Genomic DNA, 113,388 nt, shown 5'->3' on the forward strand with positions numbered 1-113,388 from the left:
CTACTACCTGGCCCTGCGCAACATCAGCAAGAAATGGACGCTGCCGATCCGCGACTGGAAGGCTGCATTGAACCGCTTTACGATTCAGTTCGAGGAACGACTTCCTCAGCGGTAACCCAAACCCCGGTTACACAAAATTCTGCACACGCCCACAGCGGCCGACTGGTCGTCTGAATACACTGCAGCCATGGCCATGGACGCTTCGACATCCGTAAGCTCTGACCCGGTCAACTCTTCTTTAATGTAGCGCCAGGTCTCCTGGACACTGTCATGTCCCATGAACCATGACAGTGCAGGAAGCGAGTTCTCACCGCTATAGGCATGAAAAAACGTCATGGCAAAGTACCTCCGCAGTTGATGTGGCCGTACGACGAAGCGATTGCCCTGTTCATCCATCAGGTCAAGGTACTCGCTCAACTCCCTCAAGTAGACATAGATGGATTCGTTAGCGATGGGACTAAGGCCTCGGTTAGAAATGCGGAAGAAAATTCGGCGGGCTAGCAACGGATCGTCGCTGGGCATGGCCGCATTCCATAGCAGCTTGAATCGGTTCAGGCTCGATAGGGCTTGTGCGAGAGCCTTCGGTATGGGTTTCCTCATCCTTGCCCGGGTCTTAGCGACGGTTACGTCGAGGTAGGGCCTGTCCCCGCTATCGATGACCGACGTCGGGTCAAGTTCCAAAACCTCGGTTCGCCTGCAGCATGCGAAGAGCGCGGTTACCGCGAAGCAGACGGCGGTGTGGATGCGCGTAGCAGCGTGTGAGTCAGGTAGGGTTTTCCAGAGCCGGGGTATTGCTACTTCGGTAATCCCGGGCGCACAGACTTCTTCAGCCTTCTGGATGCTCTTGATTGGGGCATGTCTGCCACCGCCCTGTGAGGTGACGACTCGGCTCACATGCTCAAGATGGGCCTCGGCATGGGGCGCAACATCGAGTAGCCACCGCATACAGCCCTCAACCAGTTGGCGGCCTACGCGCATGGGCATGGTGCGCGTTCGTCCTGTGGACACGTTTATGTATGCGCTTATGTTGGCTGAGATCGTGGCGGTGTCGGCAAGATCCCATGTCTTGAAGTTAGGTATGCGGGAGGCCGCTTTGCTGATCTGAATCAAAGCTCTAAGGGTCTGGCCTGTTACAGGTCCCTGAGAAGATTGATCGCTTTCGCCCATCCCCTGGGCGTCCATTCCATATCGACTCAAGTGACGACCGAAGACACGGCTGACATACGCTCTTCGCTGATCTGTGCCTATTGCCTGCGCAACGTAGCGTGTGTCGATTCTTCCACTGGCTCGAAAGGCATTGGCCGCGAGGAGATAGGCGGTTACTGTCGGCCCGGGAGACGATGTCCCACATCGCTTTTCAAGAAAAGTGCTCCACCGTTCAATGTAGGCAGCCGTTCCGCAGAATCCAGATTCCTCAAAAGCCGCGGCAAACTCTTCAACATCGTCCACGGTGACCGCGGCAAGACCGAGCTGCTGAAGATCTGCCGGCCGTCGTACCGCAAGATACTCGATGAGCAATATGAGAACTCGATGGGTGGTCTCAATGCTCCTTCGGTTCTTCCATGCGTGCTCGACAATAAGTAGATGTTTGGCATGCTGGTGGGCGAGTGTGAACTGTCTTTCGATTAGTAGACCGTCTGGCAGTCTAATATCCCAGCGCAGACGAACCCCACCCTTGACCTGCCCGGTGACTTCGCGAAGGTCGTCGTCCAAAGCGACGACCCATACGGCCTCTTCGAGCTCGCTGCGCAACCAATCGGGCTTCCATGCCGTGCTTATGTCGCGTGTTGTGTCATTGAAGAACGTAAGGATGTTCTTAGGAAGAGCGGTCATCACGAAATGTCCGGCAGGCGTAGATTCTGGAGCGTCGGTTTGACCGCCAAAGCCTTGATCACGAGCCGACCAACGGGCTGTAAGGAGAATGGAAGGGGCTTCAACATGCAGTCGACTACGTCCACCCAAAACTGCGGTTTCAGGCCGGTAGTTGCATCGGCGCGATTGAGAAACTGAGGTGAAGCGAAGCTCAGCTTGTCGCGATAGACCATGGCGACTGCGAGAGCTTGTGGATCGTCCATGAGGACAATACGATGCGTGTGGCTATTGGAGTTTCCGGTGTTCCCTTTGTGCCGGAGCGACTGATCCGCGAGCGGGCACTCGATCGAAGAGTATGAGCTTAGAAATGCGTGAAGTTCGTCTATGGTGGAGAAGTCGCACGCCCGCGCGGAGATAGAAGGATCGTCAGTCGACGAAGCGATGAGGTAATTTTGATGGCGCCGAATTTGGCGCTCGTAGATGGCCCTTCTCAATGGCTCTGGGATGTAGTGGCCGATAGTTGTTGCGACGGATTTATGGCCAAACGCGAGCGCCGTTTGAACAAGGTCGCCATCGCTGTTGAGGTATATCAATATGCCAGCGTTGACTCGGAGAATCTTGAAAGAGAAATTATCTGCCCACCTCACAAGTATGGGGTTACGGCCAAGAAAGCCTTCGACTGGACGTTTGATACCGCGGTTACGATCCGAAGGGCAGCTGAGTGGTCCGCGCAAGCCGCGCAAAAAGGCCTTCTCGTTTATTATTCGAATCGAATAGTCATGTTGGCACATGCCGAGCCAGAGGCGGTTTGCCTCTTTGTGTCTTCCCTGGCGACGCAGCGCAGCGCGAAGCGGTTCAGTCCACTCAAGCACGCGCGCGATAACTCGTTCAGCCACAGAGCTAAGTAATACACATTTACTTTCTCCCGCCCGAGGTTTGTCCGTGCTCAGGCGGATGACGTTGTCATCCTCACCTGCCGACGAGAGAAGAATGCGGCGGCCTTTGCTGTCATCAAGCGTCGCCCTGTAGAGCGAAGTCGGATTGAGTTTTGGATGCTCCAGGATAATGATTGTCAGACAGACCGCGGCGACACCAGCAGTCATGACGCCCAAATACGGGAGGAGCTCGTTTTTCCCAAAAGCGGATATGTATTGCCAGTGAGGGCCGCTGTTTGGAAGGGGACTCCAATTTGCTCCCCATTTGCGGTGTAACTCAGGAAGTCCTGCCATTTCATGGTGAACTACTGACAAAAGGTTCCCCAATAGGTTGGGGTGTCCGCCGTTGTGCTTGAGAAAGTGCTTGCGATTGACTTGATCCTTGTAGCGCATTCGGGAGCCTGGAACCAACAAATAGCTCTCTCTGATCTGATCGAAATCCGTGGATTCGATTAGTGCCCTACCCTTGTCACGTAACTGCTCGAACTCTGTGAACTCCGCGAGTGCGCATGCCTTGATGGTACTGATAGCCTCTTCGAGGCGAACACGATATTCGTCTATGTACCCAATCTCCGATTCAATGATGGAGATTGGTTCGAGAAGGTCGTCGTTATAGGAGTTCTTCTCGGGCCTAAAGGTCTTTGGCGTTGTTTGGGAGGTCTCAGGTTCGTCAACTCTTGCGGTGAGTACGTCCTTAGCAAGGGGAGCTGCTATTGCTGGAGAAGAAGTGTCTATTGCTGGCAACGCATTGATGGCAACGAGCTTCGGCAGAAACCGGAGGAACGATAACCAAGAGTTGGTGGTTGTAGTTAGCGCGCGCCCCTTGGTTGTCTCGGTGAGATAGAAGCCTTCGCGAAGTCCCGAAAGTGCAGCAAGTGCCGTTTCGCCGTCGACAATGGCGCCGGGGCTAGCTAATCCATCGGATTTGGCCTTCGCTGCCCAGCAGCGCAGCACCTTTCGAAGTGCGTAGGTTTCGGACGCGGCGCTATAACCGCGCGAGTGTTTAGCGAGCGCCGTGATTACCCGCTCGCTATGGGGGCCGAGCCAAGTCTTCAAGAACCCCAGGCCTACCGTCGTGGTGCCGCTGCTGCGCTCGGCATTGGCGACTGTGAGGGACAGTTCCTGGCTCTCGCGAGCGTCTATTTCCCCGGCGTTCCTTTTTTCTCGAGGCACATCCATCTCCCGGGCGTTTGGGGCGATTTTTCTGTACTTCTACGCGACTTTTCTATATGCCGGGTAGCTACTTTTCTCACAAAACCCGCCGATGAATCCCTGTCCCTGCGGTTATGCAGGCGATCCTCGCCAGCGTTGCCAGTGCACGCCCGACCAGGTGCAGCGCTATCGCGGCCGCATTTCCGGGCCGTTGATGGACCGCATCGACTTGGGCATCGAGGTGCCGCGCGTGCCTCTGGGTGAACTGGGGACGCCGCCAGGTCCGCAAGACGAAGACTCGGCGACGGTGAGGGCGCGCGTGATCAAGGCGCGCCACCACGGCTTGATGCGGGCAGGACGCGCCAACGCCGAGATCAGCTCGCGTGAACTGGAGCGCGACTGCGCCCTGGGACCGGCCGAACGTCGCTGGTACGACAGCGCGCTGGAGCGGCTGGGGCTGTCGGCCCGCGCCTATCACCGTACCCTGCGGGTGGCCCGCACGATTGCCGACCTGGACGGCGGCGCAGCCTTGCTCGACCGCAACCACCTCGCGGAAGCCTTGATGTATCGCCGTTTCTAAGGACGGCCAGCATGCCTTATGGCCCTTGCGGGTAATTTTTGAACTGACGGGTATTGACTTGGTCGGACGCAGGCGTATTATCTGTACTCGCTGGTTCTGCATTGAGCCATGCCTGCCACCCCGGTATCGGTACTCCCTCCCCCTCCCCCGTCCGATACCGGGGCTTGGCCCTCCCTCTCCCCCCTTGTAGATGCTTCCCCGTCGACCGACGGCTTGCCGTCGTGGACGTCGGCGCGCGGCGCGTGCTCCGATAGCCGCACTGCGACCGCACGAAGGACCGCGCATGACGCTCGATCTCGGACTCCTGCTGGTAGGCATTCTGGGCATCGGCTTTCTTGCCCAATGGCTTGCGTGGCGCGTCAGGCTGCCGGCGATCCTGTTCCTGCTGCTGGCGGGCATCGTGATGGGGCCCGTGGTCGGCGTGCTGGCGCCGGACCGCCTGCTGGGACCGCTTCTATTCCCGATCGTATCGCTGGCCGTGTCGGTGATCCTGTTCGAAGGCAGCCTGACGCTGCGCTTCAGTGAGTTGCGCGAGATCGGTCGCGCGGTGCGTGGCCTGGTGACCTACGGTGCGGTGATCGCCGTCCTCATGCTCGCCGTGGCGGCGCATTACTTTGCCGGCCTCAGTTGGGAAGTTGCCTTGCTGTTCGGCGCGTTGACCTGCGTCACCGGCCCCACCGTGATTGCGCCGATGCTGCGTACGGTGCGGCCCAATGCACGCATTGCCAACACGTTGCGCTGGGAAGGCATCGTGATCGATCCGCTCGGCGCGCTGTTTGCCGTGCTGGTCTACGAGGCCATCGTCTCGCGCCAGCAAGGCCACACGGTGGGCGTGTTTCTGGCGGTGATCGCCAGTGGCGTCGTGATCGGTCTGCTGGCGGCGTGGATACTCGCGTTCCTGCTGCGCAGGCAGATGATTCCGGAATATCTGCAGAACTACGGCACGCTGGTCGCCGTGCTGCTGGCCTTCTCGTTGTCGAACGCGATCACGCATGAGTCGGGCCTGCTGACGGTCACCATCATGGGCATCGCGCTGGGCAATATGCGCGGCGTGCATATCGACGACATCCTCGATTTCAAGGAAAACCTCACCACCCTGCTGGTCTCCACGCTCTTCATCCTGCTCGCGGCGCGCCTGAGTTGGCCGTTGCCCGACGGCATGCTGGGGGCCGGCATCGCCATCTTCATCGTCGCGCAGCTGATCGTGCGGCCGGTGACCGCGACGATCGCCAGCATCGGCAGCGGCTTGAACTGGCGCGAGCGCGCCTTGATCGCATGGATCGCACCGCGCGGCATCGTAGCAGCGGCGGTGTCCGCGCTGTTTGCGCTCAAGCTCGAAGCGCTGGGCATGGCTGGCGCGAAGGAGCTGGTGCCGCTGGTCTTCATCTTGATCATAGGCACCGTGGTGCTGCAGAGCGCGACGGCGCGTCCGCTGGCGCGCTGGTTGAAGGTGGCCGAGCCCGATCCCACCGGCGTGCTGATCTATGGCGCGGATCAGGCGGCGCGCGTGGTGGCGCGTGCCCTGGCCGATGCGGGCTTCCACGTGATCGTGGCGGACGAACAATGGGAAGGCATCAAGCTGGCGCGCATGGATGGCCTGCCGACCTTCTACGGTTATCCCGCGTCGTCACATGCGGAGCGCCATCTCGATCTCACCGGTGTCAGACGCTTGCTGGCCATGTCGACCAATCGCGAACGCAACGCGCTGGCGTGCGTGTACTACCGGCAGGAGTTCGGCCGCGGCAAGGTGTATCGCCTGAGCAACGACGATGGTGTTGATACCGCCAGTCGTGTGCAGCTGGGCGGCGATCTCGCGGCGCCGACGCTGTTCGATGCCGACATGACGCACGAACGTTTCCTGGAGCGTCTCGCCGAAGGCTGGCGCATCAAGTCTACGCGTCTCACGGCGACCTTCGACTGGCCGAATTTCATCGAGCAATACGGTTCGCCGACGGTGTTGTTGTTCGGCGTCGAGGAGCATGGCGCCCTGCGCGTCGCATCGGTGAAGCGAGAACTGGAGCCGCGCCCCGGATGGATGGTGATTGCGCTGGTGCCCCCGCAGAGCCCGAGCTGATCGAAGCGATGTGCGACACCTTCCCTGCGTGCATGCGTGGGGGCGCTGGACAGGGCCGCGCTCCCCACGCACGCGCCGACGTCCCTGTCGGCTTACGCGAGGCAGGCAGCGTCAGGCGGCGCTGGCCTGGCGCGAGGCGTGGAACTGGGCCTCTTCCGTGGACCCCTTGAGCGCCGTGGTGGACGACTGTCCCTGTTGGATCGCCTGGGTCACCGCATCGAAGTAACCCGTGCCGACTTCACGCTGGTGCTTGACCGCAGTGAAGCCACGGTCGGCGGCGGCAAATTCCCTCTCCTGCAATTCCACGAACGCGCTCATCTGACGACGGGCATAACCATAGGCCAGATCGAACATGCCGTAGTTAAGGCTATGGAAACCGGCGAGCGTGATGAACTGGAACTTGTAGCCCATCGCGCCCAGTTCCTTCTGGAAGGTGGCGATGGTGGCGTCGTCGAGATTCTTCTTCCAGTTGAAGCTGGGCGAGCAGTTGTAGGCGAGCAGTTTGCCCGGATACTTCGCGTGGATCGCCTCGGCGAACTTGCGCGCTTCCTCCAGATTGGGCTTGCTGGTTTCGCACCACACCAGATCCGCATACGGCGCATAGGCGAGGCCGCGACTGATGGCTTGATCGAGGCCCGGGCGCACACGGAAGAAGCCTTCCACCGTGCGTTCGCCGGTGATGAACGGCTTGTCGTTGTCGTCGATGTCCGAGGTGAGCAAGTCGGCGGCATCGGCATCGGTGCGCGCCACGATCAGCGTGGGCACGCCAAGGACGTCGGCAGCGAGGCGTGCGGCGTTGAGCTTGTCGACCGCTTCGCGCGTCGGCACCAGCACTTTGCCGCCCATATGGCCGCACTTCTTTACTGAGGCCAGTTGATCCTCGAAGTGCACGCCGGCGGCGCCCGCTTCGATCATCGCCTTCATCAGTTCGAATGCATTGAGCACGCCGCCGAAACCGGCTTCCGCATCGGCGACGATCGGCACCATCCAGTCGATGTCGCTCTGCCCTTCCGCGTGATGCAGCTGATCCGCGCGCAGCAGCGTGTTGTTGATGCGCTTGACCACCGAGGGCACCGAGTTGGCGGGATACAGCGACTGGTCGGGATACATTTCGCCGGCGAGGTTCGCATCCGCTGCCACCTGCCAGCCGCTCAGGTAGATCGCCTGCAGGCCGGCCTTCACCTGCTGCATGGCCTGGTTGCCGGTGAGTGCACCAAGTGCGTTGACGAAATCTTCCTTGTGCAGCGACTTCCACAAACGCTCCGCGCCGCGACGGGCGAGCGAGTGCTCAACCGCCACCGTGCCGCGCAGCCGTGCCACGGCATCGGCGTCGTAGTTGCGCTGGATGCCGTTCCAGCGGGCGTTGTTCTTCCATTCGAGGGCAAGCTGATCGGCGGTAGGCAGGGTGGTTTTCATGAGAGAGACTCCGTTGCATGTGCATGAATGCGGATGTGTGGGAGCGCACCCTGTGCGCGACTGCGGCCTTGCGGCATGACGCTCCGTTGGCTTGTCGCGCACAGGGTGCGCTCCCACCGTTGCTCTGCTGCCGATCAGCCGATCTGGGCGTACGCGGCCAGGGTGAGGAAGTCGCCGAGTTCTTCAGCGTGCGTAAGTTGCCTGAGCAACGCCGCCGCCTCTTCCGCGCGATGTGCGACGGGGCTGTTGCTCTCCACCAGCCGGTGCGTGTGCTTCACCAGCGCGTGATCGAAGAAGGCGAAATCGATCGGCGCGTGGTCGGTGAATTCCAGCGGACCGCGATGCAGCCATTGCCAGATCTGCGAGCGCGCAATCTCTGCGGTCGCCGCGTCTTCCATCAGGTGATGGATCGGCACGCAGCCCTGCCCGTCCAGCCACGAGGCGGTGTAGCGCAGCGCCACTTCCACGTTGTTGTCGAAGCCGGCGCGCGTGATGGTGCCGCTGCATGGTGCGATCAGCTGGTCGCGGCACACCTTCACGTCGTTGCGCGTCACATTGAGCTGGTTGGGCGAAGGCATGTACTTGTCGAACACCTCCTGCGCGACCGGCACCAGTGCGGGATGCGCCACCCAGGTACCGTCATGGCCTGCTTGCACTTCGCGTAGCTTGTCGGCGCGCACCTTGGCGAGTGCGGCTTCGTTGGCCTCGTCATCGCCCTTGATCGGAATTTGTGCAGCCATGCCGCCCATGGCAAACGCGCCACGGCGATGGCAAGTCTGGATCAGCAGTTCCGAATAGGACTTCAGGAACGGCACCGTCATCAGCACCTGGCTGCGGTCGGGCAGCAGGCGGTCGCGATGGCCGCGGAAGGTCTTCAGGTACGAAAAAATATAGTCCCAGCGACCGCAGTTGAGACCGACGACGCGCCCGCGCAGCGCATGCAGGATCTCGTGCATCTGGAACACGGCCGGCAGCGTTTCGATCAGCACCGTCGCCTTCATGCAATCGGGCGGCAGCTCGAGCGCGGCCTCGGCGGCGGCCATCACGTCGTCCCACAACGCCGCTTCTTCCATCGCCTGCAACTTGGGCAGATAGAAATACGGGCCCCGATCGCGCGCCTGCAGCGTGCGCGCGTTGTGGAAGGCGTACAGACCAAAATCCACCAGCGCGCCGGACATCGGTTCACCGTCGACGGTAATGTGACGCTCTGGCAGATGCCAGCCGCGCGGACGCACCACCAGCACCGCAGGGTTGCCGTTGACGCGGTAGTGCTTGCCCTCGGGCGACGTGAATTCGATCGCGCCATTCACCGCGTCACGCAGATTGATCTGGCCGTCGATCTGGTTGGCCAAGGTGGGCGCCGAGGAATCCTCGAAGTCCGCCATGAACACCTTCGCGCCGGAATTGAGCGCATTGATGATCATCTTGCGTTCGACCGGTCCGGTGATTTCTACCCGGCGGTCGCGCAGCGCCAGCGGAATCGGCGCCACCGTCCAGTTGCCCTCGCGGATGGCGACGGTGTCGGCACGGAAGTCAGGCAGCTCACCGGCGTCATAGCGGGCCTGACGGCCCTCGCGGGCGGCCAGCAGGCTCAGGCGGCGATCGTCGAACTGCCGGTGCAGTTCCGCCAGAAAGGCCAGGGCCTCGGGGGTGAGGATGGCGGCGTGTTCCGGGCGGATGCCGCCCAGCACCTGCGCCGCGGAAAGGGCGAGTCGTTCCTTGGGGACGGCCATGGGAATCTCCGTGATGACGTTGGGATGACACTAGGTCGCGGAGACTGGCTTTGACAAAGCAAATGTTTCAATCTTTGGTATTGTCTTTCTTAATGTCTATCGCAACACCATGAATTTAAAAGGCCGCTGATGGACAAGAAGCCGCTGAACAAGGCAAAAAAGCGCACTGTGGCGCCCCATCGGCGACGTACGGATACGTATGGAGAGGGCGGTGAAGGGAGCCGGTTCTACTACAAGGGCAACCGCCAGAAGCAGCTGAGGGCGTTCGTCTACACGGTGAAGCTGGGCACGCTGACTCGGGCGGCCGAAGCGCTGTTTCTGTCTCAGCCGACGGTGAGCCTCCAGCTTCAGGCCTTGGAGCGCGAGCTAGGTGTCCGCCTGCTGGAGCGCCGGCGCCGACGCATCAACCTCACCGATTCGGGCGAGGCGCTGTACGAGCTCGCGCGCCCGCTGGTGGAAGGCTGGGAAAACCTCGACCGCGACTTCCAGGCCAAGGTGAAGGGCTTGCAGGGCGGACGGCTCACCATCGCCGCCGGTAGTTCCACCATCCAGTACCTGCTGCCGGATCTGGTGCGCCGCTACCGCGAAAGCTACCCCGAAGTGCAGCTGCAACTGGCCAACGTGACCGGCAAGGACGGCTTGGCGCTACTGCGCGCCGACGAAGCGGACTTCGCCGTGGGCTCCATGCTCGACGTGCCCAACGACATCGCGTGGGCGCCGGTGCATCACTACGACCCGATGCTGATCATGCCGCCCGATCATCCGCTGGCGGCCAAGACCACGGTGACGGTGCAGGATCTCTCGCCGTACGGCCTGATCCTTCCGCCGCAGCGATTGTCGACGTACCGCCTGGTGGACCTGGTTTTCCAGCAGCGGCAGGTGCCTTACCGCGTGGCTATCGAAGTGGGCGGCTGGGACGTGATCAAGGAATACGTCGCCATGGGCCTGGGCATTTCCATCGTCACCGGCATCTGCATCACCGAAGCGGACCGCTCGCGTTTGGCCGTCCGTAACATGAAGCAGTATTTCCCGCAGCGCAGCTACGGCGTGGTGATGCGCAAAGGCAAGTTCCTCAGCGCGGAGGCGAGGGCGTTTATCGATCTGGTGAAGCCGGGCTTGTTGACGCATCGCGATTACGATGAGTCGGGCCATTCGGAGCGTTAGGGACGCATGGCTTTCTGTGGGAGCGCACCCTGTGCGCGACGGCCTCAGGTTCCATCACCGCCAGTCGCGCACAGGGTGCGCTCCCACAATGAGGCCTACGTGCGCTCAATCGTTCGCGTTGCGGTGCTTGCCCCGATACGGCGTAAACAACGCACGGATCTTCGCCATATCCGCATCCGGATCATCCGTAGCGTGCACCACCGGTCCAAACCGGAAAGTCTTGCTCGGATAATCCAGGAACAGCGTCTGGATCGGCACGTTCGCATCATGTGCAATGCGCAGAAAACCCGACTTCCACTGCTTGACCTTCTTGCGCGTGCCTTCGGGCGTGATGCCCAGCCACATGCGGTCCTTTTCCCGGAACCGCTGCACCATCTGATCCACCACGTTGAGCGCGGCGCTGCGGTTGATCGCGATCATGCCGATCGGGCGCAGGATGATACCCAGCGGACCGTCCAGCACCTCGCGCTTGATCATGATGTTGATGTCCACGCCCAGGCCGATCTTCATCAGCAGGCCGTAGTAGCCATCCCAATAGGACGAATGCGGCGCACCGATGATGATCAGCTTGGGCTCGTTGGGCAGCTCGCCGAGCAGCTTCCAGCCGGACAGGCGCAGCAGGCAGCGTGCGAGCCACGGCCAGAACTTGCTGTTGAGCTTGGGCGCCTCGGGCGGGGCAGGGGGCAGCATCGGGGTGCTCATTCACGACTCCAGTCACGCGACCGCGTTTGCTTGATCTTGCCGCGTTGCTGTTTGCCGGCGAGCCGGCGCTCTTTCGAGCCGCGGGTGGGTTTGGTGGCGATGCGCGCCTTGGGTACGACCAGGGCGGCACGGATGATCTCGACCAGGCGATCGCGCGCATCTTCGCGATTGCGGCCCTGGTCGCGGAAACGGCGTGCCTGGATCACCAGCACGCCTTCGTCGGTCAGGCGGCGATCGCGGCGCGCGAGCAGGCGTGCGCGCAGTGGTTCGGGCAGGGACGGCGAATGGGCCACGTCGAAGCGCAGTTCGACCGCGCTTTCCGTGCGATTGACGTGTTGGCCGCCGGGACCGTCTGCGCGTAGGAATCGCTCAGTCAGCTCGGTCTCGGGCAGGACGATGGATCGGCTGATGGTGAGCATGGCGCAAAGTTTAGCGGGCGAGCGTGACATGCCGCCACGACGCGGCGCATCACAAATCCGGCAAAGACCAGCCGAAGCGTTCGAGCAGGCCTTGATAGGCGGCATCCAGCGGCGCTTCCAGACGCATCGGCTCGCCGCTCAGCGGGTGCGCGAAACTCAGCCGCCACGCGTGCAGAAGCATGCGGTGGCAGCTGAAGTACTGCTTGTACAGGCGGTTGTGATCGCTGCGCCCGTGCTGGCAATCGCCAATGATGGGATGGTGCAGGTGCGCCATATGCTTGCGGATCTGGCGAAAACGGCCGGTCTGCGGTTCGGCCAGCACCATGGCGTAGCGCTGCTGGGGATAGCGTCCCAGTTCAATGGGTACTTCCACCGTGGCCAGCCGTCGATAGCTGGTGCGCGCCTCGCGCCTCGCGCCGCGGTCCGCTGTCGCGGGAGCCGGGCAGGGGATAATCGACCAGCGCCTCCTCAGGCTCCGGCCAGCCGCGCACCACGGCGAGGTATTGCTTGTGCACGTTGCGGCCCATGAACTGCTCGCCGAGCGAGGCGGCAATCTCGCTCGAGCGCGCCACCAGCAACACGCCGCTGGTCGCGCGGTCGAGGCGATGGGCGAGGTAGGTCGTGCCACCGACCTGTTCGCGCAGCAGGTCGATCAGAAACTCTTCTGCGTTGCCGACCATTTTCGAACGATGCACGGCGAGGCCCGCGGGCTTGTTCACCGCGATGATGGCGTCGTCCTGGTAGAGGATATCGAGCATGTCGGAACAATCAGCGACGAGGCCAGCCCGCTACGAAGGCAAGCAAGCCGGCAGCGGAGCAAGCGGATGCGAGCCACACGCCGTGCTCGCTCGCCTGAGTCCACAGCACCGCACTGCCAATCAGCAAGCTCGCGCCTAGCAACCCAAACGAGAGCGCGCGTCGCGTGCGTTGCCCCTCATCGCGCTGTTGCGCCAGTTCAGCCGGATCACTGACCGTCTGCCGCTCGCCGGTAGCCACCTGGCGCAACGCATCGCGCACCAGTTCCGGGAACTGAGGCGCGGCATGGAACCACTCGGGCAGGCGCTTGCGCACCTCGCGCAGGGTTTGGCGCGGACTGTAGCGCTCGCGCAGGATGCGCTTGAGCACCGGGTGCGCCACCGCCCAGATATCGATCTCCGGGTCGAGCATGCGGCCGACGCCTTCGATATTGAGCAAGGTCTTTTGCAACAGGATCAGCTGCGGCTGCAGCGTCAACTCGTAGCGGCGCGCCGTCTGGAACAGCTTGACCACCAGCTCGGCCAGTGAGATCTGCGACAGAGGACGGGTGAAGTAGGGCTCGCAGACGGTGCGCACTGCCGCGGTCAGTTCGTCGATGCGCACGGTGGACGGCATCCAGCCGGCATCCACGTGCAGCTGCGCGATGCGTGCGTAGTCGCGTTCGAACAAGGCGATGAAATTCTGCGCGAGCCAATACTGGTCGCGTTCCGGCAGCGATCCCATGATGCCGAAATCCAGTGCGATGAAGCGCGCATCGCCCGGGCGCGCCGTGTCGACCCAGATATTCCCGGGATGCGCATCGGCGTGGAAGAAGTTGTCGCGAAACACCTGTTCGTAGAACAGTCGCACACCCTTTACGGCGAGCGCCTTGCGGTCGATGCCGGCCGCATCAATCGCGGCGATGTCGTCGCAGCTCACGCCGTAGACGCGTTCGAGCGTCAGCACGCGGGCGCTGGTGAGGTCCCAGAACACCGCCGGCACGTAGAGGTCTTCGCCGCTCTTGAAGTTGCGGCGAAGCAGGCTGGCGCTGGCGCCTTCGCGCTGCAGATCCAGCTCGTTTTCCAGCATCTTCTCGACTTCGGCGACCACGTCGAGCGGGCGGATCTTGTCGGCATTGGGATGCCAGCGCTGCGCCAGCTCGCCGAGCGAACGCAGCAGCTTGATGTCGCGCGCGATCTGCTGGTCGATGCCCGGACGCAGCACCTTGACCACCACCGCGCTGCCATCGGCCAGTGTCGCCGCATGCACCTGCGCGATCGAGGCAGAGGCCAGCGGCGTTTCATCGAAGCTGGTGTACAGCGCGGTGATCGGCGCCTTCAGTTCCTGCTCGATGATGGCGCGCGCTTCGGCGCCGGGGAACGGCGGCACCTGATCCTGCAGTTGCGCGAGTTCGTCGGCAATGTCCGCCGGCACCAGGTCGCGGCGCGTGGAAAGGACCTGGCCGGCCTTGACGAAAATCGGGCCGAGCTCGGTGAGCGCCAGTCGCAGGCGGGCGCCGCGTGGGAGATTCGTGATGTCCGTGCGCGGCCGCGCCACGAACGGGCGCACCAGCTTGAGCGGACGGAACAAGTGCGCGGCATCGACCAGTTCATCCAGGCGATAAGCGAGCAAAACGGAAGCGACGCGCATCACGCGCGGTACCACCTTCAGCGGTGTCCTCACGCGGTGGGTCCCTTCTTCAGACGCTGCTCCAGGCGCGTCAGGCGCGCTTCCAGGCGTTCGCTGCGTTCGCGCAGTTCGTCGACGCCGTCGAGGAAACCTTCCACTTCACCGGGCGCGGCTGCCACGCGGGCTTCGTCGCGCAGCCAGTCGGCGGTATCCGTGGTGAGATGGCTTGCCGTCTCCTTCGCATGCGCCAGCCCGCTGCGCACGGCCTTGGCCAGCGGCACGCCGAGCACATCGCCGAAAGTGCGTGCGAACGCCTCTTCGAAATCCGGCGCGAACTTGCTCGCGAGTTTTTCCAGACGACGCGCAAGATCGGCATCGCCCGCGATCTCCACCTTGCCGGGCGCCACGCCTTCATCATCGCGCTTCACCAGCATCGCCAGCAGGCTGCCGGGCGTTGCCGCGACCCGCAGGTGGTTGTCGTCCTGCGCAGGACCGACCTTCAGCCGCTCGCCTTCCACCGTCACCGACAACGCCAGCTCCGGTCCGCGCAGATGCAACTGCACGCTGCGCCCATCGAGCGCCGATAGCCGCCCGGCGGTTTCCGGATCGAGCGACAAGGTGTGGTTCAACGCCGTTTCCAGCGCGCGGCCGGCGAGGGCGCGCATGGGGCGGGGCAGGAGGGACATGAGGGATGGGGCAGTCATGGCGGCGATTGTAGCGGGTCGGGTGGTGGGGCTGAGGTTGAAGAGCAGGGACTATGTTTGAAGCGTTCCCGCGAGCACCCGCCCCTCACCCCAGCCCTCTCCCCGGAGGGGAGAGGGAGAAGTGCGGTGCACCGCTCCGTAGGTTTGTCGCGCACAGGGTGCGCTCCCACAGACAAGCGCCAGGCGCGGTAGCGAGTTCGCAATCCGCAGCGTCAAAGCCGATGCGTAGCGAGGCCCCGCTTTAAGTCCTCAGCGATTCGGGCGCGTTGCGCAGCGCTTGGAAGTACCCGCTGTGTACCCTCGGAGGTTGTCCCCTGACGGTGTGCCTCGAGCGTTCGGGCTTATCCCAACACGATGCTGCGGGCGTTATCAGGCCATTCTCTTTGGGTTACTTTTCTCTTGGGCCAGCAAGAGAAAAGTGACTCGGTCGGCGGCAGCCGATCGAAACGCCCGCCGCGTAGGCGGCACGCTGGCGGAGAGGCGACAACTAGACACCGAGGCTCTGGATCCCGGCCTGCGCCGGGATGACGAGCAAAAAAAGAGACCAGCGAAAGGCGTCCAGCGCGCTACGGCGCCGCCCCCACAAACCCCATCTGCCGCCACGCCTCATACACCGCAATCGCCACAGTATTCGACAGATTCAGGCTTCGACTGTTCGCCCGCATCGGCAAGCGCAACCGCTGCTCTTCCGGAAGCGCATCAAGCACCTCCCCAGGCAACCCAGCCGTCTCACACCCAAACAACAACGCATCCCCTTCAACGAAACGCGCATCCACATGCGCGACCCGCCCGCGCGTGGAAAACGCAAACACACGTGGCTGCCCGATGCTCTCTAGGCAGCTGGCGAGATCGTCATGCACAGCCAGCTGCGCGTATTCGTGATAGTCCAGGCCTGCACGGCGCAGGCGGGCATCGTCCAGCTCGAAGCCCAGGGGGCGGATCAGGTGCAGCGAGGCGCCGGTGTTGGCGCACAGCCTGATCGCGTTGCCCGTATTGGGGGGTATTTCCGGTCGGTAGAGGATGACATGCAGCATCCGGCCATTATCAGGTCTGTCCGTGGACCCGTAAAACAGTGAGCGTCCTTGCTCAGCCGTTGGAGAGCCGCGGGCACACCACGCCGTCGGGCGGCAGCGCGCAAGCGGTCGGGGCAATCAGTTGGCCGGCGCTGCCGGCGGCGGCGAGGCGAATGGCTTCGGGGGAAGCGTTCACCATGGCACCCAGCACGAGTCCGCAAACCAGCAGGCAGGCAACGAAAAGGCCGCGCAGCATCAAGGCTTCGAATTTCATGATCATGTCTCCGATGAAAGGTGGGGTAGTCCTGCACGGTACATATGGCAAGCCCCGTGCCAAGCCTTTCTGTCGGGTCAAGTGGCTGTTACTATGAGGAATTTTGTTGGTCGGTGAGTAGGCGTGAGCTGTCCGCGGACAGCGACCGGGCGTGGCCGGACAACTGCGGACACCTGTCCGGAGGTCCTGCACGCCGCCCCGTCATGATCTTGCGTCGAACGAAGCTCGACGGCGGTTGTCCACCATGCCATTGGTCATTTGCCAAGGTTCCGGGCCGTGGCTAGCCTCGGAATGTTCATTCGTCAAAAAAAACAGGAGTGTCGTGATGGCAAGAAAGCCCCTCGCCCTACTCGTTGCAGGAGTGCTCAGCATGTCCGCCGGCCTGCCCGCGATCGCGCTGCCTCAGGCGGCCGCTGCCGAATCCACGCAAGCAGTTCCGGATATCGCCTTTACCCGCTTCACGCTGCCCAACGGGCTCACCGTGGTGGTGCATGAGGACCACAAGGCACCGGTGGTCGCGGTAAGCATCTGGTACCACGTGGGTTCGGGTGATGAGCCCAAGGGCAAGACCGGCTTCGCGCACCTGTTCGAGCACCTGATGTTCTCCGGCTCGGAGAATCACAAGGGCACGTATTTCCAGCCGTTCGAGCTGGCCGGCGCCACCGACATGAATGGCACCACCTGGTTTGACCGCACCAACTACTTCGAAACCGTGCCGACCACCGCGCTCGACATGGCGCTCTGGATGGAGTCGGACCGCATGGGCCACCTGCTCGGCGCGATCGGCCAGAAGGAACTCGACACCCAGCGCGGCGTGGTGCAGAACGAGAAGCGCCAGGGCGAAAACCGTCCCTACGGTCGCGTGGACCAGAACATCCTGTCCAACACCTATCCGGGCAACCATCCCTACCAGCACGACACCATCGGCTCGATGGCCGATCTCAACGCCGCCTCGCTGGGCGATGTGAAGCAGTGGTTCCACGATTACTACGGCGCTGCCAACACCACCCTGGTGCTGGCTGGCGACATCACCGTGGCGGAAGCCAAGGCCAAGGCCGAGAAGTATTTCGGCGACATCCCCGCCGGCCCGCCGGTGCCGCGCCAGCAGGCGTGGATCACGCCGCTCACCAAATCCACCCGCGGCATCCAGCATGACCACGTGGCGCAGCCGCGCATCTATCGCACCTGGGTGGTGCCGCAGCTGGGCACGGACGATGCGATCCAGCTCGACCTCGCCTCCACCGTGCTCGGCGGCGGCAAGACTTCGCGCCTGTATCAGCGGCTGGTCTACCAGGACAAGCTGGTCGATGACGTGTCCGCCAGCATTTCGCCGTTTGCGCTGGCCAGCCAGTTCCAGATCCAGGCCGACATCAAGGACGGCGTGGACCAGGCCAAGGTCGAGGCTGTCATCGCCGAAGAGGTGAAGAAGTTCCTCGCCGAAGGCCCCACGGCCGACGAACTGGAACGCGCCAAGATCGGCAACCGCGCCGGCTTCGTGCGCGGCCTGGAAAAGGTCGGCGGCTTCGGCGGCAAGGCTGTGATTCTGGCGGAAGGTCAGGTGTATCGCGGTGATCCGGGTGCCTACAAGAAGGACCTGGAACGCGCCAATGCCGCCACTCCGGGCAGCGTCAAGGCTGCTGCCGACAAGTGGCTCAGCAAGGGCGATTACCTGCTGACCGTGCTGCCCGCCGGCAACGACTTCAATCCCGACAGCGAAGACGCCAAGGTGGTCGCGCTGGGCCCGCAGCCTGATCGCCCAGCCGCCAAGATGCCGGCCAAGCACGAATACACCGTGGCCAAGAGCGACATCGACCGCAGCAAGGGCGTGCCGCAGGTGTCGCAGTTCCCGGACCTGAAATTCCCGGCGCTGGAACGCGGCAAGCTCAAGAACGGCATCGAAGTGATCCTGGCCGAGCGCCATACCATTCCGGTGACGCATGTGCAGCTGATGTTCGACGCGGGCTACGCGGCCGACCAGGGCCACAAGCTCGGCACCGCCAGCTTCACCACCACGCTGATGAACGAGAGCACCAAGGATCTCGACTCGGTGGAAGTGGCCAAGCGCAAGCAGCGCCTGGGTGCGATCACCCGCATCGGTTGCGGGCTGGACTCGTGCTCGGCCTCGCTCAATGCCTTGAACGACCAGCTGCAGCCGTCGCTGGCCTTGTTCGCCGACATCGTGCGCAACCCGGCGTTCAAATCCGAGGACATCGAACGCATCCGCGGCCAGTGGCTGGCCGGCATCGCGCAGGAAAAGACCCAGCCCACCGCGCTGGCCCTGCGTACCCTGCCGCCGCTGCTCTACGGCGCCAATCACGCCTATGGCATCCCGTTCACCGGCTCGGGTACGGAAGCTGCCATCAAGTCGATGCAGGCATCGGACCTGTCCACTTTCCAGAACGACTGGTTGCGTCCGGACAACGTCAAGATCCTGGTCGCCGGCGACACCACGCTGCAGCAGATCATCCCGCAGCTCGATGCCGCCTTTGGCGACTGGAAGGCGCCGTCCAGCGCCGTGCCGAAGAAGAACATCGCCACGGTGGCCGCCCAGCCCAAGCCGCGCGTGTTCCTGATCGACAAGCCCGATGCACCGCAGTCGCTGATCCTGGCCGGCCTGCTGGCGCCGTCCAGCAAGGCGCCGAACGAGCTGTCCATCGACGTGGCCAATGGCGCGTTCGGCGGCAGCTTCACCTCGCGTCTCAACATGAACCTGCGCGAGGACAAGCGCTGGGCCTATGGCGCCTTCAGCTTCATGCGCGATGCGATCGGTCAGCGTCCGTTCCTGATGTACGCCCCGGTGCAGACCGACAAGACCGCTGAATCCGCGCACGAAGTGGCCAAGGAAGCCAACGAGGTGATCGCTGCGCGTCCGCTCACCGAGCAGGAAGTGAACAAGATCAAGGACTCCAACGTGCGCGGCCTGCCGGGCAGTTTCGAGACCGGCTCGGAGGTGCTCAGCGCGTTGAGCGAGATCGTCCAGTACAACCGTCCGGACGATTACGTGCAGACGCTCAAGGCCCGCACCGAAGCGGTGACCCAGCCCGATGCCGAAAGCGCGATCAAGGAAATCGTCCAGCCCAAGGCGCTGACCTGGGTGATCGTGGGTGATCTGAAGAAGATCGAGCAGCCGGTGCGTGCGCTGAATCTTGGCGACGTGCAGGTGATCGACGGCGACGGCAAGCCAGTGGCGTCCAAGCCGTCGAAGTAAGCGTGAGATTGAGGGATGCGCTGACCTGATCGGCGTGGGCGGCATGACATTCAGAAGGCCGCCAAGTTGTGAGGCGCGGTGAAGCGCAGGCTGGTTGCCTGTGCAAGCCGTGCATCGCGGCTTGGGGGCCTTCTGGATGTCACCGGAGGCCGGCTCTGCCTGCCCGCAGCTGTGTGCCGCGCCGATTCGACAGGCACCCAGCCTGCCTTCATCGTCGCAACACACATCTGCGGGCAGGCAGAGCCGGTGACGCCCACGCCGATCAGGTCAGCGCATCCCCTATGGGGAGCTGTTCACGTCCCCGGGTTAGGATGGAGGCCGGGCGGGAAACCGCCTGGCCTTTTCATTTCCATCATGTTGCGGAGCTGCTCATGCGTAAGACCCTGCTGTTGCTCGTTCCCATCGCGCTGCTTGGCGCGTGCACCTATGGCATCACGCTCGACGACGCCGGGAAGAACGTCCGTACGGCGTGGAGCGGCGATGTGTCTTCCTGCCGTGACCTGGGCAAGGTCACCGTGTCCGTGATGGATCACGTCGGCCCCATCGATCGCAACGACATCAAAGTGCGCGACGAGCTGGAAGTGATGGCGCGCAACGAGGCGGCCAAGATGCACGCCGATACCATCAAACCGATGGGCGAACCCACCGACGGCTCGCAGCCGTGGGGCGCCTACCAGTGCGGCAATGCCCAGCTGGCGCCGTCGGCCCGTCCGGCCAACCCGACGAATCCGAATCCGAATCCGGCGCCGAACGGCACCGCGCCGGGTGGGTTCGAGACTTACCCTGCCAAGGGCAACTGAGCCGCGTCGAGCGCGCGCTCAGTTCGCAACAGCGCCTCGGCCATCGCCGAGGCGACGGGCGAACCACTCGCCAGCTTTACCTCGAAGGCGCCCTCGTGGCGCCTTTTTCACGCGCGCCGTCCGACGCTCTTGCATGCCATTCGGGGCGGGCATAAAATTCAGTTATATATATTACATATATGTACTAATTAATCGGGGCGCCATGAGCAGCTTTCTTCCGACCGAACAGCGTCTGACGGTGACCCGTCAGCGCTATCCCGCCTTTCCGCAGGACCCGGCCGTGCTCATCCGGTTGATCCGGCACATCTTCAAGCGCGTGAACGACGACGCCAACGCGATGCTGCGCCCGTACGGCATCAATCATCCGCAATACAACCTGTTGATGATGATCTACGGCACCGAGGGCAATGCGATGCATCCCACCGAGCTGGCCGACGCGGCGGGCGAGAAGCTGGCCAACATCACGCGACTGACCAACGAGCTGGCCGACAAAGGTCTGATTGCACGCAACGCCAGCGACGAGGATCGTCGCAAAATCACGCTCACTTTGACTGACGAAGGCTTCGCGCTGATCGAAAGCTTCCTGCCCGATGTCTGCGCGATGCTGGAATGGCAGGTGGAAGGCATGTCCCAGCGCGATGTGGGGCAGCTGGAGCGTCTGCTCAAGAAGTTTCTCGATCAACTGGAGCGTGCCTGACCATGTCGGCGATGCCTGGCGACCTCGCCTCCTGGCGCAACCCGCCGTGGTTGCGCGATTTCGCCGCCGAAGAGGGCCAGGCCTGGATCTTCGTGGTGAAGAGCCTGATCGCGTTCTATCTCGCGGCATGGCTGACGATGGTGTTCCAGCTGGAGCAGCCCGCGACCACGATGATCACCGTGGCCATCGTGATGCATCCGCAGAGCGGCACGGTGCTGGCCAAGAGCTTCTATCGCGCCCTGGGCACCTGCACCGGCAGCCTGTTCGGCGTGTTGCTGATGGCGGCGTTCCCGCAGCAGCGCGAACTGTTCCTGCTCAGCTTGTCGATCTGGGTGGCGCTATGCGCCGGCGGCGCGGTGCTCTACCGCAACTTCATGTCCTACGGCTTCGTGCTCGCCGGCTATACGGCTTTCATCGTGGTGCTGCCGGCGATCGATCATCCGACGGCAGTGTTCGATTCGGCGGTGGGTCGCGTGAGCGAGGTGATGCTCGGCATCATCGTCTCCGGCCTGGTCAGTGACGTGGTCCTGCCGGTGCGTTTGCGCGACGTGCTTCGACGCATCTCGCGCGAGCATTACCAGCACTTCATCGATTTCGCGCGCGGCAGCCTGGGCGGCGCCATTCCGCGAGAGGACATGGAGAACGCGCATCTGCGCTTCGTGCGTGCGGCGGTGCAGATCGAGGATTTGCGCTCCTCAGTGATCTTCGAGGACCCCGAGGTGCGCGCGCGCAGCAGCCGCATGCAGTTGCTCAATCTGCGCTATATGGCAGCGGCCACCAGCTTCCAGTCGCTGCACCATCTGATCAATCGCCTGCAGCGCAGCAACCACCCGCGCACGGCGGCGGCGCTGATCAAACTCTATGGTCCCATTGGCAAGGCGCTCAGCCCTGATCCTTCCGAAAAGCCGATGCCGCGTTTGCTGGCGACGCGCATCGAGGCCTGCGAAGCGGAGCTGCCGGTGCTCGCGGCCAAGTTGCGCGAAGATCTGCGGCAGGATCCGAATCTGCTGCTGGAATTCGACGGCGGCACCACCCTGGTGCGTCGCTTTGCTGCCGAGTTGCGCGACTTCACTTCACTGGAAGCAACCCTGCGTGAAACCCAGGGTGTGATCGGCGGCACCGTCGAGCGCGTGGACTTCAAGCGCGCCAACGATTACGCCTCGCCGCTGATTGCCATCGTGCGCACCTTCCTCACCATGGCCACGCTGAGCGTGTTCTGGATCGAAACCGGCTGGACCTTCGGCCTCAGTGCGCTGTTATTGGCCACCGTGTTCAGCGGTTTGCTGGCGACCTCGCCCATGCCGGTGCTGGCAACCGCCAACACCTGGGTGGCTTACGCGATCGGCTTGGTGGCCGCGTACTTCGTGGTATTCGAATTGATGCCGGGCAGCGATGGCTTCGTGATGCTGATCCTGGTGACCGCGCCACTGCTCGCGCTCGGGCCGTATCTCACCACGCGCAATGCCACTTTACCCGGTGTGGGCGCGGGTTACTCGCTGGGTTTCGTCTATATCCTGGCGCTCAAGAATCCGATGGTTTATGCGCCCGAGCGCTTCATCAACGACGGCATCGCCGCGCTGTTCGGCCTGATGGCGAGTGGCGCGGCCTTCATGATCATCCCGACCGTGATCGGTACGCAGTGGTTGCGCCGACGTCAGCTGGCGCAGTTGCGGCGGCAGGTGGTGTATGCCGCCACCGCACCGATGGATGGCATCCTGTATCGCTTCGAAAGCGTGAATCGCGATCTCTATCAGCAGATCGTGCAGTTCACCCGCCAGGGCAGCGAAGAGTCGCGCGCGCTGTTTTCCTGGGCGCTCGCCGTGCATGACAGTGGTCGCGCGGCGATCGAGTCGCGCCAGGACATGTTGCATACGGGCCTGCCGCCGCCGGTGAGGGAATCCATGCAATACGCCTTGGATGCCTTGGCGAAGCTTTACGACGCGCCCGACCAGGCGCGCTGGGCGGTGGCCGATGACGCCGTTGACCAGGCCATCACACTCACTACGCAGACACTGCCGCAGGCGCGGGCCAGCTGCCAGCCGGCGCTGGCGGACCTGCTGCAATTGCGCACGGCGTTGCGCGACGACGAGTCCGCGCTCGCACCCTACATCGTCAAGGCACCGGAGATCGCCCATGCCCCGTGAAGTCGCCCTTGCCGATGCCCTGGTACCGGGCTTGCTGTTGGTCTACCTGGGCTGCCTGCTGGTGCTGTGGGGTATCGACACCCTCATTGGCCGCTACGGCTTGTATCGCTACGTGTGGCATCCCTCCCTGTTTCGCGTTGCCGTGTTCTTCGTGCTGTTCGGCGCGGCTGGCCTGCTCCTATATCCCTGACCTATGAAACTCGAACCTCAAGCTGTGCTCCGTTTCGCCATCACGGCCGTCGTCGTGATCGTGGCCTTGCTGCTGTGCCATGCGCTGTGGCGGCACTACCTGTATGCGCCATGGACGCGCGATGGCCGCGTGCGCGCCGAAGTGGTGCGCATCGCGCCGGACGTCTCGGGCCTGGTCACGCGCGTGCCGGTGATCGACAACCAGGAAGTGAAGAAGGGCGAGGTGCTGTTCGAAATCGACCCGCAGCGCTTCCAGATCGCCGAACAGCAGGCCGAAGCCAACCTCAATGCTGCCAAGGCCGCTGCGCGCGCCGCCGGCGCGAACATCGACGCGGTGCTGGCCAGCGCTGCGGCACGCAAGGCCGAGTACGACATGCGCCAGGAGCAGGCACAGCGTCGCCAGGATCTGGCCGACGTGGTGCCGAAGGAAGAACGCACCGATGCCAAGTCCGCAGCCCTGACCGCGCGCGCCGTGTGGGAACAGGCGCAGGCCAGCGGCCATCAGGCCAATGCTTCGCGCGAACAAGCGGAAGCCGCGGTGGTGCAGGCGCAGGTGGCACTGGATCGCGCCAAGCTCGACCTGGAACGCACCGAAGTGCGTGCGCCGGTGGACGGCTACGTAACCAATCTTGATGTGCGTGTCGGTGACTATGCCGCGACCGGCAGCCCGCGCCTCGCGCTGATCGATCGCCATAGCTACTACATCTACGGTTACTTCGAGGAAACCAAGCTGCCGCATCTGCGCGTGGGTGATCCGGTGGACATTCGCATGTTGAGCGGCGGTATTCGCCTCAAGGGTCATATCACCGGCGTCGCGCGCGGCATTACCGATCGCGACAATCCGACCGGCCGCGATCTGCTGGCCGACGTCAATCCGACCTTCAACTGGGTGCGCCTGGCGCAGCGTGTTCCGGTGCGCGTCGACATCGATGAGTCCAGCGAGCCGAAGGGCCTGATCCTCTCGGCCGGCATGACGGTGAGCATCGACGTGCAGCCGCGCCGCGTGCTCGACAAGGAACGCTGAGGCCCGTGTAGGAGCGCACTTGTGCGCGACCGCTTGACGTGACCGTCACGGTAATCTGGCGGTCGCGCACAAGTGCGCTCCTACAAGATGGGGCTGGATTGCTAACATGGCCCCTATGAATCGACCGCTACCCTCGCCACGCAACCTTGCACGTCGACTGCTTTCACTGGGTCGGGGTCGCGGGCTCGACTTGTCCGGTCAGGTGAGTTTCACCGTGCCGGCAGAGGCCATCACCACGCTGGCGGGCCCGACCGAGTTTCGCGAAACGCTGCTTTCGCTGATTGCGCAGGCCAAGCGCCGCATCGTGCTGGTCGCGCTATATCTGCAGGACGACGATGCCGGTCGCGAAGTGATCGAAGCGCTGCATGCGGCGCGACGCGCACACCCTGATCTGTCGGTGGAGGTGTATGTCGACTGGCATCGCGCGCGTCGAGGCCTGATCGGCAAGGGCGACAGCGAGGGCAATGCTGCGATGTATCGCGAGTATGCGCAGCGCCTGGGCGAGGGCGTGGTCATTCGTGGCGTGCCGGTGCAGACGCGCGAGTTGTTCGGCGTCTTGCACCTGAAGGGCTTCATCGTTGACGACGCGGTGCTTTACAGCGGCGCCAGCCTCAACGATGTGTACCTGGCCAGGCACGGCCGCTATCGACTCGATCGTTATCACCTGATTCGTCACCGGGCGCTGGCCGACAGCATGGCCGGCTATGTCGATGCGCAGCTCCGCGGCAGCGACGCCGTGCCGCGACTGGATCGCCTGCCGCAACCGCGTACGCGTGACCTGCAGGAGCCGATCCGCCGCTTGCGCCAGTCGCTGCAGTTGGCGCAATACGGCGGCGCCAGTGAGGCGCCGCGCGATGGCGACGTCGCGGTGATTCCGTTGGCCGGTTTCGGGCGCAACGACAATGCGCTCAACGAAACACTACTGGCCCTGCTGCGTGGCGCGCAGCGGCGCGTGATCCTGCTGACGCCCTACTTCAACCTGCCGCGCCCCGTGCGCGTGGTGATCGGTCACTTGCTGCGCCGTGGTTGCCAGCTGGACATCATGGTCGGCGACAAGACGGCCAATGATTTCTACATCCCGCCGGAGCAGCCGTTCAGCCGCATCGGGATGCTGCCGTATCTGTATGAAGCGAATCTGCGTCGCTTCGCGCACGACCATCAGGGCGCCATCGACAGCGGCCAGTTGAACCTTTGGCTATGGCGTGACGGCGACAACACTTATCACCTGAAGGGTCTGTTGGTGGACGGGGAATTCGCCGTGCTGACCGGCAACAACCTCAACCCGCGTGCCTGGGCGCTGGATCTTGAGAATGGCCTGCTGTTGCGCGATCCCTCACGCAGGCTGTTGCCGCAGCACGAAGCCGAATGGCAGGCGTTGCGCAGGCATGCCACACGTCTGGCGCATTATCGCGACCTGCCAGGTGTGCGCAGCTATCCGCCGGAAGTGCGCAAGCTGCTGCGGCGCATGCGGCGCGTGCGGCTGGATCGGTTGGTGAATCGGCTGCTCTGAGTCGTCGCCTGTCCCTGTGGGAGCGCACCCTGTGCGCGACAACCTCACAGAGCGGGGACCACACGGCGCCGCGGTCGCGCACAAGGTGCGCTCGTACAAGTGAGAGGAGCGCCACCTATCGAAGTTCTTTTGTAGGAGCGCACTTGTGCGCGACCACCTACGAAGCGGGGACGATGCGACGCCGCGGTCGCGCACAAGTGCGCTCCTACAGAGAACATCGATGCTCAGCCCGCCAAACGCTCCAGCCGCAGCGCCAGCCAGCGCGATACATCCGGCCACTCGCTGTCGATCACGCTGAAGCACACCGTATTGCGCAAGCTGCCGTCGGGACGGCGCTTGTGATTGCGCAGGACGCCTTCGCGTTGCGCGCCCAGTCGCTCGATGGCGCGCTGGGAATCGAGGTTGCGATGGTCGGTGTGAAACTCCACCGCCACGCAGTTCCAGGTTTCGAAGGCATGCTGCAGCAACAGGCGCTTGCATGCGGTGTTGAGATGGCTCTTCTGCCAGCGCTTGGCGTACCAGGTGTAGCCGATGGCAACGCGGCGCGGGTCATCCACGTAGTCATAGAAACGCGTGCTGCCTACGATGTCGCCGCTGCTCTTCTCGCGCACCGCGAAGGGCAGCATCAGACCCGCCTGTTGGCCAGCCAGGGCCTTGGCGATGTAGCCGGTCGTCTCGCCGAGCCCGGGCGCGCTGGTGAACCACAGCTTCCACAGCTCGCCGTCCGCCGCCGCAGCCTCGAGGGCAGGGGCGTGGTCGGGGGCGAGGGGTTCGAGGGCGACGTAGGCGTCTTCCAGCAGGACAGGCGTCAGCGCGGGCATTGGTGCTCCGTGGGAGGTCTCAGGCGTCCAGATCGGGGATCAGCCTGCTTTCCAGCCGGGCGATGTGGTCCTTCAGCAGCAGCTTGCGCTTCTTCAGGCGCGTGATCTGAAGCTCGTCCCGGCTGAGCGACACGGCCAGGTGCTCGATGGCCACGTCGAGATCGCGGTGCTCTACGCGCAGCTCGGCCAGCAAGTGGGCAATTTCGGCTTGGTCCTGGACCTGCATGTCGGTGCGAATGGCTGGGGAAAACACACGCAGTGTAGCGCTGCGCGACCCAAAGAGACTGCCCCGGCCGGCCAGATCGTTACAATGGGAGGCCGTCCCGTTGCCCACCGATCATGTCCGCCCAGCCCGACGCCACCCGCAAGCAGCACTACGAGGCCACCAAGCTGGCCAAGCGCCTGCGCCATCAGGTGGGCCAGGCCATTGCCGACTTCAACATGATCGAGGAGGGCGACAAGGTCATGGTCTGCCTGTCCGGCGGCAAGGACTCCTACACGCTGCTGGACGTACTGCTGTCACTGCAGGCCAAGGCGCCGGTGCGGTTCGAGATCGTCGCGGTGAACCTGGACCAGAAGCAGCCCGGTTTCCCTGCCCACGTGCTGCCGCAATACCTTGCCGGGCGCGATGTGGCGTTCCATATCATCGAGCAGGATACGTACAGCACGGTCACCCGGGTCATTCCCGAGGGCAAGACCATGTGCAGCCTGTGTTCGCGCCTGCGCCGCGGCGCGCTGTATCACTGGGCGGCGGCCAACGGTGTCAGCAAGATCGCGCTGGGCCACCATCGCGACGACATCCTCGGCACCTTTTTCCTGAACCTGTTCTATCAGGCGCAGCTGAAGGCGATGCCGCCGAAGCTGCGTTCGGACGATGGCCGCCACGTAGTGATCCGCCCCTTGGCATACTGCAAGGAAAGCGATATCGCCGAGTACGCCCAGGCCAGGGAATTCCCCATCATCCCGTGCAATCTCTGCGGTTCGCAGGAAAACCTGCAACGCAAGGCGGTTAGGCGCATGATGGAGGACTGGGAGCAGACCCAACCCGGGCGCGCCGAGAACATTTTTCGCGCGCTGGGCAGTGTGCAGCCCTCCCAGCTCACCGATCGCAAGCTGTTTGACTTCGCCACGCTGGGCGCGCGCGAAGGTGTCGCCCGCGCCGATGCGCACGAGTGGCTTGCCGGTACGCCGGACGAGTCGTGACCTTCACCGAAAACCAGTCGAGTAACGCCGTGTCTCTCTTTGCATCCGTTGAAATGACCCCGGGCGATCCGATCCTGGGACTCACCGAGGCCTTCGTGGCCGACACCCGTCCGGGCAAGGTCAACCTGGGCGTGGGCATTTATTACGACGAGCAGGGCCGCATCCCACTGTTGCGCGCCGTGCAGCAGGTCGAGCAGCAGCTGGCGCTCGATGCCAAGCCGCGTGGCTACATCCCCATCGACGGCCTGCCGGCGTACGACCTCGCCACCCAGAAACTGGTGTTTGGCGAAGACTCGCCCCTGCTGGCCGCCGGCCGCGTGGCGACCTCGCAGACTGTCGGCGGCAGCGGCGCGCTGCGCGTCGGCGCCGACCTGCTCAAGCAGATCCTGCCGAGCGCGAAGATCGCCATCAGCAACCCGAGTTGGGAAAACCACCGCGTGGTGTTCGGCGCGGCCGGTTTCGACGTGCTGACCTATGCCTACTACGACGCCGCCACGCACGGCCTGGACTTCGCCGGCATGCTGGCGGACCTGGGCAAGCTGGAGCCGGGCACCGTCGTGCTGCTGCACGCCTGCTGCCACAACCCGACCGGCGTAGACCTCAATGCCGAGCAGTGGCAGCAAGTGGTGGACCTGGTGAAGGAGCGCGGCCTGCTGCCCTTCATCGACATGGCCTACCAGGGCTTTGACGAAGGCATCGACGCCGACGCCACCGCGGTGCGCCTGTTCGCCGCCTCCGGCATCGACGCCTTCGTGGTTGCCAACTCGTATTCCAAGTCGTTCTCGCTGTATGGCGAGCGCGTTGGCGCGTTGTCCATCGTGGGCAAGACGCGCGACGAAGCCTTGCGCGTGCAGTCCCTGGTCAAACGCACCATCCGCTCGAACTACTCCAGCCCGGCCACCCACGGCGGCCTGCTGGTCTCCACCGTGCTGGGCAGCGCCGAGCTCAAGGCCATGTGGGAGCAGGAGCTGGGCGAGATGCGCGAGCGCATCCACGCGATGCGTGCCGGCATGGTCGAGAGGCTCGCCGCGGCGGGTGCATCGCATTTCGGCTTTATCCAGGAGCAGGCTGGCATGTTCTCCTACTCGGGCCTCAGCAAGGCCCAGGTGGACCGCCTGCGCGAGGAGTACGCCATCTACGCCATCGGCACTGGCCGGATCTGCGTGGCGGCGTTGAACCGCGCGAATCTGGATACGGTGGTGAATGCGGTGGCTGCGGTCAGCCGCTGATCTAGCCCCAAGCCCTCCTATTCGTCATCCCGGCGCACGCCGGGATCCAGCGCCTCAGTGCGTGAGAAGGCGACGCGGCATCATCGATGCCCATCGCACCTGGATCCCGGCCCTCGTCGGGGTGACGGCAGAAAAAATACGGATACCGAATGTTCTTCCGCAATCTCACGCTGTTCCGCTTTTCCCCCGCCATTGCCGACGACCTGAACCGCCTCGACGAAGCGCTGGGCGACCATCGCCTGCGCCCCTGCGGCCCGCTGGAAATGGGCACCAAGGGTTTCGTGCCGCCGGTAGGTCGGGGCGATGAAGCCCCGCTCACCCACGCAGTGAATGCCTGCACCATGGTCACCGTGGGCGGTGAGGACAAGCTCCTCCCCGGTTCGGTGGTAAACGACGAACTTCACCGCCGTGTTCAGAAGATCGCCGAAGAAGAGGGCCGCAAGGTCGGTGGCCGCGAACGCAAGCGCATCAAGGAAGACGTGCTCAACGAACTGGTGCCGCGCGCCTTCATCCGCAGCTCCCGCCAGCGCGCCTACGTGGACAAGAAGAACGGCTGGCTGGTGCTCGATACCTCCAGCCGCAAGTCCGCCGAGAACACGCTGACGCAGATCCGCGAAGCGATGGGCAGCTTCCCGGCCGTCCCGCTGGCACCGGAAGAGGGCCCGCGCGTGCTCATGACCGACTGGCTGGCCAACGGCAACCTGCCGGCCGGGCTGGCGCTGGGCGACGAGGTGGAGCTGCGCGACCCGGCCTCCGCCACCGGCGCCATCGCCAAGTGCCGCCGCCAGGACCTCGATGGCGAGGAAGTGAAGGAGCATCTGCGCAACGGCAAGCAGGTGTTCCAGCTCGGTCTCACCTTCGATGAGCGCATGAGCTTCGTGCTTGGCGAGGACCTGATCGTGCGCAAGCTCAAGTTCCTGGACGTGATCACCGAGGAACTGGGCGACAGTCATCCCGACGCAGCCGCCGAGGCTGACGCGACCTTCACCCTGCTGACCCTCGAGGTCGAGCGCCTGCTGGGCAAGCTTGAGGAATGGTTCGGCCTGCCGCGTCCCGCTGAGGCCTGAGCCGCTCCGTTCAGGGTTTTCCGTCCCGACCGTACGGTCGGGACGGTCATCGCTTCGCCTTGCGAAGCCTGCATGCTCCCCCCACATTTCCTCTGGGACACTGGTCGTCCTTTGGAACTCGATCGGCCTGGACGCCAAGCAGTTAAGGCGGGGACATGACGCAGCATCTTGAAGGCGATTGGCTGGAACTGGCCACCGCGAGCGGCAGCACCATCCGTGTGCTCAAGGCCGCCCATCCGCGCGCGCGCCGGTTGCGGCTGACGGTCACGCCCAAGGGTGCGCGCGTGTCGTATCCGCATGGCACGCATCCGGCACAGGTGAGCGCGTTTCTGCGCCATCACGCTGACTGGCTGGAGCGCAAGCTCGACGAGTTGCATCTGATCGTGAAGCCCTTGCCGCCGCTGCGCGTGGGTACGCCCACGGAGTTTCCGTTGCGCGGCGAAACCGTGCAGCTCGATTGGGCGGAAGGTCCGTATCCGCGTGTCGAAGCCGGCGAGGGCACGCTCACCCTGGTGATCCCCCGACCGCATACGCGTGCGGTGCCGGTGGCGCGCGGCTTGCTCGCTTCGTATTTCGAAGCGCAGGTCCGTCGCGATGTGTCGCGCTGGCTGGCAGGTTATGTGCCGCAGCTGGGGCTGGCGCCTACGGCATTGCGCGTGCGGCCGATGAAGAGCCTGTGGGGCAGCCTGGACACGCGCGATCGCATCAACCTCGATCTCGCGCTGGCGCTGGCGCCGCCCAACGCCTTGAAGTACGTGCTCGCCCATGAGCTGTGTCACCTCAAGGTGCGCAGCCACGCGCCGCGTTTCTGGGCGCAGGTGGAATTGCTGTTCCCCGAATGGCGCGAGCAACGCGACTGGTTGCGCCTCAATGGCGCCTGGCTGAAGACCGAACTCGATCGTCTGATTGCCGACGTGGCGGACTGAGCTTTTCGTTTAACCCCTTTCCGGCATTCCCGGCGAATATGAAAGTATCGCCAACGGAAAGGACGCCATGTCGGCCGCCATCGCGCCATCAACGGACTGGACGCAAGCTTGCGAGCTGGCGCTTGCGCATCTGCAGCAGCAACTGTCGCAACCGCACGCCGGCCAAGTCACCGACAGCTCATCGCTGAGCGACGCCGAATGCATGCAGCGCTATCGCAACGGCGATGTGCACGCCTTCCGCATCCTCTATGCACGCTATCGCGAGAAGCTCCATCGCTATGCGTTGCGCCTGGCGGGTAAATCCAGCGAGGCCGAAGAAGTGTTCCAGGACGTCTGGATGGCCGTGGTGCACGGCAAGGAACACTTTCAGCCCGAAGCTTCGTTCGCCGCATGGTTGTTCGGCATCGCGCATCGTCGTGCGGCGGATCGCTGGCGCACGCTGGGTCGGCATGCGCCTGATGCGATCGATCCCCATGGACAGGAAGAGGACGCGCTCGAGCACCATGCCGCGCCGCTGCTGCATGCGCCCGACCGTCATCTGCACAACGACGCGCTGGGCAAAGCCTTGGTCGCCGCCGTCAAGGCGCTGCCGCTGCCGCAACGCGAAGCGTTCCTGATGAAGGCCGAAGGCGAACTCAGCCTCGAGGATATCGCCATAGCCACCGGCACTACGCGCGAAACGGTGAAGAGCCGCCTGCGTTATGCGCAGCAGAAATTGCGGGAGGCTTTGCAGCCATGGCGATGACCGATGAGATGGATGACCTGTTGCTGCTTTATCGCCAGGCCTCGCGTGAGGCGCCAACGCCGCTGATGGATGCGCGCATCCTGCGTGCCGCCAACCGGGCCTCCGTGTTTCGCCGCTGGAACCGGCACGCGGCGTGGCCTGCCGCTATTGCCGCGGCAGTGCTGCTGTGGGCCGCCTGGCAAGGCCATCCCCATCCGCCGACAAGCACGGCCATCCCCATGGCGGGCTACGACGCCGGTGCATCGCGCGCCGAGTTGCTGCAGATGGATGTCACGCCTCCCGGCGGTGAGCTCGATCGTTTTCTGTTGAACGTCAGCAGTACCCACTCTCCCTCCACGACAAGGAATGCCCCATGAAAAAGCTGCTCGCAACCGCCGTGCTGTTTGCTGCCGGCCTCGCCGGCGCCGCGCATGCCGCCGCGCCTCCCGGTTGGTTCGTCTACGTCAACGGGACGGCTGCCACCGACTTTGAAACCGGCACGGAATCGTCGACCCGCACGTCAGGCGCGACCAGCGCGTTTCTTCGCGCCACCACCGACAACCACGGTTTCGCAACGTTGATGCAGACCGTCGGCGCCACCGCGTATCAAGGCAAGCGCGTGCGGTTCTCCGGTTACCTGCGCACCAGGGACGCGGGCAAGGGACAGCTGTGGATGCGCGTCGACGGCGCGGACAAGAAGCCCGCGGCATTTGACAACATGGAAGATCGCGCACCGCAAGGCGACAAGCCGTGGCAGCGCTTCGAGGTGGTGCTCGACGTGCCCGGCAATGCCCGCGACATCGCCTTTGGCCTGCTGCTTCAGAACCGCGGCGAGGTATGGGCTGATGGCCTCGCCTTCGAGGTGGTCGACCCGAGCGTGCCGACCACCGGCAGCCAGCCGCATGCCTTGCCGGCAGCGCCGGTCAATCTGCAATTCGCCAGGTAAGTACGGGCCCGTCTGCGCAGGGACGCGCGGCGGGCCATCTTGCGCGTACGCGACCAAGGGTGGAACCTGAGTGCTCACCGGGGACTCAGGGGGAGTGACATGGAGCTGCCGATCGGTCCGTTCATCAAGACCATGTGGCTGATCTTTACGCTGTACTGGTTGTGGGGCTGGCGTCGGGTCAAGGGAGCGCAGCGCAAGGAGCCGATCCTGCCGCGCCTGCTCAAGTACTGGTTGCCGCTGATCATTGCCATTGCGCTGATTGGACCCGGCGACTGGTTTCGCGGCACGTGGCTGGGCACGCGCATGTATCCGGCTGGCGATGCAGTGGCGGTACTCGGTGCGCTGCTTACCATGCTCGGTGTCGCGTTCGCCTGCTGGGCGCGTTACGTGCTCGGACGCAACTGGAGTTCGGTGGTGCAGGTGAAGAAGGATCACGAGCTGATCCAGAGTGGCCCTTATCGCTGGGTGCGCCATCCGATCTACACCGGTCTGCTGCTGGCCTTCTTCGGCACGGCGATGGCCATCGGCGAATGGCGCGGCGCGATCTGCGTGGTCATCGTCGCCGTGTCGTTCTGGTTCAAGCTGAAACTTGAGGAGCGCTGGATGCGCGAGAACTTCGGCGCGGCTTACGAGAGCTATATGCAGCGCACCAAGGCGCTGATTCCGGGCGTGCTGTAGAACAGCGCTAGACGGCCGGATGACGCAAAGCCATCCGGCGATACTGAGCTTAGTGCGACAGCGTGAACTGCGTAAGGATGCGCGCCGTCTCGTCCGGCTTCTCCATGATCGGCATGTGATTGCAGCCGGTCATCGTGCTGGTGCTGATAGCGGCGGCGTTCTTCAGGCCGTTGCGCAGGCTGTCGAGCGCAGAGATGTCGACGATCTTGTCGTCATGGCACCACAGGCCGAGCACCGGCATGCCGAGCTTGTCGAGGCGGTTCTGCAGCGACAGATACTGCGACGGGTCGCGCAGCTCGTTGAAAGTCTGGTTGATGAAGGCGCGGTTTTCCTGGTTGCGCTTGATCAGCACATCCTGGAAACGACCGGGAATATCCAGCGGCTTGGCAAATGCCCAGGCAGTGGCCTTGGCGAATTGCTCGCGATTGTCGAAGGCGAACAGGTTTTTGCCAGCGAGAGCTTCGCGCGAGAATTCGTTTTCGTTGGTCTTCAGGCCGAACGAATCGAGCAGGGCGAGTTCGGCGACATGCTCGGGGTGCTCGGCGGCGAAGACGCCGGCGATGGCGCCGCCCATCGAATGACCGATCAGCACGACTTTCGGCAAGTTCAGCGCATCGACAAAGCCCTGCAGGCGCGCCACTTGCGCGTCAATGTTGTAGCTGGCGCCCTCGACGCGCGAGGACTCGCCCCAGCCCGGCAGATCGGGCGCGATCACGTGGAAATGCGGCGTCAGCAATTCCATCTGCTTGAGCCACACTTCCTTGCTCGCGGCAAAACCGTGCAGCATCAGCAGGGTCGGACCCTGGCCACCTTCGTAGTACACCCACTTGGTGTCGCCGACCTGCACCGAGTGCTTCTCGACATGCGCGGCCATCATCTGGCGCTTGATGTCGGCGCTCATCAGCCACTGTGGTGCGAACAGGTACGAGCCACCCAGCACCACGACCAGCAAACCGGCCACGTAGCCGAGGAATTTTAGCCGGCGCAGGGCCAGTCGCTGCCAGAGCGGGCGCGTGGGAGCGGGCGTGGTGGTCGTCGCTTTCTTGGAAGTCATGGGTGAACCAATGGTGGGGATCGCAGCTATCGATGGCGTCGCGCGCCTCCCTTTGCAAGGAGGCGCGCGCGGAACTTACTTGCTGGCGCCCTTGTTCGCCTTGGCGAACACGGATTCCACAGCTTCCTGCGTCAACGGGTGATAACCGCTCTTGGCTTTCGCATAAACCTGCTGCGCATAAGCCAGGCCTTCCGGCGACTTCACGAAGGCCTTGTACAGCGGCATGGTGAGGTAGAGACGGCCGATGCGCGTCATGTGCTCGGCAGCGGCCGGCCACACGTCCTTGTCGCCCGCAGCGATGGCATGGCTATACCAGCGCATGCCGATCTCGGCGTTGGGCGTACCGGTGAGATGCCAGGCAGCGTCGATCTGCTTGATCTTGTCCAGCGGCGTCACGTCCGGCAGGCCGTCGAGGAAGTACATCCATTCCTGCGTGTTCCAGCTCTTCGCGTCGAGCTTGTCGGCGGCGAGCGAGCCGGCAAGGAAGGAGGCGCGTTCCTTGTCGATCGCGTTGAAGCGCGGCGAATCGGGCAGCGGTGCATCCTTGGGAATGCCCGGTTCATACACCCACTGCTGCACGTCGGCCCAGCTCATCTTGCCCGGGTTCTTGTCGAACAGATTGGCCTTGAGGTAATCGAGCATCTGTTCGGTGTCGATGCTCTGGAACGCGAAGTGCGCGAAATAGCCCTTCAAATAGGCATCGAACGTGTCTCGGCCAAAGCGCTGCTCAAGCGTGCGAAGGAACCAGCTGCCCTTGTCGTACGGCACTTCGGAGATCGAATCGTCGGCGCCGATGCCGGGCTTGGGTGCGAGGCGCTGCGCGTTCGGTGCAATGGTCTTGTCCCGGATGGACTTCTCCAGGCCGCGCGCGGAAATCAGCGCTTCCTCGTCGGCCAGCGTCTTGCCGTACACCGCTTCGGTAATGCGGCCCTGCACGTAGGTGGTGAAACCTTCGTTGAGCCAGATGTCGCGCCACGCGGCGCTGGTGACCAGGTTGCCCGACCACGAGTGGGCGAGCTCATGCGAAATCACCGAGACCAGGCTCTTGTCGCCAACCAGCAGGGTCGGCGTGGCGAAGGTCATGTTCGGGTTTTCCATGCCGCCGAACGGGAACGACGGCGGCAGCACGAGCAAGTCATAGCGACCCCACGCATACGGGCCGTAGAGCGACTCGGCGGTCTTGATCAGCTTCTCGGTGTCTTCAAATTCCTTGGCGGCCTTGCCGACCACGCTGGGTTCCGCATAGACGGCCGAACGCGGACCGGTTTCCTTCGCTGCGATATCGCCCGCCGCGATCGCCAGCAGGTAGGAGGGAATCGGGTGCGGCTGGTTGAAGGTGAAGTCGCCGTTCAACGGATGGTTCGCGTCGTTGATCGCGCTCATCACCACGCGCACGTCCTTCGGTGCGGTGACGTGGGCGTCATAAGTGAAACGGATCGCCGGCGAATCCTGCAGCGGCACCCAGGAGCGCGCGTGGATGGATTCGGACTGCGAGAACATGAAGGGCAGTTTCTTGTCCGCCGTCTGTTCCGGCGGCAGCCACTGCAGGCCCGAGGCGGTCGGCACGGTCGAATAGACGATGCGCACCTGCGAGGGATGCTGCGGCGCGGCGATGGTGAGCTTGCTGCCCAGCTCCTTGTCGCGCGGCGCCAGCGCGTACTTCAGCGCGCTGGTCTTGCCCGCGGCGTCAACCGCTTCGATGCGGGCGATCTTCAGGTCGCGCGTATCGAGCACCAGCGACTGCGCCTTGGCGTCCTTCCAGTCCAGCTTCAGCGTGGCCTTGCCATCGAGCTGCTTGTGCGGAAAGTCGACCTTCAGATCCAGATCCAGATGCGTCACGCGGACCTGGTCGGGCTGGGCATAGGAATGCGGGTCGGCGGCGAAGGCGCTCAGCGGCAGCGCGAGGGCGCCGAAGGCGAGGAGGTGGAACGGGCGCATCGGGGAGGCTCCAAAAGCAGGAAGGGGGAGTATGCCATTGGAGGGTGAGGGGGCGCGGGTGTGGGAGGTCACCCTGGGGGCGGAGGTTTGGCTCCTTCTCCCCTTTGGGGAGAGGGTTGGGGTGAGGGGTCAACCTTGCCTCGTTGTCTGGAGGTGCCTCAGTCTTCTTTTGCCCGTCATCCCGGCGCAGGCCGGAAGTGCTTCACAACTGCCGAATGGCTGGTCATTCAGTAGCTTCGGTCTTCGATTGTCGCGATATCGCGACCTGGCTCGCCTGCCGCGGGCTTCCGTGCCGCTGCCGCGGCCCGGGTCACTTTTCTTTGCTTGCCCAAAGAAAAGTAACCAAAAGAAAGGGCCCCCCGGATGACGCGCCTTCCGGGCCTGCGGCCCTCCAGGTGCGCGGTCGGGTTACGGGGTTTTTCGACAGGACATCCCTGTCCTGTCGAAAAACTGGCCGCTTCCATGCGGCCACCCTTCGGGCTTTCCTCCACCCGCCCGCCGCGTCATACGGGGACCCCGGGGATCAAGAGCCGGATCAAAGGCCGAACAACGCGACGTTGCTGGGTCAAGCAGCTCCCTTGTAGGAGCGCACTTGTGCGCGACCAGCCAACGGAGCGATGCACCCCAGCGCTGCGGTCGCGCACAAGTGCGCTCCTACAAGGGTTGACGCGCGTCCGTGGATGGTGATCAACGTTGCCGAGCGCCACTTTTTTTGTGGGAGCGCACCCTGTGCGCGACAAACCTACGGAGCAATACACCCAGGCGTGGCTGTCGCGCACAGGGTGCGCTCCCACAGACGAGCCGTTGCGGTGGAAGCGAGGGTTTGCGTTAAGTCATCATCGCTGTGAGGCGCTGCGCGAACACCGGTCTTTTCCCGAAGGACGGACCGCTTCAACACCGAGCGACAATCAATGCGTCGACGTCGCCGGCGCCGGTGCGCGGTGGCCTTGCTGCATCGACTTCACGTAGTCGACCACATCCTGCTTGGACACCACGCCGCGGTGCTCCTTGTCGATCGCATCGAAGTGCGCGCGGATGAACGGGACGGGGCCTTTCTCGGCCTCTTCCTTGGTCAGCAGTCCATCCTTGTTCTTATCCGCGATGTCGAAGTTCTTCAGCCGATTCTGGGCGTCGTTGGCGATATTGCCCAGGCCCGATTGCGCTTGGGCGGCCGTGGCGGCGAAGGCGGCTAGGGTGGCGATGATCAGAACTGTCTGGCGCATGGCGTGACTCTCTCCCTGAATGACGGGCGGAGTATGTCACCGGGGATGTGAGTGGTTCGTTCGGGTGATCGCCCGATGTGGCGTCGTCGCAGCAGCTCTTGTGGGAGCGCACCCTGTGCGCGACACGCCCCGCCGCTGGCAGGGATTGGCGCGCACAGGGGAGATTTACGCGCTGAAGTCGAGGGCGTTGGTGAGGTCGCCGGGCGGCGGTCCGCCGGCGGCGATCATGGCTTGTTCGCGCATGCTCAGGCCGGGCAGCTTTTCGAGGCCGAAGCGGCGGGTGAGGAAGCGCGCGATCGAGCCGGTGTCGTAAATCGTATGGTCGACGTGGCCCTTCCTGGCATGCGGCGACACCACGATGGCGGGGACGCGTGAACCCGGTCCCCAACGATCGCCCTTGGGCGGTGCGACGTGGTCCCACCACCCGCCGTTTTCGTCGACGGTGATCACCACCATGGTGTGCTTCCACGCGGGCGACTTCTGCATCGCGTCGACGATCGCCATGACGTGGCGGTCGCCGGTATCCACATCCGAATAACCGGCGTGCATGTTCAAGTCGCCCTGTGGCTTGTAGAAGCTCACGGCGGGCAGGCGATTGGCTTCGATGTCGGCGAGGAAGCGATTGGTCTTGGAGGTTTCGCCCACGCCGCCATCGCGCAGATGCTTGGTGCGCGCTTCCGTGCCGGGTGCGAAGCTCTTGAAATAGTTCAGCGGCTGATGATGGATCTGGAAATTCGGGCGCTGCGGGAACTGGTGTTCGTCGCCGTCGCCCTTGCCGTCGAGCGCCAGCTGCCATGCACCCGCGTACCACGCCCACTCGACGCCGGCGGCGGAAAGCACGTCGCCGATGTTCTTGTGGACTTGTGGCGGCAGCGTGTTCGGGCTGTCTTCGGAGGCCAGCAGCGGATTCGTGCCTGACTGCGTGCTGGTCGGCTGGTACGGTGGCATCATGGTGTTCACGGCCCAGAAGTCGGGCGTGAGCTGGCTGCGCGAGGCGTACTTGGGCTTGCCATCCATCGCGCTGCGCGGTGAATCGTCGGCCAGCTTCAGGCGCGTATCGTTCGCCTTGCCGCTTTCGGTCACCGCGATGTTGAACTGTGCGGGGCTCTTGTCCGCGTTCGGATAGAACGGCGGTTGCGCGGCCACCAGGTACTGGTGATTGAGGAACGAGCCGCCGAACGTACCCATGAACCAGTTGTCGCACAGCGTGTACTGCCGCGCGAGCTGCCACAGGCGCAGGTTCGAGGCGCTGTCGTCGTAGTGGCCCATCACCATCGCGCCGGTATCGCCCCAGGCGACGAAGCCATCGTTCTTGCCGCCGTTGATCTGGCGCTGGTTGTCGTAGAACGCGTGCACGAGATCGCGCGTCACCACGCCATGCGGCAGCGGCTCGCCATCGCCCGTGCGCAGTGCCCACGGTGCGTTCGGCAAACCGGTGAGGTGATCCTGCATCACCTGGTAGTCGCGGTGATTCACCGTCTGTTTGTGGGGCGCCAACCCATGCCAGATCGGCGGCAGCTCTTTCAGCACGGCGCCGTCGCGGTCGCGCTGCAGGTATGACTCGGGCTTCAGCGTGCTGAGCGGCTGCTCCACGCCCGGGAAATTGGCGAACAGGTTGTTGAAGCTGCGGTTCTCCAGATAGATCACCACGACCTGCTGGATTTCCTTGCGCAGCATGGCGTCGATGGCAGCGGGTGCGGCTGGCGACGCCGACGGCTGTGCGGCCGCGGCCAATCCCTCCGTGCCACCGAGCGCGAGCGCGGCGCCGCCCAGCGCGATGCCGCCAAGCAGGCGGCGTCGCGAGGGGTCTTGCGGTGTTTCGTCAGTGGATTCGGGGGAAGGCGGGGGAGGCTGTTTGGTCACGGTGCGGCGTCGTCGTAGAAGCGGGACAGATCGGCCTTGGTTTGCTGCAAGGACGTCTGGTCAAGATAAATCATGTGACCCGAAGGATAAAAACCGAACGTGACGTTTTTGCGTTCGGCCGCTTCCAGCCCCAGATGCGTGAGGTCGAACTCGGTCGCGTAGAACGGCGTGGCCAGATCGTAATAGCCGTTCGCCGAGAACACCTTCAGGTGCGGGTTGCGACGCATCGCATCGCCCAGGTCGTCGCCCACGTAGGTCGCCTGCAGCCAGCCGCCGTTCTTCTTGCGCTTCCAGTCCCAGTTCTTGCCGATGGCGCCATAGTTGTTGGGCAGGTAGGCGCGATCGTCGGAGAACTTCAGTTCCGTGGTGGCGTACTGGTTGAACACGGCGACATAGGCGCCGGTGATCGCATCGCTGGCGGTATCGCCGTCGGGCGTCTCGCCGGCGGCATCCGGATCGATACCCTGGAAACGGCCATCCAGACGTCCGACGGTGAGGCGTTCGTTGCGCAGCAGCTCCTTGCGGAAGCGGCTGGGGCTGACGCGCAGGTTGGCTTCCTTGATGTACTGCGGCGACAGGCCGAGATAGCGGCTCATCTGGCCGGCAACGCGATCGGCCTCTGCCGGATCGATGGTGTCGCCCTTGGCCAGCGCCAGCGTGTAGTCGCCCGAAGCGAAACGGCGCACTTCCGCGAGGAATGTGCCGATATCGGCCGGCTTGTTCGGCACCTTGTTGTGGTACCACGCAATCGCCGCTTCGGTGGGCAGGTTCACGATGTAGCCGTGGTCGATGCCCGGCGCCGCCACGGAGAAATCGAGGATCGACGACATCAGCACGACGCCGTTGAATTCCATGCCCGCTTCCTGCAGCGATTTCACCAGCACCGCGGAACGCGTGGTGCCGTAGCTTTCGCCGAACAGGAATTTCGGCGAATTCCAGCGGTTGTTGACGCTCACATAGCGCGTGATGAACTTGGTGAACGCCTCGGCATCCTGGTCCACGCCCCACACGTCCTTGCCTTCGGTCTTGCCGGCGAGCTGCGAGTAACCCGTGCCCGGTGCGTCGATGAAGACGAGATCGCTCTTGTCGAGCAGGCTTTGATCGTTGGGCACCCAGCGATATGGCGCCGGCGGAATCGGCTTGTCGCCGTCGTTGGCCACGCGCACCGGTCCGAACGAACCCATGTGCAGCCACATGGACGAGGAGCCCGGGCCGCCGTTGTAGAAGAACGTCACCGGACGCTTGCTGTTTTTGCCGCCATCGGCGGTGTACGCGACATAGAAGAAGCTCACCGTCGGCTTGCCCTTGTCGTCGCGGATGGTGAGGCGACCGGCGGTGGCGGTGTAGCTGATGGTGCGATTGCCGACGCGCACACTGTGCTTAGTCACTACGCTGCGCTCGGGCGGCGTGGGCTGCGCGTTTTCGTCGGCGTTCTTGTCTTTGTCCTTGTCGCCGTGTTCGGACTTGGGCGCGTCCTTGGGTGTGTCGGCCGCGTGCAGCGGCAGGGTGCCCAGGGCGAGCATGGTGGCGAGGGCGAGCGTAGCGAGGTGAGGCTTGCGCATGTCAGTTCGTCTCGTTGGGCATCAGGAGTGGGTGGTGGCGTCGTAGTAGCGAGCCAGGTCGCCCTTGAGCTGCTGCAGCGCTTCGGTGTTGAGATAAATCATGTGGCCCGACGGGTAGTACAGGAAGTGCACATTGCCGCGCAGCGACGGTTCCAGGTCCATGTGCGAGATGTCGTATTCGGTGTTGAAGAACGGCGTGGCGAAGTCGTAGTAGCCGTTCACCGAAAGCAGCTGCAGATGCGGGTTGGTGCGCATCGCATGCGCCAGGTCGCCGGCAACATAGGCCATCAGCAGCGGGCGCTTGATGCCGGCCGCCTGATGCTTCCAGTCCCACGACTTGTTGATGTCGCCGAAGGTCGGGCGGTAGTCCAGGTCGCTGTGGTAGTTGAGCTGGTTGACGATGTAGTCGTTGAACGCGGTGACGAAGGCGCCGCTGATGCCGGTGTCGGATGCATCGTAGTCGGGCACCTCGCCGGCAGCGTCTTCGTCCACACCTTCGAAGCGTGCGTCGTAGCGGCCGATGGTGCGGCGCTCGTTGCGCAACAGCTCCTTCCGGAAGCGCGACGGATCCACGCGCAGGTTGGATTCCTTGATGTATTCCACAGAGAGGCCGGTATACCCCGCGAGCTGGCGCGCCACCGCATCGGCCTCGGCGGCAGGAACGTTTTGTCCCTTGGCAAGCGCACTTGCATAAGGGCCGCTGGCGAACGCGCGCACCTGGTCGATGTATGCCTTGAGATCAGAGGGTTTGTTGGCCAGCTTGTTGTGGTACCACGCGGCCGCCGCATAGCTCGGCACGTAGCCGATATACATCTCGTCGTAACCCGGCATGCGCATGCCGTAGTTGAGGATGGAGGACATGATGATCACGCCGTTGAACGACATGCCCTTGTCCTGCAGCGCATCCACCAGCGCACCGGAGCGCGTGGTGCCGTAGCTTTCGCCGTAGAGGAATTTCGGCGAATTCCAGCGGTTGTTGACCGTCACGTAGCGCTGGATGGCACGCGAGAATGCCGAGACGTCCTGGTCCACGCCCCAGAAGTCCTTGCCTTCGGCCTTGCCGAGCGGACGCGAGTAACCGGTGCCCACGGCGTCGATAAAGACCAGGTCGGTCTTGTCCAGCAGGCTGTCGCTGTTGGCGACCAGCTTGTACGGCGCCGGCGCGGTGGCAGCGGGACTGTTGGTGGCGATGCGCACCGGTCCGAACGAACCCATGTGCAGCCACATCGACGACGAACCCGGGCCGCCGTTGTAGAGGAAGGTGACTGGCCGCTTCTCCGCCTTGCCATCCACCGTATAGGCCACGTAGAACACGCTGGCCTGCGGCTCGCCCTTGTCGTCGCGGATGATCACCGTACCGGCGGTGGCGGTGTAGGACACCGAATGGCCGTTGATGCTGACGCTGTGCTTGGTGCGCACCGCAGTTTCGGTGCTCGGCGCCTGGACGTCCTCGTCCTTGCTGGCGGCCTTTTTGTCTTTGTCGGGCGGCGCATCCTTGGCCAAGGTCATGGAACAAGGCAGCAGCACAAGGCTGCCGGCCAACAGCAAGGTCAAAAGGCGGCGCATGCAATTCCCCGGGGATTGGATCGATGTAAGCCCCGAGTATGCGTATCGCGCCCAGGCGGCGACCGTGACAAAAGTACTGGTTGGCTTACTTTTCGCTGACGGGGTGTGGGGTGCGAGTCCCGCAGGATCATGCGCAAGGAAGCGAGCGTTCACAAAAGAAACGCCGCGAACGCCGGGATTGTGAAAGGCGACGGGCAGGGCATGTCGCCCGGTTTCCAGGCTCGTCCAGAGAGCCTGGGAACCGGGCGCATGTTTTGATCAGGACTTAGGTGCGTTGAGATAGTCCAGCGTCGCCTGCAGCATCGATGCCATGCCGATCTTCAAGGCGCCTTCGTCCATGAAGAATTTCGGGGAATGGTTGGCGGGCGCTTTGAGTGCGTCCTGTCCCACCGGCGTGGAGCCCACCCAGAAATACACGCTGGGCACCTCGTTGGCGAAGTAGGCAAAGTCTTCCGACGCCATCCACGGCTTCGCCTCGATCACGTGATCGCTGCCGATCGCCTTGCCGATGCTGTCGCTCACGCGTGCCGTGAGCGCAGGATTGTTGACCAGCACCGGGTTGCTGTCGCCCACCGGTATCTGCGTTTCCACCGTCGCGCCGTTGGCCGCCGCGATGTGCTGTGCAATATCCTTCAGATTATCGATGGCTTGCTGGCGCATGCCGGCGTCGAAGGTGCGCAGCGTGCCCTGCATTTCCACCTGGTCGGGCACGATGTTGTAGCGAGCGCCGCCTTCGATGATGCCGAAGCTGAGCACGGCGGGGTAGTCGCCGATATTGAGCTTGCGGCTGACGATGGTCTGCGCCGCGCCGATGATTTCGGAGGAGGTGACGATGGGGTCGACGCCGTTCCACGGCATCGCGCCATGCGTCTGCTTGCCGTGCACCACCATCTTGAACCAGTCCGAGCCGGCCATGGCCGGACCGGGACGCACACCCACCGTGCCCACGTTGAGCGAACTGACCACGTGCATGCCGAACATCGCGTCGGGCTTGAAGTCGCGGAACACACCGTCCCTGAGCATCAGCGATGCGCCACCCTGTTCGCCCGGGGGCGCGCCTTCTTCGGCCGGCTGGAACACGAACATCACTTGGCCAGGCAAGTCCTTCCTCATGCCGGCCAGCACCGTAGCCAGGCCAAGCAGCATCGCCGTGTGCGCGTCATGCCCGCACGCATGCATCACGCCGACCGGCTTGCCGCGATATTCGCCTTTGGCCTTGGAGGCGAACGGAACATCGACGTCTTCGGTGACCGGCAAGGCATCCATATCGGCGCGGATCGCGAGCTTGGGACCGGGCTTGCCGCCCTTGAGGATGGCGACGACACCGGTGTGCGCGATGCCGGTGTGCACCTCCAGCCCTAGCTTCTTCAATTGCGCTGCGACGAGCGCCGAAGTGCGTGTCTCGCGATTGCTCAGCTCCGGATGCTGATGGATGTCGCGACGCCACGCGGTGACTTGCGGCAACTCGCCTTGCACGAGTTGCGTGGTGTCGGCGGCATGAGCGGTACCGGCGAGGACGGTTGCGAGAGCCAGGGCGAGCGAGGTCAGGCGCATAGGGTGTCTCCACGAATGGTGGCTCGATCCTAACGCCTTCGGCAGCTTGTTGTTGTTGTGGGAGCGCACCCTGTGCGCGACTCGCCGGGCGACAGGTTTCGCCCAGGAGCGTCGCGCACAGGGTGCGCTCCCACAAGGGAAAGCCGGGCGCCATGGAGGCCACAACCCCAGTGCTATGCTCATTCCCCGACCATCGAGGCCGACCAGATGCCCGCTGCGAGCTACGTCCATGGTGTCAGTTCCCAGCCGCTGCTTGGCGATACCGTCGGCACGCTGCTCGACCGCATCGCCGCCCGCTATCCGGAGCGTCCGGCACTGGTGGCGCGGTCCCAGGACATCCGGCTCGACTACCGGCAGTTCCATGCCGAGGTGGAGCGTGTTGCGGCCGGGCTCATGTCGCTGGGATTGCAGCGCGGCGACCGCATCGGCATCTGGGCGCCCAACCGCTACGAATGGGTAGTGCTCCAATTTGCAGCGCCCAAGCTCGGTCTGATCCTGGTCAACATCAATCCCGCTTACCGCCTGCACGAGCTGGAGTACGCGCTCAACAAGGTCCGTTGCCGTGCGCTGGTCTTGCCGCGGCGCTTCAAGACCTCGCATTACCTCGACATGCTGATGGAGCTGGCGCCGGAACTGAGTCATGCGCAGGCAGGTCTGTTGCAGTCCGAACGCCTGCCGTCGCTGCGCGAGGTGATCCTGCTCGATGATCAGGCGGCGCCGGGTACGCGCCGTTGGAGCGAGCTGGCCACCTGCGCCGACGAGGCTGCGATGGCGCAGATGCGCGAGGTGCAAAGCCAGCTCAATTTCGACGACCCGGTGAATATCCAGTTCACCTCCGGCACCACCGGCGCCCCCAAGGGCGCGACGCTCACCCATCACAACATCGTCAACAACGGGTATTTCATCGGCGAGGCGATGCGGCTGACGCAGCTCGATCGATTGTGCATCCCGGTGCCGTTCTACCACTGCTTCGGCATGGTGCTGGGCAACCTCGCCTGTGTCACGCACGGAGCCTGCATGGTGATACCCGGCGAGGGCTTCGATGTGCTCGCCACGCTGGAAGCGGTACAGGAGGAGCGCTGCACCGGCCTGCATGGCGTGCCCACCATGTTCATTGCGCAGCTCGAGCACCCGCAGTTTTCCCGCTTTGATCTCAGCTCGCTGCGCACCGGCATCATGGCCGGCTCGCCGTGCCCGATCGAGGTGATGCGTCGGGTGGTGAGCGATATGCACATGAGCGAAATCACCATCGCCTACGGCATGACGGAAACCAGTCCAGTCAGCTTCCAGTCCACCACGCAGGATCCGCTGGAGCGCCGCGTCGACAGCGTGGGCCGCATCCATCCGCACGTGGAAGTGAAACTGCTGGACGAGCGCGGACGCACCGTGCCGCGTGGCACGGCGGGCGAGCTATGCACGCGTGGCTATTCCGTCATGCTCGGCTATTGGGAGGACGAGGAGCTCACCCGCGAGGCGATCGACGAGGCGCGCTGGATGCACACCGGCGACCTGGCCGTGATCGACGACGAGGGTTATTGCAGCATCGTCGGTCGGCTGAAGGACATGATCATCCGCGGTGGCGAGAATGTTTACCCGCGCGAGATCGAGGAATTCCTCTACACCCATCCCAAGGTCCAGGACGTGCAGGTGTTTGGCGTGCCCGACGAGAAGTTCGGCGAGCAGGTGTGCGCGTGGGTGCGCCTGCGCGATGGCTGCGCGTCCAGCGAGGCGGAGATCCAGAGTTATTGCCGGCATCACCTGGCCTATTTCAAGGTGCCGCATTACGTGCGCTTCGTCGACGAATTTCCGATGACGGTGACGGGGAAGGTGCAGAAGTATTTGATGCGCGAGGCGATGGCTGGAGAATTGGGCCTGCCCATGACGTGAACCTCCTGTGGGAGCGCACCCTGTGCGCGACTTCGGCTACAGAGGAACATCGAATCTCCGCGGTCGCGCACAGGGTGCGCTCCCACAGGGTAAGGCTGGCTATTGGCCCCAGCGAACCGCGCGCCGCGACGGCATGCCCTGATGCGCGGTCAACCACGCCGGCACATCATGGGACGGCATGGGATGCGCAATATGAAACCCCTGCGCTTCATCGCAGGCCATGCCCAGCACGCTCTCGTAGATGTGCGAGGTTTCCACCCCTTCCACCACTACGCGAAAACCCATATTGCGCGACAGCTCCGCCACCGAACGCACGATCGCTTCGTCGTGCTGGCTGGTGCCCATGCCGCGCACGAAGGACTGGTCGATCTTCAGGCTGGTGGCCGGCATCTGCCGCAGCGCCGCCAGATTGCTGTAGCCGGTGCCGAAGTCGTCGATCGCAATGCCGGCGCCGAGCTCGCGAATCGCGGTGAGATGGCGGCGCGTGACGGCGCTGTGCTCCATCAGCGTGCTTTCGGTGAACTCGAGCTCCAGCGAATCGAGCCCGATCTTGTGCCGCTCGGCGACGCTGCGCAGGCGGCCGACCAGGTCGGCGTCCAGGTCGGTGCTGGAAACGTTGAGCGACAACTTGATGTCGTGCCCGTCACGGCGCCAGGCGGCCAGCTGCGCGAGGCTGTGCTCCATCACCCATTGCGTCAGCGAGTGCATCAGGCCCGCACGCTCGGCCAGTGCGACGAAGTGCGCGGGAGGGATGGAGCCCAGCGTGGGATGGTGCCAGCGCGCGAGGGCTTCCACCGCCACGCAGCGGCCGGTGTCCAGGTCCACGCGGGGTTGGTAGTGCAGGTCGAGTTCGGTCCGCTCGTTCAGCGCGGCGGCCAGTTCGGTGACCAGCAGGAATTCCTGTCGCTGCTGTTCGTCCTGCATGCGGTTGTATACCGCCCAGCCGCGCGGACTCTGCTGCGCGGCATGCGAGGCGTTCATCACCAGGCGCAGCGGATCGCCACCGCGCAACTCGTTCGCATGGATCTTGAGCAGGCCCACGCCGGGCTGGATGGTCAGCGGGATGCCCAGGCAATCGAACGGCCGGCGCAGGCGCGCCACCAGGTCGTCGAGGCGCGTGCTGTCATCGAGCAGGTGATGATCGGGAAGCACGGCGGCAAAACGCGTCGCGCCTACCTGATAGAGGCGCGTCTGGGGCGGTATCCATTCGATGGTGCGTGCGGCGACGGAGCGCATCAACTCATCGGCGTACGCATGCCCCATGGCGCGGATGAATGCATTGAAACGCTGCACCGGCGCCACGTCGATGGCGATCACCCACGCATGCGGCACGCCTTCGTGCAGATGCTTGCGCAGATCGTCGAAGAACGCGTAACGATGCGGCAGCTGGGTGATCGGATCGGTGCGGCCAAGATAGCTGCGCAACACCACGCCGGCGCCGATCAGCGAGGCGGCGTCGCGCAAGCTGGCCTGCTCGCTCTCGTTCAATGCAGTGCGCGGCTGCGAGTCCATCACGCATAGCGCGCCGATGTGCTGGCCGGTGAGCGTGCAGACCGGTTCGCTGGCAAAGAAGCGGATCGGTCCCAGGCCTGTCGTCAGTGGCAGTGCGTCGTCGCGCAGGCGTTCATCGGCAAGCGTATCGAGCACCACCTGCGATGCGAGACTGCGCGCTGCCTGCAGCAACAGCGGATGCAAGGCGCGCGGTCCGCCGGACGGCAAGGCGTTGCCATCGGCAAACCAGTAAGCCGCACCGCTGTTGAGCACCAGCGCCACCTGCGGAACGCCGAGCGTGCGCGTCATCAGGCGCACCACGGCATCGAAGCCCGGCACAGCCAGGCTCTCCGCCGAAGCGGCGGCTTGCTCCGGGGATGTTTCCACGGCAGGCGGTGTTGGCTGATGCCCAGCCGCGATCTGCCCCGGACCCCATCCCGTGGTCGTGCGCATCGCCGATTGCCCCCTAAGGACTGGTGTCCCGATATGCAGGCGAGGCTACTCCAGCCGCTTCGCGGACCGCAATCTGTCAAATAGTGGTACGGCTCTTTGGGGTGTGCGTGCCTATGGTTTGATGCTGAAATCCACTTCGACAGGATACGGTGCAGGCTTGGCAGGCGGTGGCGGCAGGGTCCAGCTGGCGAAGTGGCTGGCCATGCATTGCGCCACCAGTGTCTCGGGCTGCACTGCGATGCGTGACAAGCGCCCGTCGGCAGCGACGTCGGCGACCAGGGTGAAAGGCGACTTGTCCGGCGGCTGGGTGGCGGCCAGACAGCTCTTGTACGCATCCGTGGTGGCATTGCCGATGCGATCCCACATCTGTTTCTGATAGGCCGGCCCCGTGGCGGCGCCCTCGGCCAGCTTGGCCTGGGTGACGCGCGCGTGGAAATCCGCGCCAGCGTTGGGACTCAGTTGCAGGGCAAGGGCGAGCAGGATCGACATGGCGGTTCCGGCCGATGAGGAGGCATCACGTTAGCAGCAACGTCCCTTGGTAGGAGCGCACTTGTGCGCGAACGCGGCCTAATAGGCCGCCCTGCGGTCGGCGTTCGCGCACAAGTGCGCTCCTACAAAGGGTGCCGGCGATCAGGGCAGGTGTTCGCTCGCCAGATATTCCTCGCTTTGCATTTCAATCAACCGCGATTCCGTACGGCCGAATTCCGCGCGCAAGCGCTCGCCGTCGTACAGATCGGTGATCGCTGCCGCTGCGGACAGGATGAGTTTCACGTGGCGGTCGTAGAACTCGTCGACCAATTGCACGAAGCGTCGCGCGGCATCGTCGGTATAGATGGTGAACTGCGGCACGTTGGAGATGATGACGGCCGGACTGGTCTTGGCCAGTTCGATGTAATCGGCCACGGCGCGCGGGCCTTCGCACAGCGCGGCGAAGTCGAACCACACGATGTTGCGGGCACGCTTGCGCACCGGGATGGCGCGATCGTTGATGATCAGCTCGCCACCATCCTGTACGGCGCCTTCGGCCTGGGTGGTGAAGATGCGCGACAGCGCGCGCTCCGCTTCGGCGCTCGGCGGCGTCTGGTATACCGGGGCCTGGGTGAGTGCACGCAATCGCCAGTCGTGCGAGGAAATCATCTGCACCACGCGGCAATGCTTTTCGATCAGCGCGATGGCCGGCAGAAAACGCGCGCGCTGCAGGCCCTCCTTGTACAGGTTCTCCGGCGCCGTGTTCGAGGTGGTGACCAGGGTCACGCCGCGCTCGAACAGCGACTGCAGCAGCGTGCCCAAGATCATGGCGTCGCCGATGTCGTTGACCAGGAATTCGTCCAGGCACAGCACGCGACAACGCGAGGCGATGTTGGCGGCGACCTCGATCAACGGATCCTGCCGTTCGCCCAGCTCGCGCAACTGCTCATGCACCTCGCCCATGAAGCGATGGTAGTGACGGCGCAACGCCATGCCGGGCGACAGGCTGGACACGAACATATCCATCAGGAAGGTCTTGCCGCGTCCCACGCTGCCCCACAGGTACAAGCCCTGCACGCCTTCGCGGGTGTCGTTGCCCAGCAGCGATTTCAGACGTCCAAACAAGCCGTTGCCATTGCCGTTCGCCGCGGCGGCGAGCAGGGCGGCATGCATGCGGTCGAACTCGGGCAGCAAGGCCTGCTGGGCCGGATCGGCCTCCCAGCGGTGCGCGCTGACACCTTCGTGATAACGCGCACTGGGCGCGAGCAGGTCGGAATTACTCATGGGTACGGCGGACTCTACCGATGCCAGGTGGGGACGCCGGGCATCGCATCGGGGGGAGGTCGAGCAGCATCAGTCCTGACGCAGCGGCGGCAGCCAGGGCTGCACGGCGTGCTTGATGGCGCCGCGCAGATCCATCAGGCGACGGTGGAAGAAGTGGCTGGTTTCGGGCATGCGCACCAGTTCAGGCTTGTGCTTCATGCCGTCGATCCAGTTGAACACGGTCTGCGGGTCGACCACTTCGTCTTCCTCGCCTTGCACCACCAGCCAGGGACAGGTCGGCAGCTGGATGTCCTCGAACGGCCAGCGACCGGCCGGCGGCGCGATGCTGATCAGCGCGTCGGCGCGCAGGCGCACCGCGTTGCGGATGGAGACATAGCTGCCGAACGAGAAGCCGGCCAGCCACAGGGCGTCGTCCGGGCGGGTCCGGCGCACCCAGGCCGCCACGGCAGCCAGGTCGTCGCCCTCGCCGTTGCCATGGTCATACGTGCCTTCGGATTCGCCCGTGCCGCGGAAATTGAAGCGCACGGTGTCCAGCCCGGACTCGCGCAGCGAGCGCTCTACCATGGTCACCACCTTGTTGTGCATGGTGCCGCCCTGGAGCGGGTGCGGATGGCAGATGATGGCGGTGCCGCGGCGTGCCTCTTCGGGCACGGCCACGTCGCTCACAGCTTCTAGCTTGCCGGCGGGCCCTTCCAGCGCGAAGCTGGAGGCCTGCTCCGGAAAACGGTCGGGTTGGGTGGGAATGATCACGGGGTTCATAAGCAAGATGATAACCGCCAGCTGGCCTCGGCGTTCGGGCCGGCCGCGATGAATCATCTTGCGCACACGTTGCTGGCCGGTGACGACGAGCTGCTGCAACTGGGCGGTTTCATGGGGGATTTCGTCCATGGACAGCCCGATCCAGCCTTGCCACAGGGCGTGATCACGGGCATTCGCCTGCATCGGGCCATCGATGTGTTTACCGATAGCCATCCTGCGGTGGCAGAGGCGCGGGCGCTGCTGCCGGCGCCGTTCCGCCGTTACGGCGGGATCCTGCTGGACATGTGGTTCGACCACCTGCTTGCGCGCGATTTCCCGCGCTGGAGTCATCACTCGCTGGAGCCCTATTCGGCCCACCTGCGCGAGCTGCTGCACCGCTATGAGCCGTTACTGCCGCCCGGCCTGCTGCGCTTTCGCAATTACATGGAGGCGCACGCGCTGCCGGCAGGCTATGCGCGGCTCGAGGAAATGGGCGCGGCGTTTGATGGGATTTCGCATCGCTTGAGCCGGAGCAATCCGGTCGGGGAGGCGTTGCCGGTGTTGATGGGCCTGGATCGCCCGCTGCAGGCGACGTTTGAGGTGTTTTATCCGGAGTTGACGGCGTTTGCGGGCGAGTGGTTGGGGGAGCACGGGGCGGCCAGTTAACTGGAGCGCCTTTCGTCATCCCGCCGTCGCCGGCGTCCGCTTGTTGTAGGAGCGCACTTGTGCGCGACCAGCCGACGGAGCGGCGCGCCCAACGTGGCGGTCGCGCACAAGTGCGCTCCTACAAGGAGGGTGCCAGCCTGGGCGTCGGATCAAAGCTGCCGGTTGGCTCTTTGTGGGAGCGCACCCTGTGCGCGACAAGCCTACGGAGCAGCACACCCAGGCGTGGCAGTCGCGCACAGGGTGCGCCAGTGATGTCTTCGATCGGGTTGCCCGGCACGGCAATGATGTCGGCCATGCGGCCCACGGCGATCTGGCCCAGTTCGTTCTGTTTGTGCAGCAGTTCGGCGGCATGGGTGGTGGCGGCTTGCAGCACGAACATCGGCGGCATGCCGGCTTGCACCATGTATTGGAACTCCTTGGCGTTCTGGCCGTGCGGATAGACGGCGGCATCCGTGCCGAAGGCGATCTTCACGCCGGCCTTGTAGGCCTTGCCGGCGGTGGTCTGGATGATCGGGCCCACCTGCAGCGCCTTGGCGGCGACTTGCGGCGGGTAGTAGCCGGGTTTGGCGGCCATTTCCTGCACGTACTTGCCGGCGATGATGGTGGGCACGTACCAGGTGCCGTGTTCCTTCATCAGCTTCATATCTTCATCGTTCATGAAGGTGCCGTGCTCGATCGAATCGACGCCGGCCAACACCGCGCGGCGGATCGCTTCGGCGCCGTGCGCGTGCGCGGCCACGGTGAAGCCGTAGTCGTGAGCGGCGGTGACCACAGCCTTGATCTCTTCGATGGTCATCTGCGCGTTGTCGGCGCTGCTGCTTTCGTCGAGCACGCCGCCCGAGGGCATGATCTTGATGACGTCCACGCCATCCTTGTAGTGCTGGCGCACGGCCTTATAGGCGTCGTCGGCGCTGTTGATGATGCCGTCCTTGGGGCCGGGATTGCCGGCCAGGTCCATGCGATAGCCGTCGGTGGGGTCGGCATGGCCGCCGGTGCTGCCGATCGGCCGGCCGGCGGTGAAGATGCGCGGACCCGGCACGATGCCGGCATTGATGGCATTGCGCAGCGAAATGGATTCGTTGCCCGCGTCGCCGAGATTGCGCACCGCGGTAAAGCCGGCCATCAGCGTGCGACGCGCGTAAACGGTCGAGCGGATCGCGTAGTCGGAAATATTCCAGCGGAACTGATCGGTGTAACCGGAGGGGCTCGTTTCGCTGGTGAGATGCGTGTGTGCGTCGATCAGGCCGGGCAGGCAGGTGCCGTTGATGAACTTCTCAAAGCGAAAGCTCGCGCCCGAGGTCTTGGCGGCATTGGCGTAGGAGCTGTAGTCGACGAAGCCGGACTTGATCTCCTTGACCTGCTTGCCTTCGATCACCAGCGTGGTTTCGCCCAGCAGCTTGCCCGCGGCGGTGTCGACCAGGTGCGCACACTGCAGCACGGTGACGTCCGGCGGAGACTGCGCGGGTTCGGCCGCAATGGCGGTGGGCAGCGCAAGGGCTGCAGCGATGGCGAAGGCAACGCGTGTGGTCATGATGAGCTCCCCGGGTGAAGCGCTCATCTTAGGGTGAGACCGGGGCGGCCGACCCATGACGAACTACCTATATGGGGTCGCGATGCGTGGGTCGGTTCGTCCTGCTGGATCTTGCGATGTGGCCGCAATGGAAGCCGTCATCCCCCCTCACTTGGGGTGCGCCGGGATGACGATAGGAGGTGGCAGCGATGCCGCCTCAGTCCTTCGACGGCGTATCGCCGTTCGCGCTCTCTTCCACCGTCGCCGTTTCCACCACCGTCGCCTCGACCGGCGCATGTTCATGCTGCTCCGCCGCCACATGGCGTTCGTGCAGTGCCTCGCTGGTGGCATCGGCGGGCAGCGGCTTTTCGGGCGATGCATCCTTCTCGCCGTCGCCGCCCGGGGTGATCTTGAGGATGGAGTGGCGTACCTCGCGGGAAAGGATCACGCGGGCATCGCGCACCATGCCCTCAAGCGCGGTGTCGTAGTCGAGCTTGCCGGCGTCGTCAGTCCACACGATGCGGTTCTCGCGCAGCTTCTGGATGAAGCCGCGGAACAGCGCCTTGTCGAAGAACTCCGGCGCCGACAATTCGTTGAGCATGCTCAGGCGCTGGGCGGTGAGCGTGCAGGCGTTCTCAAGCTCGGCCGAAGAGAGCGTATGCGGCCCGTTCTTCACCAGCGCGGCGATGGTGATGTAGTAGCGCTCGAACGCCTGGATCAGGCTGCGCGCAATGATCTTGAGCTGGAACGCCGCATCGTCCTGGCCCGGGCCGCGCTCGAGCACGCGGCCGTCGCCGGTCGCTTCGAGCAGCCCGCGGCGCACGAAGAAATCGATGGTGGCCTGCAGCTGCGCGCAGAAACCGTCGGCATCCCACGGCAGGAACAGCTCGCCCTGGATGAACGGATAAATGATGCGGCCCAGGCGCAGCACCGAGGCGCGCGACATGCGGCGATTGTTGAGGAAGCACGAAGCCACCCACGCCGCCGTGGCCGTGAGGTGCAGCACGTTGTTGCGGAAATAGCTCAGCAACACCGCCTGCTCGTCTTCGGTCACCAGCACGTCGCCCAGCGGATGGCGCACGCGGCGGATCCAGCCCATCTGTTCGCCGTAGGCGATGATGCCAGCCGGGTCCATCGCGGTGAGCGTCATGCGGTCTGAATAAGGCAACTCTTCCAGCAGCCCCTTCATCAGTTCCAGCTGTGCAAGCAGGTCGTTTTCCGCCATCGCGTGCTTGGGCGTGGCGAGCAGCGCCAGCGCCAGCAGGTTGATGGGGTTCATGTCCGCGGCGCGGTTGATGTTGATCTGGATCTTGTCGGCCAGGTCGTCCACCACGCGGCCCAGCCATTCGGGCTTGGCGTCGGGATCGTCGGTGCGCCAGTCGGGGCTGGCGGCGTCGAGCATGGGGTTAAGCTCGATCGGCTCGCCGAAATTCAGCGCGACGTGACCATAGCGCTGGCGCAGCACCTTGAGTCCGCGCAGCAGGCCGATCAGCGATTCCTTCTCCTTGGGCTTGCCGGAGAGTTCGCCGATATAGCTCTTGCCCTCCATCAGCTTCTCGTAGCCGATGTATACAGGCTGGAACAACACCGGGCGGCGCGGCGCGCGCAGGAAGGCACGCACCGTCATCGCCAGCATGCCCGCGCGCGGCGCCAGCAGGCGGCCCGTGCGCGAGCGGCCGCCTTCGATGAAGTACTCCATCGGTACGCCGCGATCGATCAGCTGCGCCACGTATTCATTGAACACCACCGAATACAGCGCATTGCCCTTGAAGCTGCGGCGCAGGAAGAACGCGCCGCCGCGCCGCAGGATCGGTCCGATCACCGGCAGGTTGAGGTTCACGCCCGCCGCGATATGCGGTACCACCACGCCGGACATATGCAGCTGATAGGACATCAGCAGATAGTCGGCATGGCTGCGATGGCAGGGCACATAGACCACTTCGTGACCCGGCGCGGCAGCGCGGGCCTTTTCGAAGTGGTGCATGGCGATGCCGTCGTACAGCTTGTTCCAGAAATTGGAGAGCAGGAACGAAGCCGAACGCACCACCGGGTGCGAATAGTCGGCGGCAATCTCCATCACCAGGTCGTGCGCACGACGCCACGCCTTGGCCTGGCTGATGTTTTCCTTCGCGGCCGTGGCGGCGATGGCGGCGCGCACGGGCTCGGCATTCAACACCGAATCGACCACGGTACGGCGATGCGACAGGTCGGGGCCGATCACCGCCGCGCGGATGCGGCGGAAGTGCGTGCGCAGCACGCGGGCGATCTTGCGGGTGAGGCGTTCCGGTCGGATCTCGCCCGCTTCGTTGACTACCGTGCGCAGCGATACCGGGGTGGAGAAATGCACCACGGTGTCGCGGCCATTGAGCAGCAGCGCCAGCATGCGGCGGAAACGGCCGACGACGACCCAGTTTTCCGAAAACAGCACGCTGAACCAGCCCGACTCGCGGGTGGGCGCGCGACCGACATAGATGGACACGGGCACGATCTGCACGTCGCGCTCGGGGTCGCCTTCCAGCGAGCGCACCAGCTGGCCCAACGGTTCGCTGGGCGAGCGCTTGCGGCTGCGGCCGAACAGCCAGCCGTCGCGGCGGGCCAGGGCAAACACCGAGCGCTTGCGGCGCGTACCCGAGAGCGGCGCCATCGGCGACGGCAAGCCGGCCTCGCGGCAGGCGCGCTCCAGGATCAGGGCATCGGAAAAGCCATCGCGCTCGATCACATAGCAAACCGGTATGCCTGCCTTGAGCAAGGCGGCCGGTTCGGCGGGATCGCGGCGGATGCGCATCCAGGGTTCGAGCAACTGCCCGGCCAGGTTGAACCACCAGGGCGCGCGGCTACGGGCGGGAGAGTCCGTGGTCGACATATTCTGCATTCCCCAATTGTAACTGGTGGCCCGAGCTGTCCGGGTCGGTTGGGCGGATCGGGCGGCAACGGCAAGCGCCGCCCGTGTCGCCCCGGCCTTTTACCGGAGCGAAAGTAAACAAGGTGTTTTGGCGGGGCTCAGTGCTTGGCCGGCGGCTTCGTCGTCATGGCCTGGATCGGCGTGCTGACGCTGGCCGGCATCGCTGGCGCCGGGACACTGCCAGCGGGAGCGGGCGGAGCAAGCAGGCGCTCATGCGCCTCGCGCACGTTCTTGAGCACATCCTCGCTATACCAGCGCCCGTCCTGTTCGATCAGATCGGATTCGGTGGTCAACGGCTTGCCCAGCAAGGTGTAGTCGATGCGCACATGGGCATGGCCGTTGCGGTTCTCCACCGTGCTGACCTTGGCCGAATCGAGCGTGTCGTCCACCGACAGGCCGTAAACGGCCAAGGCTTGTTTGATGCCAAGGAAGCCGACGCTGTACTTCTGCATCGCCGTGTCGAAGTCCATGGCCTTCAGCTGCTCGGGCGTCTTCAGGTCGAGCTTGCGGGCGGTGGCGACGGCGATGCCGACCACCTGCTTGGCGCGCGCCTGGTCAAACCACGGCACGGTCTGCGCCCACGGCGCGAGCACGTTGATGACCTCGGTGGCCTGCTGCTTCTGCGGGTTGGTGAGGTCCTTGCTCTGCGACACGCCAGTGGCGGCAATCGCCTGGAAGATGCCGATCATCACCGGCACCTGGTCCTGATACTGCGCCTGCAGCTGGGCCAGCTTGGGCTTGGCCACTGCGTAGAGCTTGGTTTCGGCATCGGGCGCGGTGAGCTGCTGCATGGTCTTGATGAAGTCCGCGCGGTCTTCGGGCGTCAGCGGGTGCTCATCGGGACGTGGGCGTGTCCAGTCCGAACGCAGGGTGTCGTAGTCGGCCGGGGGCAGGGCGTGCTTCCAGAAGCCGGCGAAGTCGCCCGTCTTGATCAGCGCAATCGACTGCTGCACCGACGCCTCGGGCGTATCGCCGCCGACCACCACCGGCACCGGCCCGACGGCCTTGTGGTGCGAGGTCATGAACAGCGCGGCCGCCGTGGCCAGCACCAGCAGGGCAATGAACGCACCAACGGCGTAGTAGACGGATGAGCGACGCATGGAATCTCGTTTGGTGGCGCCAGGCAACCGGAGGCGGTCGGCCGAGCGTAAGGGTGTCGACTCCGCGTGAACAAGAGGCGTGACACCAAGTTGGGAGCCCGTTCAAGCGCCCTTTAGATAGCACCAAAAGAAAACCCCGCGGGCGTTGAGCCTCACGGGGTAATCCGGCAGAGCCGGAAGGGAAATGGCCTTGCCTGCGGAGTTATCAAGGTCAGCAGGTGTCAGCGGGGAGGATGTTAATTCCCCGTCAAACTTAAAGCAATACTTTAGGTTTAAGCTCGTAAGTCGTTGTTTTTACTTGACGGAAATCAGTCAAAACGCAGCGACTGGATCTTCTGGCGGCGACGTTCGTCGCGCGGGGCCGTGTAGTCATTATTAAACAGAGCGGGCTCCCATGCGCCATAGGTCGGGTTGGGCAGCACGAACCAGCGGGTGCCGATCCAGTCCATGTACGGCTTCATGGCCTTCTGACGGCCTTCGGCGTTATTGGCCAGAACGGTCACAAAATCGCCGATCTGGTCGCCAAACTGCATCAACACGCGATATTTGTGGCTGATCAGCTGACGGCGGCAGCCCTTCTCGGTGCCGATCTGTTCGCAGTCTTCGACAAAGGTACCCAGGCCCAGGAAGGACTCCGGACCGGCCACCGGCAGGCCGGCCTTGCGCAGATTGGCCAGGGTGGCCTGGTCCAGGTCCTTGGCGCGGTTGGAGATGTAGATCACCGCAATGCCGTGCTTGGCGGCGAACTGGGTGAACTCCACCACGCCCGGCAGGGCGCGGGCGCGCTGCTCGTTGCACCAGGCCGCCCAGTCGGCCTCGTTGTACTCGCCGCCGCTCTTGATCAGACGTGCCTGGTAGGGCGAGTTGTCGAGCACGGTTTCGTCGATGTCGAGCACCACGGCCGGCTTGAGGTCCTTGACCGGCGCCACGCGGTCGTCCTTGGGCAGCGCATCCCACTGCTTGTCGGCCAGGGCGGCCGGCAGGCGGGCCTGCGCGTCGCGGTAGGTCTGCAGATAGATCAGGTCATGCTCGATCGCCGTCTGGCTCCAGGCGACCGCATTGAGGTTGTCATCGGCCGGCGTCCTGGGCGTCGGCGCGGCGGCAACCGGGGCGACCGGGGCGGTCGGTGCAGGCGTCTTGGTCGGGGTGGACGTGGAACAACCGGCAAGCAGGACCAGGGCGGCAAGCGCCGCCGACAAACGAACGGACATAGAGGATTCCCGAGTAAACAGAGCGCGCAGAATCGGACAAGTTTACGACAGGGGCGTGTCGACGCAGCCTCTGCGCGCGCCCTGGCCGCCTGCTTCGTGGGTACAACGACAGGGCTGGCGGCCCTCATCGGCTACTGACAGACTGCCTCCCATCCCCGCCGCCGCATGAAGTTGCATGGAACCTGCCCAGAACGTCCGTCCGCCGTCGTCGGCCATCCGCATCACCAGCTATGTGCTGGCCGGCCTCGCGCTGGTGCTGGTGTTGGGATTGCGACTTCTGCCTGCGTTGTTCGCCGGCCTGCTGGTCTACGAGCTGGTGCAATCGACCGCGCCGCTGCTGGGCAAGCGGGTGCCCGGCGACCGCGCGCGGGTGCTGGTGGTGGCCTTGCTCGCCACCATCGTGGTGGGTTTGCTGGTGTTGCTGATCCTTGGCGCGGTGAGTTTTCTGCGCAATGAAATCGGCAACCCCGAGCTGTTGTGGCAACAGCAATTGATGCCGCTGGTGGAGAAGGCACGCGAGCAGTTGCCAGGGACCGTGGTCGGCTGGTTGCCCGACAGCGTCGACGACTTGCGCGTGATGGCGCTGGAACTCACGCGCAAGCACTCGGTGAGCCTGCAGACCATCGGCAAGGAGGCGGCGCGCGTCTTCGTGCACATCCTGATCGGCATGGTGCTCGGCGCCATCGTTGCGCTCAGCCGCGCGCGTCCGGCGCATCAAGTCGGCCCGCTGGCTTCTGCGCTGGGCCTGCGTGCGCAGCGACTGGCGGAAGCATTCCACAACATCGTTTTCGCGCAGATCAAGATTTCGCTGCTCAACACGACATTTACCGCGATTTTCCTGCTCGGCGTGTTGCCGTTGATGGACATCCACGTGCCGCTGGCCAAGACCTTGGTGGTGGTGACCTTCATCGTTGGCTTGCTGCCGGTGATCGGCAATCTGATTTCCAACACGGCGATCACCATTGCGGGCTTGTCGATTTCGCTGGGCGTCGGTATCGCAGCGCTCGGCTTTCTCATCCTGATCCACAAGCTCGAGTATTTCCTCAATGCACGTATCGTGGGCAGCCAGATCCGCGCGCGTGCGTGGGAGTTGCTGGTGGCCATGTTGCTGATGGAAGCCGCCTTTGGACTGGCCGGCCTGATTGCCGCGCCGATCTACTACGCCTATCTCAAGAGCGAGCTTGAAGCCGAACGGCTGATCTGAGTCGCCGCGCGCGTACTCGCGCGCCAACGCAAAAAACCACGCAGCGTCCGTTCGCACTTGCGAAGGGGCGCAGTGTGTTGCGCGCCACCAGTAGTGACCTGCGAATTCCAGCGCTTTCCTGCGAACGCATCGCAACTCTCAAGTGCAAGAGAATAGTTCTTGCGTTTCAATTACTTGCGAGTTTCTTGGGGCTGTTGCGACGCGCCTTCTTCGTGTTAGAAAGCCAAACAGGTGATTTCATTTGGGCGTCCAAATGATGACAACCCCGCGGGAGACGGGGGCGCCGAAATCATCGGGCGTGCGAAGACGCGCGTGTGGGACATCCATTCATAGATTCGATGTAGGGGAGATCCATGTTGAAGTCCAAGCTCACGGCCGCCGTGCTGGCGGCCTTGGCGTTCGGCTGCGCGCCAGCCTTCGCCGCAACTACCGATGCAAGCAGCAACGCCCAGCCGGGCAGTGCCGCTGCGACGGGTTCGAACGCCGACGCGGCGCAGGACCAGTCCACCGATACCGATGCGCAAAAGAAGGCCAAACGCCTCGATGCGGTCACCGTCAGCGGCACCCTGATCAACAATGCGCAGATCCAGACCGCCGCGCCGATCTACACGATCACCAGCCAGGAAATCAAAGCCCGCGGCTTCAACAGCGTGGCTGAAGTGCTGCAGAGCTCGGTGTTGTCCACCGGTTCCGTGCAGGGCCCGCAGGCTAGCGGCGGTTTCACCCAGGGTGCGCAGACCATCAGCCTGTACGGCTTGAATCCCGAGTACACGCTGACCCTGATCGATGGTCGGCCGATCACCCAGTTCGGCCAGCTGTACAACGGGCAGAGCAACTTCACCAATATCTCCAACATCCCGTTGGCGATGATCGACCACATCGACGTGCTGCCCGGCGGCGCCTCGTCCATCTACGGTTCGCAGGCCATTGCCGGCGTCGTCAACATCGTGACCAAGCAGCACATGGATGGCACCGAAGTGCTGGTGCGCGCGGGCGGCTATGACGGCGGCGGCGGCTCCAGCCAGCGCTTGTCGCTGACCTTCGGCCACCAGTTCGGCAAGCTCGACGTGCTCGGTGCGGTCGAATTCGACAACCAGTCGCCGATCTGGGCGTACCAGCGCTCGTTCACCGCGACCAATCCCACGCCGGTCACGGTGGCGCGCGTGCTCGACTACGGCACGCTCGATACGTACACCGGCGCCGTGCAGGGCTATATCAGCCCACAGGACAACTGCGCAGCGATGAGCGGCCTGTTCAAGGGCACCACGGTCAACGCGCATTCGACCGACACCAGCCGCACCGGCACCTTTTGCGGTTCGAACGACGTCTACGGCTACACCACGCTGCTCAATCAGAGCCGCAGCTACGACGGCATGCTGAAGCTCAAGTACAACGTCAATGATTACGTGCGTCTGTACGGCGACGCGCTGGTCGATTGGCAGCAGCAGAAGTGGACGCCTGGCTCGGACTACAACTGGTGGGGTCCGATCGACTATCCGGGCGGACTGGTCGAAGACACCAACGGCCACATCCTCTATCCCGAGCGCGTGTTCGGCCCGGAAGAAGTGGGCAACAACTACTACAACCAGCTTGGCCGCCAGGATGACCTGATGTACCAGGCCGACATCGGCGCGAACGGCAGCTTCGGCGATTCGAACTGGTTGTGGGACATCTACTTCGTGCGTTCCGGCGACCGCACCACCTCAAGCACGCCGGAGCGCATGACGACTGCGGTGGACAACTACTTCGGCAACATTCTTGGTCCGCAGATGGGCAACGACCCCAACACCGGCCTGAACGTCTACAACCCGAACTATGCGCAGTTCTATACCCCGCTGACCCCGGCCCAGCTGGCCAGCTTCATGCAGAACATCAGCAGCGAATCCAACACCTGGGTCAACAACACGCGCGCCACCGTGAGCAACAGCAGCCTGTTCTCGCTGCCGGGCGGCGATGCGGCGTTGGCGGTGCTGGTGGAAGGCGGAAGCCAGGCCTGGTACGAGCCGATCAATCCGCTGATCTTGAACAACGAAGTGTGGGGGCTTACCGGAACTTCCGGTGGCGGCACGCGCAGCCACGCGGCGTCGGCGTTCGAGTTCAATGCGCCGATCTGGAAGATGCTTACGGTGGATCTCTCGGGTCGCTATGACCACTACAGCACCTCCGATAGCGACACGGGCAAGTTCACCTACAAGGCAGGCCTGGAATTCCGTCCCTGGGAAACGCTGCTGTTGCGTGGCAACTACTCCACCTCGTTCCTTGCGCCCGACATGTCGGCGCTGTTCCTGGGGCCGAGCGGCAACTACCAGAACGTCACCGACTACTATCTGTGCCAGACGCAGGGCAACGGCCAGAACTGCAGCCAGAACTACACCACCGAAGTGTCGGGCACGACGTTGTCCAATCCCAAGCTCAAGCCGACCACGGCCAAGAGTTGGTCCGCAGGCTTCGTGTGGGCGCCGATCAACAACCTCAGCATCACCGCCGACTACCTGCACATCAACATCAGCAACGAGGTGGCGCCACAGCCGGCCGATCTGCTGATGAAGGAAAACGCGCAGTGCCTGGAAGGCCAGCTGCCGGCCAATTCGCCGGACTGCCTGGCGGCGACCTCGCAAGTGGTGCGTGACCAGTTCACCGGCCAGGTCACCAGCATCACCCAGTACTACATCAACGTGTCGAGCGAGCAGACCGAGTCGGTGACCTCGCAGATCAAATACCTGTTCAACCCCAGCCCCGTCGGCCAGTTCAACCTGCAGCTCGACTGGAACGACATGCTCAAGCATGCCTACCAGATCTACCCGGGCGGCCCGACCATCAACCAGCTCACCAATCCCCTGTACAGCTCGGAATTCAAGAGCATCGTCAGCGGCGCACTGGGCTGGTCGTTCCACGACACCTGGTCGAGCACGGTGTACTACCACCGCGATGGACCGTCGCCGAACTACACCGGCCTGATCAACGGTCCGAACTACCCCGGCGATGCCAAGGTGGCGCCGTGGATCACCTGGAACTGGAGCGTCACCTACTCGCCCACCAAGGACGTGGACGTGTCGCTGTTGACCAACAACGTGTTCAACAAGATGCCGCCCAAGGACGGCTCCTATGCCGGAACCTATCCGTACTACAACAACGAGAACTACAACGTTTACGGTCGCGAAGTGATGCTGCAGCTGCAGTGGCGTTTCGGGGGCCATACCCGCAACGGTTGATGTCCCGCGACGTGATCTGACCCGAAGCAAGCGGAGCGTTCCGCTCGCGCTCCAAAGCCCCGCCAGACTGGCGGGGCTTTTTTTGGTCCATACGCCTGCGTTCCAGCAGGCTTTGGTGAAAGCGCTCTCGGCCTTTACGGGGCGTTTTGTAGGAAAAACCCTACAGGCGGTTGTCACATTCCTTCAAAAAAAATACGCAAATTCACGCACTTACGAATTCGCAAGAACAAACGGTTGTGTAAAAAATTTGTCCCGTGCTAAACGTAATTTTACGGTTTGTTCAGCAAGCCGTCAGCTAAACAAGCCGTAAGCGCTAACGCTTTTTCAACGTAGGGATGTGTCGGGGGAGAGCCGGCACAACTCAGAACGCGGCAGCAAACGATCACAAATCTTTGCTTTTTAGTAGGGGAGACAACATGTTGAAGTCCAAGCTCACGGTTGCCGTGCTGGCAGCCATGGCGTTCGGTTATTCGTCGGTTTATGCGGCCGATGCGCCGTCACCGATGCCGCAGGATTCCTCGGGCACGCAAAGCCAGCCGCAGGATAGCGCCGACGCCAAGAAGGCCAAGAAGCTGGAGGCCGTCACGGTCACCGGCTCACTGATTCCGCAGTCGCAGGTGGAAACGGCGCAACCGGTGATCAGCATCACTGCGGAAGATCTCAAGGCACGCGGTTTCACTACGGTGGCCGAGGCGCTGCAACAGGCTTCGTTCGCGACGGGTAGTGTGCAGGGCCCGCAGAACAACAACTCGTTCACCACTGGTGCGCAGACCCTGAGCATGTTCGGTCTGCCGGTGGGCTTCACCAAATACCTGATCGACGGCCGGCCGATGGGCGACTTCCCCGGCCTGTACAACGGCAGCGACATCTTCAACAACCTGAGCAACATCCCGATGGAGATGGTCGATCACATCGACGTTCTTCCGGGTGGCCAGTCGTCGCTGTACGGCTCCGATGCCATCGCTGGCGTCGTCAACATCGTGCTCAAGAAGCACGTGGACGCACCGACCATCGACGTGCGCGCGGGCGGCTACAGCGAGGGCGGCGGTTCGAGTCAGCGCATCAGCTTTGCCGACAGCTTCACCTTCGGCAAGTTCAACACCATGATCGGTGTGCAGTACGAGCAGAAGAAGCCGATCTGGGGCTATCAGCGCGACCTGACCAAGCAGTACTTCACCGACGGTACGACGCCACCGACCGCATCGCGCGACTATCTGTTCGCGAGCGGCCTGACTGGCAAGTATCTTTTCCTTGATCCGAACAACTGCTCCACGGTGGCCAGCGGCTACGGCGGCACCGAAGCGAAGCAGAACCGCGCGGGCAAGGGTGACTACTGCGGCTCGCAGTACAGTGCCGGCTACGCGACGCTTGGCAATGACGACAAGACCGCGAACCTTTATTCGCACTCCACCTTCGACGTCAGCGACAACCTGCAGCTCTACGGCGACCTGCTCTACAACTACGAAGAGCAGAAGTTCACCTCGGGCAGCAACACCACGTTCTGGGGTACCAGCGTTGCCACCGCCGGCAGCACGGCGGGCTACTTCTGGGATCCGACGCGCAATGGCGGCAACGGTGACCTGGTTCTGGCGCAGAAAATCTTCACGCCGGAAGAAGTGGGTGGCTTCTCCAACATCATGAGCAAGCAGTACGACAGCTCGTACATGTTGACCTTGGGTGGCAAGGGTACGTTCGGCCAGTCCAACTGGGACTACGATCTGGGCTTCACCCACTCCGACGATCAGCTGACCAACCGCGACTTCGCGCGCTTCACCGGACCGATCGAAAAGTACTTCTCCGATCACGTCATGGGTCGCCAGCAGGGCACGTATTCGGGCTATCCGGTGTTCACGCCCAACTACGCGGCGCTGTACAACCAGATATCCACGTCGGACTTCCGTAGCTTCACCGGCTACACCACGTCCCATGCCAAGACCTGGGATAACCTGCTCCGCGGCCAGGTGACCAACCAGTCCTTGTTCCAGATTGGCGGCGGTGAGGCCGGCCTCGCCTTGGTCATGGAAGGCGGTAATCAGGGTTGGGATTCCACGCCGGATCCGCGCCTGCTGGAGACCATCACCGACATCAACGGCAATCAGCAGAGCTACGTCTACGGCACCAGCGCCACGCCCGGTGCGGGCCATCGTTCGCGCTTTGCGACCACGGCCGAGTTGCGCCTGCCGTTGCTGGAACAGGTCACCATGGATCTGTCCACGCGTTACGACGCCTACAAAGTCGACAGCCAGACCGTGGATCACACCACGTTCAACGCGGGTATCGAGTACCGTCCGTTCGAAACACTGTTGCTGCGCGGTCGTTACGGTTCGGCGTTCAAGGTGCCTACGCTAGCCGATGAATTCCAGCGACCCAGCGGTTACTACGACTCGGTCACCGACTACCTCAACTGCGCACGCCTTGGCTTTGCGCCGGCCGTGGCGCCGACCAAGTGCCCCATCCCGTACGACGCCACGCAGTATCAGGGCCTGACCTATGGCAACCCGGCGCTGCAGCCGATCACCGCCAAGGTGTGGAGCTACGGCTTCGTGTGGGCACCGATCGAGCGCATGTCCGTCAGTGCCGACTATCTGCATTGGGACATCAACAACGAAGTCACCCAGGTCGATCCGGACAAGCTGTCCCAGACCGAATACCTGTGCGACACCGGCACGCTGGATCCCAAGTCGGGCACCTGCGCCCAGGCTTTCAACCTGATCACTCGCGGACCGGGCAAGGGCAATCTGCTGGGCCAGATCACCAATATTTCCACGCCCAAGCTCAACCTGGCCAACGAGCAGGTCAACGCCGTCACGGCGAACTTCAGCTACCTGCAGCCGATCGGCGCGTTCGGCAACCTGGCCGCTCAGCTGTCCTACTCGGACATCCTCAAGCACACGACCCAGGACTTTGTGATCGATCCGAAGATCGACGTGCTGCGCGAGCCGTTCTACAGCACGGACTTCAAGTCCAAGGTCAACGGCTCGCTCACCTGGTCGCTCGACCAGTGGAGCGCGACGGCGTACTTCAACCGCTATGGCAGCACGCCGAACTACCTGGCCAGCGTGCTCAACAGCTATGAAGCTCCGGGCACCGGCAAGCTGCCGCCGTGGATCCTGTACAACGTCAGCGTGACGTACAACCCCATCAGGAGCCTCGGGCTCTCGCTGCTGGTGAACAACGTGTTCAACAAGATGCCGCCCAAGGACGACAGCTATCCCGGCACGACCAACCAGCCGTACAACACGCTCAACTACAGCGTGTACGGCCGCGCGATCTACCTGGAGGCGAAGTACAGCTTTGGCGGGACTGCCAAGTAATCGGCAACGGTTGCCTGGTATTGGAACGGCCCCGCGAAAGCGGGGCCGTTTTCATTTTTGAGGCTTGGCGCGCCTAGCGTTCGAACGCGACGCCTGCCTTCTCAAGCACATCGAACAGCGGCGACAGCTGCGCCTCGTACTTCTTCCAGCGCCGGATGGCTGTTCGATACATGGGTGCACGGACCTGTACGGCGCTTGCCGTATTCACCGGTGCATCGTTCTTCTCGAACTGCAGGCAGCGCTCGTCCCACGAAAGACCGCAGAATTCGAGTACGCGACGGGTGTGTTCCTCTTGCGAGTCCACCAGCGCTTCATATTCCACTTCAAGAATGCGGCCAGGAAGCACGCCTCGCCAGTGCGCCATCAGGCGATCGAACAAGGCGAAATAGCGCCCCGTGTCCAACAGGTCGAACGAATAGCCGTAGAGCGGCGACAGCTGCGAAAACAGCTGGCGGAAGTTGCTCAGGCAGGTGTCGATGGGGTCGCGGCGCAGGCAGACGATCCGCGCGTTGGGCAGGGCGTGGGCGATGTGACCCGCATACAGAAAGTTGTGCGGCAGCTTGTCGATGAAGCGGGGGCGCTGTGATGTTGCCGGCCGCGTGCTGGCAAGGTAATCGGAGCCTAGTTTCGCCCAGTCGATATTCCCGGCGCGCGCGATGGTATCCCGGTCGATCATCGGGAACGTCGTACTGCCGCTGAGGCGCTTCAGCACGGCGCCGAAGTTCTGCAGCTCGCCGGCCGAATAGACATCCGGATGGCTGGAAATGATGCGCTCGACCAGCGTCGTGCCCGAACGCGGCATGCCGATGATGAAGATGGGTTCGCGGGTCGGGTCGCCCGAGGTCGTGGCCATCGGCTCGGGAAACTGCCGCGTTATCGCATCAAACAAGGCTTCATCGGTGTGGATGGCATATCCGCGCGCCTCCTTGCCCGCCGACTTGCCCTTGACCAGACGCTCGAAGGCCGCGCCGTACTCGCCCAGGTCTTCATGCTCCTTCGCCAACGCCATGTTGACGAAGGTCTGCGCGTTGACGTCCTGTACGTGGGAGTCCGCCAGATGCTCAAGGCGCGGGATGTGATTGCTCTCGCGTGTCTGGCGCCGCAGCTGCGCCAGCGTAAGGTGAGCTCCCCAGAAGGTCGGGTCGATGGCGATGCAACTTTCCAGCGCTTCTTCCGCCGCCGCTAGATCGCCAATGGCAACCAGCGCCGTGGCCAGGTTGAAGCGATAGGGAGCATGTTGCGGCATCAACGACACGGCGCCACGGAATGCCGCGGCTGCACGTTCGTGCATATGCGCCTGTGTGTAGATCACGCCCAGCGTGTCCAGCGTGAACGGGTCCGACGGGCGCAACGCCATCGCCTTGTCCGCCGCCTGCAATGCCTCGTGCGAGCGCCGCACCACGGTCAAGGCCTTGGCGAACTGGGTCGCATAATCCGCGCGCTCGGGTGCAAGATCCGACGCCTTGTGCAGAAAGCCCAGGGCCAGGGGCAGTTCTTCCAGCTCAAGGAAGGTCACGCCGGTGATATAGCAGACGCCCGGATCGTTCGGGACCAGGGGCAGCAGGCGCCCGGAGATGGCGCGGGCCTGCTGCCATTGCCTGCGGTTGAACGCGTCGACCAGTTGCGCGTAGAGCTGAGCCGGTTCCGCCATGACTATCCGAATCGGTTTGATATGTCGCCCGATTCTATGTGACGTCCCGGTGCTTTGGGCGACTTAGCCGCCGGCCAGCATGGCGGCAATCTTCGCCATATGCGATTGCGCCGTCTCGCGCACCACTTCCTTGTCCGCTTCCGGGTCCTTGCCCTGCCAGTGCAGATCGTCCTGCGGCAGCTCGTGCAGGAAGCGGCTGGGCTGATTGCTGTGGACTTCGCCGTAGCGCTTGGTCTTGGCCGACCAGGACAGGGTGAGCATTTCCTTGGCGCGGGTGATGCCCACGTACATCAGGCGGCGCTCTTCGTCGATGCGGCCCTCGTCGATGGCGCCATCGTGCGGCAGCGTGCCTTCTTCGCAGCCCACGATGAAGACCAAGCGGAACTCCAGTCCCTTGGCCGCGTGCAGCGTCATCATGCGCACGGCATTGCCCGGCTCGTCGCGATCGGCGTGGGTGAGCAGGGCGAGCTGGGCGGCCAGATCGCCGGTGGTGTTGTCGTTGCGCTGCATCGCGCGGAACCAGTCGGCCAGTTCGCGCAGATTGCCCAGGCGACGCTCGCGCAGGGTGGCATCGGTGGTGCTGGCGGCGACATGGGCGGCGTAGCCCGTGCGCTGCAACACGGTCTCCACCAGATCGGCGGCGCTCTGGTGCAGCGAGGCGCTGCGCAGCTCATCCATCAACTGGGTGAACGAGGCCAGCGCCGAGGCGGGACGCGGCGACAGCTGGCGCAGCACGGCGTCGCTGCGCGCGGCATCGAGCAGCGGCGCGTGGCGCGTCTGGGCGATCTCGCCGAGTTTCTCCAGCGTTGTTGCGCCAATTTCGCGCTTGGGCACGTTCACCACGCGCAGGAAGGCGGCGTCGTCGCTCGGGTTGGTGAGCAGGCGGAAATAGCACAGCAGGTCTTTCACTTCCGCGCGATCGAGAAAGCTCAGTGCGCCGGAAAGATGGTACGGCACGCGCGCCAGGCGCAGCGCCTTTTCCAGCGGGCGTGCCTGGAAATTGCCGCGATACAGGATGGCGATGTCGTGCCAGCGGGCCTTGTGCTTTTCCGCGAGCGACGCGGCAATGGCCGCCACGCGTTCGGCTTCGTGTTCGTTTTCCTTGCACTCCAGCACGCGGATCTGCGCGCCTTCCGGGTGCTCGCTCCACAGCTTCTTTTCGTGCAGATGCGGGTTGTTGGCGATCAGCTTGTTGGCGGCGCGCAGGATGCGCTTGCCGCAACGGTAGTTCTGTTCCAGCTTGATCACGCGCAGGCTGGGCCAGTCCTTGCCGAGCTGGTCGATATTCTCCGGATTGGCGCCGCGCCATGCGTAGATCGACTGGTCGTCATCGCCCACGCAGGTAAAACTGCCGCGCTCACCGGCCAACGCCTTCAGCAGGCGGTACTGCGCATCGTTGGTGTCCTGGTATTCGTCCACCAGCAGATAACGCAGGCGCTCGCGCCACACGTTGCGGCACTCCTCGTCGCTCTCCAGGATGCGCAGCGGGAGACGGATCAGATCGTCGAAATCCACGGCATTGAAGGCGTTGAGGCGTTGCTGGTACATCTCGTAGATGGTCGCTGCGTCGAGCTCGCGCGGGCTGCGTGCGGCGGCAAGCGCTTCTTCCGGCGACAGGCCGGCATTCTTCGCACGGCTCACCAGGTTGCGTATGCCGAACAGCACATCGGGCTTGATGCCCTTGGGCGCCAGTTCCTTGATGATGCCTTCGCTGTCGTCCGCATCGAGCACCGAGAAACCCTTGCGCAGCCCGGCGCGCGCGTGCTCCATCTGCAGAAACTTCAGGCCCAGCGCGTGGAACGTACACACGGTGAGCGCGGCGGCGTCCTCGCTGCTGATCAGCTTGGTCACGCGCTCGCGCATTTCCTTCGCCGCCTTGTTGGTGAAGGTGATGGCGGCGATGCGCGAGGGCGCGAGCTTCTTGCGCGCGATGAGATAGGCGATCTTCTGCGTGATCACCGAGGTCTTGCCCGAACCTGCGCCTGCCAATACCAGCAGTGGGCCGTCACAGTGTTCCACGGCGGCCAATTGTTGGGGATTGAGCATGGTTGCGCTGGTGGCTGGGCGGCGCCCGATGGTAGCAGAGCACCCTCGCCCAAAGCAGGCTATGCTCCGCTCACCGCAGGTCGAGACATGCCGGCACCTGCGCATCACCGGAGCGTGAGATGGCCAGACTGGCGACTTTCGGCGTAGTGATCCTGGCGCTGGCAGGCGCCAGCCATGCATGGGCACAGCAGGCTGCCGATGCCACCGACATCAAGCGCGACACCGAGCTGCTCGGTGGCATGGAGTCGCGCCTGTTCGTCGACGCCCACAGCGACCTGCGTTATCGCTACAAAGGCCAGGAAGCGTATAGCGAGGGCCACCACCGCGACGCCTTCCACTATTTCCGCCTGGCATCGCGCTATGCCGACAAGACCTCGCAGTCGCTGGTGAGCGTGATGTATTGGACGGGCGATGGCGTGGCCCAGGATCGCCCGCTGGCTCATGCATGGATGGAGCTTGCCGCCAGCCGCGGCTATCCCGAGTTGCTGCGTCAGCGCCAGCTCTACTGGGATCAGCTGAGCGATGCGGAGCGTGCCAAGGCGCGCGAACTGCGCCCGACGCTCGAAGCCGACTACGGCGATGCCGTCGGTGCCCGCCGGCTCACGCTCGAAATCGGCGCCAGCCGCGCCCAGGTCACCGGCAGCCACGTCGGCTGGCTGGGGAGCGGCAGCGCGACCTACGGCGACAACGCCGTGGAAGACTTCAGCAAGTTCGACAAGGCGCTGCACATGAACACCGCCGAATACCTGGACGTGAAGGATTTGCAGTGGCAGCTGCAGATGAACAGCCGCGTCAACGTGGGCGAACCCGAACCTGTGCCGGCGCCGCCTCGCAACCCGGCGCACCCCGCTGCCTAGCGCCGTACCAGGTTGCGGTTGTTCCCGCGGCTTAGCTGTATTTCAATGTCTCGGCGATGAAAACGGGCGCGCATCGCGCGGTACAGTGTCCGTTGATGTAGCGTCGATCCTCAACTAAGCACAGGTAAAGTGGTGACGGCATGACGGACGGCGAACAAATCACCGAACAGCAGTGCGACGTGGTCGTGATCGGCGGCGGGCCCGCCGGCAGCACGGCGGCCACACTGCTGGTGCGGCGCGGTTACAAGGTGATCGCGCTGGAAAAGGATCACCACCCTCGTTTTCATATCGGCGAATCGCTGCTGCCGATGAATCTGCCGATCTTCGAGCGGCTGGGCGTGCTGGACCAGGTCCGCGCACTGGGCGTGTTCAAGCCGGGTGCGGATTTTGAGGCCGACAATGAGGCCGGCTACATCACCTTCGAGTTCGCCCGCGCCCTCGGCAACAGCCCGCCGCATGCCTATCAGGTGCGGCGGCAGGATTTCGATCAGATGCTGTTTCGCCACGCGGCCAGCAGCGGCGCGGATACGCGCGAAGGCCATGAGGTGCGCGGCGTGGAAGAGCGTGGCCGGCATGACTGGCGCGTGCAGGTGGCCACCGATCAGGGCGAGCAGTACGCCGTCCTTGCACGCTATGTGGTGGACGCCTCCGGCCGCGATGCGTTTCTTGCCGGCAAGAAGAAGCTCAAGCGCAAGAACGCCGAACATCAGAGCGCAGCCATTTTTGGCCACTTTCGCGGCGCGCAATACCGGGCCGGCGAACACGCCGGCAATATCAGCATCTACCGCTTCGATCACGGCTGGATGTGGATGATTCCCCTGCCCGACGGCGTGATGAGTGTTGGCGCGGTGTGCTGGCCCGACTATCTCAAGCAGCGCCGCGGCCGCAGCACCGATTTCCTGCTGGAAACGCTGCGCCAGAATCCGGCCCTGTGGAAGCGCATCGAACACGCCGAACTGATCGACAACGAAGTGCGCGTGACCGGCAACTACTCGTACGACTCGGCACGCATGGCCGGTCCTGGCTGGGTGCTGATCGGCGATGCCTTCGCGTTCCTCGATCCGGTGTTCTCCTCCGGCGTGTACCTCGCCATGAGCGGGGCGGAACAGGCGGTGGAGGTGGTGGATGCGGCGCTGCGCGATCCCACCCGCGAGGCGGCCTTGCAACGCCGTCTGGAACGTCGCCAGCGCCGCGGCATGAAGCGGTTTGCGTTCTTCATCTATCGCTTCAACGGATCGATCATGCGCCAGGTGTTCAGTTCGCCGCGCAATACGTTCCAGATCGAGCAGGGCGTCATTTCGATGTTGGCGGGCGACGTGTTCGACTCGTTCAAGGTCTGGATACGCATACTCGCGTTCAAGGGTGTGTACCGGGCGCTCACCCTGCGCGAGTGGCGACGGTGGAGCGGCGATCGCCACTACCGGCTGGCGCAGGCCCATGCGCAGTTCAGCGGGGGTACCACGCCGCTGGACAAGGAATAGGCGCTGAAGGCCAGCGGTCAACCGGGTAACATCAGCACCCCGCCACAGGAACCGTCATGGCCAAGCTTTATTTCTATTATTCGGCGATGAATGCCGGCAAGACCACGACCTTGCTGCAGAGTGCCTACAACTATCACGAGCGCGGCATGCGCACGCTCATCCTCACGCCGGCGCTGGACAACCGCTACGGCGAGGGCGTGGTGGCCTCGCGCATCGGCCTCAAGGCCAACGCCGTGCGCTTCGGCGGGGAAGAAAACCTGCTGGCCCTGGTGCAGTCGGACATCGCCGCCCGCGGCCCGCTGCATTGTGTGTTCGTCGACGAGGCGCAGTTTCTCAGCAAGGCCCAGGTGTGGCAGCTGAGCGACGTGGTGGACAAGCTCAACGTCCCGGTGCTCGCCTATGGCTTGCGCACCGATTTCCGCGGCGAGCTGTTCGAGGGCAGCCGCTACCTGCTCGCCTGGGCCGACAACCTGGACGAGATCAAGACCATCTGCCATACCGGCCGCAAGGCCACCATGGTGGTGCGCGTGGATGAACAGGGCCGTGCGGTCACCGAAGGCCCGCAGGTTGAGATCGGCGGCAACGACCGCTATGTCTCGGTGAGTCGCGCCGAGTTCAAGAACATTACGGAAGGACACGGCAGGATAGAACTGCAGCAGCCCGTGCTGCCGCTGGGCGAAGGGCATTGAGCGTTTCGCACTCATCTAAGGAATGGTAACGGCATGTCGAAGATCCCTTTTCCCGCCTGGCAACGTCCGCACTGGCAGTCGAGCAACGAAGACATCCTGTTGCAGTTCTATGTGTTCGGGAAATTCCAGTCGGGACGGGCGCCCTCGCTCGATTACGGCAGCGAAGGCCTGCCCGATGGCGTGGAAATGACCAGCCATAACCACGCGCAGCTGCGCCAGTGGGACGGCTATCCCTTGCGCGGCAGCATCGGCCGCATGTTCAAGGATGGCGCGCCCGAGGCTTACCGGCAGGCTATCGATGCACCGGAAGTGCTGGTGATTCGCGGCCGTTTGCCCGATAGCGCCGATACGGGTTATCTGCGCGACACGCTGGGCGTGCTCGCGGCGCTGCTCGACATGGGCGGCGTGGCCATCCTCGATCCGCAGACGCTCAACCTCTACGACGCCGACACGTGGCGCAGGCACTTCGTCGTGCGCGACGGCGCGCCGATCCGCAATCATCTGTTGATACTTCGCGATGCGGAGCCCAATGGGACTTACTGGATTCACACGCGCGGCATGCGCAAGTTCGGGCGCCCTGACGTCAGTATTCGCCATGTGCCTGAGGCTGATAGCGATCGGGCGGGTTTGTTGTGTGAGCGGTTGGTAGAGTTGGAGGCGCTTGGTGCGCGTTTTGCCGAGGGGCAGGAGCTGGAGGCCGACGGGATGTCGTTGGTGGCCACTCTGGGCGGCGGGTTGGAAGATCCGGACTTCAACAATACGTTTGTGGAGTTTCGCTGGCCGGAGTAATCCGCCGCTTTGCTCCCTCTCCCCTGCGGGGAGAGGGTTGGGGTGAGGGGCGGGTGCTGCCGGCCCGAGCAGCTCTCTTGTAGGAGCGCACTTGTGCGCGACCCCCTGACGGAGCGAGACACCCACTCGTTGCGGTCGCGCACAGGTGCGCTCCTACAGGAGGGGCGTGCGCGTATGAGTCGCGGATCAGGCGTTGCCGGCTGCTTTTTGTGGGAGCGCACCCTGTGCGCGACAAACCTACGGAGCGGCACCTCGCAGCGTGGCTGTCGCGCACAGGGTGCGCTCCCACAGACAAGCCAGCGTGCTGATAGCTGAAGGGTTGGGCCCGAGGAGAAGTTTTGAGTCTTCTATGCGTCGGCGCGGCGCAGAAACGCTTGCCGGTCCCAAAGAAAACCCTCGAACTACTTCTGGCACTTCGGACACCAGAACGTCGACCGCTGCCCCAACACCACCTGCCTCACCGGCGTCCGGCACGCCCGACACGCTTCGCCCTCGCGCCCATACACCTGCAACTCGCGAAAGAAATACCCCGGCGCGCCATCGGGGTTGATGAAGTCGCGCAGCGTGGTGCCGCCGCGTTCGATGGCCCAGGCCAAAATGCGTTTCACTTCGCCTGCCAGTCGCGCGTAGCGTGCGCGCGAGACGGAGCCGGCGGGTTTGCGCGGATCAATGCCGGCGGCGAACAGCGCTTCGCTGGCGTAGATGTTGCCGACGCCGACCACGACGGCGTTGTCCATCAGGAACAGCTTTACCGCAGCGGTGCGTCCGCGCGACATGCGCCACAACAGGTCGCCGTCGAAATCATCGGTGAGTGGCTCGGGGCCCAGGTTTTCCAGTAGCTCGTGCGTCTCACCGGGCGGCTGCCAGAGCAGGCAGCCGAAGCGCCGTGCGTCGGTGAAACGCAGTACGCGTGGCCCCTCGGTGGCGGTCGGTTCCAGTGCGATGTCCACATGATCGTGCTTGCCGACCAAGGCATCCGGCGGAAGCACGCGCAATACGCCGGTCATGCCAAGGTGCAGCAGTGCACTGCCCACCTGGGTGTGCAGCAGCAGATATTTCGCGCGCCGCTCCACCGCCTCGATCCGCTGGCCGGGCAATTGCGTGCTGATCTCCGGCGGAATCGGCCAGCGCAGGTCGGGGCGACGCAGGGTCACGCCCGTGACGCGGCGTCCGATCAGATGCGGGGCGATGCCGCGGCGGGTGGTTTCGACTTCGGGTAGTTCGGGCACTGCAGGTCTCGGTTGGGTGGGGCGGCGGTGGCGAGTACTGAGGTTCCTGATAGTCCGCGGTCGCGCACAGGGTGCGCTCCTACAGGCGAGACGTCACCTTGTGGGGGCGCACCCTGTGCGCGACCGCGGAGCTACAGGATCGCCTCGATCCCCAACTCAACCCCAGTCGTTATGGAAGCTCCCTTCCTTGTCCACCCGCTCAAACGTATGCGCGCCGAAGAAGTCGCGTTGTGCCTGAATCAGGTTGGCGGGCAGGTTTTCGGCGCGATAACCGTCGTAATAGGCGATCGCGGAGGAGAAGCACGGCACCGGCACACCAGCCTTTACGGCCGCGGCCACGACGTCACGCAACGCACTCTGGTACTCGGCGGCGATGTCGCGGAAATAGCTATCGAGCAGCAGATTCTTCACCTGCGGGTCGCGCTCGTACGCATCGGTGATCTTCTGCAGGAAGCGCGCGCGAATGATGCAGCCGGCGCGGAAGATGCGGGCGATGGTGCCGTACGGCAGATTCCACTGGTATTCGTCCGATGCCGCACGCAACTGCGCAAAGCCCTGTGCGTACGAGACGATCTTGCTGAGATACAAGGCACGACGCACGGCTTCGATAAACGCCTTGCGATCGCCTTCGAACTGATGCGGTGCCGGTCCCTTGAGAATCTTGCTGGCGGCGACGCGCTCTTCCTTGAGTGACGAAAGCAGGCGCGCAAACACCGACTCAGTGATCAGCGGCAACGGCACGCCAAGATCGAGCGCGCTCTGGCTGGTCCACTTGCCCGTGCCTTTCTGCGCAGCGCGGTCGAGGATGATGTCGACCATCGCCTTGCCGGTGTCCTTGTCCTTCTTGGTGAAGATGTCGGCGGTGATGCTGATCAGGTAGCTGTCGAGTTCACCCTTGTTCCAATCGGCGTAGACCTCGGCCAATTCTTCGTTCGTCAGGCCGAGCACGTTATGCAGTACCGAATAGCTTTCGGCGATGAGCTGCATATCGCCATACTCGATACCGTTGTGCACCATCTTCACGTAATGGCCGGCGCCGTTCGGGCCCATATAGGCCACGCAGGGATCGCCATCGGGCGCGCGCGCTGCAATCTCGGTGAGGATGGGCGCGACCAGGTCGTACGCTTCGCGCGGGCCGCCCGGCATGATCGACGGTCCGTGCAACGCACCTTCTTCGCCGCCGGACACGCCGGTGCCGATGAAGTGCAGTCCAGCCGCGCTCATCTCGCTCTCGCGGCGCATGGTGTCCTTGAAGAACGTATTGCCACCGTCGATGACGATATCGCCCTTGTCGAGCAGGGGCTTGAGCTGTGCGAGCGTGGCGTCGGTGGGCTCGCCGGCCTTGACCATCAGCAGGATGCGACGCGGCTTTTCCAGCGACTGGACGAATTCCTCCAGCGTGAACGTGGGTACCAGCTTCTTGCCGGGATTGTCCTTGACCACTTCATCGGTGCGTTCGCGATGCCGGTTGTAGATCGACACGGCGTGACCGCGACTTTCGATATTCAGGGCGAGGTTGCTGCCCATCACGGCCATGCCCACTACGCCGATCGCCTGCTTGCTCATGACATCGCTCCTGTCGAGGTTTGCTTTCCCATATGGGGAGTCTGCGAGACGGTGCAAGGTACGCCGGGGTGGGGCAGGAGTTAGTGAAGAGGAGTGAGAAGTGAGAAAAGGCCGGGAAAGCTCTCTCTCACTCCTTGATCTTCCTCGCTTCGCCAGTCGCGCCGCGCGGCGTATAGCGCACCGAAATCAGTGCCACCCGGTCGCCCACGCGCACATAGCGCTGCGGACCCGTGACCGACGTTTCGCCGAATTCCAGGCGCTGGCCATCCAGCGTCAGCACCGCCATCGGGGTGGCCAGTCCGATCTTGCCTGGATCGAAGTCGTGCAGCGGTCGCCAGCTCAGCACTGCCGCGGCTGCCGTGTCGGCCAGCTCGCCGAGGCGGCCATCGTCCGCACGGGCTGGCGTGCCATCGGTGCGCCACCAGTGGCCGTCGCGGCGAGCGAAGTGCTCGGTATTGCCGCTGCCCAAAGATAGTGAAATGTCGTGGACGCTCGAGGGATCGAGCGTCAGCAAGGTACCGCTAGCCTCCGCACGATCCTGCCGCCACTGCCATCCGGCGATCGCCATGATCGCCAGGATGCCTGCCGCAAGCCACAGGCGCTGTCGGGTCGCCCGCTTCATGCGCGACGACGGCGCCACACGATGAAGCCGCCGATCAGCAGCAGCAACAACGGCAACACCACCAGGAAGCCAAGCGTGACGCTGCTCAGCTGCGCCTGGGTGATCTGCAGCAGGCGATCGGGCGCGCCGCGCGGCGGCAGGTTCACCAGGGCATCGTCACCCAGCAGCCAATCGAAGATGCGTTCACCCAACGCACGATTGCCGCCGTTGCCGAGGAAGGTGTTGGAGAGGAAATCGCCATCGCCAATCACCACCACGCGTTGCTCGGCCTTGTCGGGACTCGGTGAGAGACGACTCAAGGCAAAGGCAAAATCCAGCGGACCCTTCAGCTCGCCGGCGCTGGCGTCGTACTGGATGCTGGAGCTCTGCGCATTGTCGATCGGCTTGAACTCGGTCCAGCTCTGTGCGCTCGAGCGCAGGAACGGCGCCACCTTCCAATCGGTACGCGCCGCCATCGCCAGCGCAGACACCTGCGGAAACAGCGTGGTCAACTGAAAGCCGCGCGTGATCGCGTGCTGCGGATAGTCGCCCAGCGCCAGCATGCGCGGATCCTTCAAACCCAGCGCGGCGCCCTGACCATCGACCAGCACGCCCGGCAAAATCCGGATGCCCAGCGCATCGGCCAGCGGCGCCAGATGCAGGTCGTCATTGGTGGGTTCGCTCAACCACAACAGGTTGCCGCCGTTGCCCACGTAATCGGTCAGCGCCTTCACCGCGCCATCGGGCAAGGCCAGCTCGGGGCTCGCCAGTACGACCAGGTCGGTGTGCTGCGGTACGGCGGTGACTTGCGCAAAGTTCAGCGGCACCGCGCGCATGCCGCGGCCTTCCATCTGCGCCATGAACATGCCCAGGTCGGCATTGCCCTTGTCGTCCGCGCGACGCTCGCCATCGCCGGACACGAACGCGACGATGCGTTCGCCGCCGCGCGCCAGGCGCTCCAGCGCATTGGTGAGGCTGCGCTCGGACAGCTCATCGAGCCGCTGCTCGCGGCCCTGGTAGTGCAGGATCAAGGCGCCATCCACCGTGATGCCGAGCTCGCGCATCGCGGCAGGATCCTGCTGTGGATCGACGAAGCGCAGCGTCAGGTCGGGCTTGGCGCGCTCGTAACGTTCGACGAAGCCGGCCACGGTGTGGCGCAGATCGCCTTGCGGATTGGCGTAACTGACGATTTCCACCGGGCCATGCAAGGTCGCCAGCACCGCGCGGCTTTCCGGCGACAGGCTGGCGCGCCCGCCAAAGGTCCAGTCGCTGACATGATCATGGCGCGTGGTGAGATAACCGATGGCACCTGCGGCAAGCAACAGCGCCAACGCAAATAGCCATCCATTCAGATGCCGGAAAAAGCGCGCCATCAGCCACGCTCCTTTTCGGCAGCCAGCCGTTGCGTGGCGAGAGCGAGCGCCACCACGATCACCAGCACGAACCACGCGACATCCGACAACGACACCAGTCCACGCAGCATGTCTTCAAGATGTCCGCTAAGGGCCAGCCAGTTGAATACACCGCTGGTCGCACCGGCTTTCTGCACGGCGATATTCATGCCGGCCAGCACCAGTCCGACGGTGAGCGCGATGGTGGCGGCGATGGAGGCGTGCGAGGCGTAGGCGGAACTTGCCACGCCGATCGCGGCCAATGCAGCGAGCGTCAGCAGCGCGCCCAGCGATGCCGCGGCGAGCTTGCCCCAGTCGAGGGTGACACCGTGCGAAAGGCTCAGCGGCATCGCCAGGGCTAGCGCGAGCCACAGCACCAGCCACAACATCAGCGCCAGGTATTTGCCCAGCACGATGCGCGAAGCTGGCAGGCCGGCGGCGAACCACAACGGCAACGTGCCGTTGCTGCGTTCGCCAGCGAGCGAGGACATGGTGAGCAGCGGCACGATCACCAGCGCCAGCTCCACCACGCCAAACGGCAGGATGCCGCCGGTGAGGATGCTGCTCAGCATCGGCACGCCAACCAGATCGGTATAACCGGGGCCGCCCGGCAAAGCGGCGAGCTTGATCTGCCCGGCCAGAAAGCCGCCGAGCAACAAAGTGAAGCGCCAGGCCAGTTGCGCCAGCGTCAACGCGGCAAGCACCCAGGCGAGCGGGCGAACGATCAGGCGGCGCAGCTCCAGCCGCGTCACGGCGAGCACCCTCATGCGGCCCGTGCCTTGTCGTTGCCGTCGCCGCCGCGCAGGGCGATATCGAAGAAGGTCTGCTCAAGCATCTTGTGGTCGTCGTCGGTGATGGGGCCGTCGTAGCGCAGCTGCCCCTCGTGCAGGATCGCCACGCGATCGCAGGCCGCGGTGACTTCGGCCAGCAGATGCGTGGAAAGAATGACGGCGGTGCCGGCCGCGGCCTGTTCGCGGATCACGGTGCGCAGCGCAGCGACCTGCACCGGATCGAGGGCATTGGCGGGTTCGTCCAGCACCAGCAGCGAGGGCTCGTGCAGCAGCGCGCAGGCGAGTCCGAGGCGCTGACGCTGGCCCTGCGACAACACGCCAGCCAGCCGACGCGAGAGCGCGCCAAGTTCCAGGCGTTCGACGATGCGCTGGCGCGCCTTGGCCAGCGCCGCGCCGGCCAGACCGCGAAGGCGGCCATGCGCGTCCAGATGTTCCAGCACGGTCAGTTCCGGCCACAGCGGGGCACGTTCAGGCAGCCAGCCGATGCCGCGCTGGGCCAGCTCCGGATGCTCCAGAAAGTCCTTCCCGTTCAGTTTGATGGCGCCGCTGTCAGGCGTCAGCGCACCGGCGATCATGGCCAGGGTGGTGCTCTTGCCGGCGCCGTTGACCCCGAGCAAACCCAGCACCTGTCCCGCATCCAGGGTCAGGCTGAGATCGGCGACGGCGGCGCGTCCCGCGCGGTGTCGGGTTATGTGATCCAGTTGCAATACAGCGGTAGGCGCGGTCATTGCATGATTGTCAGTGCGGCCCCAAATTCATACAACCGGGAGAGGGCGCCGATGGGCGATACAGCACATTAACTTTGTTGCCGCAAATGGGTGCGACAATATTTTGCTGGTCCATGCTGGCGGGTACGGAAACCCCTCGTTTAGACTGACTTTTCATACACCTGGGTGTTTCCCATGCTAGATGCAGTACTCAATTTCTTGTCCAACGGCCTGACGCACGCCAGTTGGCTGACCATGCTGGTCTACATGCTGGTCATGACGCAGCTCACCATTTTCACGGTGACGCTGTACCTGCATCGCTGCCAGACCCATCGCGGCGTGGACCTGCATTGGTCTATTTCGCACTTCTTCCGCTTCTGGGGCTGGCTCACCACGGGCATGGTCACCAAGGAGTGGGTGGCGGTGCACCGCAAGCACCACGCCAAGGTCGAGACCGAGGAAGATCCGCATAGCCCGCAGATCTACGGCATCAAGAAGGTCTTCTGGGATGGCGTGTCGCTGTACCGCGACGCCAGCGAAGTGAAGGAAGACCTCGAGAAGTACGGCCGCGGCACCCCGGACGACTGGATCGAGCGCAATCTCTACGGCGCGCATCCGTACTGGGGCCCGACCCTGATGCTGTTCATCAGCTTCGCCCTGTTCGGCGTGATCGGTGCTGCCCTGTGGGCCGTGCAGATGATCTGGATCCCGTTCTGGGCCGCCGGCTTCGTCAACGGCATCGGCCACTGGTGGGGCTACCGCAATTTCGAAAGCGCCGACACCGCGACCAACCTCATTCCCTGGGGTTTCTGGATCGGTGGCGAAGAGCTGCACAACAACCACCACGCCTTCCCGAGCTCGGCGAAGTTCGCCCTGCGCAAGTGGGAGTTCGACATCGGCTGGGCCGCCATCTGCGCCCTGCGCGCCGTGGGCCTGGCCAAGGTGCTGCGCGTGGCGCCGACGCTGGACGTCCGCCCGAACGTGCACCTGCCGGATGCCGAGACGCTCAAGGGCGTGCTGACCCATCGCTTCGCCGCGATGACCGACTACTACCGCAACGTGATCATCCCGACCATGCGCGACGAAGCGCAGCACGCCGGCGACAGCATCAAGTCGGTGCCGCGCCGCATGCGTCGCGCGCTGGCCGATGGTGGCCGCTGGCTGGACAGCGAAGGCCGTGATCGCATGCAGGCGGTGCTGGCCAAGCGCCCGACGCTCAGCACCGTTTGTGATTTCCGCAATCGCCTTGCCGCTCTGATGGAGCAGCGTGGTGCCGATCAGGCGCTGAAGGGTCTGCAGCAGTGGATCGCCGAGGCTGAGCAGAGCGGTATCCGCGCGCTGCAGGAGTTTGCTGGTCGCCTGAAGAGTTATTCGGTGGCGAACGCGTAAGCGGTGTCACTGATTGGATGAAGAAGCCCGCCGAAAGGCGGGCTTTTTTGTGGGCGAGGCGATGACCAGGCGGGCCGCTCTGCTCCCTCTCCCCTCCGGGGAGAGGGCTGGGGTGAGGGGCGGGTGCTCGCGGGGACGTTTCTATTCGTCGTTCTTAAGTCGCCCGGATCAAGAGCCTCGGTATTTGGTTGTCGCGTGTTCGCTAGCTTGTTCGCCTGCCGCGGGCTTCCGTCCTCCTGCCGGAGGCCGGGTCACTTTCTCTTGCTTGCCCAAGAGAAAGTAACCAAAGAGAAGGGCCCCCCGGATGACGCGCCTTCCGGGCCTTTGGCCCTCCAGGTGCGCGGTCGGGCTCCGGGGTTTTTCGACAGGACATCCCTGTCCTGTCGAAAAACTGGCCGCATCCCTGCGGCCACCCTTCGGGCTTTCCTCCACCCGCCCGCCGCGTCATACGGGGACCCCCCAAGAGCCAAGAGCCAAGAGCCAAGAGCCAAGAGCCAAGAGCCAAGAGCCGGAGCCAAGAGCCGGAGCCGAGAGCTGCAGATCTACTGTGGGAGCGCACCCTGTGCGCGACAAACCTACGAAGCGATACACCCCAGCGTGACTGTCGCGCACAGGGTGCGCTCCCACAGGGGCTAGTCGATGAAACGCCAGGCCTGCTCCGGTTCGGGCAGGCGGCATTGCTGGCGCTTGCCGAACAGGTGGTAACGATGGCGCGCGATCCAGCGATACGCGGGATCGCGCAACGGCCTGGGGATCATGCGCAAAGTGGCGGCGACGCCACGCCACCGACCGCCCAGATGCTCCAGAACGCGTGCGATGGCGTCCGTATCGCTGTAACCGTGGCCGTCATCGACCAGCAGGAAGGAGGCAGGATCGTCGGGTGACAGTCCGTGCGCGAGCAGCAGGGCGCGCCCTTGCGTCCCCTGCATCGCCGCCAGCCGGAGGCTGCCGGCGCGGTCGTGGCGCAGGATGAAATCCACCCATCGGCTGCACAGCACGCAGACGCCATCGAAGACGATCACGGGATGCTCGAACTCAGCGGACATGGTCGATCTCCAGCCAGCCGCGATAGGCGACCAAATGCCCCAGCAGGGGCAGGTGCACATCGATGTCGAAGGTATAGCGGCCATCGCATGCGCCGCTGCGCGAGCGCACCCGGCCGTGCAGTGCGCGTGGAACCGGCAGGCCAAGGAGGGTGACGCGGTGGAGCTGCCAGTCGATGGCGTCGTGGTTGCCCTGCAAGCTGAAATGCAGCGATACCGGTCCCAGTGCTTCCCGCAGCGGGGCCGGTCCGCCCGGATGCAAGGTCGAGCGCATGCAGCCCCGCGCGAAACGCCGGGTCCAGCGCTCATGGGTGGCATGCCGTTCGATGGTCAGTGCGATGCGCTGGTCATGTCCGGGCTCGGGCAGCGTCAGCAGCCGACGCAGCAGGCGGGCGAACAGGTGGCGCGCGCCGTCGACTTCAGCCCGCCCGCTCGCTTCGATCACGCTGCCCTCGGCGTGCATGCGCTGCACCGCCGGTGCCAGACGGGACCAGTCGGTAGTGTCCAGCAGCGAATGGAACAGTGCGATAGGGGATGCCATGCCGTGCCATCATCGGAAAGGAGGCGAAGCAGGGCAAGGGTGCGGGCTTCGCCTCCTTGCTGCCGCGGGTCGGGCAGTCAAGGCCGGGGCAACAAAAAACCCGCCTTTCGGCGGGTTTTTCGTGGAAGCGTCAACTAAACCCGAGGGCTTACTTGATCTTGCCTTCCTTGTAGATCACATGCTTGCGGACCACCGGATCGTACTTCTTGAACTCGAACTTTTCCGGGGTGTTCTTCTTGTTCTTCTGCGTGGTGTAGAAGTGGCCGGTGCCGGCCGAAGAGATCAGGCGGATCTTGTCTTGCTTGCTGTTAGCCATGGCTCAATCCTCAGATCTTTTCGCCGCGGGAACGCAGGTCGGCCAGGACGGCTTCGATGCCGTTCTTGTCGATCGTGCGCAGGGCATGGTTGGAAACGCGCAGCTTCACCCAGCGGTTTTCGCTCGGGACCCAGAAGCGGCGCTCATGCAGGTTCGGCAACCAGCGGCGGCGAGTTTTGTTGTTTGCGTGCGAGACGTTGTTACCAGTCTGCACACCCTTTCCGGTGACTTGGCAAATACGGGCCATGATGACCTCCTGTTAGGCGCCCAAAGGCGCGTTTGCCACCCGTTAGCCAGGGCGGCATCGGCCCAGCGGCCCTAAGGCCTCGCGATGCTGGAGATGGTGCTTTTCGTGCCTGCCGTGAGGTCCGTATCGCGTGGCGGACGTGCCCGATGGATCGGGTCGGCATGGTCGAGCCGGCTATTCTCCCAGAAATACAGGCCGGTGCGCAATATTTGCTCAACCGGGGCTCCGGGCGCATGGCGGGCCGCGGGGATGTATGGAACAATTAAACCCTTTGCGTTTTCACGCACCGAACACTTACGAGGAATACCCCATGGCAGACGTTTCCGCCAACGGCCAGGCCGGCCAGCCCCAGCTGGTGCTGCAGAAGATCTACATCAAGGACGTTTCCTACGAGGCGCCCAACGCCCCGCAGATCTTCCAGGAAGTGGGCGAGACCGAGATGCAGCCGCAGGTCCAGCTGAACCTGGGCCAGAAGTCCGCCGACATGGGCAATGACCTGTACGAAGTGGTGCTGAGCCTCACCCTGACCTGCTCGCTGAACGACCGCACCGCCTATCTGGCCGAAGTGCACCAGGCGGGCGTGTTCGGCATTTCCGGCTTCTCCGAAGAAGACCTGGCCGGCATCCTCAACAGCTACTGCCCGAACCTGCTGTTCCCGTACGCCCGCCAGATGCTGTCGTCGCTGGTGCTGGAAGGCGGCTTCCCGCCGTTCCTGCTGCAGCCGATCAACTTCGACGCGCTGTATGCCGAACAGCAGCGCCGCATCCTCGGCGGCAGCGCCGTCCCGACGCTCAACAGCTAATCCAAGAGTCTGTGCTCATGGTTGAGCGTCCGACCCTGGCCGTACTCGGTGCCGGTTCCTGGGGCACCGCCCTGGCGGCCCTGGCCGCCCGCAATCAAGTGCCGACCCGGCTGTGGGGGCGTGACGCCTCCGCGCTGAAGGCGATGGCCGAAACCCATTGCAACCAGCGCTATCTGCCCGACGTCGAGCTGCCGGCTGAGCTGGACTACGAAGCGGATCTGGCCGCCGCGCTGCGCGGCGCCCAGGTCGTGCTGATCGTGGTGCCCAGCCATGCCTTTGCCTCGATGCTGGAGGAGATGGCGCCGCACCTGGAGCCCGACGCGCGCATTGCCTGGGCGACCAAGGGCTTTGAGCCGGGCACCGGCCGTTTCCTGCATGAACTGGTGGCCGAGCGCTTCCCGGGCCGCGCAGCGGCGGTGGTCACCGGCCCCTCGTTCGCCAAGGAAGTGGCCTCGGGCATGCCCAGCGCCGTCACCGTGCATTCGGACGACGCCGCGTTCGCCCATGAAATGGCGCTGATCCTGCACGCGCCGAACTTCCGCGCGTATTCCGGCAGCGACGTGCTCGGCGCCGAGCTGGGTGGCGCCATGAAAAACGTGCTGGCTGTCGCCACCGGCGTGGCCGACGGCATGGATCTGGGCCTCAATGCGCGCGCCGGCCTGATCACCCGCGGCATGAACGAAATGCTGCGCCTGGGTATGGCGCTCGGTGCGCGGCCGGAAACCCTGATGGGTCTGGCCGGGCTGGGCGATCTGGTGCTCACGTGTACCGGTGATCTTTCGCGTAACCGTCGCCTCGGCCTGGCGCTGGGTCGCGGCAAGGCCATCGACGAGGCTGTGCGCGAGATCGGCCAGGTGGTGGAGAGCGTGCTCACCGCCGACGAAGTGGCGCGACTGGCCGCCAAGCACGGCCTGGACCTTCCCATCAGCAGCGGCGTGCGCGCCGTGCTGCATGGCGAGGTGACGCCAGCCGAAGGACTCAAGCGCCTGATGAGCCGTGAGCAGAAGCCGGAATATCCGCACGGCCTGTTTACTCCGTCGGCGTAAGCCGTTGCTCCATCGTTCCGTCGCCGACGCTGAACGGTTCCGTCATCCAAACGCGCATCGGTTTGAAAAAACCGGTGCGTGAGACGCGCACGCACGCAAGACCCTTGCTAAGCTGAATCTTTTGGTCGCCCTGGATCGAATGCGCATGCAGTCACCGGACGATAAACGACACACGCAACGCGACGACGCTGCCGTCAGCGAGCCGCTGCCCGGCGTCTGGCGCAAGCTGCTGGCGCAGGCGGCACCGCTCGCGCCAGCGGAGCCCCTGGTGCTGGGCTTCTTCCTGGATGTGGTGCCGGAAGAGGGCGTGGCCTACGCGCATGTCGATGTGGCGCCGGTGCTGCTGGCGATGGCCGACCAGACCCGCTACGTGCGCCCGACGCCGTTCGACAGCAAACACCTGTCGCAACAGCCACTGCAGCCGCATGAACAACGCCTGGCAGCCACGGTGCTCGGCCTGCCGCAGACCCTGCGCAAGAGCCGCACCTATGCGCGCCTGTCAGGCCACGTGGGCGATGCGCTGCTGGCGGAAATCCTCGACACCACGCCGTGCTTCCTCGGCGGCCTGGCCGGCCTGCGCCTGTCGCGCGGCAAGGGCCATCAGCTCAACTGGCAATGGCACCTGGAGAACGACGGCAGCCAGCGCCTGATGCCGTGCATGCCGGCCAATCACCGCGTGCTGCGCATCGATGCGCTGTGGTACCTCGATGCCGAGCGCGCGGAGATGGGCCATCTGGATGCGCCGCTGGAAGAAACGTCCTGGCTCGACCTGCCGGCGCTGAAGCACGAATACAGCCAGATACTTCGCGACGCGCTGCCGGGTAGCCGCCTTTCGCATCGCCTGCCGTTGCCGCAGGTGCTGGGCGAGCTGCGTCGTGCGGAGCTGTCGCCCAAGCCGGTACTGACCCTGCACGCGCTCACCCGCCATGCCCGTCTGGCGGCAGGCACGCCACCACTGGCCTATGCGCGCCTCAACTTTGACTACGCGGGCGAGCGTCTGCCCGGACGCGGAGGCGAGCCGCTGGTGCGGCGTGTGCGCAATGGGCATCTGGTGGAAATCATCCGCCGCCGTGCAGAAGAACTCTCGGCGATGGAACAGCTGGAACGCGCCGGCCTCACGCCCGGTGTGGATACCGAAGGCCTGCCCTGGGATCTCGCAGACACGCTGCCCGAGGATGCCTGGCTGTTCCCCGGCAAGGGCTACGCAGGCGCGCTGGAAGTGAACACGCCGGCACGCTGGCTGGCGCTGCGACCCAAGCTGGAAGTGGAAGGCTTCGTACTCGACTACGCGCCGAGCTTCCCGTTCGAAGTGCTCGAAGGTCCGGTGCGCTGGTACGGCAATGCGGTGGAAGACACCGACGACCACGCCTTCGATCTGGAAATCGGCATCGAAGTGGAAGGCAAGCGCCACAACCTGCTGCCCGCCGTGGCGCAGGCGCTGGCCGATCATCAGTTGAACCTCAGCCCGGTGCCGAACGAGCCGGAAGACGCCGTGTGGTACGCGCCGGTCGATGAACGTCGCCGTGTGCCGGTGCGTCTGAAAGAACTGCGAGGCTTGCTGGCGCCGCTGGCCGAGTACCTCGAACGTCCGCGCAAGAAGCTCCATCTGCCGCGCGTGCAGGCTGGCCGTCTGGAAGAACTGGTCGAGGCATTGCCTACCGGTGGCGAACTCGTCGCGCCTGACGCTCTGCGTGGATTCACCGCACGACTGCGTGACGCCGCCGAGCGCGCAAGCGATGTGGTGCCCGAAGGCCTCACCGTCGAGCTGCGTCCGTATCAGCGCGAAGGCCTGCGTTGGCTCAATGCGCTGGCCGAAGCCGGTGTGGGCGGTGTGCTCGCGGACGATATGGGCCTGGGCAAGACGCTGCAGCTGATCACGCATCTGCTGTCGCTGAAAGACAGCGGCGCGCTGACTGAGCCGGCGCTGGTGGTGGTGCCGACCAGCCTGATTCCGAACTGGCTCGCCGAAGTGGCGCGCTTTGCGCCTGCGCTGCGCGTGCTGGCGTTGCATGGTCCGCAGCGCAGTGGCGACTTCTCGCAGATCGCCACGCACGACTTGATCCTCACCAGCTATGCGTTGCTGCCGCGCGACGTGGTGTCGCTGCGCAAACAACCGTTCTCGCTGATCGTGCTGGACGAAGCGCAGCAGGTGAAAAACCCGCGCACGCAGGCACGCCGCGCTGTGCTCAGCCTGCGCGCGCCACGTTGCATCTGCCTCACCGGCACGCCGCTGGAAAATCACCTGGGCGAACTGTGGTCGCAGGTGGATCTGTCGGTGCCCGGCCTGCTCGGCGACGAAGGCGCGTTCCGCCGTCACTATCGCGTGCCGATCGAACGTCATCGCGATACCGATTGCCAGGATCGACTCAATCGCCGCCTTGCGCCCTTCATCCTGCGTCGTACCAAGTCGCAGGTGGCGAGCGAGCTGCCGCCGAAGACCGAGATCACGCGTCGCGTGATCCTCGAGGGTCGTCAGCGCGAACTCTACGAAAGCCTGCGCCTGTCGCTGGCGGAAGAACTGCGCGAGGTCATCGCTCAGCGCGGCATTTCGCACAGCGGCATCGTCGTGCTCGATGCGTTGTTGAAGTTGCGTCAGGTCTGCTGCGATCCGCGCCTGGTGAAACTGGAAGCGGCACGCGGCGTGCGCGATTCGGCGAAGTTCGAATTGCTGATGGACATGCTGCCCGCGCTACTGGCGGAAGGCCGCAAGGTGTTGCTGTTCTCGCAGTTCACCGAAATGCTCAAGCTGATTGCGCACGAGCTGGATCGCCATCGCATTCGCTACGTCACGCTCACTGGCGAAACGCGCGACCGCGCTGAGCCGGTGCGCCAGTTCCAGGAAGGCGAGGTGCCGTTGTTCCTGCTGTCGCTGAAGGCCGGCGGCGTGGGCCTCAACCTCACCGCAGCCGACACCGTGATCCATTACGACCCGTGGTGGAATCCGGCGGCGGAAGCGCAGGCTTCTGATCGCGCCCATCGCATTGGGCAAGACAAGCCGGTGTTCGTGTTCCGCCTGATCACCGGCGGCACGGTGGAGGAGCGCATCGAGGAGTTGAAGGCGCGCAAGGCGGAGCTGGCGGAGGCGGTGCTCGAGGGCGGCGGTACGCGCGAGAAGTTGAGTTTTGATCAGTCCGATTTGGATGCGTTGTTGGCGCCTGGTTGATCGGCAGTCTGTAACCCTCGATATCTCCTCTTGGGGAGCGCCCTGCGTTTCCTTGTGGGAGCGCACCCTGTGCGCGACAGCCACGCCGTGGTGTACCGCTCCGTAGGTTTGTCGCGCACAGGGTGCGCTCCCACAAATAGCGACCTGTCGGCTCTAACAGTCACTCGCCGGCATGCAGCTCCCTTGTAGGAGCGCACCTTGTGCGCGACCGCAGAGTTGCGGTGTACCGCTCCGTAGGTTTGTCGCGCACAAGTGCGCTCCTACAACTAGCGGCTTGTCGGTTCTAACGAATACTCGCTGGCTGGAGCTCTCTCTTGTGGGAGCGCACCCTGTGCGCGACAGCACGCTGCGGTGTACCGCTCCGTAGGATGGTCGCGCACAAGTGCGCTCCTACAAGGTTTTCGCCAGGTGCCTTACATCGCCGGCCTGGTGCGCAACAGCGAATCCACTGCTTGCTGCCATTGCGGCGATCCCAGCGGTGATTGCGGGGCTTCCTGGCCCAGCTTGTGCTGAACGGCGGTGTTCCATTCCGAGGAGCCGCGGTCGGGGCCGTGGCCGTCGTCGGTGATGTGCAGGCGGTCGTCGACCCATTCGTACCACTGCGGGGAGCCGAGTTCGGCGTTGTCGGGCGTGCTGATTGCCGTGGCTTTGGGCGCGGGTGGTTTCTGTTCGGGCGGTGGCGACGAGGGCGAGCACGCGACGAGCAGCGCGAGGGGAAGCAGGGCGAGGAAACGGCGCATGAGCCCTCCAGGTGTTACGGATCCTCTGCCGAGACTAGCGCAAGTGTCTGCGGGGCGATGAATCGCCGGAAAACATGAGGAGCAAGTTAAGAGACAGGAGTGAGTGGAGAGGAGTGAGGCGGGAGCAGGCCCGCTGACTCTCGCTCCTCTTCTCTCACTCCTCGCTTCTCAGCTGCGCGCCACCACTTCGTCGATGTGCTTGAGCAGATCCGCCGGGTCTTCATAGACACGAAACGCACCGGCATCTTCCAGCTCTTCCTCACCATAACCACCCGACAGCAACCCCACGCCAAGCGCCCGAGCGCGCTGCGCGGCCAGCATGTCCCAGATGCTGTCGCCGATGACCAGGCTGTAATGGATGTCGATGCCCAGCTGTTGCGCGGCGGCGATGAAAAGATCCGGATCGGGTTTGGCGTGGCGCACCTGGTCACGCGTCACCACCGGGACTTTCGAAGGATCCACACCCAGCGCTTCAAGATTGTGCGCGGCGGTAGTCATGCGACCGCTGGTGGCGATGGCCCAGGGAATTTCCGCGTCGGTGAGGAAGGCCAGCAACTCGCGTGCACCCGGCAGCGGACGCACCGAGCCTTGCGTGGCCTGGCGGTTGTACGCCTCGGCGTGCCACGTGCGCAGGCGGGTGAGGCGTTCCTCGGTGATTTCGATGCCGGTTTCGCGCAGCAGGATGTTGGCGAACAGGCCGCCGCTCATGCCGATCTTGCGGTGGATGCGCCATACCGAGAGCTCCACGCCTTCGCGATCGAGCGCTTCTTTCCAGGCCAATACGTGCTGGTAGACGCTGTCGACCAGGGTGCCGTCGAGATCGAACAGGAAGGCGGTATCGCTGCGTGGCATGGGAGGCGCTCGAGCTGGGGGAGGGTGCTAAAGCGTAGCACTCGCGCCGGGCGCTTCCTGGAAGCGTGATGCAACGCACGAAGCCATGTAGGGCTGGATGTCGGCTGACAGAAAACGTTCCGCGGCCTGCCTAACGTGGGCGTCGTCGAACGAGCGACTCTGGCCGGGGGCGGGGAGCGCACGTCGTCGCAAGGCGAGGCGCGCTTGCTCCATGGCGCAGCGCCGTTGGCGATCCTCGCAAATATGCACATCCCCGGCCGATCGCGCGTGCGGCGACACCATCAACGCGAACAGGGGAATCTCAATGAACACGAACAGGCTGATGGCTACGGCAGGCTTGGCAGCATGCGTGGCTGCGACTACGGCGACTGCGCAAGAAGGCTATGCGCATCTGATCTTCAGCGGCCGTGTGGTGCAGGAGGCCTGCAGCAGCGGTCTCGCACCGCTGGGCACGAACGGTGCCGAAGCGAGCTGCGGCAGTGGTAGCTCGCGCGCCGCCTTTGTCGAGAACACGGCGATCGCCCGAAACACTACGGGCGTCGCCATGCTCGATTATTTTGCCGATCGACCCGACGGTGGCCGCAAGCTCGTGGTGACGCGCCAATACCGTTGAGCACCGCCAACGGCTGACGACATTCAGCCGTTGGGCACCAGCGCTTTGCCGGCGTCGAGCACGGCCAGTGCGGCGGCGCCGAGCAAACCCGGATCCGGATGCATCATGGCGACGGTAGGCACCTGCTCCATGGTCTCGCGGAAGCGGCCCTTGGCTTCGAAGCGCTCGCGGAAACCGCCATGCTTCAGCCACGGCAGCAGGATCGGCAGCATGCCGCCGGTGAGATAGACACCGTCCCAGCCGCCCAGGCTCAACACCAGGTCGCCCGCCACGCTGCCGAAAATGCCCGCGAGTGTTTCCACCGTGCGCACGCACAGCGGATCGCTGCCCGACTCGGCGCGCGCGGTGATGTCTTCGGGCGTGTATTCCTCCGGCGGCTGGCCGGCGATGTCGGCCAGGGCGAGGTAAAGATTCACCAGGCCGTTGCCGCAGATCATGCGTTCGTTGGAGACGCGGCCGAAGCGCGAGTTGAGGCGATGCAGGATCTCCACGTCTTCGGTGGTGTGCGCGGCGAAGCCGGCATGGCCGCCTTCGGTTTCCAGCACCATCCAGCGACCTTCGCGACGCATCAGGCCAGCCACGCCAAGACCGGTGCCCGGACCCACGACGACAAACGTTTGTGTTTCGCGCGTGCCCAGTTCGGTGATCGGCTGCGGGCCGACCGAGGACAGCTGATCGCGGGTGTGCAGCGGCACGGCCATGGCCTGCGCGGCGAAATCGTTGACCAGGTGCACCGCTTCCATGCCCAGCTCCGCTTGCAGCGCATGCGCCGCGACCTGCCAGGGATTGTTGGTGACCTTCACCGTTTCGCCTTCGCTGACGCGACCGGCGGCGGCGATGATGGCGCGCTGTGCGGTGAACCCCGTGTCCTTGAAGTATTCGCGCATGGCTTCGGCCAGCGAGTCGTGATCCTTGACCCGGTAGCGGCGCACGCTGTCCTCCATCAACGGGTTCGCGCGGCCCGTATCAGCCAGTGCAAATCGCACGTTGGTGCCGCCAAGGTCAGCAAGCAAGGTCGGGGCGGCACGGGCGGGTGTTCTCATGGACGGTCCTGCACTTGGGGAGACGGTAAGCGTGACTCCCTCGGGCTTTTTCGTCCAGTACTGCGGTGCAACGAAAAGCTGCCATTCGCGACCGAATGGACGGCCTTATGGCCGTCCACTGGTCTTTGGCATGTTTCTACGGCGTGGGCGCCGATCAGCCGCCCAGGTAAGCCGCCGGCGTGGCGCCGAAGCCTGCCTTCACGTGCTTGGCGGTGTCGTCCGCCAGCACTTCGGCGTCGTCGCGCTCCAGCGCTTCCAGGGTGCGGGCGGCGATATCGGCCGGGCTGGTCTTGGGCGCATCGACATGGCTGACCATGTCGGTGTCGATGTAGCCGGCATGGATGCCGAGCACCTGGGTGCCCTGCGCGCGCAACTCGATGCGCAAGCTGTTGGTGAGCGCCCATGCGGCGGCCTTGGTCACCGAGTAGGCGCTGGTGCTGTCCAGGCTCAGCCAGCTCAGGGCGGAGAGCATGTTCACCAGGGCGCCGCCGCCGTTCTTTTTCAGTACTGGCGCAAAGGCGGCGCTTACCGCGTACACACCGTACAGATTGGTTTCCATGATGCGACGCAGGTTGCCCTCGCCATCGGCCGCGTCCAGCAGCGGCGTGCCGCCGGTGATACCGGCGTTGTTGATCACGATGTCCACGTCCGCAGCCAGCTTTGCAGCGGCGGCGACATCCTGCGGGTTGGTCACGTCCAGCTTGACCGGCACGACGCCGGGCAGGGTGACGGTGGACGGATCGCGCGCAGCGGCATAGACCTTGCGCGCGCCGGCGGCCAGCACGGCCTTGGCGAAGGCGAGACCGAGGCCGCGGTTGGCGCCGGTGATGAAGACAGTGGAACCCTGGATTTTCATGATGGTGTGTCCGGTAGCGGGGTGGGAGAGAACGGTGATTATTTATATGACCAAAATCATATAATTCGAGTACTCGCCAGTTTCAAGGGCGCGGCCGAATTTTTTTTGCATCGGCGCCCTTCACGCCGCCCTCACAAAAAGTCACTTGCATTTCGCAAGTTACCATTTATATGATGATCGTCATCTAATGCAGTAGGGCCCGTCGCCGTGCGCCACACCACCGCCGAAAACATGCAATGCCCGATCGCCCGCGGACTGGACCGGGTGGGCGAGTGGTGGAGCATGCTGATCCTGCGCGACGCTTTTTATGGCTTTACGCGCTTCGACGATTTCCAGACCAGCCTGGGGATCGCGCCGAACATCCTCAGCCGCCGCCTGGCGATGCTGGTGGAAACCGGCATGCTCGAGCGCCGCCGCTACAGCACCCGTCCGGTGCGCCACGAATACGTGCTCACCGAACGCGGCCGCGATTTCCGCCCGGTGCTGCTGGCGATGATGGCCTGGGGCAACCGGCACTTCGCCGAGGAAGGCCAGGCCATCGAGCTGATCGATCGCCAGCTGGGGCACATCGTCGAACCGGTGCTGGTCGATCGCCAGACCGGCGAACCCATCACCCGCGAACGCCACGAATTGCGCGCCGGCCCCGCCGCCAGCGAGCGCATGCGAGCGCGCATCGAATTTCGAAATTCACGGGCGCAAGCCCTGCAAACCCTTTCCCATCCCAAGTCTCCGGAGTCACTCCCATGAATGCCGTCACCGTTGCCGAGCGAGCGGACGCACCCGCCGTTACGGAATCCGCCCCCCGCAGCCGGAAAAAGCAGCTGCTCAGGCTCGCCATCGGCGCGGCGGTGATCGCCGGCGTGATCTATGGCGGCCACTGGTGGAGCGTGGGCCGTTTTATTGAAGACACCGACGATGCGTATGTCGGTGGCGATGTCACCGTGATCGGCCCGAAGGTGCCCGGCTATATCACGCAGGTCGCGGTGACTGACAACCAGGTGGTGCACGCCGGCGACCTGCTGGTGAAGATCGATGATCGCGACTATCGCGCCGCGCTCGCCAAGGCTGATGGTGCAGTCGCTGCGCAGGAAGCCCTGCTCGCCAATCTCGACGCCACCGAAAAACTGCAGCTGGCAGTGATCCGCCAGGCGCAGGCCAGCGTGGCGGCGGCCGCTGCCGAAACGCAGCGCTCGCGTGACGACGAAGCGCGTTACCGCGATCTCTCCAGCCGCTCGGCGGTGTCGATCGAAAGCGCGCAGCGCGCCGATGCCACGTACAAGACGGCGCGCGCCGGTTCGGACAAGGCGGATGCCTCGCTGGTCGCCGCGCAGCGCCAGATCGACGTGATCGAATCGCAGAAGCAGCAGGCACGCGCGGCCTTGCAGCAGGCGAAGGCCGAACAAGACATTGCGCGCCTCAATCAAGGCTATACCGAGCTGCGCGCACCGGTGGATGGCGTCGTCGGCAACCGCCGTGCACGCACCGGCGCCTATGCCGCGGCGGGGACGCAGTTGCTGTCGGTAGTGCCGGCGCGTGGCCTGTGGGTGGACGCCAACTTCAAGGAAGACCAGCTCGCCCGCATGACGGCCGGGCAGTCCGTGGAAATTCGCGCCGACGTCGTGCCTGGCCGCGTATTCCACGGCCATCTCGCCAGTCTCGCCCCGGCCACCGGCGCGCAGTTCAGCGTGCTGCCGCCGGAGAACGCCACCGGCAACTTCACCAAGGTCGTGCAGCGCGTGCCGGTGCGCGTGGTCTTGGACAGCAAGGACGACGAACTGGGCGTGCTGCGTCCCGGTCTTTCCGTGGTGGCTGACGTGGACACGCGCGGCAGGGTCGCCACGCCATGAGCGCTCATGCCGCCAGCGCACCGCTGAGCGGGCCCATCGATCCGGCCGCGCTCAGCGTCGCGCAGAAAGTATTCGCCTTCGCCAGCATGTGCGTGGGCATGTTCATCGCCTTGCTCGACATCCAGATCGTGTCCGCGTCGCTGCGCGATATCGGCGGTGGCCTGTCGGCGGGCGCGGATGAAACGGCCTGGGTGCAAACCAGCTATCTGATCGCGGAAATCGTGGTGATTCCGCTGTCGGGCTGGCTGTCGCGCGTGATGTCCACGCGCTGGTTGTTCGCTGCGTCGGCGATCGGTTTCACCATCACCAGCATGCTGTGCGGCATGGCCTGGGACATCAAGAGCATGATCGTGTTCCGCGCGCTGCAGGGTTTCCTGGGCGGCTCGATGATCCCGATGGTGTTCACTACCGCCTTCGTGTTTTTCCAGAACAAGCAGCGCGTGATCGCGGCGGCGACCATTGGCGCGATCGCCTCGCTGGCGCCCACGCTTGGGCCCACGCTGGGCGGCTGGATTACCGATCACTCGTCATGGCATTGGCTGTTCTTCATCAACCTGGTGCCCGGCATCTTCGTCGCGGTGGCGGTGCCGATGCTGGTCAATATCGACCGCTCGGATTATTCCCTGCTGCGTCACGCCGACTACCTCGGCATGGTGCTGCTGGCGATCTTCCTCGGCTGCCTGGAATACACGCTGGAAGAAGGTCCGCGCTGGAACTGGTTCAGCGACCAGGTGATCCTCACCACGGCGTGGCTGTCAGGGCTGGCGGGCGTGGGCTTTATTGCGCGCAGCCTGACTTACGATCATCCCGTCGTTGATCTGCGCGCACTGCGCGACCGCAATTTTGCGCTGGGCTGTTTCTTCTCCTTCGTCACCGGCATCGGCCTGTTCGCCACCATCTATCTCACGCCGCTGTTCCTCGGCCGCGTGCGTGGCTACAGCGCGCTGCAGATCGGCGAGGCGGTGTTCTCCACCGGCGTGTTCCAGATCCTCAGCATTCCGCTCTACACCTTTCTGGCCAAGCGCTACGACCTGCGCTGGATCATGATGGCGGGGCTGGCCGTGTTCGCCATCTCCATGTGGGACTTCACGCCGATCACGCATGACTGGGGTGCACACGAACTGCTGCTGCCGCAGGCCCTGCGCGGCATGGCCCAACAGCTGGCGGTGCCGCCGGCGGTGACCCTCACCCTGGGCGGCCTCGCACCGAACCGGCTCAAGCTCGCCTCGGGCCTGTTCAACCTGATGCGCAATCTTGGTGGTGCCATCGGCATCGCGGTGTGCGCGACCATCCTCAACGACCGCACCAATCTGCATTTCTATCGCCTGTCCGAACATCTCAACGCGAGCAACGAAGCGATGAACGGCTGGCTGGCGCAGACCACCGGCCATATCGCCGAGCTCGGACAGAACGTCGACGACGCGACCAATGGCTCGCTGCATCAGCTGTGGCAACTGGCGTATCGCGAAGCGCAGACGCTTTCTTACGCGGACGCCTTCCTCGCCATTGGCCTGTGCTTTGTGGTGGCCACGGCGATGGTGCCGTTGATGCGCAAGGTGGCGCCGCCCGCTGCGCCGTCCGCCGATGCGCACTGATCCGATCTTCTACTTTCTTCGAGATATCACGATGAACACTTCGCTTTCGTCATCTGCCGGCGCGTCACGCTCATCATCGCGTCGCCACTCGTTAACTCTAGGCGCACTTGCGGCGGCCCTGATCGGCCTGGCCGGTTGCACGGTCGGCCCGAACTATGTGCGGCCAGAGGTGAAAACCAATGCCGACTACGCCAGCCAGTCGATGCTGCAGCAGCGCGACGCCACACGTGCCGCACCGGAGCTCGATGTTTGGTGGCAGGGTTTCGATGATCCAGAACTCACCCGCATCATCAGCCGCGTGATGGCCCAGAACCTCGACCTTGCTGCGGCAATGGCACGCGTGGACCAGGCACGCGCGGCCGCACGCGAGGCAGGTGCACAGCTCGCACCGCAAGGCAGTCTTGATGGCCAGGTGGTGCAGCAGCATCAATCGACCAAGGGCCCGCTGGGCGAGATCGCCAGCCAGACGCCCGGCTACAAGCGCTCTCAGACGCTGGAAACCCTGGGCGTTGGCGCAAGCTGGGAGCTTGATCTTGCCGGCGGCCTGCATCGTGGCGCCGAAGCGGCGGATGCCGAAGCGCAGGCAGCCGAAGCCAGCCAGGATGGCGTGCGCGTCTCCGTAGCCGCCGAGGCCGCGGACAGCTACTTCCAGGTGCGCGGTGCGCAGGAACGCATACGCCTTGCGCAGCAACAGATCGATACGGAAAGCCAGCTGCTCGAACTAGTGAAGGACAGGCTGGCCGGTGGCCTGGCGACTTCGCGCGAAGTGGCACAGGCACAGGCGCTGGTGTTGCAGGCCAAGACCACCTTGCCGCCGCTGCGCATCACGCTGGCGCAGCAGCTCAATCGCCTCGACGTGCTGATGGGCGCCGCGCCCGGCACCTACGCGGCGGAACTGAAGGATCACGCACCGACCTTCACCGTGCCGGTGATCGGCACCGATGGCGGCCCGGACATGCTGCTGCGCCGCCGCCCGGACGTGATCGCCGCCGAGCGCAAGCTCGCCGCATCGAACGCACGCATCGGCGTTGCCGTGGCCGAGTACTACCCGAAGGTGTCGCTGGGTGGCCTGCTCGGTTTTGAAAGCCTGCAGAGCGGCTCGCTGTTCTCCTCCCAGGCGTTCCAGCCGCAAGCCGTGCTGGGCCTGCATTGGCGCTTGTTCGACTTCGGTCGCGTGGATGCCGAAGTGGCGCAGGCCAAGGGTGCGAATGCCGAAGCGCTGGCGCAATATCGCCAGTCCATGTTGCGTGCCACCGAAGACGTGGAGAACGCCATCGTCTCGCTCGCGGAGCTGGAAACCCAGCACCGCGATCTGATCCTGGAAGTGCAGGCCCACGTGCAGGCCCGCGATGCCGCGCAGGATGCCTACAAGGGCGGTGCGGTAAGCCTGATCGAAGTGCTGGATGAAGATCGCCAGTTGCTAACTTCGCGCGACCAGCTTGCCCGCGTGCATGCCGACGACGCGCGCGCCGCAGTGGCTACGTTCCGTGCACTGGGTGGCGGCTGGTCCGGCAGCGAGGCGAAGGACGTGGCAGCGCGTTGAGCGCTGCCGTGCACGGGAGTTATTTCGAAGGTGCGGGCGTTGGCGGGACCTGGTCTTCCGCATCCGCCTTGAGCTCATTGGGATCACGCACACGTGGATCGTAACTCGTCATCAATGGCTGTCCGACCGGCGGCTTGTCGCGCAGACCCGCCACCTGATTTGCCGTCACCGCGCCGCCGCGATTACCCCAGCTGGAGCGGACGAAGGTGAGGATGTCCGCGATCTGCTGATTGTTCAACCGCTCGCGGAAGGCCGGCATGCTGAACTGCGTGGGCGCGTCGCGGCCGGCCGGCATGGTGGCGCCATGCAGCACCAGGCGCACAGCGGAGCCGGGATTCTCGCCGTTCAGCACGGGATTGCCGGCAAGCGCTGGATAGACCTGTCCATAGCCGTGGCCGTCGGTGCGATGGCAGGTGGCGCAGTTGTCGATATACAGCTGCGCACCCGGTGCGCTCACGTTGCCGCTGTAGAGCGCCGTGTGCGTGGCCGCGTCATAGGTCACCGCCTGTTCCTGCCGCGCCGCCGGCAAGGACTTCAGGAAGTGGACCATGGCAGCGAGATCCGCATCGCTCATGTACTGCGTGCTGTGCTCGATCACGTCGCTCATGCCGCCAAACACGGCACTGCGTTCGGTGCGGCCGGATTTGAGCAGGGCGATCAGCTCATCCTCCGGCACACTGCCAAGACCGCTGGCCAGTTCGCCGCGCAGGCTGGGCGTGACCCAGTTGTCGTTGACGCTGCCGCTGAGGTACGCCGGGCCATCCCTCGGACTCAATGCCTTCTCTTGCAGCGTGAATGCGCGCGGCGTGTGGCAGGCACCGCAATGCCCCAGGCCTTCCACCAGGTATTGCCCGCGCGCCATGGTCGCGTCGCCGGTGGCGGCGGTCTCGATCGGCGAGACCTTCGGCGCGAACAGCCAGCGCCAATAGGTGAGCGGCCAGCGCATGGACAGCGGCCAGTGGATGTCTTCGGCGTGGTTGTCCTGCTTCACCGGTTGCACGCTGTGCATGAAGTAGGCGTACAAGGCCTGGATGTCCTGATCGCTCACCTTCGCATACGACGGATACGGCATGGCGGGATAAAGCGTATGGCCGTCCGCATTGATGCCGCGACGTACCGCGCGCTCGAATTGGCCATAGCTGTACTTGCCGATGCCGGTATCCGGATCGGGCGTGATATTGGTGCTGTAAATCGTGCCGATCGGCGAGGCGATCGGCAGGCCGCCGGCATACGGCTTGCCGCCGGGTGCAGTGTGACAGGCGGCACAATCGCCGAGGCGGGCAAGGTATTCGCCCTGCTTGACCTGATCGGGCGTGGCCTCCGCTGCCTTTGCCGTTGGATCGCCGCCGCCACCGGGGAAAAGCATGGCAAGCAGCCATACGATTACCAGCAGCACGACCAGTACGACGATGACGCGCCACAAGCTGCTGCCACGACGAGGCTTCGCATAGGTGTTCATGCCTGCACCAGAGGCCCGGGATTCTTGAGATAGGTCTCGCGGATGGCCTTGACGGACATATACGTGAGGCCGCCGATTAGACCGGTCGGGTTGTAGCCAAGATTCTGCGGGAACGCCGACGCGCCCGTGACAAACACGTTGTGCACGTCCCAGTTCTGCTGGAAGCGATTCAATGCACTGGTTTCAGGCGAGCTGCCCTGGATCACGCCACCGGTGGTATGCGTGGTCTGGTATTGGCGCACGTCATAGTGGCCGCCGGGTTTGCGTATCGTCTGCGAGGTTTGCCTGGGCTTCATCGCATCGGCAATCTCCTGCGCCTTATCTGTCAGGAATTGCGTCATCTTGTATTCGTTGTCGTGCCAGTCGAAGGTGATGCGCAGCAGCGGCAGGCCAAACGAATCTTTATAGGTCGGGTCCAGATCAAGATAGCGATCGCGATAGGACATCACTGAGCCATGCGACTGCACGCCAGTGGTGTGCAGATAGCTGTCTTTCGCTGCGCGCTTCCACTTCTCGCCCCACGCCGGCGTACCCGGTGGCACCAGCAGTTGCTGGATCGGCCGGCCGCCGGTCTGTCCACCGAGGATGTAACCACCGCCCACGAATCCGTGCGGCCCGTGATCGAAGTGATCGGAGTTGAACTCGTCGATGATCTGGTTGCCGCCGGAGCCCGCGCCGATGAACGGATTGATCGCCACGTCCTTGTCGAAGAAGACGTTGACGTTGCTCATCATCTGGTACGCGTAGTTTTTGCCGATCACACCCTTGCCGGTGTTGGGATCGTACGGCGCACCGATGCCGGACATCAACATCAGGCGCACGTTGTGCATCTGGAACGCCGACACGATCACCAGGTCAGCAGGCTGCTCTACCTGCTGGCCCTGCGCATCGACGTAGGTGACGCCGGTGGCGCGCTTGCCGGTGGAGTCGAGGTTGATCTTGATCACGTGGCTATTGGTGCGCAGCTCGAAATTCGGCTTGCGCATCAGCACGGGAAGAATGGTGGTCTGTGGCGACGCCTTGGAATACATGAAGCAACCAAAGCGCTCGCAATAGCCGCACAGATTGCACGGACCCAGCCGCACGCCATGTGGATTGGTATACGGCCGCGACGCATTCGACGAGGGCTGCGGGAACGGCTTGTAGCCCTTCGAACGAGCCGCATCGGCAAAAAGTTTGGCGCCGTAGTTGTCGGCCACCGGCGGATTCGGATACTCGCGCTTGCGTACGCCCTCGAACGGATTGCCGCCATCCTTGATCTCGCCATTGAGATTGCCCGCGCGACCCGAGGTGCCGCACAGATACTCGAACTGATCGAGGAAGGGTTCCAGTTCGTCGTAGGTGACGCCGTAATCCTGGATCTGCATGTCCTCGGGCATGAATTTCTGCCCGTAGCGCTTGCTGATATGGCTATGGAATTCCAGGTCTTCCGGCGATGGCCGGTAGTGCTGCCCGTTCCAGTGGATGCCGGCGCCGCCCACGTTGTTGCCGAGCAGGAACGAACCGTACTGGCGATACGGCACGGCGGTTTCGTTGAGGTTGTGGCGGATCGTCACCGTCTCGCGCGCCAGCGGTTGAAACAGTTCGCCGCGGATGCCGTAAGCGAGCTCATCGGCATTGTGCGGATAGGTGAAATCAGGCGAGGTATCACGATAAGCGCCGCGTTCCAGCGCCAGGATCTTCAAGCCCGTATCGACCAGCTCCATGCCGATGATGGCGCCGGTCCAGCCAAAGCCGACCAGCACCACGTCGACCGGTTTCATGCGCATCATGATTTCGCCCCTTCGATCGACACCGGCCCAAATGGATAAACCTTGCCGGGCTGTTCGATCCAGTCGGCGTAGTCGGCGCGCGCGCCCGGAAAACCGATCATCTTCCAGGCGCCCATCAGCTTGTTGCCGCCGTACATCGGGTCGGCGAAATAGCCTTCCTTGGTGTTGGCCAGCAACTGGGTGAAGAAGGCGATCGCCGGGATATCGTCGAGCTGGATTTCACCCTTCTCCATCTGATGGAGGATGGCGTCGCGTTGCTCGGCCGGCAGCGCGGAGAACTTCTGGTTGTGCTGCTTCTGGCACCAGCTGTCGACCGAGGCGATGCCCTTGCGATAGAACTCGCGCGGCGTATAGCGCAGCTGGTAGCCAAGCGTGGCTGGCGCATCGGGCACGAACGGCCCCTGCATATACCAGAGGCCGCCATGGCCGTAGGCCGCTTCCATCTGGCGATCGAGAAATTCCGGCACACCCGCTTCGACGGCGCTGGGTCCGTCTTCATTGGGCGGGATCAATCGTTCCACCGCGGCCTGCAGGAATTCCCACTCGGGCGCCGTGAAATAACGTGGCGAGTACTTCGTTGCCGTGGCAGCTGCCGCAGGCGTAGCGGCCGTGCTGCTTTGCGTCTGCGCGATGGCGGAGGTTCCCAGCAGACTGACGGCAGGAACCGCCACCAGCGACTGTCGCAAAAAGTCGCGACGGGAAGGCGATCTGGGCTTGCTGGACATGACAACCCCTTACCAAGCGTGCGTTGCGTTCGCCGATCCTGACGCGACAGCTGAATGCAAAACGTGAAGGTTTGTTTACAGAACAAACGCAGCAGGCGAGCGGCTTGCGTGCGTTTTCCTGGAGGCGTTTGGACGCCCATCGTTCACAGTATGTCGACCGCACGCATGACGACTATCGGACTTTGGTGTTGTCGGGCGATCGACACGCTGCGCATCGCCAAGGAACAGAACGAACGCTTCCCTGGTTTCGAATCCGACGTGCAACCTCCCCTTGTGGGAGCGCACCCTGTGCGCGACCGCTGCGACGGGGCAGCGACTTCGGCAGTCGCGTTCGCGCACAGGGTGCGCTCCTACAGACATAATGTCTGCGACCTCAAAAGGGGATGGGCATGGACACCTTCCGCGAACAGAGCCTGTTGCGCCTTTCAATCGGCGCGACCTTCCTGGTCGGCGTGGCCTGCGTCACCGTGGGCTTGCTGATGCGCTCGCAGGCCCTCGCCTTCGACGGTTTCTACTCGCTGGTCGACGTGGTGCTCACGGCCGGATCGCTGGCGGTCTCCCATCTGGTCACCAGCGAGGGCAGCCGGCGCTTCCAGTTCGGCTACTGGCACCTGGAACCGCTGGTGCTGGTGTTCAATGCGGCGGTGCTCACCGCGATCTGCAGCTACGGCGGCTTCACCGCCTTGCATGGCCTGCTGACCGGCGGCCACGAGCTCGCCTTTGGTTTCGGCGCGGTGTGGGCGGCGATCATGGGCGTGGTCAGCGTGGCCATGGCGCTATATATGCGCCGCCAGGCCAATGCCCTGGGATCGGTACTGCTGCAACTGGATGCGAAGGGCTGGCTGATCGGCGGCGCCATCAGCGTCGCGGTGTTGGTGGGCTTTGCCCTGGCGGCCGTGATGCAGGGCGGCCCGCTTGACCACTGGACGCGCTACATCGATTCCACCGTGCTCTTGCTGCTGACGCTCGCGCTCTTGCCGCTGCCCCTTGGCAGCCTGTGGCAGGCGCTGCGCGAAGTGCTGCAACTGGCGCCCGATTCGCTCGACCAGCGCGTGCGTGATGTGATGACGGCGATGGTAGGGGAGCGCGGCTATCTCGATTTCACCAGCTACGTTGCCAAGATCGGGCGCATGCGGTTTATCGACATCCATATCCTGGTGGATGCGTCGCGACCGTTGGGTGATATGCGGGATGTGGATGCGGTGCGCAGCGACATCGCCAGTCGGCTGGGCAGCGATATTCGGGCCGAGTGGCTGACGATTGTTTTCACCGGCAAGCGCGAATGGATGTAAGCCGCGATCACCTTGTAGGAGCGCACTTGTGCGCGACAACCCGGCGAAGCGGTGAACTGCAACTCTGCGGTCGCGCACAAGTGCGCTCCTACAAGGTGACCGCAGGCAGCGAAAACCTACCCCCGCTTCTGCAACCAATCCCCCAGCTGCTTCAACACCTGACTGCGCGCGGGCTCAGCCTCATTGAACAGCTCGCGATACGGCCGCGAGTGGATGTAAGCCGCTGCGATGTCCCCAACTGTGGGAGCGCACCCTGTGCGCGACGGCCACGCTGGGGTGTACCGCTTCGTAGGTTTGTCGCGCACAGGGTGCGCTCCCACAAGGTGCGCCGTCCGTCGCGGGACAGCGGCGGAGAAACTACCCCCGCTTCTGCAACCAATCCCCCAGCTGCTTCAACACCTGGCTGCGCGCGGGCTCGGCTTCATTGAACAGCTCGTGATACAGCGAATCGAAATAGCGCGTGGTGACTTTGTTGCCGGCCCAGCTGGCCGATGAAAAATCGCGGCTGCCGGAGGGATTGACCAGCTTGTCCGCCCCCGCCACCAGCAGCAGGGTGGGGATGGCGAGCTTCGATGCATCGGCGACTGCCGCGTCGCCTGCGCGGAAAATGAAATCCGCCAGGCGCGGCGTGATCCAGCCATGCCGCAGCGGATCGCGGCGATAGGCCGGTTCCACCTGCGGATCATGCGAGAGCTTGTCGAACGGCAATCCATTCGGCAGCGGTAGATTGGGCAGCGACCTGGCCAGTGTGGCCGCCAGCTTCTGTCGCCACACCGGCTCCCAGGTGCGCAGGGAAGGGGAGGACAGCACCATCGCCCCGGGCTGCACGCGGCGGTCGAGCACGGCGCGCGCCGCGACCAGGCCGCCCATGCTGTGGCCTAGCAACAGCGGCCGCTGTGGCCGGGCCTGAGCGTAGTCGTTGTAGACGATCGCCAGGTCTTCGAGCAGATCATCCGGATGGGACAGCGCGCCGCGCCGTCCGGGCGACTGGCCGTGGCCACGCTGGTCGTAGCTGCGCACCGCATAGCCGCGCGTGCGGAACCACGCGGCCAGGCGCTGGTAGCGACCGCTGTGCTCGCCCAGCCCATGCACGATCAGCACGGCGTCCTGCGCCCGGCTGCTGGGCCAGTCGCGCACGAACAGCGTCTGGCCATCGGCCATGGTGAGGGTGTGGGAGCGTTCGCTGCCCTGGTCGCCCGGGTGGTTCACATTGCGCACTCGACGGTAAAGGCCTGCATTCTGCAACAAGCGACGCATTTTTGGCGCTCTGCCATGCGGCCAAACAAAAGGGGAGCGGACTGGCCGGCTCCCCTTGACGCACTGCACGACCGGCGCGGGCGCCGGCCGGATCATCAGAAGTCCGCGCGGAACTCCACGCCAATAATGCGCGGGTCGTTGACGAACGCGGTGCGGTTGTTGAAGTCGATCGCACCGGTGATGTACTGCTTGTTGGTGATGTTGCGGCCGTACAAGGCGATTTCGCGCTTGCCGAAATCCCAGTTGTAGCCCACGCGCACGCCACCCTCGAGCATCGGCTTGCCGCGGAATTCCTCCGAGTCGTACAGGAAGAAATTCACTTCGCTGCGGTAGGCCCAGTCGGTGTAGATGAAGAACTCGCCACTCTCGCCATAGGGGATGCCGTAGCGCGCGGTGAAGTTGCCGATCCACTGCGGTGCGTTCGGCAGCGGGTTGCCGTTGACCAGCGCATTGCCGTCGGCGTTGAGCGGATCGAGCACGGTGCAGCCCGAGCCGCACACGGCCACGGCCAGGTTCGGGTCGTCCAGCTTGGTGTGGTTGTAGCTGCCGCCGGCGGTGAGGACGAAGTTCGGCGTCACGTACGCTTCCAGATCGAACTCGGCGCCGTAGCCTTCGGTCTTCTTCGCGTTGATCAGGCGCGTGACGTTGATGTCGCCGCCCACCGCGGTGAGCTGCTGGTTGTGCATGGTGTAGTCGTACACGTCGGCGTTGAAACGCAGACGGTTGTCCATGCCGGTGGTCTTCACGCCCAGCTCGTACGAGGTGATCGTCTCGGGCTTGGCCTGCGAGATGAAGTCGGCAAACAGCACGCGGCCCTGCACGCTCGGTGCGCGGAAACCGTTGGCGATACGGCCATACACGTTGACGTTGGGATTGAGTTCCCAGGTGCCGGTGAGGTCGCCGCTCCAGCGCGCGTCATGCGGGTTGGCGCTAAGCGACAGCGGGCCGCCGCCGATCGGCGACAGGATGCGATCAACGTGGAAGTCGCGCGAATCGTGCGACCAGCGCGTACCGGCACGCACGTCGAAATCGTCGGTGATGTGATAGTCGGCCGAACCGAACACCGCATATGCCTTGGTGGTCTGCGCCTGCTGCGCATAGCCGTCCATCACGTGGTTGGCCAGCGTGTTGTAGTCGTAATTGACGATCGCGATGTTTTCGTAGAAGTAGTACGCGCCGACCTGCCAGTTCAGGCGATCCTGCTGGTTGCTGGCCAAGCGAACTTCCTGCGTGATCTGGCGATCGTGCGGCAGCGCATCGGCGGTTTCCGACGGGAACGGCGTGACGGCCTTGTCCTGGCTGGGATTCAGCGGAATGGCGATACCGCCGTCCACGTCGCCGAGGCTGTACGTGGTGGCCTTCTCGAAACCGGTGATGGAGGTGAGCGTGTAATCACCCAGGTTCCAGGTGAGGTGCAGGTTGCTGCCCCACGAGAACAGGTGCTGGCGGTTGAGGCCGTCCTGATACACCACGTTGCGGTCAAAACCCTGGACCAGGCTGTCGCTGCCCAGCGGAATCGCGTTGGCGCGGTTGACCATCGCGCTGCCATCCAGCCAGCGGCCGTGCACATTGATCAGCGCGTTGAAATCCTGCACGTCGTACATGGCCTGCAGACGCACGGCGCGGTCGTTGTAGCCGCCCAGGTCGTCCTTCTTACCGGTGTAGTCGTTGTCGATCCAGCCGTCGCGATGCTGCGCCAGCGCCGACACACGGCCCGACCAGTTGCCGCCCAGCGAGCCACCGAGTGCGGCTTCAGCATTGGCGGTGCCCTTCGTGCCGTAAGAAGCCTTGGCGTAACCGCTGGTATCCTGGCTCGGCTTCACCGAGTCGAACTTGATCACGCCCGCCGGCGAGTTACGGCCGAACATGGTGCCCTGCGGGCCGCGCAACACTTCGACCTGCTGCAGGTCGAACAGCGGGAAGCCCTTGAGGATGGGGTTTTCCTGCACGATGTCGTCGTACACCATCGACACAGGCTGCGACGCATTCAGATCGAAGTCGCTGTTGCCCAGACCGCGGATATAAAAACGCGGGAACTCACGACCGTAGGAAGTCTCGGCGTACACGCTCGGCGCGCGGCCGGCGAGCTGCAGCACGGTGTCACCCGCCTGGCCGTAATTGCTCAATTGCTCCGCCGTCACCACCGTCATGGAGACCGGCACCTTCTGCAGGTTTTCGACGCGCTTTTCAGCGGTCACGTTGATGGTTTCGAGCTGGACGGCCTTGCCGCTTTGTCCCTTGGCCGCGCTAGCGGCGGGTGGGGTCGCGTCCTGTGCGAAAGCAGTCGTTCCTGCGGCAAGGGCACTGGCAATGGAAAGGGCGAGCAACGCGAAACGCGTCTGGCTGGCGGCGGTCATTGGATGGTCCCCGGAGAATGGAAGCAAAGAGCGGATAGAGGCGGAAAACGCCGCAAGAAGTCAGCGTAAGAAGGCGGCTTAACGATATTGTCACGTAATTCTGGCAAGGGTTGAAGCGAATTTTCTTTCGAAAAGTTGGCAAAACCCCTTGACGCCCCCATGTCTCTCCCTCTGAGAGCGGCTTGAGCGACACTTAAGTCCATGCCCCTGCACGATTTTCATCCAGCAGTTGCGGCCTGGTTCCAGGGAGCCTTTCCTGAACCCACGGCGCCCCAAAAAGCGGCTTGGCCATCCATACGGTCAGGCCGGCACACGCTTGTGGCCGCACCGACAGGCTCAGGCAAGACGCTGACGGCGTTTCTCTCCGCCATCGATGGCCTGGTGCGCGAAGGCCTGGCCCACGACGGCGCACTGCCTGAAGCCACCACCGTGGTCTACGTGTCGCCGCTCAAGGCACTGTCCAACGACATCCGCATCAATCTGGAAGCGCCGCTGGAAGGCATCCGCGCCGAACTGGCCAAACTAGGCCTGCCCGATGTGGACATCCGGACGGCCGTACGCACCGGCGACACACCGCAGGCCGAGCGCAACCTGATGCGCAAGCAGGCGCCGCATATCCTGGTGACCACGCCCGAATCGCTATACATCCTGTTGGGCTCTGAGTCGGGTCGCAGCATGTTGTCGACGACGCGCACGGTGATCGTGGATGAAATCCATGCGCTCGCTAACAGCAAGCGTGGCGCGCATCTGGCGTTGTCGTTGGAGCGGTTGGAGTCGTTGTGTCAGCGACGACTGTTGCGGATTGGGTTGTCGGCGACGCAGAAGCCGATTGAGGATGTGGCGAAGTTTTTGGTGGGGGCAGATGCTCTGCTCCCTCTCCCCTCCGGGGAGAGGGCTGGGGTGAGGGGCCAATCTAGCGATACGCTCGCAAAGAAGCGCGCTTCGAAAAAGACCGAGGCAAGCCCCGACCCCTCATCCGACCCTTCGGGCCACCTTCTCCCCGCAGGGGAGAAGGAAAACAGCGTCAACATCATCGACGTCGGCCACGCCCGCGACCGCGATCTGGCCATCGAAGTCCCCCCAGTCCCCCTCGAAGCCGTCATGTCCAACGACTGCTGGGAACTGATCTACAACCGCCTCACCCAACTGGTCGAGTCGCATCGCACCACCCTGGTCTTCGTCAACACCCGCCGCATGGCCGAACGCGTGGCACGCCACTTGTCCGAACGCATGGGCAAGGAAGCCGTCGCCGCGCATCACGGCAGCCTCGCCAAGGAACAACGCCTTGACGCCGAGCAGCGCCTCAAGCGCGGCGACCTGCGCGTGCTGGTGGCCACCGCATCGCTGGAACTGGGCATCGACATCGGCGACGTGGATCTGGTGTGCCAACTCGCATCACCGCGTTCCATCGCCGCCTTCCTGCAGCGCGCCGGCCGCTCCGGCCACGCCGTCAACGGCACGCCCAAGGCTCGCCTGTTCCCCACCTCGCGCGACGACCTGGTGGAATGCACCGCACTACTCGATTGCGTGCGCCGCGGCGAACTCGACACCCTGATCCAGCCGCCGCAACCACTGGACGTGCTCGCGCAACAGATCGTGGCGGAAGTCGCCTGCCAGGAATGGAGCGAAGACGCGCTCTACGACACGCTGCGTCGCGCCTATCCCTACCGCGATCTCACCCGCGAGCAGTTCGATGCCACCGTGCGCATGCTGGCCGACGGCTTCACCACGCGGCACGGCCCACGCGGTGCGTATATCCATCGCGATGCCGTGAACCGGCAATTGCGTGCCCGCCGCAATGCGCGACTCACCGCCATCACCTCCGGCGGCGCCATTCCCGACACCGCCGATTACCTGGTGGTGCTGGAGCCGCAGGCCACCATCATCGGCACCGTCAACGAAGACTTCGCCGTGGAAAGCCTCGCCGGCGACGTGTTCCAGCTGGGCAACACCAGCTACCGCATTCTTCGCGTCGAGCGCGATCGCCTGCGCGTGGAAGATGCCCAGGGCGTGCCGCCGAATATCCCGTTCTGGCTGGGCGAAGCGCCCGGCCGCAGCGCCGAGTTGTCGCATGGCGTGTCGCGCCTGCGCGAGGAAATCGCCACGCGTCTCGACGAAGGCGGCGTGCCAGCCGTGCTGCATTGGCTGATGCACACGCTCGGCATGAACGAGTCTTCCGCGCAGCAGCTGGCCGAATACATGGCCGCCGCCAAGGCCGCGCTGGGCGTGCTGCCCACGCAGGAAACGCTGGTGTTCGAGCGCTTCTTCGACGAATCGGGCGGCACCCAGCTGATCATCCACACGCCCTGGGGCAGCCGCATCAATCGCGCCTGGGGCCTGGCGCTGCGCAAGCGCTTCTGCCGCCAGTTCAATTTCGAACTGCAGGCAGCGGCCACCGAAGACGCCATCGTGCTGTCGCTGTCCACCAGCCACAGTTTTCCGCTGGAAGAAGTGGCGCACTACCTGCACTCCAACACCGCCGAACACGTGTTGATCCAGGCCTTGCTGGACGCGCCGCTATTCCCCGCGCGCTGGCGCTGGAACGCCACCACCTCGCTGGCCCTGCCGCGCTTCCAGGGCGGCAAGAAAGTGCCGCCGCAACTGCAGCGCATGAAGAGCGAAGACCTGCTCGCCGCCGTCTTCCCCGATCAGGTGGCCTGCCTGGAAAACATCGTCGGCGAGCGCGAGATCCCAGATCACCCGCTGGTCAACCAGACCATGCACGACTGCCTGCGCGAAGCGATGGACGTCGACGGGCTGCTGCACATCCTGCACGGCCTGGAAGACGGCTCCATCCAGGTAGTCGCGCGCGACCTGGCCGCCCCCAGTCCGCTCGCCAGCGAAGTACTCACCGCCGCGCCGTACGCCTACCTCGACGACGCACCGCTGGAAGAACGCCGCACCCAAGCCGTGCAATCCCGCCGCTGGTCCGACCCCGAAAGCGCCGACGACCTCGGCCGCCTCGATCCCGACGCCATCGCCTCGGTACGCGAAGAAGCATGGCCGCAAGTGCGCAGCGCCGATGAAATGCATGAGGCCCTCACCATTCTCGGCGGCATCACGCAGAGCGAAGCAGATGCGAACGAAGGCTGGAACGACTGGCTAAAGAGCTTGGCCAAAAATTCCAGGGCCACGCGCTTGGCTCCCTCTCCCCTCCGGGGAGAGGGTTGGGGTGAGGGGTCACTCTTGCCCCAGTCCAGCTCCGCGCACATCTGGACCACCGCCGAATCCCTACCCAAGTGGCAAGCCGTCCACCCAACGGCGACGCTGCACCCACCCATCGATACCCCGGCCGAATACGCCGCGCAACCCTGGACCCACGAAGACGCCCTACTCGAACTAGTCCGCGGCCGCCTGACCGGCTCCGGCCCCATCACCGTCGCGCAACTCGCCACATCACTCCAAGTCGAGCCCAGCGCCATCGACCTCGCACTGCTGCGCCTTCAATCCGAAGGCTACGTCATGCAAGGTCACTTCACGCCCGGCACGCACGACATCGAATGGTGCGAACGCCACCTGCTCGCACGCATCCACCGCTACACCATCGGCCGTCTGCGCCGCGAAATCGAACCCGTCAGCCGCCGCGACCTGATGCGCTTCCTGTTCGAATGGCAGCACGTAGCCCCCGGCGCACGCCTCAGCGGCCCCGATGCACTCCCGGCCGTGCTGACCCAACTGGAAGGCTTCGAAGCCGCCGCCGGCGCCTGGGAAAGCGAACTGCTGCCGACGCGCATCAACGACTACTCCATCACCTGGCTGGACGAGCAAATCCGCGCCGGCCGCGTCAGCTGGAGCCGCCTGCGCAGCGGCACCGGCAATGGCGGCGGCCCCGTGCGCGCCACGCCCATCGTCCTGCTGCCACGCCGCAGCTCGCCCATCTGGACCAACGCCGCGGCCACCGATGCGAACCCGCAGGACATCGTCGTCTCCTCACGCGCGCAAGCCGTGCTCGACGCATTGCGCGACCACGGCGCCCTGTTCTTCGACGAACTGCTGAGCGACACCCACCTGCTGCGCACCGAACTCGAAGACGCCCTGGGCGAACTCGTCGCCGCCGGCCGCGTCACCGCCGACAGCTTCGCCGGCCTGCGCGCCCTGCTAGTCCCCGCCGCCAAACGCGACGCAAACCGCCACCGCCGCCTGCGCAGACACATGCTCACCGGCATCGAAGACGCCGGCAGATGGTCATTAGTAAGGTCAAACCGCGCAACTCTTCTCCCCTCCGGGGAGAAGATGCCCGGCAGGGCAGATGAGGGGCGGGTGCTCGCGGCAAGGTCGCCAAATGCGAGCACCAAACTCGACCCCGACCACCTGGAACACATCGCCCGCAGCCTCCTCCGCCGCTACGGCGTCATCTTCTGGAAACTGCTGGAGCGAGAAGCCTCCTGGCTCCCCACCTGGCGCGAACTCCTACGCGTCTACCACCGCCTGGAGGCACGAGGCGAAATCCGCGGCGGCCGCTTCGTCGAAGGCCTCGTCGGCGAACAATTCGCCCTACCCGAAGCCATCACCCGCCTGCGCGCCGTACGCCAGCAAGAGCCGCAAGGCGAACTCGTCCTCATCAGCGGCTCCGACCCACTCAACCTGGTCGGCACCGTCCTGGCCGGCAACAAACTCCCCGCCGTCACCGGCACCCGCGTGCTCTACGAAGACGGCGCCGCCGTAGCGGCCTGGGTCGCCAACAAACCGCAATGGCTGGTGGAATCGACCACCGCCCAGCAACAGCTGTGGCGCAACGCATTGCTGCGCCGCGCGGATGCGGATGGTCTTAAAGCGGATGCGCGAGCTGCGGGCTTCTAGCTCGCCATTCCGGCAAGCGCCCTGAAAAAGGGAAGGGCGGCGGTGTTTCTTAGCTCGTCATTCCGGCGAAAGCCGGAATCCAGCGCCTCTATGGCCGGCTGTCGCGCGTGATATCCATCGGGCTCTTCAGAACCCAGCCATCACTCACTGTAATCCCCGATATAAACCAACAACCCATCCCTCTCCCGAAACTCACTGCGCCCATTCAACGTAATCGACTGCCCCGCCCGCACCCCATTAGGCAGGTCAACCGCAAACGTCCCATCAAACAGGATATGCACCGTCGCCGTCCCGTCGCGCTCCTCATAGGCAAGAATCACCTGCCGCCGCGCCGAAAACAGAAAGCTCGAACTCTGCGCCAGATGCCGCAGCTCATCGACCCCAAACGTCCGCACGCTCAACACCCCGGCCGTATAGTTCTCGAACACCACCTCGCGATGCATCGTCGCCGTCATGCCGTCGACATCCATGCGGTTATAGGCAGCCAGGTAACGTTCGATCAGCTCGCGCATGGCGCATCCTTCAAAAAAGCAGGCGCCAACACCGGCGCGACAGCGCAAAGTCTACGTTAACCGCGCCAGACAGCCGAATTCCCACCCCAAAACCCACCCACCCCCGTCGACGCCCCCTCCCGACCCCGCTACCATGTCCGCCCCAAGCCAGCGCAACGCCGGCACGCATGGGCCTATAGCTCAACGGTTAGAGCAGGGGACTCATAATCCCTTGGTTCGAGGTTCGAATCCTCGTGGGCCCACCAAATTTGCAAGTCTTCTGGGACTTGTGTTCGGGAAAGCATAGTTTGGCCGTTTCAGCCAGACTTTGCTTTACGTAATGCATAGTTTGACTGCCCCCAGAGAATGTACCCGCGGTCCTTGTCGGCACTGAGTTAACCCCACCGGTCGGGCCGGGCAGTATCCGATCTAGCCGCGCAGGGGGATTCCCTTGAGGGGGAGCCCGCGGAAGTGGCAGATGAGAGCAACCGTCCCTTATGTGGTGCCATTCAAGCGTGAGGGTAGATATGGCAAGACTGGCACCAAGTCGAACCTCAAAATCGAAGCCCAATCTCCCTCCGCAAAAGATTCTTTGGCAGACCGGTCTTGGCCATTAAGACACGGAGAAGCCCTTTTCGTGAGAGGGGCGTTTGGGGGTGACAGGCCCACGTCGCGACCGTTTCTCGCACAGCTCGCTTGGCACGGATACTTCGTTGCCGCCTAGCCAGCCTTTGGGCTTGATTCCACTTAGTAACCAAACGGGCCGCTTCCTTGGGGCAGTGGTACCTGAGAGCCCCAACTGACACATTAAGTGATCGCGCAACCTGTCGGAGCGACATCGGTTCACGATTGCGAGTTTGAAGGGCAGTCTTGAGATTGATAGTCAGTGCGCGCTTGTCGACGCAGTTATTCCTCGTTCGCGGTGCGAGGGACTCAGGAAGCGGTTGCTCAGAACTAAAAAGAAATGAGCGGTTGACCCCTTCGGCCTGTCCAAGCAAAAGATCAACCAAAGGTACATCAAGGCGATACGCAACTCGTCTCGCCGTTACTAGGGTGATCGACTCCTTGGGATCGGCAAACCGCACGCACTCCTCTCGAGGTATTCGCTGCCATAAGCGGGCCTCTCTCTGAGTCATGCTGGCGCGATTGAAGAAAGCCCTGATGACATTGGATAGCCCGCCGCGTGGGAATGAGACGCCAGGATGCGCCGCCTGAAATTGGACCAATGAAACGAGATCGTATGCGGCATCAATTGGATCTCTTATGAGTACATCGTCAGATGTAGGGCCTGCCAACGAGTTTCCACAATGCAAGCAATGCCCGATCGAACGGGGCATCGCCCATGTGCTCTGGTGGCTTCCACAGACCGGGCACCGCGAGCGCAATGCCAGATGATGGTGGTTGCATACATTCATCGCCTCTAGAAACCAAACGACCTTCAGATACGGCGGTAGGCCACTTTTAATTTGCTCCGAAAAACAGGCAGGACACCAACGCACCTTTGCCGAAAAACAAAGCGTAGGACGGTTAAGTGCGTTCCGGAGGCAGAGTAGCGTGGCGGACTGAAGTGCCATCTCACTTTCATAACCAGCCTCACCCAGTGCCTGTACGACAGCATCTGTGCTGGAATTTGGCCTAACTAGCGCTGACAGGGGTGCGGATCTGATGTTTTGAACTTGTTTGCCAAATCCGCCCTTCTGGCGATCAGCGATAGCCTTAATCAGCAGGCTCGTCGACACGCCGTGGCATATCGCAAGGCGAAGCAAGAATGAGGGAAGAGCCTCAATATCTTCGGAGCCCTTCCCGAGCAGCATGAGTGGAAGGAGCCACGCCATAGCTAGACCCGACCATTCCTAGGGTTCCGTCGTGCCTTCTTCTGGAATGGCCGGTTGGAAGTCCTGGTTCGGTCGGAAGACCCTGTGCCTTCCTTACGGGTGGTGTATGAGCGGGCGTGTGCAGAATTTTGTGTAACCGGGGTTTGGGTTACCGCTGAGGAAGTCGTTCCTCGAACTGAATCGTAAAGCGGTTCAATGCAGCCTTCCAGTCGCGGATCGGCAGCGTCCATTTCTTGCTGATGTTGCGCAGGGCCAGGT

The 113,388-nt window shown here is 64.0% G+C and carries 87 protein-coding genes, 1 tRNA gene and 2 pseudogenes; 39 read left to right on the plus strand and 51 right to left on the minus strand.

Features of this window, described 5'->3' with window-relative positions; genetic code table 11:
* Window positions 1-105 precede the first annotated feature (105 nt).
* Entirely contained in the window at window positions 106-1,833 is a 1,728-nt protein-coding gene (locus AB4Y82_RS18715; protein ID WP_441611555.1) for a hypothetical protein, read from the minus strand.
* The gene (locus AB4Y82_RS18720; RefSeq protein ID WP_441611557.1) at window positions 1,833-3,920 is read right to left on the minus strand and encodes a hypothetical protein; all 2,088 of its coding nucleotides are present in this window, start codon (window positions 3,918-3,920) and stop codon (window positions 1,833-1,835) included. The genes AB4Y82_RS18715 and AB4Y82_RS18720 overlap by 1 nt, the downstream gene beginning before the upstream one ends.
* Before the next feature lie 91 nt (window positions 3,921-4,011).
* Between AB4Y82_RS18720 and AB4Y82_RS18725 the strand changes: the two genes are divergently transcribed.
* Both AB4Y82_RS18725 and AB4Y82_RS18730 read left to right on the plus strand, forming a co-directional pair.
* Window positions 4,012-4,479 carry an ATP-binding protein gene (locus AB4Y82_RS18725; RefSeq protein ID WP_441611559.1) on the plus strand — a complete coding sequence of 156 codons (468 nt, stop codon included), beginning with the start codon at window positions 4,012-4,014 and terminating at the stop codon, window positions 4,477-4,479.
* 283 nt (window positions 4,480-4,762) lie between these two features.
* Window positions 4,763-6,553, plus strand: coding sequence for a cation:proton antiporter (locus tag AB4Y82_RS18730; protein ID WP_441601979.1), 1,791 nt, complete (start codon window positions 4,763-4,765; stop codon window positions 6,551-6,553).
* A 111-nt stretch (window positions 6,554-6,664) separates the two neighbouring features.
* On the opposite strand, the gene aceA is transcribed toward AB4Y82_RS18730, so the two are convergent.
* Window positions 6,665-7,969, minus strand: coding sequence for an isocitrate lyase (aceA, locus tag AB4Y82_RS18735; RefSeq protein WP_441601980.1), 1,305 nt, complete (start codon window positions 7,967-7,969; stop codon window positions 6,665-6,667).
* Between the two features lie 134 nt (window positions 7,970-8,103).
* Entirely contained in the window at window positions 8,104-9,702 is a 1,599-nt protein-coding gene (aceB, locus tag AB4Y82_RS18740) for a malate synthase A (protein WP_441601981.1), read from the minus strand.
* A gap of 129 nt (window positions 9,703-9,831) precedes the next feature.
* On the opposite strand from aceB, the gene AB4Y82_RS18745 reads away from it, so the two are divergent.
* Complete coding sequence (locus AB4Y82_RS18745) at window positions 9,832-10,866, plus strand: LysR family transcriptional regulator (RefSeq protein WP_441601982.1); 1,035 nt, start codon at window positions 9,832-9,834, stop codon at window positions 10,864-10,866.
* A 105-nt stretch (window positions 10,867-10,971) separates the two neighbouring features.
* Here the strand turns inward: AB4Y82_RS18745 and AB4Y82_RS18750 are convergent, their stop codons facing one another.
* From AB4Y82_RS18750 to AB4Y82_RS18780, 7 genes and pseudogenes are all read right to left on the minus strand, one after another.
* Window positions 10,972-11,568: a 1-acyl-sn-glycerol-3-phosphate acyltransferase gene (locus tag AB4Y82_RS18750; RefSeq protein WP_441601983.1), complete on the minus strand. Its 597-nt coding sequence runs from the start codon at window positions 11,566-11,568 to the stop codon at window positions 10,972-10,974.
* A complete protein-coding gene (gene arfB / locus AB4Y82_RS18755; RefSeq protein WP_121883105.1) occupies window positions 11,565-11,987 on the minus strand; it encodes an alternative ribosome rescue aminoacyl-tRNA hydrolase ArfB in 423 nt (140 codons plus the stop codon). The genes AB4Y82_RS18750 and arfB overlap by 4 nt, the downstream gene beginning before the upstream one ends.
* Window positions 11,988-12,036: 49 nt before the next feature.
* Window positions 12,037-12,745 (minus strand): annotated as a pseudogene (locus tag AB4Y82_RS18760) (pseudouridine synthase).
* 10 nt (window positions 12,746-12,755) lie between these two features.
* A complete protein-coding gene (gene ubiB, locus AB4Y82_RS18765) occupies window positions 12,756-14,393 on the minus strand; it encodes a ubiquinone biosynthesis regulatory protein kinase UbiB (RefSeq protein ID WP_441602137.1) in 1,638 nt (545 codons plus the stop codon).
* Window positions 14,394-14,401: 8 nt separating this feature from the next.
* Window positions 14,402-15,037: a ubiquinone biosynthesis accessory factor UbiJ gene (locus AB4Y82_RS18770; protein ID WP_441601984.1), complete on the minus strand. Its 636-nt coding sequence runs from the start codon at window positions 15,035-15,037 to the stop codon at window positions 14,402-14,404.
* A gap of 584 nt (window positions 15,038-15,621) precedes the next feature.
* Window positions 15,622-16,089 (minus strand): tRNA (uridine(34)/cytosine(34)/5-carboxymethylaminomethyluridine(34)-2'-O)-methyltransferase TrmL, encoded by a 468-nt coding sequence (gene trmL / locus AB4Y82_RS18775; RefSeq protein ID WP_441601985.1) that lies wholly within the window; start codon window positions 16,087-16,089, stop codon window positions 15,622-15,624.
* Window positions 16,090-16,141: 52 nt separating this feature from the next.
* Window positions 16,142-16,342: a hypothetical protein gene (locus AB4Y82_RS18780; protein ID WP_046972488.1), complete on the minus strand. Its 201-nt coding sequence runs from the start codon at window positions 16,340-16,342 to the stop codon at window positions 16,142-16,144.
* Window positions 16,343-16,667: 325 nt separating this feature from the next.
* Between AB4Y82_RS18780 and AB4Y82_RS18785 the strand changes: the two genes are divergently transcribed.
* The 7 genes from AB4Y82_RS18785 to pssA all read left to right on the plus strand — a co-directional run bounded on the left by AB4Y82_RS18785 (window position 16,668) and on the right by pssA (window position 25,914).
* The gene (locus tag AB4Y82_RS18785; RefSeq protein WP_441601986.1) at window positions 16,668-19,550 is read left to right on the plus strand and encodes a M16 family metallopeptidase; all 2,883 of its coding nucleotides are present in this window, start codon (window positions 16,668-16,670) and stop codon (window positions 19,548-19,550) included.
* 371 nt (window positions 19,551-19,921) lie between these two features.
* Window positions 19,922-20,350 carry a DUF4156 domain-containing protein gene (locus tag AB4Y82_RS18790; protein ID WP_441601987.1) on the plus strand — a complete coding sequence of 143 codons (429 nt, stop codon included), beginning with the start codon at window positions 19,922-19,924 and terminating at the stop codon, window positions 20,348-20,350.
* 202 nt (window positions 20,351-20,552) lie between these two features.
* Window positions 20,553-21,047 (plus strand): MarR family transcriptional regulator, encoded by a 495-nt coding sequence (locus AB4Y82_RS18795; protein WP_441601988.1) that lies wholly within the window; start codon window positions 20,553-20,555, stop codon window positions 21,045-21,047.
* A 2-nt stretch (window positions 21,048-21,049) separates the two neighbouring features.
* The gene (locus AB4Y82_RS18800; RefSeq protein ID WP_441611561.1) at window positions 21,050-23,191 is read left to right on the plus strand and encodes an FUSC family protein; all 2,142 of its coding nucleotides are present in this window, start codon (window positions 21,050-21,052) and stop codon (window positions 23,189-23,191) included.
* Window positions 23,181-23,381, plus strand: coding sequence for a DUF1656 domain-containing protein (locus AB4Y82_RS18805; protein WP_441601990.1), 201 nt, complete (start codon window positions 23,181-23,183; stop codon window positions 23,379-23,381). Before AB4Y82_RS18800 ends, AB4Y82_RS18805 begins: the two co-directional genes overlap by 11 nt.
* 3 nt (window positions 23,382-23,384) lie before the next feature.
* A complete protein-coding gene (locus AB4Y82_RS18810) occupies window positions 23,385-24,404 on the plus strand; it encodes an HlyD family secretion protein (RefSeq protein ID WP_441601991.1) in 1,020 nt (339 codons plus the stop codon).
* A 115-nt stretch (window positions 24,405-24,519) separates the two neighbouring features.
* Window positions 24,520-25,914 (plus strand): CDP-diacylglycerol--serine O-phosphatidyltransferase, encoded by a 1,395-nt coding sequence (pssA, locus tag AB4Y82_RS18815; protein WP_441601992.1) that lies wholly within the window; start codon window positions 24,520-24,522, stop codon window positions 25,912-25,914.
* Window positions 25,915-26,138: 224 nt separating this feature from the next.
* On the opposite strand, the gene AB4Y82_RS18820 is transcribed toward pssA, so the two are convergent.
* Together AB4Y82_RS18820 and AB4Y82_RS18825 are read right to left on the minus strand one after the other, a co-directional pair.
* Window positions 26,139-26,735 (minus strand): GNAT family N-acetyltransferase, encoded by a 597-nt coding sequence (locus AB4Y82_RS18820; RefSeq protein ID WP_441601993.1) that lies wholly within the window; start codon window positions 26,733-26,735, stop codon window positions 26,139-26,141.
* A gap of 19 nt (window positions 26,736-26,754) precedes the next feature.
* Entirely contained in the window at window positions 26,755-26,961 is a 207-nt protein-coding gene (locus AB4Y82_RS18825) for a YdcH family protein (RefSeq protein ID WP_046972478.1), read from the minus strand.
* Window positions 26,962-27,074: 113 nt separating this feature from the next.
* Between AB4Y82_RS18825 and ttcA the strand changes: the two genes are divergently transcribed.
* The 8 genes from ttcA to AB4Y82_RS18865 all read left to right on the plus strand — a co-directional run bounded on the left by ttcA (window position 27,075) and on the right by AB4Y82_RS18865 (window position 33,508).
* The gene (ttcA, locus tag AB4Y82_RS18830; protein ID WP_441601994.1) at window positions 27,075-27,938 is read left to right on the plus strand and encodes a tRNA 2-thiocytidine(32) synthetase TtcA; all 864 of its coding nucleotides are present in this window, start codon (window positions 27,075-27,077) and stop codon (window positions 27,936-27,938) included.
* A 29-nt stretch (window positions 27,939-27,967) separates the two neighbouring features.
* Entirely contained in the window at window positions 27,968-29,167 is a 1,200-nt protein-coding gene (locus AB4Y82_RS18835; protein WP_441602138.1) for an amino acid aminotransferase, read from the plus strand.
* Between the two features lie 149 nt (window positions 29,168-29,316).
* The gene (locus AB4Y82_RS18840; protein WP_441601995.1) at window positions 29,317-30,234 is read left to right on the plus strand and encodes a recombination-associated protein RdgC; all 918 of its coding nucleotides are present in this window, start codon (window positions 29,317-29,319) and stop codon (window positions 30,232-30,234) included.
* A 155-nt stretch (window positions 30,235-30,389) separates the two neighbouring features.
* Entirely contained in the window at window positions 30,390-31,160 is a 771-nt protein-coding gene (locus tag AB4Y82_RS18845; RefSeq protein WP_441601996.1) for a M48 family metallopeptidase, read from the plus strand.
* Between the two features lie 67 nt (window positions 31,161-31,227).
* Complete coding sequence (locus AB4Y82_RS18850; protein ID WP_441601997.1) at window positions 31,228-31,905, plus strand: sigma-70 family RNA polymerase sigma factor; 678 nt, start codon at window positions 31,228-31,230, stop codon at window positions 31,903-31,905.
* A complete protein-coding gene (locus AB4Y82_RS18855) occupies window positions 31,896-32,261 on the plus strand; it encodes a hypothetical protein (RefSeq protein ID WP_441601998.1) in 366 nt (121 codons plus the stop codon). Before AB4Y82_RS18850 ends, AB4Y82_RS18855 begins: the two co-directional genes overlap by 10 nt.
* Complete coding sequence (locus AB4Y82_RS18860) at window positions 32,258-32,830, plus strand: hypothetical protein (RefSeq protein ID WP_441601999.1); 573 nt, start codon at window positions 32,258-32,260, stop codon at window positions 32,828-32,830. The genes AB4Y82_RS18855 and AB4Y82_RS18860 overlap by 4 nt, the downstream gene beginning before the upstream one ends.
* Window positions 32,831-32,929: 99 nt before the next feature.
* Window positions 32,930-33,508, plus strand: coding sequence for a methyltransferase family protein (locus tag AB4Y82_RS18865; RefSeq protein ID WP_441602000.1), 579 nt, complete (start codon window positions 32,930-32,932; stop codon window positions 33,506-33,508).
* 49 nt (window positions 33,509-33,557) lie between these two features.
* Here the strand turns inward: AB4Y82_RS18865 and AB4Y82_RS18870 are convergent, their stop codons facing one another.
* The 7 genes from AB4Y82_RS18870 to AB4Y82_RS18900 all read right to left on the minus strand — a co-directional run bounded on the left by AB4Y82_RS18870 (window position 33,558) and on the right by AB4Y82_RS18900 (window position 44,268).
* Window positions 33,558-34,562 (minus strand): alpha/beta fold hydrolase, encoded by a 1,005-nt coding sequence (locus AB4Y82_RS18870; protein WP_441602001.1) that lies wholly within the window; start codon window positions 34,560-34,562, stop codon window positions 33,558-33,560.
* Between the two features lie 75 nt (window positions 34,563-34,637).
* A complete protein-coding gene (locus tag AB4Y82_RS18875) occupies window positions 34,638-36,500 on the minus strand; it encodes a M1 family metallopeptidase (RefSeq protein WP_441602002.1) in 1,863 nt (620 codons plus the stop codon).
* A gap of 908 nt (window positions 36,501-37,408) precedes the next feature.
* Window positions 37,409-37,723, minus strand: a complete 315-nt coding sequence (locus AB4Y82_RS18880; RefSeq protein ID WP_441602003.1) for an EF-hand domain-containing protein — start codon at window positions 37,721-37,723, stop codon at window positions 37,409-37,411.
* A 165-nt stretch (window positions 37,724-37,888) separates the two neighbouring features.
* Entirely contained in the window at window positions 37,889-39,586 is a 1,698-nt protein-coding gene (acpA, locus tag AB4Y82_RS18885; protein WP_441602004.1) for an acid phosphatase, read from the minus strand.
* Entirely contained in the window at window positions 39,583-41,148 is a 1,566-nt protein-coding gene (locus AB4Y82_RS18890) for a S10 family peptidase (RefSeq protein WP_441602005.1), read from the minus strand. Before AB4Y82_RS18890 ends, acpA begins: the two co-directional genes overlap by 4 nt.
* A 21-nt stretch (window positions 41,149-41,169) precedes the next feature.
* Window positions 41,170-42,714, minus strand: a complete 1,545-nt coding sequence (locus AB4Y82_RS18895) for a S10 family peptidase (protein ID WP_441602006.1) — start codon at window positions 42,712-42,714, stop codon at window positions 41,170-41,172.
* Between the two features lie 258 nt (window positions 42,715-42,972).
* On the minus strand, window positions 42,973-44,268 hold the full coding sequence (locus AB4Y82_RS18900) for an amidohydrolase (RefSeq protein WP_441602007.1): 1,296 nt from the start codon (window positions 44,266-44,268) through the stop codon (window positions 42,973-42,975).
* A 207-nt stretch (window positions 44,269-44,475) separates the two neighbouring features.
* On the opposite strand from AB4Y82_RS18900, the gene AB4Y82_RS18905 reads away from it, so the two are divergent.
* Window positions 44,476-46,155 carry an AMP-binding protein gene (locus tag AB4Y82_RS18905; RefSeq protein ID WP_441602008.1) on the plus strand — a complete coding sequence of 560 codons (1,680 nt, stop codon included), beginning with the start codon at window positions 44,476-44,478 and terminating at the stop codon, window positions 46,153-46,155.
* Between the two features lie 99 nt (window positions 46,156-46,254).
* Here AB4Y82_RS18905 and AB4Y82_RS18910 read toward each other — a convergent pair whose 3' ends face one another.
* From AB4Y82_RS18910 to AB4Y82_RS18925, 4 genes are all read right to left on the minus strand, one after another.
* Entirely contained in the window at window positions 46,255-48,033 is a 1,779-nt protein-coding gene (locus AB4Y82_RS18910) for a putative bifunctional diguanylate cyclase/phosphodiesterase (RefSeq protein ID WP_441611563.1), read from the minus strand.
* A gap of 177 nt (window positions 48,034-48,210) precedes the next feature.
* Window positions 48,211-48,588: a peptidase C13 gene (locus AB4Y82_RS18915; RefSeq protein WP_441602010.1), complete on the minus strand. Its 378-nt coding sequence runs from the start codon at window positions 48,586-48,588 to the stop codon at window positions 48,211-48,213.
* A 141-nt stretch (window positions 48,589-48,729) separates the two neighbouring features.
* Complete coding sequence (gene zapE, locus AB4Y82_RS18920; protein ID WP_441602011.1) at window positions 48,730-49,851, minus strand: cell division protein ZapE; 1,122 nt, start codon at window positions 49,849-49,851, stop codon at window positions 48,730-48,732.
* 69 nt (window positions 49,852-49,920) lie between these two features.
* The gene (locus AB4Y82_RS18925; RefSeq protein WP_441602139.1) at window positions 49,921-50,610 is read right to left on the minus strand and encodes an alpha/beta hydrolase; all 690 of its coding nucleotides are present in this window, start codon (window positions 50,608-50,610) and stop codon (window positions 49,921-49,923) included.
* 48 nt (window positions 50,611-50,658) lie between these two features.
* Here AB4Y82_RS18925 and AB4Y82_RS18930 point away from each other — a divergent pair, with 48 nt between their 5' ends.
* Window positions 50,659-51,255, plus strand: a complete 597-nt coding sequence (locus AB4Y82_RS18930; protein WP_441602012.1) for an ACP phosphodiesterase — start codon at window positions 50,659-50,661, stop codon at window positions 51,253-51,255.
* Window positions 51,256-51,373: 118 nt separating this feature from the next.
* On the opposite strand, the gene AB4Y82_RS18935 is transcribed toward AB4Y82_RS18930, so the two are convergent.
* The 4 genes from AB4Y82_RS18935 to AB4Y82_RS18950 all read right to left on the minus strand — a co-directional run bounded on the left by AB4Y82_RS18935 (window position 51,374) and on the right by AB4Y82_RS18950 (window position 57,978).
* Window positions 51,374-52,786, minus strand: coding sequence for a metal-dependent hydrolase family protein (locus AB4Y82_RS18935; protein ID WP_441611565.1), 1,413 nt, complete (start codon window positions 52,784-52,786; stop codon window positions 51,374-51,376).
* A 196-nt stretch (window positions 52,787-52,982) separates the two neighbouring features.
* A complete protein-coding gene (gene plsB, locus AB4Y82_RS18940) occupies window positions 52,983-55,637 on the minus strand; it encodes a glycerol-3-phosphate 1-O-acyltransferase PlsB (RefSeq protein WP_441602014.1) in 2,655 nt (884 codons plus the stop codon).
* A gap of 128 nt (window positions 55,638-55,765) precedes the next feature.
* Entirely contained in the window at window positions 55,766-56,767 is a 1,002-nt protein-coding gene (locus AB4Y82_RS18945) for a hypothetical protein (RefSeq protein ID WP_441602015.1), read from the minus strand.
* A 308-nt stretch (window positions 56,768-57,075) separates the two neighbouring features.
* Window positions 57,076-57,978: a 5'-nucleotidase, lipoprotein e(P4) family gene (locus AB4Y82_RS18950; protein WP_441602016.1), complete on the minus strand. Its 903-nt coding sequence runs from the start codon at window positions 57,976-57,978 to the stop codon at window positions 57,076-57,078.
* A 175-nt stretch (window positions 57,979-58,153) separates the two neighbouring features.
* Between AB4Y82_RS18950 and AB4Y82_RS18955 the strand changes: the two genes are divergently transcribed.
* The 3 genes from AB4Y82_RS18955 to AB4Y82_RS18965 all read left to right on the plus strand — a co-directional run bounded on the left by AB4Y82_RS18955 (window position 58,154) and on the right by AB4Y82_RS18965 (window position 65,708).
* Window positions 58,154-59,182: an AI-2E family transporter gene (locus AB4Y82_RS18955; protein ID WP_441602017.1), complete on the plus strand. Its 1,029-nt coding sequence runs from the start codon at window positions 58,154-58,156 to the stop codon at window positions 59,180-59,182.
* 353 nt (window positions 59,183-59,535) lie between these two features.
* Entirely contained in the window at window positions 59,536-62,394 is a 2,859-nt protein-coding gene (locus tag AB4Y82_RS18960; RefSeq protein WP_441602018.1) for a TonB-dependent receptor plug domain-containing protein, read from the plus strand.
* 416 nt (window positions 62,395-62,810) lie between these two features.
* Window positions 62,811-65,708, plus strand: a complete 2,898-nt coding sequence (locus tag AB4Y82_RS18965) for a TonB-dependent receptor domain-containing protein (RefSeq protein WP_441602019.1) — start codon at window positions 62,811-62,813, stop codon at window positions 65,706-65,708.
* Between the two features lie 202 nt (window positions 65,709-65,910).
* Here AB4Y82_RS18965 and AB4Y82_RS18970 read toward each other — a convergent pair.
* A pseudogene (locus tag AB4Y82_RS18970) lies at window positions 65,911-67,359 on the minus strand (sulfotransferase); the annotation flags it as partial.
* 63 nt (window positions 67,360-67,422) lie between these two features.
* Window positions 67,423-69,405: a UvrD-helicase domain-containing protein gene (locus tag AB4Y82_RS18975; protein WP_441611567.1), complete on the minus strand. Its 1,983-nt coding sequence runs from the start codon at window positions 69,403-69,405 to the stop codon at window positions 67,423-67,425.
* A 119-nt stretch (window positions 69,406-69,524) separates the two neighbouring features.
* On the opposite strand from AB4Y82_RS18975, the gene AB4Y82_RS18980 reads away from it, so the two are divergent.
* The 4 genes from AB4Y82_RS18980 (at window position 69,525) to AB4Y82_RS18995 (ending at window position 73,221) form a co-directional block, all read left to right on the plus strand.
* Complete coding sequence (locus AB4Y82_RS18980; protein WP_441602021.1) at window positions 69,525-70,262, plus strand: hypothetical protein; 738 nt, start codon at window positions 69,525-69,527, stop codon at window positions 70,260-70,262.
* Between the two features lie 140 nt (window positions 70,263-70,402).
* A complete protein-coding gene (locus AB4Y82_RS18985; RefSeq protein ID WP_441611569.1) occupies window positions 70,403-71,743 on the plus strand; it encodes an NAD(P)/FAD-dependent oxidoreductase in 1,341 nt (446 codons plus the stop codon).
* A gap of 56 nt (window positions 71,744-71,799) precedes the next feature.
* Complete coding sequence (locus AB4Y82_RS18990) at window positions 71,800-72,432, plus strand: thymidine kinase (RefSeq protein WP_441602023.1); 633 nt, start codon at window positions 71,800-71,802, stop codon at window positions 72,430-72,432.
* Window positions 72,433-72,465: 33 nt separating this feature from the next.
* Window positions 72,466-73,221, plus strand: a complete 756-nt coding sequence (locus AB4Y82_RS18995) for a hypothetical protein (RefSeq protein WP_441602024.1) — start codon at window positions 72,466-72,468, stop codon at window positions 73,219-73,221.
* 401 nt (window positions 73,222-73,622) lie between these two features.
* Here AB4Y82_RS18995 and mutM read toward each other — a convergent pair whose 3' ends face one another.
* The 6 genes from mutM to AB4Y82_RS19025 all read right to left on the minus strand — a co-directional run bounded on the left by mutM (window position 73,623) and on the right by AB4Y82_RS19025 (window position 79,527).
* Complete coding sequence (gene mutM, locus AB4Y82_RS19000; protein WP_441611571.1) at window positions 73,623-74,450, minus strand: bifunctional DNA-formamidopyrimidine glycosylase/DNA-(apurinic or apyrimidinic site) lyase; 828 nt, start codon at window positions 74,448-74,450, stop codon at window positions 73,623-73,625.
* A gap of 156 nt (window positions 74,451-74,606) precedes the next feature.
* A complete protein-coding gene (gene gndA, locus AB4Y82_RS19005) occupies window positions 74,607-76,016 on the minus strand; it encodes an NADP-dependent phosphogluconate dehydrogenase (RefSeq protein ID WP_441602026.1) in 1,410 nt (469 codons plus the stop codon).
* Between the two features lie 127 nt (window positions 76,017-76,143).
* Window positions 76,144-76,638, minus strand: coding sequence for a hypothetical protein (locus tag AB4Y82_RS19010; RefSeq protein WP_441602027.1), 495 nt, complete (start codon window positions 76,636-76,638; stop codon window positions 76,144-76,146).
* On the minus strand, window positions 76,635-77,990 hold the full coding sequence (locus AB4Y82_RS19015; protein ID WP_441602028.1) for a GldG family protein: 1,356 nt from the start codon (window positions 77,988-77,990) through the stop codon (window positions 76,635-76,637). Before AB4Y82_RS19015 ends, AB4Y82_RS19010 begins: the two co-directional genes overlap by 4 nt.
* Window positions 77,990-78,775 (minus strand): ABC transporter permease, encoded by a 786-nt coding sequence (locus AB4Y82_RS19020; protein WP_441602029.1) that lies wholly within the window; start codon window positions 78,773-78,775, stop codon window positions 77,990-77,992. Before AB4Y82_RS19020 ends, AB4Y82_RS19015 begins: the two co-directional genes overlap by 1 nt.
* Entirely contained in the window at window positions 78,772-79,527 is a 756-nt protein-coding gene (locus AB4Y82_RS19025) for an ABC transporter ATP-binding protein (protein WP_441602030.1), read from the minus strand. The genes AB4Y82_RS19020 and AB4Y82_RS19025 overlap by 4 nt, the downstream gene beginning before the upstream one ends.
* A 174-nt stretch (window positions 79,528-79,701) precedes the next feature.
* Here AB4Y82_RS19025 and AB4Y82_RS19030 point away from each other — a divergent pair, with 174 nt between their 5' ends.
* A complete protein-coding gene (locus AB4Y82_RS19030; RefSeq protein WP_121883323.1) occupies window positions 79,702-80,895 on the plus strand; it encodes a DesA family fatty acid desaturase in 1,194 nt (397 codons plus the stop codon).
* Window positions 80,896-81,527: 632 nt separating this feature from the next.
* On the opposite strand, the gene AB4Y82_RS19035 is transcribed toward AB4Y82_RS19030, so the two are convergent.
* From AB4Y82_RS19035 to rpmB, 4 genes are all read right to left on the minus strand, one after another.
* Window positions 81,528-81,941, minus strand: a complete 414-nt coding sequence (locus AB4Y82_RS19035; RefSeq protein ID WP_441602031.1) for a thiol-disulfide oxidoreductase DCC family protein — start codon at window positions 81,939-81,941, stop codon at window positions 81,528-81,530.
* Window positions 81,931-82,479 carry a DUF4166 domain-containing protein gene (locus tag AB4Y82_RS19040; protein WP_441602032.1) on the minus strand — a complete coding sequence of 183 codons (549 nt, stop codon included), beginning with the start codon at window positions 82,477-82,479 and terminating at the stop codon, window positions 81,931-81,933. The genes AB4Y82_RS19035 and AB4Y82_RS19040 overlap by 11 nt, the downstream gene beginning before the upstream one ends.
* Before the next feature lie 148 nt (window positions 82,480-82,627).
* On the minus strand, window positions 82,628-82,795 hold the full coding sequence (gene rpmG, locus AB4Y82_RS19045) for a 50S ribosomal protein L33 (protein ID WP_008211962.1): 168 nt from the start codon (window positions 82,793-82,795) through the stop codon (window positions 82,628-82,630).
* 10 nt (window positions 82,796-82,805) lie between these two features.
* Window positions 82,806-83,042 (minus strand): 50S ribosomal protein L28, encoded by a 237-nt coding sequence (gene rpmB / locus AB4Y82_RS19050; RefSeq protein WP_046971178.1) that lies wholly within the window; start codon window positions 83,040-83,042, stop codon window positions 82,806-82,808.
* A 310-nt stretch (window positions 83,043-83,352) separates the two neighbouring features.
* On the opposite strand from rpmB, the gene secB reads away from it, so the two are divergent.
* From secB to AB4Y82_RS19065, 3 genes are all read left to right on the plus strand, one after another.
* Window positions 83,353-83,844, plus strand: a complete 492-nt coding sequence (secB, locus tag AB4Y82_RS19055) for a protein-export chaperone SecB (RefSeq protein ID WP_441602033.1) — start codon at window positions 83,353-83,355, stop codon at window positions 83,842-83,844.
* Window positions 83,845-83,861: 17 nt separating this feature from the next.
* On the plus strand, window positions 83,862-84,890 hold the full coding sequence (locus AB4Y82_RS19060) for an NAD(P)H-dependent glycerol-3-phosphate dehydrogenase (RefSeq protein WP_441602034.1): 1,029 nt from the start codon (window positions 83,862-83,864) through the stop codon (window positions 84,888-84,890).
* 145 nt (window positions 84,891-85,035) lie between these two features.
* Window positions 85,036-88,053, plus strand: coding sequence for a DEAD/DEAH box helicase (locus AB4Y82_RS19065; protein ID WP_441602035.1), 3,018 nt, complete (start codon window positions 85,036-85,038; stop codon window positions 88,051-88,053).
* Between the two features lie 413 nt (window positions 88,054-88,466).
* On the opposite strand, the gene AB4Y82_RS19070 is transcribed toward AB4Y82_RS19065, so the two are convergent.
* Entirely contained in the window at window positions 88,467-88,793 is a 327-nt protein-coding gene (locus tag AB4Y82_RS19070) for a hypothetical protein (RefSeq protein WP_441602036.1), read from the minus strand.
* A gap of 168 nt (window positions 88,794-88,961) precedes the next feature.
* Window positions 88,962-89,645, minus strand: a complete 684-nt coding sequence (locus tag AB4Y82_RS19075) for an HAD family hydrolase (protein ID WP_441602037.1) — start codon at window positions 89,643-89,645, stop codon at window positions 88,962-88,964.
* Window positions 89,646-89,949: 304 nt separating this feature from the next.
* Between AB4Y82_RS19075 and AB4Y82_RS19080 the strand changes: the two genes are divergently transcribed.
* Window positions 89,950-90,258, plus strand: coding sequence for a hypothetical protein (locus AB4Y82_RS19080; protein WP_441602039.1), 309 nt, complete (start codon window positions 89,950-89,952; stop codon window positions 90,256-90,258).
* Window positions 90,259-90,281: 23 nt separating this feature from the next.
* Here the strand turns inward: AB4Y82_RS19080 and glk are convergent, their stop codons facing one another.
* Together glk and AB4Y82_RS19090 are read right to left on the minus strand one after the other, a co-directional pair.
* Window positions 90,282-91,301, minus strand: a complete 1,020-nt coding sequence (glk, locus tag AB4Y82_RS19085; RefSeq protein ID WP_441602040.1) for a glucokinase — start codon at window positions 91,299-91,301, stop codon at window positions 90,282-90,284.
* A 154-nt stretch (window positions 91,302-91,455) separates the two neighbouring features.
* Entirely contained in the window at window positions 91,456-92,157 is a 702-nt protein-coding gene (locus AB4Y82_RS19090) for an SDR family oxidoreductase (protein ID WP_441602041.1), read from the minus strand.
* 207 nt (window positions 92,158-92,364) lie between these two features.
* Here AB4Y82_RS19090 and AB4Y82_RS19095 point away from each other — a divergent pair, with 207 nt between their 5' ends.
* From AB4Y82_RS19095 to AB4Y82_RS19110, 4 genes are read left to right on the plus strand one after another with little or no spacing between them, the layout of a single operon-like run.
* Window positions 92,365-92,904: a winged helix-turn-helix transcriptional regulator gene (locus AB4Y82_RS19095; protein ID WP_441602042.1), complete on the plus strand. Its 540-nt coding sequence runs from the start codon at window positions 92,365-92,367 to the stop codon at window positions 92,902-92,904.
* Window positions 92,901-94,004: an HlyD family secretion protein gene (locus tag AB4Y82_RS19100; RefSeq protein WP_441602043.1), complete on the plus strand. Its 1,104-nt coding sequence runs from the start codon at window positions 92,901-92,903 to the stop codon at window positions 94,002-94,004. The genes AB4Y82_RS19095 and AB4Y82_RS19100 overlap by 4 nt, the downstream gene beginning before the upstream one ends.
* Window positions 94,001-95,599: a DHA2 family efflux MFS transporter permease subunit gene (locus tag AB4Y82_RS19105; protein WP_441602044.1), complete on the plus strand. Its 1,599-nt coding sequence runs from the start codon at window positions 94,001-94,003 to the stop codon at window positions 95,597-95,599. The genes AB4Y82_RS19100 and AB4Y82_RS19105 overlap by 4 nt, the downstream gene beginning before the upstream one ends.
* Before the next feature lie 31 nt (window positions 95,600-95,630).
* Complete coding sequence (locus tag AB4Y82_RS19110; protein WP_441602045.1) at window positions 95,631-97,142, plus strand: efflux transporter outer membrane subunit; 1,512 nt, start codon at window positions 95,631-95,633, stop codon at window positions 97,140-97,142.
* 19 nt (window positions 97,143-97,161) lie between these two features.
* Here the strand turns inward: AB4Y82_RS19110 and AB4Y82_RS19115 are convergent, their stop codons facing one another.
* Genes AB4Y82_RS19115 through AB4Y82_RS19125 form a run of 3 tightly spaced genes read right to left on the minus strand, consistent with a single transcriptional unit; the run spans window position 97,162 to window position 101,098 of the window.
* Window positions 97,162-98,601 carry a c-type cytochrome gene (locus AB4Y82_RS19115; protein ID WP_441602046.1) on the minus strand — a complete coding sequence of 480 codons (1,440 nt, stop codon included), beginning with the start codon at window positions 98,599-98,601 and terminating at the stop codon, window positions 97,162-97,164.
* Window positions 98,598-100,373, minus strand: a complete 1,776-nt coding sequence (locus tag AB4Y82_RS19120) for a GMC family oxidoreductase (RefSeq protein ID WP_441602047.1) — start codon at window positions 100,371-100,373, stop codon at window positions 98,598-98,600. Before AB4Y82_RS19120 ends, AB4Y82_RS19115 begins: the two co-directional genes overlap by 4 nt.
* Entirely contained in the window at window positions 100,370-101,098 is a 729-nt protein-coding gene (locus AB4Y82_RS19125) for a gluconate 2-dehydrogenase subunit 3 family protein (protein ID WP_441602048.1), read from the minus strand. The genes AB4Y82_RS19120 and AB4Y82_RS19125 overlap by 4 nt, the downstream gene beginning before the upstream one ends.
* A 389-nt stretch (window positions 101,099-101,487) precedes the next feature.
* Between AB4Y82_RS19125 and AB4Y82_RS19130 the strand changes: the two genes are divergently transcribed.
* Window positions 101,488-102,390 (plus strand): cation diffusion facilitator family transporter, encoded by a 903-nt coding sequence (locus AB4Y82_RS19130; protein WP_441602049.1) that lies wholly within the window; start codon window positions 101,488-101,490, stop codon window positions 102,388-102,390.
* A gap of 357 nt (window positions 102,391-102,747) precedes the next feature.
* On the opposite strand, the gene AB4Y82_RS19135 is transcribed toward AB4Y82_RS19130, so the two are convergent.
* Both AB4Y82_RS19135 and AB4Y82_RS19140 read right to left on the minus strand, forming a co-directional pair.
* Window positions 102,748-103,647 carry an alpha/beta hydrolase gene (locus AB4Y82_RS19135; RefSeq protein ID WP_441602050.1) on the minus strand — a complete coding sequence of 300 codons (900 nt, stop codon included), beginning with the start codon at window positions 103,645-103,647 and terminating at the stop codon, window positions 102,748-102,750.
* Window positions 103,648-103,742: 95 nt separating this feature from the next.
* Window positions 103,743-106,004 carry a TonB-dependent receptor gene (locus AB4Y82_RS19140; RefSeq protein ID WP_441602051.1) on the minus strand — a complete coding sequence of 754 codons (2,262 nt, stop codon included), beginning with the start codon at window positions 106,002-106,004 and terminating at the stop codon, window positions 103,743-103,745.
* A 201-nt stretch (window positions 106,005-106,205) separates the two neighbouring features.
* On the opposite strand from AB4Y82_RS19140, the gene AB4Y82_RS19145 reads away from it, so the two are divergent.
* Window positions 106,206-110,804, plus strand: coding sequence for a DEAD/DEAH box helicase (locus tag AB4Y82_RS19145; protein ID WP_441602052.1), 4,599 nt, complete (start codon window positions 106,206-106,208; stop codon window positions 110,802-110,804).
* A 140-nt stretch (window positions 110,805-110,944) separates the two neighbouring features.
* On the opposite strand, the gene AB4Y82_RS19150 is transcribed toward AB4Y82_RS19145, so the two are convergent.
* Window positions 110,945-111,316: a nuclear transport factor 2 family protein gene (locus AB4Y82_RS19150; RefSeq protein WP_441602053.1), complete on the minus strand. Its 372-nt coding sequence runs from the start codon at window positions 111,314-111,316 to the stop codon at window positions 110,945-110,947.
* 169 nt (window positions 111,317-111,485) lie between these two features.
* Between AB4Y82_RS19150 and AB4Y82_RS19155 the strand changes: the two genes are divergently transcribed.
* A tRNA-Ile gene (locus AB4Y82_RS19155) sits at window positions 111,486-111,561 on the plus strand.
* A 288-nt stretch (window positions 111,562-111,849) separates the two neighbouring features.
* Here AB4Y82_RS19155 and AB4Y82_RS19160 read toward each other — a convergent pair.
* Entirely contained in the window at window positions 111,850-113,130 is a 1,281-nt protein-coding gene (locus AB4Y82_RS19160) for a TniQ family protein (protein WP_441611573.1), read from the minus strand.
* Window positions 113,131-113,388 lie beyond the last annotated feature (258 nt).

The sequence above is a fragment of the Dyella sp. 2YAF14 genome, from assembly GCF_052114725.1.
Classification (GTDB): domain Bacteria; phylum Pseudomonadota; class Gammaproteobacteria; order Xanthomonadales; family Rhodanobacteraceae; genus Dyella.

Coding starts and splice junctions, on each gene's coding strand:
- AB4Y82_RS18715 (WP_441611555.1), bottom strand. CDS start 1,833: ATGACCGCTCTTCCTAAGAACATCCTTACGTTCTTCAATGACACAACA.
- AB4Y82_RS18725 (WP_441611559.1), top strand. CDS start 4,012: ATGAATCCCTGTCCCTGCGGTTATGCAGGCGATCCTCGCCAGCGTTGC.
- AB4Y82_RS18730 (WP_441601979.1), top strand. CDS start 4,763: ATGACGCTCGATCTCGGACTCCTGCTGGTAGGCATTCTGGGCATCGGC.
- aceA (WP_441601980.1), bottom strand. CDS start 7,969: ATGAAAACCACCCTGCCTACCGCCGATCAGCTTGCCCTCGAATGGAAG.
- aceB (WP_441601981.1), bottom strand. CDS start 9,702: ATGGCCGTCCCCAAGGAACGACTCGCCCTTTCCGCGGCGCAGGTGCTG.
- AB4Y82_RS18745 (WP_441601982.1), top strand. CDS start 9,832: ATGGACAAGAAGCCGCTGAACAAGGCAAAAAAGCGCACTGTGGCGCCC.
- AB4Y82_RS18750 (WP_441601983.1), bottom strand. CDS start 11,568: ATGAGCACCCCGATGCTGCCCCCTGCCCCGCCCGAGGCGCCCAAGCTC.
- arfB (WP_121883105.1), bottom strand. CDS start 11,987: ATGCTCACCATCAGCCGATCCATCGTCCTGCCCGAGACCGAGCTGACT.
- AB4Y82_RS18770 (WP_441601984.1), bottom strand. CDS start 15,037: ATGTCCCTCCTGCCCCGCCCCATGCGCGCCCTCGCCGGCCGCGCGCTG.
- trmL (WP_441601985.1), bottom strand. CDS start 16,089: ATGCTGCATGTCATCCTCTACCGACCGGAAATACCCCCCAATACGGGC.
- AB4Y82_RS18780 (WP_046972488.1), bottom strand. CDS start 16,342: ATGAAATTCGAAGCCTTGATGCTGCGCGGCCTTTTCGTTGCCTGCCTG.
- AB4Y82_RS18785 (WP_441601986.1), top strand. CDS start 16,668: ATGGCAAGAAAGCCCCTCGCCCTACTCGTTGCAGGAGTGCTCAGCATG.
- AB4Y82_RS18790 (WP_441601987.1), top strand. CDS start 19,922: ATGCGTAAGACCCTGCTGTTGCTCGTTCCCATCGCGCTGCTTGGCGCG.
- AB4Y82_RS18795 (WP_441601988.1), top strand. CDS start 20,553: ATGAGCAGCTTTCTTCCGACCGAACAGCGTCTGACGGTGACCCGTCAG.
- AB4Y82_RS18800 (WP_441611561.1), top strand. CDS start 21,050: ATGTCGGCGATGCCTGGCGACCTCGCCTCCTGGCGCAACCCGCCGTGG.
- AB4Y82_RS18805 (WP_441601990.1), top strand. CDS start 23,181: ATGCCCCGTGAAGTCGCCCTTGCCGATGCCCTGGTACCGGGCTTGCTG.
- AB4Y82_RS18810 (WP_441601991.1), top strand. CDS start 23,385: ATGAAACTCGAACCTCAAGCTGTGCTCCGTTTCGCCATCACGGCCGTC.
- pssA (WP_441601992.1), top strand. CDS start 24,520: ATGAATCGACCGCTACCCTCGCCACGCAACCTTGCACGTCGACTGCTT.
- AB4Y82_RS18820 (WP_441601993.1), bottom strand. CDS start 26,735: ATGCCCGCGCTGACGCCTGTCCTGCTGGAAGACGCCTACGTCGCCCTC.
- AB4Y82_RS18825 (WP_046972478.1), bottom strand. CDS start 26,961: ATGCAGGTCCAGGACCAAGCCGAAATTGCCCACTTGCTGGCCGAGCTG.
- ttcA (WP_441601994.1), top strand. CDS start 27,075: ATGTCCGCCCAGCCCGACGCCACCCGCAAGCAGCACTACGAGGCCACC.
- AB4Y82_RS18840 (WP_441601995.1), top strand. CDS start 29,317: ATGTTCTTCCGCAATCTCACGCTGTTCCGCTTTTCCCCCGCCATTGCC.
- AB4Y82_RS18845 (WP_441601996.1), top strand. CDS start 30,390: ATGACGCAGCATCTTGAAGGCGATTGGCTGGAACTGGCCACCGCGAGC.
- AB4Y82_RS18850 (WP_441601997.1), top strand. CDS start 31,228: ATGTCGGCCGCCATCGCGCCATCAACGGACTGGACGCAAGCTTGCGAG.
- AB4Y82_RS18855 (WP_441601998.1), top strand. CDS start 31,896: ATGGCGATGACCGATGAGATGGATGACCTGTTGCTGCTTTATCGCCAG.
- AB4Y82_RS18860 (WP_441601999.1), top strand. CDS start 32,258: ATGAAAAAGCTGCTCGCAACCGCCGTGCTGTTTGCTGCCGGCCTCGCC.
- AB4Y82_RS18865 (WP_441602000.1), top strand. CDS start 32,930: ATGGAGCTGCCGATCGGTCCGTTCATCAAGACCATGTGGCTGATCTTT.
- AB4Y82_RS18870 (WP_441602001.1), bottom strand. CDS start 34,562: ATGACTTCCAAGAAAGCGACGACCACCACGCCCGCTCCCACGCGCCCG.
- AB4Y82_RS18875 (WP_441602002.1), bottom strand. CDS start 36,500: ATGCGCCCGTTCCACCTCCTCGCCTTCGGCGCCCTCGCGCTGCCGCTG.
- AB4Y82_RS18880 (WP_441602003.1), bottom strand. CDS start 37,723: ATGCGCCAGACAGTTCTGATCATCGCCACCCTAGCCGCCTTCGCCGCC.
- AB4Y82_RS18890 (WP_441602005.1), bottom strand. CDS start 41,148: ATGCGCAAGCCTCACCTCGCTACGCTCGCCCTCGCCACCATGCTCGCC.
- AB4Y82_RS18895 (WP_441602006.1), bottom strand. CDS start 42,714: ATGCGCCGCCTTTTGACCTTGCTGTTGGCCGGCAGCCTTGTGCTGCTG.
- AB4Y82_RS18900 (WP_441602007.1), bottom strand. CDS start 44,268: ATGCGCCTGACCTCGCTCGCCCTGGCTCTCGCAACCGTCCTCGCCGGT.
- AB4Y82_RS18905 (WP_441602008.1), top strand. CDS start 44,476: ATGCCCGCTGCGAGCTACGTCCATGGTGTCAGTTCCCAGCCGCTGCTT.
- AB4Y82_RS18915 (WP_441602010.1), bottom strand. CDS start 48,588: ATGTCGATCCTGCTCGCCCTTGCCCTGCAACTGAGTCCCAACGCTGGC.
- zapE (WP_441602011.1), bottom strand. CDS start 49,851: ATGAGTAATTCCGACCTGCTCGCGCCCAGTGCGCGTTATCACGAAGGT.
- AB4Y82_RS18925 (WP_441602139.1), bottom strand. CDS start 50,610: ATGAACCCCGTGATCATTCCCACCCAACCCGACCGTTTTCCGGAGCAG.
- AB4Y82_RS18930 (WP_441602012.1), top strand. CDS start 50,659: ATGAATCATCTTGCGCACACGTTGCTGGCCGGTGACGACGAGCTGCTG.
- AB4Y82_RS18935 (WP_441611565.1), bottom strand. CDS start 52,786: ATGACCACACGCGTTGCCTTCGCCATCGCTGCAGCCCTTGCGCTGCCC.
- plsB (WP_441602014.1), bottom strand. CDS start 55,637: ATGCAGAATATGTCGACCACGGACTCTCCCGCCCGTAGCCGCGCGCCC.
- AB4Y82_RS18945 (WP_441602015.1), bottom strand. CDS start 56,767: ATGCGTCGCTCATCCGTCTACTACGCCGTTGGTGCGTTCATTGCCCTG.
- AB4Y82_RS18950 (WP_441602016.1), bottom strand. CDS start 57,978: ATGTCCGTTCGTTTGTCGGCGGCGCTTGCCGCCCTGGTCCTGCTTGCC.
- AB4Y82_RS18955 (WP_441602017.1), top strand. CDS start 58,154: ATGGAACCTGCCCAGAACGTCCGTCCGCCGTCGTCGGCCATCCGCATC.
- AB4Y82_RS18960 (WP_441602018.1), top strand. CDS start 59,536: ATGTTGAAGTCCAAGCTCACGGCCGCCGTGCTGGCGGCCTTGGCGTTC.
- AB4Y82_RS18965 (WP_441602019.1), top strand. CDS start 62,811: ATGTTGAAGTCCAAGCTCACGGTTGCCGTGCTGGCAGCCATGGCGTTC.
- AB4Y82_RS18975 (WP_441611567.1), bottom strand. CDS start 69,405: ATGCTCAATCCCCAACAATTGGCCGCCGTGGAACACTGTGACGGCCCA.
- AB4Y82_RS18980 (WP_441602021.1), top strand. CDS start 69,525: ATGGCCAGACTGGCGACTTTCGGCGTAGTGATCCTGGCGCTGGCAGGC.
- AB4Y82_RS18985 (WP_441611569.1), top strand. CDS start 70,403: ATGACGGACGGCGAACAAATCACCGAACAGCAGTGCGACGTGGTCGTG.
- AB4Y82_RS18990 (WP_441602023.1), top strand. CDS start 71,800: ATGGCCAAGCTTTATTTCTATTATTCGGCGATGAATGCCGGCAAGACC.
- AB4Y82_RS18995 (WP_441602024.1), top strand. CDS start 72,466: ATGTCGAAGATCCCTTTTCCCGCCTGGCAACGTCCGCACTGGCAGTCG.
- gndA (WP_441602026.1), bottom strand. CDS start 76,016: ATGAGCAAGCAGGCGATCGGCGTAGTGGGCATGGCCGTGATGGGCAGC.
- AB4Y82_RS19010 (WP_441602027.1), bottom strand. CDS start 76,638: ATGAAGCGGGCGACCCGACAGCGCCTGTGGCTTGCGGCAGGCATCCTG.
- AB4Y82_RS19015 (WP_441602028.1), bottom strand. CDS start 77,990: ATGGCGCGCTTTTTCCGGCATCTGAATGGATGGCTATTTGCGTTGGCG.
- AB4Y82_RS19020 (WP_441602029.1), bottom strand. CDS start 78,775: ATGAGGGTGCTCGCCGTGACGCGGCTGGAGCTGCGCCGCCTGATCGTT.
- AB4Y82_RS19025 (WP_441602030.1), bottom strand. CDS start 79,527: ATGACCGCGCCTACCGCTGTATTGCAACTGGATCACATAACCCGACAC.
- AB4Y82_RS19030 (WP_121883323.1), top strand. CDS start 79,702: ATGCTAGATGCAGTACTCAATTTCTTGTCCAACGGCCTGACGCACGCC.
- AB4Y82_RS19035 (WP_441602031.1), bottom strand. CDS start 81,941: ATGTCCGCTGAGTTCGAGCATCCCGTGATCGTCTTCGATGGCGTCTGC.
- AB4Y82_RS19040 (WP_441602032.1), bottom strand. CDS start 82,479: ATGGCATCCCCTATCGCACTGTTCCATTCGCTGCTGGACACTACCGAC.
- rpmG (WP_008211962.1), bottom strand. CDS start 82,795: ATGGCTAACAGCAAGCAAGACAAGATCCGCCTGATCTCTTCGGCCGGC.
- rpmB (WP_046971178.1), bottom strand. CDS start 83,042: ATGGCCCGTATTTGCCAAGTCACCGGAAAGGGTGTGCAGACTGGTAAC.
- secB (WP_441602033.1), top strand. CDS start 83,353: ATGGCAGACGTTTCCGCCAACGGCCAGGCCGGCCAGCCCCAGCTGGTG.
- AB4Y82_RS19060 (WP_441602034.1), top strand. CDS start 83,862: ATGGTTGAGCGTCCGACCCTGGCCGTACTCGGTGCCGGTTCCTGGGGC.
- AB4Y82_RS19065 (WP_441602035.1), top strand. CDS start 85,036: ATGCAGTCACCGGACGATAAACGACACACGCAACGCGACGACGCTGCC.
- AB4Y82_RS19070 (WP_441602036.1), bottom strand. CDS start 88,793: ATGCGCCGTTTCCTCGCCCTGCTTCCCCTCGCGCTGCTCGTCGCGTGC.
- AB4Y82_RS19075 (WP_441602037.1), bottom strand. CDS start 89,645: ATGCCACGCAGCGATACCGCCTTCCTGTTCGATCTCGACGGCACCCTG.
- AB4Y82_RS19080 (WP_441602039.1), top strand. CDS start 89,950: ATGAACACGAACAGGCTGATGGCTACGGCAGGCTTGGCAGCATGCGTG.
- glk (WP_441602040.1), bottom strand. CDS start 91,301: ATGAGAACACCCGCCCGTGCCGCCCCGACCTTGCTTGCTGACCTTGGC.
- AB4Y82_RS19090 (WP_441602041.1), bottom strand. CDS start 92,157: ATGAAAATCCAGGGTTCCACTGTCTTCATCACCGGCGCCAACCGCGGC.
- AB4Y82_RS19100 (WP_441602043.1), top strand. CDS start 92,901: ATGAATGCCGTCACCGTTGCCGAGCGAGCGGACGCACCCGCCGTTACG.
- AB4Y82_RS19105 (WP_441602044.1), top strand. CDS start 94,001: ATGAGCGCTCATGCCGCCAGCGCACCGCTGAGCGGGCCCATCGATCCG.
- AB4Y82_RS19110 (WP_441602045.1), top strand. CDS start 95,631: ATGAACACTTCGCTTTCGTCATCTGCCGGCGCGTCACGCTCATCATCG.
- AB4Y82_RS19115 (WP_441602046.1), bottom strand. CDS start 98,601: ATGAACACCTATGCGAAGCCTCGTCGTGGCAGCAGCTTGTGGCGCGTC.
- AB4Y82_RS19120 (WP_441602047.1), bottom strand. CDS start 100,373: ATGATGCGCATGAAACCGGTCGACGTGGTGCTGGTCGGCTTTGGCTGG.
- AB4Y82_RS19125 (WP_441602048.1), bottom strand. CDS start 101,098: ATGTCCAGCAAGCCCAGATCGCCTTCCCGTCGCGACTTTTTGCGACAG.
- AB4Y82_RS19130 (WP_441602049.1), top strand. CDS start 101,488: ATGGACACCTTCCGCGAACAGAGCCTGTTGCGCCTTTCAATCGGCGCG.
- AB4Y82_RS19135 (WP_441602050.1), bottom strand. CDS start 103,647: ATGCGTCGCTTGTTGCAGAATGCAGGCCTTTACCGTCGAGTGCGCAAT.
- AB4Y82_RS19140 (WP_441602051.1), bottom strand. CDS start 106,004: ATGACCGCCGCCAGCCAGACGCGTTTCGCGTTGCTCGCCCTTTCCATT.
- AB4Y82_RS19145 (WP_441602052.1), top strand. CDS start 106,206: ATGCCCCTGCACGATTTTCATCCAGCAGTTGCGGCCTGGTTCCAGGGA.
- AB4Y82_RS19150 (WP_441602053.1), bottom strand. CDS start 111,316: ATGCGCGAGCTGATCGAACGTTACCTGGCTGCCTATAACCGCATGGAT.
- AB4Y82_RS19160 (WP_441611573.1), bottom strand. CDS start 113,130: ATGGCGTGGCTCCTTCCACTCATGCTGCTCGGGAAGGGCTCCGAAGAT.